This window comes from Paenibacillus artemisiicola, assembly GCF_017652985.1.
GTDB classification, from domain to species: Bacteria; Bacillota; Bacilli; order Paenibacillales; family Paenibacillaceae; genus Paenibacillus_Z; species Paenibacillus_Z artemisiicola.
Map to the genome: position 1 here is coordinate 286,880 of NZ_JAGGDJ010000001.1, position 115,343 is coordinate 402,222.

Below are 115,343 nucleotides of genomic sequence, written 5' to 3' on the forward strand. Positions count from 1 at the left end.
GCCAGCGGCGAACGCGTCAAGGACGGACGCACGCTGGCGTGCCCGAAATCGCTGCCTTTCGGCACGAAGGTCTATTTGCCCGCCTTGGACCGCACGTATACGTGCACGGACCGCGGCGGCATGATCAAAGAAGGCCATCTCGACATTTACATGGATTCGCTCAAGGAGGCGCTCCGGTTCGGGCGCCGGCAAATGAAGGCCGTGTTGACCGCGGCCTGACCCGCATACGCGCAGGCGATCGATCAAGCCTTGCATCTTCATGACGGACGGGCCGCGCAGGCCCGGCGTCCTGACCGCAAAGGGCTGTTTCCGCGGAAGCTTCCGCCGGAAACAGCCCTTTGCCTCGTTCGCGGACCCGCGTCCGCCCGCCGTCAGTAAGCGTCCACGCCGAGCTTCTTGATCGTCTCCTCGATGAAGAACGGCTCGTCGTCCGGCGTGCGCGAGGTAATCCAGTTCTCGTCGACCACGACCTGCTTGTCGATGAACCGGGCGCCGGCATCGTTCAGCTCGGCATGCAGCTCGGGGAACGCGGTCAGGTTGCGGCCCCGGATCAGTCCGGCCTTCTCCAGCAGCAGCGGCCCGTGACAGATCGCGGCGATCGTCTTATGCCGCTTGTCCATGCCGCGGACGAAGTCGAGCGCCCGCTCGCTGCCGATGAGATGCTCGGGCGACTTGCCGCCCGGAATGACCAGCGCCTCGTAATCGTCCGGGTTCGCCTCGTCGACGGAGAGGTGGGTCGTATACGAGATCGTGCCCTGCTTGCCCTTCAGCTCCGCGCCTTTCTCCAGGCCGATGATCACGGCTTGATGCCCGTTCTTCGTGATCGCGTCGTACGGGTTTTTCATCTCGGAATCCTCGAAGTCGTTCGCCAGCAGAAATGCCACTTTATGCGCCATCGGTTCCACGTCCTTTTCCGATTGAGAGTGATGTCGTCCGCGGCCTTCAAGGCCGTCCGGCTTACGGTTTCTTTACCCGCCCGGACGGGGGCGGAATCAGGCGGCCGTTCGGCGCGGCGCACGCGGAAGCTGTTTGAAACGCGCCGCCGCTGGCGTAAGGGAGAGTGACGGATTGTCCGGTTGGACATGCTAGACATGAAAATCCGCCTAAAGGAGGAATGGCGCGGAAATGAAATCGACCTCGAAAATCACCCTGCACGGCTTCAACAATTTGACCAAATCGCTCAGCTTCAACCTGTACGACGTCTGTTATACCGGTACGAAGGACGAGCGCGAAGCGTATATCGCCTATATCGACGAGCAGTACAACGCCGACCGGCTGACGCATATTCTGAACACCGTCGCGGACATCATCGGCGCGCATCCGCTGAACGTCGCCCAGCAGGATTACGTCCCGCAGGGGGCCAGCGTCACGATGCTCGTCTCCGAAGGGCCGGTCGTCGAGGTGCCGCCTTCGAGTTTCGAGGAATCGCCGGGGCCGCTGCCCGAGAACGTGGTCATCCAGCTGGACAAGAGCCATATTACGGTTCATACGTACCCCGAATTTCATCCCGACGTCGAGATCAGCACCTTCCGGGCGGACATCGACGTCTCCACCTGCGGGGAAATTTCGCCGCTCAAGGTGCTCAACTATCTGATTCATTCGTTCGAAGCCGACATCATGACGCTCGATTACCGCGTGCGCGGGTTCACCCGGGACGTGAACGGCCGCAAGCTGTACATCGACCACGACATCACCTCCATCCAGAATTATATTCCGGACGACGTCGTTGACGCGTACGACATGATCGACGTCAACGTGTACCAGGAGCATATCTTCCATACGAAGTGCAAGCTGCGGGAGTTCGACTTGAACCAGTATCTGTTCGGGTATACGAAGGACAAGCTCGGAGCGGATGAGCAGCGGGACATCGCGGACCGGCTGAAAGCGGAGATGGACGAAATCTTCTACGGCAAAAACATCCGCCGCAGCTAAACGGCAACGCCGAAAGGGAGCCGCTGAACGGTAAAAAGATAGCCGGTAGACGAAAAAGACGAAAAAAGCAGCGCGGCCCGGGCGGCCGCGCTGCTTTTTTTTGCGTCGAATCGAACGGGAAACGTGTCCGGTCGCGGAAGGTCGTGTCGCCGTCCCGGCGCGAGCGGACAAGAAGCCCGCGCATGCGCCGCCAACCGCGCCCCTGCGGCTCGAAAACCGGGCCATGCTGGCGAAACGGCGCGCGTTTCAAGGCGGCGCCGGGCGATTATTAGAGCTTAACCAAGCGAGCGGCGCGGAAGTCGCCGCGACGAAAGGCGGTCAGAACCCATGCGAACGTACCGGCCCAAATCGGCCTGCTTGCTCCTGAATCTCGGCGGCTTCGAGCTGCGGATGCACGAACACGTCACGGTTGCCCGCCGCCTCGGGCGGACGCTCTTCTCGCTCACGGGCGACGGGCTCGTCAAGGTGGAGGAGAGCGCATACGCCGTGCCGGCGAACGTGCTGGCGCTGAGTCCGGCCGAGCTGAGCGTCTGGTCCGCGATGATCAACGAGCAGCTGCGGGCCGCCGGCTTCGCGGCCGGGGACGCGATCATCCTGGCGGCCGGACGGCGGCACCGCGGCACGCTGCCGCTCGGCACCTTCATCGGCTGCGGCATCCAGCTCGGCGCGTAGCTTTCGATGCGGCTTGGCCTCTGGCGGCTTAGACGCCGGGCCTGTCATGCGCGGGCCGGCGGAGACATGCTGCGCGGCGCAGCCGGTTTACCACGACACCGGCGCGCGGCGCACCTGCTTCCAGCGCCAGGCGTTCGTAAGGGTCAGCAGCGCGAGATAAAGCGCCAGCGCGCCCGTTGCCGACGCCGTGACGCTCCAGAGCAGCGGCCAGCCCTCGCGGATCAGGAAGTCGTACGCCGCCCGCCCGCAGACGGCCATGACCGACATGCAGAAGCCGACCTTGATGTACGGCTCCACCCGCCAATAGAAGCCGATGCTGCCGGACACGGAGAAGAAGTTCAGCAGCGTCTGCATGACGATGCCGACGCCGAGGCCGACCGCGACGCCGGCGATGCCGAATTGGCTGCCGAAGACGAAGATCGACGCCGTCTTGAACGCCGTGGCCAGCACGAAGTTCCACAGCGCGGCTCCCGCCCGTCCGAGGCCGAGCAGAATCGCGTGCAGCGGCGCGTCGAAGTAGTGAAGGAAGAACATCGGCGCCAGGATCTTGAGCAGCAGCCCCGCTTCCGGCGCGTGATAGACGAGCGTCGTCAGCGGCGTGGCCCAGACGAACAGGATGACGGTCGCCGGCGCGCCGATGAGCAGGCCCATCCGGAGCGCTTGGTCCATCCGCGTGTGCATGAGCATGCCCTGCTTGTTCACCGAAGCTTCGCCGATCGCGGGGATGAGCGCCGTGGACAGCGAATGCGTGATGAAGCTCGGCATGAACAGGAGCGGAAAGGCGTAGCCGGCTAGCATGCCGAACTGCTTCGTGGCGACCGCCGTGCCGATGCCGGCGAGCGCCAGGCTGCTCGTGATGAGCAGCGGCTGGAAGGCGCCGTAGACCGACTGGACGACGCCCTGCCCGGTGGTCGGCAGGCCGATCTTCAGCAGCTCGGAGAGCGTGGGCTTGCCGGTCCTCAGATGGTTCGACCACGTCTCGCCCGGTTCCTTCGCTTCGCCGTGCAGCTTGTAGCTGAAGCCGAGGAACAGCAGGCTGATCGCTTCGCTGACGACGGAGGCGGCCATGGCGCCGGCGGCCGCGTACGCGACGCCGTACGGCATCAGCAGGTGCACCAGCGCGAGCACGCAGGCGATCTGCACCGTATGCTCGAGCACGTCGGAGGCGGCGATCGTCTTCATGCGCTGCATGCCGCGGAAGTAGCCCTTCAGCACGGCGGAGACGGCGACGATCGGCGCGATCGGCGTGATCGCGAGCATCGCGTAATACGCCCGCTGATCGCTCAGCAGCAGCTTGGCGATCCATTCGGAGCCGAGCAGCGAGGCGGTCGTGAGCGTGACGCTCAGGATGCCGGTGACGGCCAGCGACACGTGCAGGATGCGCCGCACCTTCGCCCGTTCGCCGCGGGCGCTGGCCTCCGCGACGAGCTTGGAGATCGCGACCGGCAGGCCGAGCTCCGTGATCGTGATGACGAGGGGCACGAGGGGATGCGCCATCATCAGGATGCCGATGCCCTCCGCGCCGAGCACGCGGGCGACGAACATGCCGCTGATGAAGCCCAGGATCCGGTTCACGAAGGCCGCGACGGACAAGACGAGCGTGCCTCGCATGAACGAATGTTCCGGTTTTGCCATGATAAGGGTACCTCCCGATGCTCGAATACTTACATATGTATTCCGCCCGCGGGACAGACATGCGAACAAGCTCGCGGCCCGGCCGATCGCCCGCCCGCCGAATGTCCGGGTGGGCGGCGCCGGGTCGCGCGGCGCTTGCCGGGGGCGGCGCGCTTGGGCCATAATGGGAGCGGACGCCTATTCATGAAGACTGGACGGTGAATCCTGGATGAACGAACCCCGCAAGCTCAACGTCGGCGTGCTCGGCTGCGGCCCGATCTCGCAGGCGGCGCATCTGGAGGCGTGCGCGCGCGCCCGCAACGCGGACTTGTACGCGATCTGCGACGTCGCCCCGGATCTGCTCGATAAGATGAACGCCAAGTTCGCGCCCGCGCGCGCCTACTCCGATTACGACGCCATGCTCGCGGACCCGAACTTGGACGCCGTCGTCATCGGCATCGCGGACCAATTTCACGTGCCGATGGCGGAGAAGGCGATCCGGGCCGGCAAGCACGTGCTGGTCGAGAAGCCGCTCGGCGTGACGATCGAGGAATGCGAGGCGCTGGAGGCGCTCGTCCGGCGGACGGACCGCGTGCTGCAGGTCGGCAACATGAAGCGCTTCGATCCCGGCATCGCGTACGCGCGGCGCTTCATCCGGGAGGAGATGGGCGAGATGCTCGCGCTCAAGGCCTGGTACTGCGATTCGACTTATCGGTACGAAGTGACGGAGAACGTCATGCCGATTCTCGCCGCGAGCGAAGCGGCCTTGAAGCCGGAGGGCAACCCGAAGCTGGACAAGCAGCGGTACTTCATGATGACGCACGGCAGCCATCTGGTGGACACGGCCCGGTACTTGGGCGGCGAGATCGAGAGCGTCCAGGCGTGGCACGCGCAGCGGTTCGGGGCGTACAATTGGCTCTGCACGGTCGAATTCGCGAGCGGCATCGCCGGCCAGCTCGACCTGACCGTCGCCGTCCGCATGGACTGGCACGAAGGCTTCGAGGTGTACGGCGAGCACGGCAGCGTCGTTGCCAAGACGTACAATCCCTGGCTGTTCAAGGCAAGCGACGTAGAGGTGTTCTCGGCGCGGGACGGGGAGTACCGCAGGCCGCTCGGCGCGGACGCCCACTTCTACCGGCTGCAGCTGGAGGGCTTCGCCGACGCGATTCTGCGCGGCGCGCCGCAGATCGGCGCGACCGTCGCCGACGGCACTCGGAACCTGCGCGCCATGGTCGCGATCGCGCGGTCGGCGGAGAGCGGGCGCAAGGTGCGGCTGGACGAAGTCGGCGGCGCCGTCTAGCGCGGGCGGCCGCCGGCGGCCTTCGGGCGCCGGGACGCGCCGGGTCGCGTCTACCGTCGGAGCTAGGCGCATCGCCCGGCCGGCGAAGATCGCATCGCGGGCGCTGCCATTGACCCTCTCATGGGCGTCAGGGTTTAGAATGGAACCACCCCATGCGGAAGGAGGGGACGACGGATGCGGATCGGGGAATTGGCGGCGCGCACGGGCGCCAGCATCCGCTCGCTGCGGTATTACGAGCAGCAGGGGCTGCTGACGCCGCTGCGGGAAGATAACGGGTATCGGGTCTATTCGCCGTTCGCGGAGGAGCAGGTGCGGACGATCCGCCTGTATTTGAACCTCGGGCTGACGACGGAGGAGATCGCGGGCATCCTGCAATGCGTGCTCATGAACAAAGAAGCGTTCTGCGAGCAGGTGCTGCCCATCTACCGGCAGAAGCTGGAGCAGATCGACGAGCAGCTCCGGCTGCTTACGGGCATTCGCCGCAACTTGGTCGACCGCATCGACGCCATCGCGCGCGAACGCCAAGACGAAGCGCGCGACGCCTAGACGGATGCGAGCGCGCGGGCTGCGCGGCGCCGGCGCATGCCGCTTCAGCTCCGGCAGCGGGCGCGAGGCGGGAGGAACGCCGGCCAGGGAGCGGCCGCGAAGCCGCTCCGCGAACGAAGAAGAGGACCCCGCCGCAAGGCAACGGGGTCCTCTTCTTCGTTCCGGTCCGCTTGTTGCCGCGGCCTCGAACGCCGCTACGACCGGACGCGCGCTTCCTTCAGGCTCGCCAGCATCCGGAGGAAATTGTCGGCGTACTTCTCGCAGGAGAAATGCGTCTTGATATGGCGCTCCGCCTGTTTGACGATCCGCCTGCGCAGCGGCGCGTCCCCCATGAGCGACTGCGCCGCCTGCACGGCTTTGGCGATATCCGTCCGGGGATACAGCTTCCCGGTGACGTCGTGCTCGAGGAACCGGCGGATGCCGTCCGAATCCGTCGTCAGCACGGGACAGCGGCACAGCATCGCCTCCGCGACGGCGTAGCCGAAGCCTTCCAGGATGGACGTCGACAGGAGGAAGCCGCCCGAGTCGCCGATGATCGACATGTAATCCGCCATCTGCTCGTGCGGAATGTTGGCGTGCATCACGAGCTTCTCCCGCAGCCGGAGGGCGTCCACCCATTGCTCGAACAGCGCCTTCTCCCGGGGCTCGCCCAGACTCAAGTCGCCGAATACCCACAAGTAGCAGGTCGGCTCCAGCGCGGCCAGCCTCGCGCCGATCAGCAGGAAGTCCCGCCAGTTTTTGTTCTCCTCGATGCGGCCGACCCAGCCGATGACCGGGAAGGGCTTCGGGGGATAGGAGACGTAGCCGAAATCCTTCGTATCGAGCGGATCGTCGAAGCAGAAATGCGGGACCCCCGGCATATTCTCGTTCATCAGCTGCCGGATATGGCTCGTTTCGGGATACAGCACGGCGTCCGCCGTCTGCAGCACGCGCCCCGCGATGTCCCGCAAGATGTCGCTCGCGGTCTTCAAGGTGCCGAGGCCTTGAATTTCGAAGATGAGCAAGCCTTCGTAGCCGATCCTCCGCAGCAGCTGCATCAGCACCACGTCGCTGCAGACGACGACGGCGTCGTACCGCTCGCGGTCGACGAGCCGCTTGATCGCCGCTTCGTCGTTCGTGACGAAGGTCGGGATGTTCTTGATGTTGCGCCGCCCGTTGCCGTCGACGGTGTAGAGCAGATGGCATTCCACCTTCTGCTGATTCAGCGCTTTGCAGCGGATCCGGTTCAACGTTTCCATGCCGCCGCTCGGGTTGAAGAACGTGAAGAGGACTTTCATGTGGCATCCCCCGATTGCGCGCGGATCGTCTTCAAGCTGTCGACGAGCGCCTGCCGGCGGTAGAGCTCGTCGTAGACGGCATGCCCGGCCGAAGCGAGCTCATGCCGGTAGCCCAGCTGCGTGCGGTCGTCGGTGTAGTAGTCGGACAGCGCGCTCGGCGGCGCCTTCTCCAGCTGATCGTACAGGACGTTCATGTCCATGGCGTCCTTGAATAGCTTCGGCCCGAGCACGTAGCCGTAAGGCGTCTGGAGCATCTGCGCCGCGTGCAGCAGCGCCGTCGCCGCGTTCGCGCCGGGAAACCATTTGAAATCCGTCACCGGATGCGAGATGCGCGACAGATCCGCCGTGACCCGCATATCCGGCGACAGGTCCAGGACGTAACATAAGTAATTGCTGAACGTTTGCTCGTATAAGTTTTCGATCCGTTCGACCGCCTGAGGACCGGACTCCGCGAGCGGGTACAGGATCGTGACGGCCGGCGCGATGCCGCGGCGCATCCGGGCTTGATGCCGGGTCAGATGATACGCGTACCGCCACTTGCGGTGCTGCTCCGCCGTGCGGAGCGAGGCCGACACGCTGAAGGCGGAATCGACGCGGTAATCCATCAGCTCGACGGGGAGAAACTTGATCTCGCAATGCTCGGTCAGCTTGAGCCAGTAATCGTAATCCTCCACGGGCGCCATCCCGTATCCGTCCGTCATCGCGGCATAACAGGCTTTATACATGAAGGAAACGCCGACGATCGAGGAATCCAGCAGCTTCTCCTTGGGCTGCGACTGGTACTGCCGCTGAACCGCCAGATGCTGCTCGGAATTGAGCGGCCGTCCCTCGTCGTCGATGGACTGGAACGAGCTGTACACGAGCCCGAGCTCCCGCGGGCCTTTCGCGAGCGCGCTTCGGAGCGTGTCGAGAAAGCGGGGATAGTATACGTTGTCGGTGGATACCCAGGTCAGATACTTGATCTCCGGCTTGCCGAGAAGCGCCTTGAACCCGGTATTGAGCGCCGCCGCGACGCCTTGGTTAAAGGCATGGGAGATCACCTCGGCGCGGCGGTCGCCGCCCAGCAGCCCGCGGACGAGCGGCTCCATTTCCGGCGCGCCGTCGATGACGACGACGAGCTTGTAGTCGCGGAACGTTTGCTTCAGCACCGAATTCATAGCCGCTTCCAGAAACGCGGGCTTTTGCTTGTAGACGGGCATGACGATGCCTAAATCGGTCATTCTCCTCGCTCCTTCCGCCGCAGCGATCTTGTAGCCAGTGTATGACGGCGGCCTGCTTTTGCTTGTGCGGCTATCCGGTCCGGGCGGCGATTCGCGCCGCGCGGACGCGAAGAGAGCCGGCGTATCCGCCGGCTCTCTTCGCCGAGTGGCCGTGTTCCCGAACGTTTAGGCGCCGGGCGCGGTGGCCAGCACGGAAATCTCGGTCATTTCTTCCTGCAGCACGCGGTGGCCGTCGACGATTTTGCCGAATTCGTCCAGCCCGAAGGTCGTCATGACGACCTCCGTCAGCGGACCGATGACGGAAGTCTGCACTTCGTATGCCAGATTGCCGGCGATGAAGAAGCTGCGGATGTCGCTCGACTTGGCGTCGACCATATAGCCCGTCAAATAGGCCAGCGTCAGTTCGCCCGTCGTGGCCGGCACGATGAATACTTCGACGATGACGAGCGCTTCGATGTTGGCGATGTTGCGGGCGTTCACGACGACGTTCGATACCGCGGATCCCACGGAGTCGACATTGGTCAATAATCCGGTTGTAAATGGCATGTCCTCACTTCCTTTCCCCAGGATATTCCAGCTTATTCCCGTGGACAGGGAAGTTGCAAGACGAATTTCCGGCGCGAAGCGCCCGATTTGCGGTTCATCGGCATCCGTACAATCCGATTCCGGACAACGCCCGTACACTGCCTGAAGAAGATACCTTAAGGTCAGATTAAAAGGGAGAAGGCCAATGACCAATTTCAACTTTCAGGTAACGCCGACGGGCAACAACAAATTCGAACCGAGCGTCGCGGTCAATTTGCTGATACCGGGCATCATGGTATCCGTCGCGGTCGACGAGACGACCGGAGTACCGCTGATCGGCGTATACCGGTCGGTCGACGGCGGCTTCAGCTGGTCGAACAGCCTGCTGCCCCTGCCGGCCGGCTTCACCGGCGCGGAGGCGCCCGTCGTCGCCTACGGGTTTCCCAATATTTTCGTCGTGACCGCCCACGTGTTTCCCGGTCCGTCATCCGGCACGTGCGTCGCCTATACGTCCACGGACAACGGCGTCACGTACAGCGCGCCGGTCATCGTCGGCCCGGGTTATGGCACGTACATCAATAACGACGAGACGAACGTCTACATCGACACCTCGCAGTCGAGCCCGTACCTCGGCAATACGTACATCTTGTACAATCATCAGTTCAACGTCGAAAACGGCGGCAACTCGACGGCGTTCCTCAATCGATTGAAGAGCAATTCCACGACGTGGGACCAGCCGATCCTGCTCTCGAGCGAAGCGGATCAAGTCGAGCGGCCGGACGCGACCGTCAATTTGGCCGGCACCGTCTATGCCGCCTGGGTTACCGTGGATCCGAACTTTCGCTTCATCGTGCGGACGTCGCTGGACGGCGGTACGACGTTCGACGGCGCCGTCGTGGTCTCCACCGTCGTGCCCGTGCCGTCGCCGCTTCCGGTGGTCGGCTACAATTTCCGCGTGCTGACGTTCGCCGCCATCTCGGTCGACCGGTCCGTCGGCCCGTACACCGACACGGTCTACGCGGTATGGCAGGATAACCGCCAGGGCTATGCCGACATCTTCATGTCGAAGCGAAACCCGATCGACGGGTCCTGGTCCGCGCCAGTGCCGATCACGGGGGCGCCGGCGAACACGCAGAACTTCTTCCCCGACGTCGACGTCGATCCGCTCACGGGCGTCGTCAACGTCATCTACTACAGCAACCAGGTGAACGGCTTCGACCTCGACGTCTACGTCGCGCGCTCGATCAACGGCGGCGCGACCTTCACGAACACGCGCATCACGAACCAGTCGTTCAACCCGAACGGCACCTCTCCGGTGCCCGTGCCGCTCATCGGCGATTACATCTCGATCGCGAGCGTGCCGCCGGGCGGTTACATCGGCGTCTGGATGTCGACGCAGCCGGCGGGCACGCAAAATATTTTCGCGGGCTATTCCGATATCATCATTACGTAAGATCGCGGCTGCCATCCGCCGTCAATCGGCGCATCGAACGGACGCATGCGGAAGCAACGGCTCATGCGGGAGCATGAGCCGTTAGCCGTTTTCCGGCTGCGCTTCCCGTCTGCGCGGACCGGCATGTCCGGCATCGTCACTTGGAAGGACTGAGACCTAGGATGTCGTTCAGGTCGTTCTGCCTGAAGTGCTGATCGGTCACGAGATTCCCGAATTCGTTGATTCCGTAGACGGACAGCGCGACGCTCGGCGGCAGGAGGGACGTGTACATCTGCACCTCGTACGCCACGTTGCCCGCGACGCCGAACATCCGCACGTCGTAGGCATCCGGCGGCACGGTGTAGGAGACGAGATACGGCGTGTAGAAGACGGACGAATCGGCGGACGCGAACAGCTTCACGATGACGAGAAGCGGGTTCGCCAAATCCAGGTTCCGCGCGTTCACGACGACGTTGGCCGCGGCCGAGCCGATATCCCGCGTGTTGGTGACGATCCCCGTGGAATAAGGCAACTCGCATCACCTCCTTTCGGCGAGACATGCTCCATTCTATGAAAATCGTTTCAAAGGCGTACAGGCGAACCGCCGGCCTCGCGCAAATCCGCGAACGGCGGCCATTCGCGCGGCGCATGCCGCCGGCGGGCGGATGAACCGCGATGCCGCGGACGGCGGCAAAAGAGGTATTGTGGGATGATCGCGCAGCGGCTATAATCATATGTGCCCGTGCACATGAAACCGTTAACACGGACAAGCGCGGCGACCGGAAGAACAACCACAACGCGAGGTGAACGAGGTTGAAGATTAGCCAAGAAGAACTGGAAACGCTGCAATTGAACGAAGCGACGATCGAGCTTGCCGTCAACCTGATCAAAGTCAACGGCTACGTCATTTTCGAAGGCGTGCTGCCGGAGGCGAAAGTCACCGAGCTGCGCGAAGCCTTCAAGGCGAGCATGAAGTGGTTCCTCGATAAGCACGGCGAAGCGATCTATCTGAACAAGACGGGCTTCAACGAAGGCACGAACCATCTGGGCATCTTCCTGCCGTTCGCTCCGCCGTTCAACGATCCGCTCGTCATCGAGCATCCCTTCGCGCTCGCGGTCATCGACCGCCTGCTCGGTCCGGACTATGCCGTAACGCTGTTCTCGTCGAACACGTCGCTGCCGGGCGGCCGCAAGGCGCAGCCCGTTCATCCGGACTACGGCGCGCGCTTCGGCGACCTGTGCAAGGTCTCGCTGCCGATCACGGACCTCGTGTTCAACATCCCGCTCGTCGACGTCCACGAAGGCAACGGGCCGATGGAGATCTGGCCGGGCGGAACGCATTTGCTGCCGGACAACTATTACGGGCCGAACGGACCGAACCCGGAGGAGCTCGCGCCGCACATGCATTCGATGAAAGTGCATATGCCGGCGGGCTCGATCCTGATCCGCGACGTCCGCATGTGGCACCGGGGAACGCCGAACCGGAGCGACGAGATCCGTCCGAACCTGGCGCTCATCTACAGCGCTTCCCACCGCGACAACACGGTGCAGATTCCGCAGGAGACGTACGACGGGTTGTCCGAGCGGGCCAAGCATCTCTTCCGCTGGCAGAAGATCGGCTATCCCGCCATCGAGCCGACGCACGAATAGACGCCGCCGCGCATGCGCCGGTTTGCTCCGGCCGGCATGGGCATGGCCGGAATGACATCCACCCGAACGCGAGCCGCGGATTCCGCGGCTTTTTGCATGGGCACGACGCGCGGCGGTCCGAACGCGGCCGGCTTCCGCCGGAACCGAGGTCGTTAAGCGGGGCGGCATCCCTGCTCGCCAAGTCAGGTCCGGTCTGTCCGTGCCCAAGGCCGCAGAAGGTCATAAAACCGTCAATACGATCCTTTTACGTCGTAGTTGAAGCCTCTCCGGCGCTCTATAGTGAAAGGGAGAGGATCAGCCAACGATAGGATGTGAGACGATGCAATCGAAAGTGTTGACGAACGCGCAGATCGAGCAGTTCATCGAGCTCGGCTACGTGCATTTGGAAGAGGCGTTTCCGCGCAAGGCGGCGCTCGCCGCGCAGGATTACCTGTGGGCGCAGGTCGAGAAGCGAGGAGTACGGAAGCAGGACCGCTCGACCTGGAACCAGCCGATGGTGCATATCCGGGAACAATTCGACGCGGAGGAATTCCAGGTCTGCAATACGCTGCGGCTGGCCGACGCCATCGAAGACGTGGTCGGCGCGGGCCGGTGGAAGGAGCGCTCCGTCTACGGCCAAGAAGGGGACAAGACGCTGTGGGGCTGGTGGCCGGTGAATTTCGCCGCCGGCGCCGATCAGCCCTGGGACGTGCCGACGAACGGCTGGCACTGGGACGGCATGAGCCGCCCGCATTACGTGGACAGCCCGGAGCAGGGATTGCTGCTGCTCTGCATTTTCTCCGACATCGGCATGCGCAGCGGCAGCACGCTCGTAGCCGAAGGCTCGCACAAGATCGTGTCCAAGCTGCTGGCGGAGCATGGCGACGGACCGATGGCGGGCGAAGCGATCCAGCTCGCGAACCGCTCCCATCCGTGGCTGCGGGAGCTGACGAACACGAAGGAGAGCGACACGGGGGCCGTCGACGTCTACGCGGACGGCGCGGCCGCGCAAGCCGCGCCGGCAGCCGAGGCGGGGAATCGCGTCGCGGCGTTCATGGAGCGGGAGCACGCGGACGCGGACGGCTTCCGCCTGCGCGTCGTCGAGACGCCCGCGTCGGCCGGCGACGTGCTGCTTTGCCATCCGTTCCTCTACCACTGCGCGTCGCAAAACCATTCCGGCGTGCCGCGGTTCATGTGCAACCGCGCGACCCCGCTCGTCCGCCGGATGAATCTGAACCGGGCGAATCCGGCCGAGTACTCGCCGCTCGAGCTCAGCGTGCGGCAGTCGTTCGTCCGGGCATAAGCCCGCAAGCGGCCGTAGAGAACCCGCGAAGCGCCGCGCGACGAGCGTCCCGGGTTCCTGCCGTGCCGCGCCTCGATCCTGCTGCGTCTCCATAACACCGCGCGTCTTATTAAGAGGCGCGCAACGGGCTGCCGGAATTTTCCCGGCAGCCTTGTTGACGTTGCGGGACAAGTATTCTAGGATAATGGCATACGCAAGACATTCAAACCGACAAAGGAGTCACGCACATGCATAACAAAGCCGAGCGGCTGCAGCGGGCGAAGCCGCCCGTCGCCGAATCGCCCCCGGAGCTGGCCCACCGGCTGCCGCCGGGCCAAATCTGGACGGAGCGGTTTCCGATCCTCCACGAGGGCGAGGTGCCGAACTACGACATGGCGGCCTGGAGCTTCCGTCTCTTCGGCGAAGTCGGAGAGGAGCTCGTCCTGAGCTACGAGGATCTGATGGCGCTTCCGCAAACCGAAATCCAGGTCGACATTCACTGCGTCACGCGCTGGTCCAAGGCGGACACGACCTGGAAAGGCGTACGGGTCCGCGATCTGCTCGAGCGGCTGAACGTCGATCCGGAGGCGCTTCACGTCATGGTGCATGCCGATCCGGATTACGAGACCAACTTGCCGCTGCGCGACTTGCTCGGCGATCAGGTGCTGCTTGCCCACACCTACGACGGCCGGCCGCTGACGGCGAAGCACGGCGGACCGCTGCGGCTCGTCGTACCGCATCTGTACTTCTGGAAGAGCGCCAAATGGGTCCGCGGCTTCGAATTCATGAAGCGCGACCGGCCGGGCTTCTGGGAGCGCAACGGCTTCCATAACGTGGCCGAGCCGTTCCGGGAGCAGCGGTTCTCCGAGGATGGCCATATGCCGGAAGACGAGTGGAAGAATTTCGAATTCGATTGAAAAAAGGCAGGAAAAGGCCGGACGAAGGCGGGATGTACGCCGCTCGAAACGGCCGAGGAGCAAGGGAGCTTGTCAAATCGAACGAATCGGGCGATGAGGCGCGACGACCGGCAAGCGATGAACATCATGAATCCCCGCGCAGTCCGATATCCGTGAAGGAAGAGGTGCGTCCATGTCAGCGCTGGGAACGAAGAAGATTGCATTCATTACGCTGTTCGTCGAAGATCTGCCGCGCGCGAAGACGTTTTACGAGGCGGTCTTCGGCTCGCCCGCCGTATTCGAGGATCCGCATTCCGCCGTCTATCCCTTCGGCAACCTGAGCATCAACCTGCTGATCGCGTCCGAGGCGCCCGGGCTGATCGGCCCGGCGAAGGTCGCGGGCGGCGAGGCCGGCTCGCGGTTTCAATTCACGATCCCGGTCGAGGACGTCGACGGCGCGTGCGAGGAGCTGCGCGGCCGCGGCGTCGAGCTGCTGAACGGCCCGATGGACCGGCCGTGGGGCGTCCGCACCGCGTGCTTCGCCGACCCGGACGGCCATGTCTGGGAGCTCGCGCAGCAGCTGGGTTAACCGTCGTCGCATCAGGAAGAAAGCCGCGTTCGCGCGGCTTTTTTTGCTGCCTCATGACCGCCGCTCGCGGCGGAATCAGCGCAGCTCGATATCGTTCTTCGCGAACAGGTCGCTCAGCTGCTCCGCCATCGCCTCCGGGGAATGGGGCATGGCGCGCCGAATCCACCACTCCACGATGCCGACGAACGCGGAGGCCATGAATTCGGCGTGCAGCTCGTGATCGACGCGCGCCGCGCCGCCGTTCGCTTCGAGCTTCCGCCGGACGCCGCCGGCGACGAACGCCAGCATCCGTTCCCGGAAGACGGACGTCCGCTGATTGGCGAACATGGCCGAGAAGAACGGATAATTCGCCGCGAGGTAGTCGAAGACCGGCTTCAGCTCGCTGCCGAGCGCGGAAATATCGTCCGTTGACGCGGCGTCGCCGTGCCCGCAGAAGGCAAGGAGCCGGTTCAGGTGGCTTTCGATATTTTTGTCGAGGAGGTCGTATTTGTCCGCGTAATGCAAGTACACCGTTCCGCGGTTGACGTTGGCGCGGTCGGAAATGTCGTTGATCGTAATCTGCTGGAACTCCTTCTCGGCGAACAGTTCCAAAAACGCTTTATTGATCGCTTCCCGCGTTTTCACCACGCGGCGGTCGAGTTTGGCTTCGGCGTTCATGGCGCACGCTCCTTTCGTTAATCAACATCGTCCGATCGGATGTCGCATAGGGGACGAAACCGCCGACATCAACGATTGAAGTCCCGTTCGATCTCCTTATAATGATAATCAACGAACGCCAAATATTCAACGCGTGTTGAGTAAAAAGCATTCGAAATCGATTAGGGCGAGGGGAAGATCGAGCATGGATAACATCACGGGGAAAGTCGTCGTCATTACGGGCGCGTCGAGCGGCATCGGGGAAGCGACGGCCAAGCGGCTGGCGGAGAAGGGGGCCAAGCTGGTACTGGCGGCACGGCGCGAGGAGCGGCTGAAGGCGCTGGCGGCGGAAATCGTCCGGAAGGGCGGCGAGGCGGCGTACGCGGTCGCCGACGTGGCATCGGCGGAAGACATGCGCAAGACGGCGGGCCTGGCTTTGGAGCGTTACGGCCGGATCGACGTGCTGGTGAACAACGCGGGCATCATGCCGGTGTCGCGCCTGAGCGAGCTGCGGGTCGAGGATTGGGACCGGATGATCGACGTCAACGTCAAAGGCGTGCTGCACGGCATCGCGGCAGTGCTGCCGGCCATGCGCGAGCAGCGCTCCGGACACGTCGTCAACGTCTCTTCGGTGGCGGGTTACGTCGTGAGCCCGACGTCGGCCGTGTACAGCGCGACGAAATTCGCCGTCCGGGCGATCACCGACGGGCTGCGCCAGGAAGAATCGGCGGCATCGGGCATCCGCGCGACGGTCGTCTCGCCGGGGATTACGAACACGGAGCTGCTGAACACGGTGACGAGTCCCGACGTGCAGGCGATGGCCAGCCATGTTCAAGGCATGGGCATCTCGCCGGACCGGATCGCGGACGCGATCGTCTATGCGATCGGGCAGCCGGACGACGCGAGCGTGAACGAGATCGTGATTCGGCCGACGGCGCAAACGATGTAACCGCCGAACAGCCGGCGAGCGCGCGAAGCAAGCGAAGCAAGCAAAGCAAGCAAAGCAAGCAAAGCAAGCAAAGCAAGCAAAGCAAGCAAAAAACGCAAAGCAGCAAAGCAGACAAATCCGACAAATCCGGCCGTCCCGAAAAGGGACGGTTTTTTGCGCGGCTTTGCGGCGATTCCGCCGATCGGATGACGGGCTAGCGTTCCGGGAAGACTTTGGGAAGACAACGAAAACGCGGCCGTACCACAAGCGATAAACGAGTCATATGAATAAGGTTAACATACCATGATCATGCCATCATCATGCGTTTGAAGCCGCTGCGTCCTCCGTTCATCGACACGAACAACCCGAGTGTCGCATAAGGGACAGAAGAGCCGACATCAACGATTTAAGTCCCGCCGGATCTCCTTATAATGATAATCAACGGAGCCAATTATTCAACACATGTTGAGTAATCGGCTTCGATTCGATAGGACGAAGGAGAAGATCGAGGATGGACAACATAGCGGGGAAAGTCGTTGTCATGACGGGCGCGTCGAGCGGCATCGGGGAAGCGGCGGCCAAGCGGCTGGCGGAGAAGGGGGCCAGGCTGGTGCTGGCGGCACGGCGCGAGGACCGGCTGAAGGCGCTGGCGGATGAGCTCGTCCGCCTGGGCGGCGAGGCGGCGTTCGCGGTCGCCGACGTGGCGTCGGCGGAAGACATGCGCAAGACGGCGGCTCTGGCCATGGAGCGTTACGGCCGGATCGACGTGCTGGTCAACAACGCGGGCATCATGCCGGTGTCGCGGCTGAGCGAGCTGCGGGTCGAGGATTGGGACCGGATGATCGACGTCAACGTCAAGGGCGTGCTGCACGGCATCGCGGCGGTGCTGCCGATCATGCGCGAGCAGCGCTCCGGGCATATCGTCAACCTCTCCTCGACGTCGGGTTACGCGGTCAGTCCGACGTCGGTCGTGTACGGCGCGACGAAGTTCGCGGTTCGGGCGATCACCGACGGGCTTCGCCAGGAAGAATCGGCGGCATCGGGCATCCGCGCGACGCTCGTCGCGCCGGGCTTGACCGAGACGGAGCTGCTGAGCGGGCTGACGAGCCCGGAAGCGCGGGCCATCGCCGAGCGGATCAAGGGGCTTGGCATGTCGCCGGACCGGATCGCGGACGCCATCGTCTACGCGATCGGGCAGCCGGACGAGGCGAGCGTGAGCGAAATCATCGTCCGTCCGACGGCTTTGGCCATGTAACGGAACGAGCGGATATACGAGAAGCCGACCGGGCCGGTCGGCTTCTTGCGCGTCCGTTCACGCGCATCGGAATTATTAATTTGCCTTAATGGCCATACCTGCCTACAACACGTCCGGCCGGCCGGAATACGTTGTGGCATCTCCTCCCGAACCGAAAGGAGCCCGCCATGAAGCTGCTGATCATCGCCCCCGAACAAATTCCGGTTCCGCCGAGAGCGGGCGGATCGGTCGAGAACGTCATCCACCAAATCACGAGCCGGCTGCCGGAGGGGCACCGCGTCACCATCGTCAGCTTGCGGCGCGGGTATTTGCCCCGCAAGTCGGTGAGCGGTCCCGTCACGAATTTGCGGGTGCCGGGCGGCTCGAAGAAGCGGTATCTCGCCAATGCGCTGCGCCGCGTGAAGGGCCTCGCGTTCGACCTGATTCAAATCGACAACCGCCCGGGCTTCGCCGCCGCCGTCCGGAACGCGTTTCCCCATACGCCGATCGCCGTGTTCATGCATTCCATGACGTTCGCGTCGCCGCCGATGACGACGAGGCGCAAGGCGAACGCCGATTTCCGGCACGCCGACCTCATCGTCGGCAACAGCTTGTCGCTGCAGCGCTCGCTGATGAGCCGCTTCCCCGCGCACCGGAGCAAGATCGCCTACGTGCATCTCGGCGTAGACACCGCGCAGTTCCGGCCGAGCGGCAAGCGGCGCCGCGGCGGCTATCGCTTCCTGTTCGCCGGCCGCATGATTCCGCGGAAGGGCGTGCCGACGCTGCTGCGGGCGTTCAAGATCGCCCGGAAATCGGTGCCGTCCATCCGGCTGTCCGTCGCGGGCGGAACGGGCAAGGCGGCCTATCGGGCCTTCCTGCGCCGCACCGCGCGCCGGTTGAACGTCCCCGTGCGGTTCAAGGGGAATCTGCCGCGCAAGCGCATGCCGGCGTTCTACCGGTCCGGCGATTGTTTCGTCTGCCCGTCGCAGGAGCATGAAGCGTTCGGGCTCGTCAACGTGGAAGCGATGGCGAGCGGGCTGCCCGTCATCGCTTCGCGCAACGGCGGCATTCCGGAGATCGTGAAGGACGGGCGCAACGGCTTTCTCGTGACCCGGTACGGGAAGCCTGCCGCGTTCGCCGCGCGGATGGCGGAGCTGGCCCGCTCCCCGGAGCTCCACCGGCGCCTCTCCGAGCAGGCGCGATCGGACGCGGAGCGCTATTTCGGCTGGCAGCTGACGGCCGCTAAGCTAATGGAGCTCTATGCGGAACGCTTGAAGACGGCCTCGGCCGGCAGGCGGACGAAATAAAACCGCGCCCGCTGCGGCCAACGCGACCGGCGCGGCCGGCGCGACCGGCGATCGCGCCGGTCGCGCCGGCCTAGAGGGGATTCTTGCCGCGATCAACCGGGCGAACCGTGGCGCGCATGCGCCCGGAGCCGGACCTCGACGACCGTTCCCTCGCCGGGTTCGGACGCGATCGTGATGGCGCCGCCGTGCGCCTTCGCGATCCATTCCGCGATGGACAGCCCGAGACCCGTGCCGCCTTCCGCGCGCGATCGGGCTTTGTCCCCGCGGTAGAAGCGGTCGAACACGCGGGGGAGGTCTTCTTTGGCGATCCCGCAGCCGGTATCCGCGACGCCGATGACCGCGAACGAGGCCTGCCTGCGGACCGTAAGCGCGATGCGCCCGTCCGGCGGCGTGTACTTGAGCGCGTTGTCCAGCAGGATCGCCAGCAGCTGGCGGACGCGCTCTTCGTCGCCCCGGATCCGCACCGGCGCGTCCGTGTCGCAGCGGATCGCGACGCGCTTGGTCGCCGCGAGCAGCCGGAAGCGCGACGCAAGCTCGCGCGCGAGGACGTCGAGCTCGAAGTCCGCGGGGCGCAGCAGGAGACGGTCCGAATCCGAGCGCGCCAAGGTGAGCAGATCGTTGACGAGCCGGCTCATGCGCCGGCTTTCCTTCAAAATGACGTTAATCTGGCCGGCCTCCCGTTCGATGGTGTGTCCGGGGACGCGAAGCAGCAGCTCGGTCTGGGCCTGAACGATCGCGATCGGCGTGCGCAGCTCGTGCGACGCGTCCGCGACGAACCGCGTCTCCTTCTCCCAGGATCTGCGGATCGGGACGAGGGCTCTTCCGGCCAGAAACAGTCCGAGCGGAAACGAGATCGCCACCCCGGCCGCGGCCGCCGCGTAAATATCCATCCGCAGCGCGCGCAGCGTGCTGCGCGCGTCGTCCAGGTTGCGGACGATGCCGATCTCGGCGATCGCGCGCGGCTCGAGCGCGAGATTGGGGTAATTATACGCGCGGTAGGTATGCCCGTTCGCCATTAGCGTGCGGAGCGCGTCCTCGCCGTCGGCCTGCTTGAAGCGCGCGGCCAGCGCGTCCGGGAACGACCGGTTCGGCATCTGTCCGATCAGCTCGCCGCGGGCGTCCCAGAACAGGTACGTCGTCGTTTCGTCCTGCGCGGGATCGGGGCCGCCGGCCGCCATCGCGGCGGACAAGTCGTGCAGCGAGGCGATCCGGCTCTCGGCGGCGCTGATGAACTCGTCCGCGTCGTAATACAGGCGGAACCGCATGTGGACGTAGAGCAGCGAGCTGAGCGCCAAGAGGACGAACAGTATGACGACCGCGTTCAGGACGGCGAGCTTAAGCCGGATGCTAGCGAACACGGGCTTTCCCCTGGAGCATATAGCCGGCCCCGCGAACGGTGCGCAGCATGGCGTCGGCCTTGTGGGCCGACAGCTTCCTGCGCAAATGATGCACGTAAACGTCGACGGCCGAAGCGCCGACCGCCGAGTGAAGGCCCCAGACGCGGCTCACGATCTGTTCCCGGGTCAGAATCTGGTCCTGATGGCAGATCAAATATTCCAGCAGCTCGTATTCCGTCGCGGTCAGCTGCAGCGGCGTCCCGCCGACCACCGCGTCCCTGGCCGCGGGCACGAGGCGGACGGAGCCGCAGGCCAGCTCGCCTTCCAGGCCGAGCGTGCCCCTGCGGCGGAGCACCGCCCGCGCCCGCGCCAGCAATTCCGCGACGGCGAACGGCTTGACGACGTAATCGTCGGCGCCGGCGTCCAGCCCGCCGACCCGGTCTTCGACCGCGTCCTTGGCCGTCAGCAGAATGATCGGCACGAGCAGGGCTTGCTCCCGCAGCTTGCGCATGATGTCGAAGCCGCTTAGCCCGGGCAGCATCACGTCCAGCACGATCAGGTCGTGGATCGCCCGGGACGCTTGCGCGTAACCGTCCTCGCCGTTGTCGGCGCCGTCGGTCCGGTACGCTTCGCTTTCGAACGCGCTTCGGACGATCTGAAGCAGCGCCGCGTCATCTTCGATCACCAGCACGCGCATGTCCGTCTTCCGCCTTTCCCGTTCCGTCGTTATGGTTCGCATCACCTTAGTATACGGGACGCGGACGCGAGAAATGATCGATCGGCGGGAGGAGGACGTAATTAGGAGGCGTTCCTCCGCGACCCGGGCGGCGAGCGGCGCAGGTCGCGCGGACGCAACCGCCCGGTTATACGGAGCGGTCAGTGGTTTAACGGCATTAACAATAAAGGAAATATTATTTCATGACATTAATTATATGGCCCCTCGACGAAGACTTTTGCTAGTCGTATTGGCCCCGAGCTTGAAGCGAATTGGCTGAAGCCGGAGGTTCGGGTATAATCGGGGTGTTAACCTATCTCACACCTCAAGGAGCTGTACTCATGAAATTGATCGATCTCAGCGTTTCCATCAGTCCCCGCATCCGCGAGCCGCTGCCGGCGGCCATCGAATACGCAAGCCACGAAGACGGCGCGAAGCAGGCGGCGGCCGTTCTCGGCCTGAAGCAGGAGGATTTTCCCGAAGGCAAAGCATGGGCGACGGAAACCGTCACGTTGAATACGCACGCGGGCACGCATATCGACGCGCCGTGGCACTATTGGCCGACGTCGGAGGGCGAGAAGGCCAGAACGATCGACGAGCTGCCGCTCGAATGGTTCTATGGCGACGGCGTGCTGCTCGACTTCAGCGCGAAGCCGCCGGGATACGAGATCACGAAGGAAGATCTGATCGCCGAGCTGGACCGGATCGGGTATGCGCTGAAGCCGCTCGACATCGTGCTCGTCCGGTCCGACGCCGACAAGCGGCTGTATGACGACAACTACGCGTTTCTGCATGCCGGCGTGTCGGCGGAAGCCACCGTCTGGCTGCTCGATCAAGGCATCAAGGTCGTCGGCACGGACGGCTGGGGCTGGGATATCCCGCTCAATCTGCAGGCCGCCGCGTACAAGGCGCAGCCGTGCGACGGGGTGCTGTGGGCCGCGCACTACGTCGGCAAAGACCGGGAATACTGCCAGATCGAGAAGCTGGCCAATCTGGACCGGCTGCCGAAGCCGTACGGCTTCAAGGTGGCGTGCTTCCCCGTGAAGGTCGAGCGGGCGAGCGCGGGCTGGGCGCGTCCGGTCGCCATCTTCGAAGACTGATGCCGGCGGAGCGAGGCGCCGCCGAGGTGGCTTGGACGACGTTCGGGCACGGCTTCTTCGAGGGGCGGCCGATTCGGCTGGCCGCGACGGAAGCCGGGCTCTGCCTCGTGACGCTGCCGGGCGAATCCTTCGACCGCTGGCAGAAGGCGCTGCTCAAGCGCATTCCCGTCGCCGCGTTCGCGGAGGACGCCGTCCGTAAGCGGGTCTTCGGCCGCGCGTTTCGATCGCGCGTTTTCGATCGCGCGTTTTGATCGCGTGTTGAGATCGCTCGTTTCGATGCCCGTTCAATAAAGAACCGAATGCTTCGCGCAAACGCGCGAATAAGCCGGCCGGCGCCTATGCCCGCCGGCTTATTTTAATCCGCAATCCCCGAGCGAATCTTGTCGAGTTATGTCGCAGAAAGAAAAAAAAGGAAAATACGACAATATTTTTAGGATCTGTCGCAATATTAGAGCTATTCTTAAGTCAAATTTAGGATGCGAAATGAATAGAAATTATGCTAAATTATTGGATAAATCCATGATGGATTTTGCCGATCTGGACAGATCGCGCCGAAATAATTATGATCAACGTTGACGCGTCCCTTTGCCGAACCGGCCGAGATCGACACGGAGCCGGCACGTTAGCAGGTACTTGCTTCTGACGTTTATGAAAACGGATACAAGAAAGGGTGAGCGGCGTGTTTTCGTTATTGGTTGTGGAGGACGAGCGTTGGATTCGCAGAGGGCTGTGCGAAACGATCGATTGGGCGACGGAAGGCATCCGGGTGTCGGGAGAAGCGTCGGACGGGGAAGAGGCCATGCGCTTCATGGAGCGCCATTCGCCGGACATCGTCATCACCGATATCGTCATGCCCGTCATGGACGGCATGACGTTCCTGAAGACGATGCGGGAACAGAAGATGTCGTCGGAGGTCATCATCATGAGCGGCTACAGCGATTTCGAATATGCCCGAACCGCGCTCAAGAACGGCGCGTTCGATTACGTGCTGAAGCCGATTCACGAGCAAAACATGCTCGGCGTCGTGCGCCGCTGCGTGCAGGAGCTGGACCGCAAGCGCAAGGCAGAGACCGAGATTAACCGGCTCGCCCGTTCGGCCCGCGAGACGCTCTTTCTCGCCCGTCAGCGCCTGTTCGAAATGCTGCTCACGGAAGCGCCTTATTCGCCGGGTTGGCTGCCGGAGCAGATGAAGGCGCTCCAGATCGAGCTCGATCCGTGCCGGATTCGCACGTTCGCCGTGAAGATCGTCGATTGGGGGGACAAGGCCAAGACGGACCGGGACCGCGCGCTCATCCTGTACGCCCTGTGCAACATGCTGGAGGAGACCGGCGCCCGGTTCGGCCCGGTCGTCGCGTTCCCGATCCATAACCAGAAGACGGCAGGCGAAGCGGACGTCGCGATGCTGCATACCGAATGCTATCCCATCGGCAGGCAGGAGCCCGGCATCGCCGCCGACCTGCCTCGCTTGATCGGTCAAGCGGAAGCGATGCTCGGCGTGCGCATCGGCATCGGCTATTCCGGCGAGGCGAGCTTCGGCCGGCTGGCGGGCATGTTCGAGGAGGCGCTCCACGCCGCCGCCTACTGGTTCTACGAGGGCGGCGGCAGCCTGCGCGGCGCAGAGCCGATCGCGGGCGCCATGCAGACGGACTTGCCCTACTGCGGCCCCGCCGGCTGGGACTCGCGCTTTGCCTCGGCGCTGAAGATGGGCGACGCCCGGCTGCTCGAGCAGCTCGTCCGGGAGCTGGCCGAGCATTTGCGCGAGCACCGCGCCAAGCATCTGCCGCTGACGATCCGCCGCGGGCTGAAGCTGCTGTTCCAGAACGTCAACCAGAAGAGCGACGCGCTGCACCGCCGCTCGAACTGCGGCGACGGCGCCGCCCCCGTGCCGCTCGAGCTGCCGCCCTGCACGGCGGACGCGATCGAGGACGTCCTGCTCGAAAGCCTGTCCTGCGCGATGCCGAGCGAACGTCCCGTCCGCAGCCGCAAATGGATCGTCGAACGCGCGCTGCAATTCATCGAGGCCAACCGGAACCGGATGGTCACGATGAACGACGTGGCCGCGCACTTATATTTGAACCATTCGTATTTCAGCAAAATCTTCCACGAGGAAATGGGCGAGACGTTCAGCCGGTACGTCCTGCGTTCGCGCATCGCGGCGGCGAAGCGGCTGCTGAAGGAGACGCCTCTCAAAATCTATGAAATCGCCGGCCAGCTCGGGTACACCGATATCCGCCATTTCACCAAGATGTTCAAGGAATTCGAGGGCTTGACCCCGGCGCAGTACCGGGATCACGGCTTCTAAGAAGGGGACGCGCATATGAAATGGCTGCCGAAGTTCAAATGGACTTCCGTCGGACACCGCTTGTTTCTGCTCTGCTTCGTCGGCATTTCCGTCAGCATCGCGATCATGGGTTATTATTTCTACGACAAATCGACGCGCATCATCCAGGACAAGGTCGGCTACATCACGCAGCAGACCATCCAGCAGTCGGGCGAGCGGCTCGACCTCATCATGGAGGAGTACAGCACGCGGTCCTTCTACCTGCTCGGAAGCAAGAAGCTCCAGCAGGGCATCAAGGACGACTTCACGGACAATTACGACCGCGAGGAGACGAACAAGGAAATCGGCGAATTCATCGCCAACCTGCTCAATTCCAAGAACGATCTGGTCAACCTGTACATCTTCGGCGAATACGCCAATTCGTACAAGTATTCCACGGGCTACCTCTCGATGCCGGGCACGACGCAGGCGGTTCGCAGCGCGCAATGGTACAAGGAGGTCGTCGCCGGCGAAGGCAAGGTCGTCTGGTTCGGCATGCGGCCGTCGCTCGTCCCGAAGCCGTGGGCCGACGAACGGTGGCAGGGACCGGTATTCTGCTTCGGCCGGGCGATCAAGGACTTGAACAACCTGAACCGGATCATCGGCGTCATGCTGATCGAGATCGATCCGGCGACGATCCTGTCGCAGATCAACCTGGGCGAAGTGGGCAGCTCGATGATCGTGGACGGACGGGGGCGCATCGTCGGCGGCCAACAACCGGACCAACTTCTGGAAACGATACCATTCCAACTGCCGACGCAAACGTCGTCCATCGGCTCGCGCACGATCGACAACGAGCGGATGATGGTCACGCACACGCAGCTGATGAACGGCTGGAACCTGGTCGGGCTCGTGCCGGCGCGGAAGCTCGTGCAGGAGTCGCGGGTGCTCGGCTGGTTCACGCTCTACTTGGCCGCCGGCTTCATGGCGGTCGCGCTCGGGTACGCGCTGTTCGCGGCTTGGCAGATGAACAAGCCCGTCCAGCGGCTGCTGAAGGGGATGCAGGAGGCGCGGAGCGGCAATTTCGAGATCCAGATCCATGCGGACCGCAAGGACGAATTCGGGCTGCTGTCGCGCGGCTTCAACACGATGATCGCCAGGATCAAGGAATTGATCGACGAGCTGTACGTGCAGCGGCTGCTGCAGCAGGAGCTGCAGCTGAAGATGTTCGCCTCGCAGATCAACGCGCACTTCCTGTACAACACCTTGGACTCCATTCACTGGATTTCGAAGCTCTATAAAGTGAAGGAAATCGACACGATGATCTATTCGCTTTCGAGTTATTTCCGCATCAGCTTGAGCGAGGGCCGGGAATTCGTCAAAGTCGGCGAAGTTATGGCACTGATCGAGCATTATTTCGAAATTCAGCAAATCCGCTTCGGCGACCGGATCTCCCTGGCCATGTCCGCGGATCCCGAGCTGCTCGATTGCGTGGTGCTGAAATTCGCCTTTCAGCCGATCGTGGAGAACGCCATCTTCCACGGCATCGAGAAGAAGAAGGGGAACGGGAAGCTGACGGTCGAGTGGAAGCGCGGGGAGGACGGCTTGTTGTTCCGCGTGACCGACGACGGCGTCGGCATGCGCTCGGACAAGCTCTTCGAGATCCGGCAGGTCCTACAGGACAGCGAAGCGATTCGGGCGGGGAGCAATTTCGCGATGAAAAACATCCATTCGCTGCTGAAGCTGACGTACGGTCCGTCTTACGGACTCGAGATCGACAGCGCTTGGGGAACAGGCACGCGCGTGACGATGCGGCTGCCGATCGTGGAATCGGAACAAAGTGACAAAATCGCACACGGTAAAAACAAAAACGACCACCCTTACTTCTCCCCTGAACGCGCTTACAATGAAGGAGTATCGAACAATCAAAAGGGAGGATTCATATGAAGAAATGGAAACTCACTAGCATTTCGATCGCCGCGCTGGCGACGGTCGTCGCGCTCTCGGGCTGCGGCAGCAGCGGCAATGGCGGGAACGGCGAGAACGGCGGCAATACCGCCAATACAGACGGCGGCAACAAGGCTGCGAACGGCAACGCGGCAGGCGGCAACGCGGCCGGAGACAACGCGCCGGCCGACGCGGGCAGCAGCGACAAAGAAGTTACCGTCAATTTCTGGGTCAACTGGGGCGGCGATTTCAAGAAGGATTACCAGAAATACGTGATTGACGAATTCGAGAAGAAATACCCGAACATCAAGGTCAAAATGACCTACGTCGAAGGTACCGACAAACTCCTGACCTCGATCGCGGGGGGCAATCCTCCGGACGTGGCGCAGCTGGACCGCTTCATCGTGGGTTCCTGGGCCGCGAAAGGGTCGCTTGAAGATTTGACGCCGCTGGCCGAACGGGACAATATCAGCAAGGACGATTATTACCCGGCGGTTTGGGCGGAAGCCAACTACGACAATAAGACGTATGCCCTGCCGTGGGGTACGGACGACCGGGCACTGTATTACAATAAAACGCTGCTGAAGGAAGCGGGACTCGATCCGGAGAAGCCGCCGACCACGATGGAAGAGCTCGACATGATGTCGGACAAGATCTTCAAGAAGGGCGGCAACGGCAAGTACGATACCGTCGGCTTCATTCCATGGATGAACCAAGGCTCGATCTACGCGTACTCCTGGGCGATGGACGGCAAGTTCGAGGACGGCGGCCAGCTGACGCCTAACGACCCGCAAAACGTCAAGGCGCTGCAATGGATGGCCGATTACGCGAAGAAATACAACATCGCCACGCTGTCGAGCTTCTCGAACGCGATGGGGCAAACGGGCCTGAATCCGTTCTGGACGGGCAAAGTCGGCTTCGTCGTCGACGGCAACTGGATCCTGAACGACCTGGCGAAAACGAAACCGACGTTCGAATGGGGCGTCACGCCGATCCCGGGTCCGGAAGGCACGCAGCCGACGACGTGGTCCGGCGGCTTCTCGTACATCATGCCGAAGGGCGCGAAGCAGAAGGAAGCGGCGTGGACGCTGCTGAAATTCATCGCCGGCTACGACGGCACGCTGCTCTGGGCGAAACGTCCGGACGCGGGCAACGACATCACGGCGATGCCGAAGGTCAACACCGAACTGAAAATGGAAGAGAACCCGAACCTGAAAGTATTCCTCGATCTGATGCCGAACGCGCATTTCCGCCCGGTATCGCCGGTCGGCCAGAAGCTGTGGGACGAAATGTTCCGCGTGCAGGATTTGGCGATCAACGGCAAAGGCGAGCCGCAAGCGCTGCTTGACGAAGTCAAGAAGAACGTCGACAGCGAGCTGGCGAAAATCTCGAAATAAATCGGTAAAGGCGCCTCCGGCTTAAACGGAGCTCTCAAGCCCGTTAGCCCCCGGATCATGCCGGGGGCGCCTTTCGATCGGGGAGGAAAATACTTATGGCCGCTAACGAGAATGTGGCGACGACGCTGAAGGCCTATCCGCAGACCAAGCTGAAATCCTCGAATTACAAACGAAAAATGGCGCTGTACGGACTGTTGTTCGCGTCGCCTTGGATCATCGGCATTCTGGTATTCAGCGCATATCCGCTGATCATGTCCATCTATTACAGCTTCACCACCTACAGCATCCTGGACCATGGCAAATGGGTCGGCTTCGGCAACTACAAGGAATTGATGAGCGACAGTACGTTCAAAATCAGTATTTACAACACGCTGTACTACACCTTCATCTCCGTGCCGCTGAACATCGCCGTCGGCGTCGGACTCGCGCTGCTCCTGAACACGAAAATCAAAGGCCAGGGCATCTACCGGACGCTGTTCTTCATTCCGAGTCTCGTGCCCGCCGTTGCGACGACGATCATTTGGCTGTGGCTGCTTAATCCGCAGTTCGGCCTTGTCAACTACTGGCTGGAGCAGATCGGCATTCCCGGCCCGCCGTGGCTGGGCGACGAGAGCTGGTCCAAGCCGTCGCTGATCCTGATGAGCCTGTGGGGCGTCGGCCAAGCGATCGTCATTTATTTGGCGGGGCTGCAGGATATCCCGCAGGATTACTACGAAGCCGCGGACATCGACGGGGCGAACACGGTGCGCAAGCTGCGGCATATTACGCTGCCGCTCATGACGCCGGTCATTTTCTTCAACCTCATCATGGGCGTCATCGGCACGATGCAGAACTTCGTCCTGCCGTATACGCTGACGAACGGCACGGGCTCCCCGGCCGACTCGCTCATGTTCTACGTCATGTACCTGTACCAGAACGCGTTCTTGTATCTGAAAATGGGCTATGCTTCCGCGATGGCGTGGATTCTGTTCCTGATCGTGGTCGTGCTGACGGCATTGATCTTCATCTCGCAAAAACGCTGGGTCCATTACCAAGGAAAGGAATGACGCACGATGACCCCACGCTCGATCCGCATCATCAAGAACGCCGCGACGCATGTTTTCCTGGTGGTGTTCGGCCTGTTCTTCCTGTCGCCGTTCCTTTGGATCATCTCGACCTCGCTGAAGCCGGATGAGGAGCTCTTCCTGTGGCCGCCGAAATGGATTCCGTCCACGCTCATGTGGAGCAATTTCCCGGACGCGATCAGCTACTTCCCGTTCTGGCACTACCTGGGCAACACCATGACGATCACGGCGCTCGCGACGCTCGGCGTCCTGTTCTCGTGCCCGATCGTGGCGTACAGCCTCGCCCGCATTCCGTGGAAGGGCTCGAAGCCGCTGTTCGGCCTGACGCTGATCGTCATGATGCTTCCGTACCAGGTCACGATGATTCCGATCTTCATCGTGTTCAAGAATCTCGGCTGGGTCGGCACGAACGTGCCGCTGTGGCTGCCGGCCTTCTTCGGGGCGCCGTTCTACATCTTCCTGCTCCGGCAGTTCTTCATGGGCTTGCCCAAGGAGCTCGAGGACGCGGGACGCATCGACGGCGCGTCGGAGATGCGCATCTACGCCCAGGTCATGCTGCCGCTGTGCAAGCCGGCCCTGCTGACGGTGGCGCTGTTCCAAGTCATCGGCAGCTGGACGGATTACCAAGGCCCGCTCATCTACCTGTCGGACGAGGCGCAATATACGCTGATGCTCGGGTTGTCCTCGTTCAAGACCCAGCACGGCGCGGAATGGCAGATGATGATGGCCACGAGCGCCATGATCACGCTGCCGGTCATCATCCTGTATTTCGTCGTTCAGAAGGCGTTTATCCGGGGGATTACGTTCTCCGGCATTAAATAACAAGCTGAAGGAGTGTACATGGCATGAGCAAAGTACGCATCGGATTCATCGGAACCGGAGGCATCGCGGGATTGCACGCCAAGCAGCTGCAGGAGCTGACCGAGGACGCGGCCATCGTCGCCATCGCCGATCCGAACGAAGAGAGCCGCCAGCGGTTCCTCGCGAACAACCCGGCGCTCGCGCAAGTCGCGCAGTTCGCGGACCATATCGAGATGCTGGACGGAGCCGAACTTGACGCCGTCGTCATTTGTTCGCCGCATACGCTGCACTTCGCCCAGGCCGCGGACGTGCTGCGCGCCGGGCTGCACGTGCTGATCGAGAAGCCGATGACGTGTTCGTCCGCCGAAGCCGAGGAACTGCTGCGCATCGCGGAGCTGTCCGGCAAAATCATGCAGGTGTCCTACCAGCGCCACTTCCAGCCGGAATTCCTGTTCATCAAGGAAGCGATCGACGGGGGCCTGATCGGCAAGCTGACGTCCGTGACGGCATCGCTCTATCAAGGCTGGGCGCAAGGCGGCAAGAACTCCTGGCGGAAAAATCCCGCGCTGTCCGGCGGCGGCATGCTCATGGACTCCGGAAGCCACATCGTGGACGTCCTGCTCTGGACGACGGGCCTGACGCCGAGCGAGGTGTTCACCGTCATCCATCAGCAGCAGACGCCGGTCGAGATCGATTCCTTCACGTCGATCCGCTTCGCCGAAGGCGCCGTCGCCGGCCTGAACATCATCGGCCACGCGCCGTGCTGGCACGAGACGTACGCGTTCTGCGGCGAGACGGGCGGCATCTTCTACGACAACGGCCAGATCACGATCCGCCGGCTCCGCGAGGAGCATGTCGTGCCGGAGCTGCCGCAGCAGACGACGAACCAGGACAAGAGCTTCATCGACGCCGTCCTCGGACGCCGCGAGGTTGCCGTATCCGGCGAGTTCGCGCTGAAGGTCGTCAAGCTGACGGAGACGATCTATCAAGCGGGCCAATACAGCCCGATTCCGGTCACGAACTAAAGCCCGGCCCGCCGGCCGGAAGCGTCCGGGCTGCGCTTCGGCGCGCCGGCGGCGCATAATCGGGACGGAGAGGTCGCCAGCAGGAAAGCCCGCGGGATGGTCCCGGCGGGCTTTCTTTACGCCTTCCGGGCGATACAGAGAGGAGAGACGCGGCATGCATCGGCATCAGCATTTCGATCTTATGCTTCACGACGACGGCGAGTTGGCGGAGGTGCTCGGCAGTCCGGTGACGGAGCGGACCGTCATCCACGAATGGCCGCTGTCGTGCGTCCAGCGCGTTCGCACCGCGGACGGCACGAGCCATATCTACAAGGTGCAGGCGCCGCCGACGCTGGAAGCGGAATTTTACGCCAAGGCCCGGTCGCCGCTGCTCGCGGCCGCGCGCGTGCTGGAGACGGCGGGCCGCCCGGCCGCCCTGGTCATGGCGGACATCGGCGCGCCGCGGCTCGGCGACCTCGGCCTGTCGGAGCCGGAGGCCGTCGCGGCCGCCGACGAGCTGCTCGCGGGCATCGCGGCCATCGAAGCCATCGAGGGCGACCTGCCCGCGATGGCGGACCTGCGTACGGAGGAGCGGTTCGCCGCGTACATCGGCGCCGCGCTGGACGACGTGCAGGCGTCGGTCGACGACGGCAGTTTCGTCCAAGTCGACGATGCCACGGTCGGCCGCCTCCGCCGCTGGAGCGGCGCGGCCGCGCTGCGCGCGGCGTTCCGCGCGCCGTCCGGCTACGTCCACTCCGACTTCAAGGCCGACAACGTGCTGGCGGCGCCGGACGGGTACCGCATCCTCGACTGGCAGCGGCCGATTCTCGCCCCGGTCGCGCTCGACCGCGCGACGCTGCTTCTCTCGCTCGGCCTCGATCCGGCGCGCTACGTCGAGCCCGGCATCGTGCAGCTGTACCGGTATTTGCATATCGCTTGGTACGCGCAGGCGGGACGGCGCTGGTTCCCGCAGGGCAAGCCGTGGTTCGACGGCATCATCGCGAAGCTTGCCGGCGAGCTGGAACGGCTGCAGCCGGAAGGGTGAGCGGGCGTTCGAGCAGAGAAGGATAAGGCAAGGCAATACAAGGCAAGGCATTACAAGGCAAGGCAAGGCTGCAAGCCCGCCTAGCATAAAAAAACCGTCGAAGGCGTTCCTTCGACGGTTTTTTTATGCCGGGCGAGCGCTTTGCCGGCGCCGACGGCGCTTCTGGCCCGCCCCGGCGGCGAGCCGGTTTACGCTTCGCGGCGGACCGGCGGGACCGCCGAATCCCGGAGCAGCAGGTGCGGCGGCAGGAAGAGCTTGCGCCGCTCCCGCCGCGGCTGCTCGATGACCGCGAGCAGCATGCGGGCGGCCTCTTGGCCGAGCTGCCGCGAATCTTGAACGACGCAGGACGGGCGCACGGCGTGGAATTCCGAGAATTCGAAATCGTCGAAGAAGACGAGCGACAATTCCTGCGGCAGGCGCAGGCCGAGTCCGCGCGCGGCATCGGCGACTTCGAGCCCGAGTCCCGGATTGATGGCGAAGACGGCCGTCATGTCGGGGTTGCGGGCGAGGAAGGAACGGAGCTCCGCCTGCTTCGGCACTTCGATCTCGAGGTGGGCGAGGCGGAAGCGGCGGTCGATGGGAAGGCGGTAGTCGGCATGCGCCTGCTCGTAGCCCGCCAGGCGGTCCTCGATGCTGCTCGTGCCGGCGACGACGGTGGAGACGAAGCCGATGTTGCGGTGACCGAGCGAGATCAGGTGGCCGACCGCCTCCCGCGCGCCGGCGACATTGTCCGCGCCGACGAAATGCGTGTCGATGCCGCGCAGATCGCGATCCACGACGACGAACGGAACGTCGTCCAGCGCGAGCTGCACGAGCTCCCGGTTGTAGGTTTCGCCTTCGACGGGATAGACGATCAGCCCGGCGAGGGGGGCTTGTTTCAGCCGGCGGAGGATGCGTTCCTCGTTCGCCTGGGAATTGCCGGTATGGCAGAAGAGGAGCGGGTAGCCGGCTTCGGCGAGCACGCTTTCGACGCCTCCGAGCAGGAGGGCGTTGAACCGGTTGTTGATGAACGGGAGCAGCAGGGCGACGGGGGAACGGAGGGGGACGGAGTCGATGCCGGAGGGCGCGGCGGGAGCCTTGCCGTCCATGGGGCTTACGTAGGAGCCTTTGCCTTGAATCCGGTAGACGAGTCCTTCCTTGACGAGATCCGACATCGCCTTCTTGACGGTGATCCGGCTGACGGCGAAGCGCCGGGTCAGCTCGTGCTCGGAAGGGAGCAGATCGCCGGGCTTCCAGGCTTGCCGGCCGATCTCCGAACGGATGAAATGCTTGATTTGCTCATACAGCGAAGTGGATAGCGGTTTGTCGGTCATCGCGTCAGCCCCTCGGTTCGCATTCGTCTTGCTGTTAAAATCTTAGCGTCCGGCCGGGCGTTTGTAAATGACGCCGGACGAGCCGGAAATGCGGACAGGCCACGATTCGAAATCATGCGTAAGGAAACCCGTCTCCGACCTGGGAAATTCCGGTAAACAATCCGGACACCGGGCAAGGGGCGGGTTTTTCGTCTTTTACAACCCCGGACGACGGGTGCTAGACTCAGTCACAAGCCAAGCAACAAGTCAAGCAGGATGATCTATATCAAGCATGACAAGTCGCGCGATCCGCAAGCTGCAAGCGCCCGCGTCGTCCCCAGGGGCGGCATTAGGCCATCCAAGGCGCGCTTGCGCCGGAGCCGTGCGGCAGTCCGGTTCGCGAGCGGCTGAAAGCGCATTCCGGCAACCGGTGAAACGTTTCTTCGGGAACCTTTCATAGCATCGCCATAACGAATAGGGAGGTTTGGATTCGATGCGGTTAAGGATGCACCCGCGCCAAGCGCGCGGAACGAAGACGAGGAAGACGCTCGCGGCGGTCTTCGCGGCGGCGACGCTGCTGCTCGGGCTCGCCGGCTGCTCGTCGGGCTCGGACGGCAACGGGAACGCGAACGGGCAGGCCGCGGAAGGGAACGCAGGCGGCGCCGCGTCCGGCGAGAACGCCGGACCGCTTAAGTTCAGCTACGTCCGGCCGACGTGGGGGCCGGCGACGTACACGAAGGGGGGCGCGTACGAGAAGGAGCTGTTCAAACGCGCGAACGTCGACATCGACGTCCGCATCATCCCCGTCGTCGATTACGACGCCACGATCAAGACGACGGCGGCGTCCGGCGACATGCCCGACGCGATCTGGGGCTGGGGGCCGGTCGATCCGTTCTGGAAGGATCTCCAGGACCAGGGCGCCTTCGTCAAGCTGAACGACTACCTCGACAAGTACCCCGCGGTGAAGGCGGCGGTGCCGGACGGCATCTGGGACAAAATGGCGGACGACAAGGGGGACATTTATTTCATTCCGAACCTGATCTATCCGGTCGTGCCGTTCTTCATCAACTACCGCGCCGACATCTTCGCGAAGCTGGGCATCTCCGAGCCGACTTCCGTGCCCGAGCTCGAAGCGGCGCTCCAAAAGATCAAGGACAGCGGTCTCGGCATCGTGCCGATGACGCACGGCAACACGATTCCGTTCTGGGCGGGCAAGGACGTCGCGACCTCGTTCGGCGCCGTCAGCGGCTGGGCGCCTTCCAAGGAAGACCCGAACAAGCTCGTCCCGCCGGAGATGCAGGAAGAGACGCTGGATTACAAGTTCTGGCTGCAGGATTTGAAGAAACGGGGGCTGTTCGACGAGGAAGCCGGCGTCAATCCCGACGCTTCGTTCGGGGAGACGAAGTTCAAGGCCGGCCAGGCGGCGGTCATTCTCGGCGGCAATCTGGCCGGGCTGTTGACCGAGCTGCGGAAGAACGTGCCCGACGCGCAAATCAAAACCATGCCGCCGCTCACCGGACAAGGCGGGCAGAAGGGCGGAACGCGGGTCGTCTTCCCGCAGGACCGCGGCTTCTACATCAACGCCAAGGCGGCCGGCAAGGCGGAAGGCATCTTCCGGTTCCTGAACTGGACGCTCACCGAAGGCTCGGACTTCCGCCGCTACGGCATCGAGGGCAAGACGTACAACGTCGATCCCGAAGGCCGCAAAGTGCCGATCCCGGACGAACAGCGCGAGAACGACTACAAAGGGGCGCAGATCGAGCCGCTCAAGTTCCTCGACCCCATGAGCGAGAAGCTCGACTGGCAGGCGACCGAGCTGCAGTTCGTCGGCGTCGGCATCGGGGACCAATTCCCGTATTACAAGGAGATGTTCGAGAAGTACGCCGCGACGCCGTACAACGATTACAAGGACCCGACCGTGCAGTCGCCGACCGCCGCCAAGATCGGCGCTCAGATCTGGGAGGACTATATGGCCAAGGTGGACGGCAGCATTCTGACCGACATGAACCTGACCAAGGACGCCTACAAGAAAGCGCGGCAAAAATGGCTGGACGCGGGCGAGCAGACGATCATCGACGAAGTCAACGAGCTGCAAACCGACAAGTCCGAGCCGAACTACGTCGATTAACGCGGAGGGGCGGGGGATCGGAACGGCAGGCGCCGTTCCGGCCGCCGCTTCCGCGCCGGCGGCAGAAAGGAATGAGGTTCCGTGGGCACACGCATCTGGCAAGCCCGCCATATCTATCTATTGATCTTGCCGACCATCGCCTTCTTCGCGGTCTTCACGTACGCGCCGTTCTACGGCATTACGCTCGCGTTCAAGGATTTCAAAATCATGTCCGGCATCCTGCACAGCCCGTGGGTCGGATTCGAGCATTTCCGGTCGATGTTCGCGTCGGAGAAGTTCCCCGAGCTGCTCCGGAATACCGTCGTCATCAGCCTGTACCGGCTGGTCTTCGGGTTCCCGGTGCCGATCCTCTTCGCGCTCCTGCTGAACGAGGTGCGGCAGCTTTGGTTCAAGCGCTCGATCCAGACGATTACGTACTTCCCGCACTTCCTGTCCTGGGTCGTCTTCGGCGGCATCGTCTACAACTTCATCGGCCCGAGCGGCATCATTAACCTGCTGCTCGCGAACGCCGGGCTCGACAAGTTCAACTTCACGACCAACGCCGAGGTGTTCCGGACGGTCATTGTGGTGACGGCGATCCTGAAGGAGTTCGGCTGGGGCGCGATCATTTACCTCGCGGCGCTGTCCGGCATCGACGCGCAGCTCTACGAGGCCGCCAAGATCGACGGCGCGGGGAAGCTGCGGCAAATCTGGCACGTGACGCTGCCGGGCATCCGGCCCATCATCGCCCTGCTGTTCTGCCTGCAGCTGGCGGGCATTCTGGACGCCGGATTCGATCAAATCTTCATCTTCCTGAATCCCGCCGTCTACGACGTCGGCGACATCATCGACACGTACGTGTACCGCCTCGGCCTGCTGCAGTCGCAATTCGAGCTGGCCACGGCCGTCGGATTGTTCAAGGGCGTAATCGGCATGGTCCTGATCATCGCCGCCAATACGACGATACGCAGGATGGGGGAGAAGTCGCTATGGTAGCACGGGAGCAAGACATCGGCCATTCGGAGGAAGGCGCCGCGCTCGCGCTGGGCGTCAATCGCAAGCTGGACGCGAATCCGCGGTGGGCGCAGGCGATCATCCTCGTCCTGCTCGCCGCGGCGGGGCTCGTGACGCTGCTGCCGATGGTGAACGTGTGGGCGATCTCGTTCAGCGAAGCGCACGAGGTGTTCAAGAATCCGATGATGCTGTGGCCGAAATCGTTCACGCTGGAAGCGTACAAGTACATTTTCCATACCAACGTCCTGTTGAAGTCGTTCGGCATCACCGTCTTCGCCGCCGTCATGGGCACGTTCCTCAGCCTCGTCTTCACCGCCACCGGCGCGTACGGACTGTCCAAAACGCATATTCCCGGGCATAGACTGTTACTATGGCTCGTCATCATTCCGATGCTGTTCGGCGCCGGCCTCATCCCGATGTACATCCTGCTCAAGAATCTCGGCCTGCTGAACAGCGTCTGGGTGCTGATCCTGCCGAAGCTGGTCGCCCCGTTCAACCTGATCCTGATGCGGAATTTCTTCTGGAGCATTCCGGAGAGCCTGGAGGAGTCCGCGCAGCTCGACGGCGCTTCCGAGCTTCGCATTCTATGGAGCGTCATCCTGCCGCTGTCCAAGCCGGTCATCGCGACGGTCGGGCTGTTCTACGCGGTCGGGTACTGGAACGACTTCTTCACGGGGCTGTTCTTCATCAGCGACAACAGCAAGTGGCCGCTGCAGATGGTGCTGAGGTCCATCGTGATCGACTTCAACATGCTGAACATGGGCAGCCAGAACACGAACACGATGAACGACGCGGCCCATATGGTGGTGCAGCCGGAGAACATCAAGGCGGCGACGATTATTTTCGCGATCGTGCCGATCCTGCTCGTGTATCCGTTCCTGCAGAAGTATTTCGTGAAGGGCATCATGCTCGGCTCCGTGAAAGGCTGAGCGGCCGAAGGATGAACCGGAAGAGGAAAAAACGCGATGAATCAAAGGCGAGGGAGCTGAAGCTATGAAGAGGACCGAGACGCAAACGACGCGCGAAGAGATTTTGGCCCATTACCAGGCGTTCGGCTATGCCGTCATTCCGGATGCGCTGTCGGCGGAGGAGCTGGACGAACTGAACCGGCTCGTCGACCGCGAGCTGGCGGCCGATCCGGGCAGCTGGCACAAGCCGATCGAGGGCGCCGTCGGCAACGGCAGCCTGCTCCTGAAGTATCCGCGCGAGATGGACCGGTTCGTCCGGCACCGCAAGCTGTTTCCGCTGATCCAGGAGGTGCTGCGCGGAGAGGCCCGGTTCGCCCAGTTCGATTTCCGGGACATTACGGTGGAGCGGGCGAGCGGCAGCGCGATGGGCTTTCACCGCGACATCAGCTGGTACGGAACGGTCGGAGGAAAAATCTGGGACCCGGAAAATCCGTACAAAAGCACGTACGCGTGCGTGATCTATTACTTGAAGGACGTGCACGACTGCTGTCCCGCCTTCTGCATGGTGCCGAACAGCCACGAATACGGCACGCTGGACGAAGCGAAGGAGAAGCTGGGCGCGGCGTACGAGGAAGTGCCGATCCGGGGAAAGGCGGGCACGGCGATCCTGTACAACATCACGACCTATCATACCCGCAAAGGCGGCAAGCCCGAGTGCGCGCACGGCCGAAGGACCATGCACAACTATCATTCGCGGGAATCGAGCGCCCCGCTGACGAACTGGGCTACGGTGCCGGAGGAGCTCGCGCTGAGCGCCGACAAGGATACCCGGCTGTTCTATTCGCAGTGGACGCCGAACCAGATCAAGTACGCGCGAGACCATTACAAACAGCCGGTGCCGTCGTATTATCCCGTCAAGTCGATCAAGTGACCGTCCCGGAACGGGAGCTGACTGAGGTCGGAGAAGCGGGAAGGAGAAGCAGGGAATAGGAGGCGGAGGAATGGCGAAAATCGCGCGCGTGCGGCTGATTCGCTCGCGCCACGACGCGAGCTGGACGATCGTCAAGGTGGAGACGGATCAGCCGGGCTTGCACGGCATCGGCTCGGCGAACGATCATTTCAATCCGGGGGCGGTGGCCGCCGTCGTCGAGGAACTGCTGGCGCCGACGCTCGTCGGGCGCGACGCCGGGGCGATCGAGGACATCTGGCAGTCCATGTACCAAAGCGGCTATTGGCGCAACGGCTCGGCGCTCATGACGGCGATCGGCGCCCTCGACACGGCGCTGTGGGACATCAAGGGGAAAGAGGCCGGCATGCCGGTCTACCGGCTGCTCGGCGGTCCGTGCCGGGCGGCGGTGCCCTGCTACGCGCACGCGAGCGGCGGCGACGCCGCCGAGCTGGCCGAAGCCGTCGCCCGGTACCGCGAGGAGGGCTATTCCGTCGTGCGCTGCCAGCTCGGCGCGTACGGCGGCGGGGGCTTCGTTCCCGCCGGGCGGGCGAGGCGGCCGCATAACGCGTGGCCGGCGGAGAGCGTCTTCGACGAGGAGGCGTATCTGGAGGCGATTCCGGCGATGTTCGAGCAGCTCCGGCTGCGGTTCGGCGGCGAGGCGAAGTTCACGCACGACGTGCACGAGCACTTGAGCCCGCAGGGCGCGGTCATGCTGGCGAAGCGGCTGGAGCCGTACCGGCTCTTCTTCCTCGAGGACGCGCTGCCGCCCGAGCAGATCGCCTGGTACCGGGCCGTGCGGCAGCAGTGTACGACGCCGCAGGCGATGGGCGAGCTCTTCACGAGCCCGCACGAATGGCTGCCGCTTATCCAGGAGCGGCTGATCGATTACGTGCGGGTGCGCGTCTCCAAGGCGGGCGGCATCTCGGCCTGCCGCAAGATCGCCGCGCTCGCCGAGGCGTACGGCGTCCGCACGGCGTGGCAGGAAGGGGGCGACAACGATCCCGTCAACCAGGCCGCGGCGATGCACCTCGACATGGCCGTCTGGAACTTCGGCATTCAGGAGGACAATACGTTCCGACCGGAGGAGCTGGAAGCCTTTCCCGGCCATCCCGTGCTTGCCGGGGGCTATCTGTACGCTTCCGAGCGTCCGGGCCTCGGCGTCGACATCGACGAGGAGAAGGCGGCGAAGCTGCTCTCGCCGGAAGCGCGGACGCGTCCGTACCATCGGCCGTACCCGATCGACCGCAAGGCGGACGGCACGATCGTCCGGCCGTGAGGAACGGAGGGCGGACGGGCCGCGCTTGTCGGCCGCGCGGTTATGTTTCGTCGCTATGAGCAAGGCGAAGCCGGCTTTCTCGTCCTACTCGCCGTAATGGCTCGCCGCCGGCCGCCCCTTGAACCGGTACCGGGACGGCGGGGCGCCGTAGTGCTGCTTGAACGCTTTGCTGAAATGATAGATGTCGGAATAGCCGAGCGCCGCCGCCACCTCGGTGATGTTCATCGAGGTCTCGCTCAGCAGGAAGCGGGCCCGTTCCAGGCGGAAGCGGGTCATGTACGCCTTGAGCGAATGGCCGGTATGCTGCTTGAACAGCTGGCTCAGGTGGCGCGGGGACACGCCGACGGCCGCGGCGAGCTGTCCGGCGGAGACGGCGCGGCCGGCCCGATCGGCCAATTCGTCGATGACCTTGTGCACGAGCTGCCGGTGCATGGCGGAGAGCGGCTCCCGCATCGCTTCTTCCCGGCGGGCCATGTGGAGGAGGACGAGTCGGATCAGCAGCCCGAATTCCTCGTCCTGCCGCGGTTCGCCGCGCAGCCGCAGGTCGAGAATCCGCTGCAGGCACGGCTCGACGAGCGACCCGTCTTCGAACTGGACGTGCCGCCCGGGCAGCTCCGGTTCCGGGCTGCCCTCGATCGCGAAATGCACGAATATGACCGTCAAGCGGTGGTCCTCGTCCTGCGTCGCGCGGACGCGGTCGCCGGGACGCAGCAGGAAGCAGGAGCCCTTCCCGATCGGGAAGCGTTCCCCGTTGATCGTCATTCGTCCCTTGCCTTCGAGCGCGTACCAGACGTCGTAATCGGGCATCGGCTGGCCCGGCGACCAGGCCCAGCCCGGCTCGCACCGGGCTTTGCCGAGCGAAGCCCCGCATAGGTAATCGATCATGCGCATTCTCCCTTTCGGCGGCGGCGGCCGCAGGTTCTTACAAAAATGCCGCGGTTCCTTCCATTTCCCGCGAAACCGCTTCACGCTATGCTAATCGTAGCAAAACGCAACCGATTAGGAAATGGGGGAATGCAGGATGAACGGCAGCAACGTACAACAAGCCCAGGCTATCAACGCCCGCATGTACCGGTTCGACCGGGCGCACGCGCCGCTCGCGTCGCCGGCCGAATTCACGGATGACCATGTCCGGCAGTATCGGGAGCAGGGCTTCGTCGCGATCGAAGGGATGCTCGCGCCGGGCGAGGCCGAAGCTTGCATCGCGGCGCTCATGGAACTGATCATGGATCCGGAGCCGAAGGCCAAAATCCAGTTCACGCGGCCGCAGCGCGAGCTCGCGACCGCCGAGGAACGCGAGCTCGCGGTGCGCAAGGTGTACGATTACGTCGACGCGCATCCCGCGCTGCATGCCGCGGCGTTCCATCCGGCGATCGGGGCGGTCGTCGGGAAGCTGCTCGGCGAACCGGCGAAGCTCGCGCAGGATCAGGCGCTGCTCAAGCCGCCGTACGGCGGCGGCGAGAAGCCGTGGCACCAGGACATGGCGTACGGGAACCTGTCGTACGAGAAGGCGGTCGTCGGCGTCTGGATCGCGCTGGACGAGGCGGGGCTCGACAACGGCTGCATGCACGTCATTCCGGGGTCGCACGCGGACGGCGCCAACCCGCATTACGCGGTGCGCGACTGGCAGCTCTGCGACGCGAACGTGGCCGTCGACCGCGACGTCGCGGTGCCGCTGAAGCCGGGCGGCGCGCTGTTCTTCCACGGGCTGCTCCATCACGGCACGCCGTTCAACGTCTCCGCCAAAAGGAGGCGCGCGCTGCAGTTCCACTATGCGCCGGCGCCGTCGGTCAAGCTGTCGCCCGGCGAATACAAGCGGATGTTCACGAACGAGATGACGTCCGCGGAATGCTGACGTCCGCGCGCGGCGCCGGTGCGAGGGCGTTTTGCACGAGGCCACCCGCGCACCGGGCTGTCCGGCGAGACGGCTCGGCAAGAGCGCGCGCCGGCGTAACTCGCAGACGTAACTCGCAGACGTAACTCGTATACGTAACTCGTAGAGTAACTCGTAGACGTAACTCGCGGACGTTATGCACGTACCGTGAAGCGCTGGATCGTTCCAAGCAACCGGTGAAATAGCCGATCGAGCCCGCCAAGGGCCGATCGGCTTTTTTTCATGAGCAAACCTTAACCTTGCAAGCGACCGAAACATTCCGGCGGCCGCGAACGTTATGAACTGGAACGGTTATCCAGCGAAAGGAGACGGCATGAACAAGAACATTAGCTTTGCAACGGCGGCGCTGCTCGCGCTCGCCGCGCTGTCCGGAACTGTTTCCCGCGCGGAGGCGGCCGCGTTCAAAGACGTCCCCGCCGCAAGTCCGTACTACGCGTACATCGACGAACTGGTGGCGCTCGGCGTCGTCGACGGCATCGCGCCCGGCCAATTCGGCCCCGAAAGCACCCTGACCCGGGGGCAATTCGCCAAGCTGGCCGCGGAAGCGTTCCGGCTCCAGGATCCCGGCGGCTCGCTGCCGTTCAAGGATCTCGGCGGCCACTGGGCCGCTCCTTACGTCCGGGCCGCGTACAAGGCGGGCATCGTGAACGGCACGTCCGCCTCGGCGTTCTCGCCGAACGCGCCGGTGAAGCGCGAAGAAGCCGCCGCGATGGTATGGCGTCACGCCAAGAAGCTCGGCCTCAAACTGCCCGCCGCGCCGGCCATGGGCGACAAGCCGGACGCCTGGGCGGCGGAGGGCGTCGGCGCCGCGATCGCCCACGGCTGGCACGGCGTGGACGCCGCGCAGAACGGCGGCGCCTGGACGTACCGCCCGCAGGCGGCCATGAACCGCCAGGAGGCGGCCGCGCTGATCGACCTGTCGATGAAGGACATCCCCGGCAGCCTGGCGAAGGCCGGCCTGATCGATCCCCTCGACGATTGGAAGCAGCTGAACGACCGTTCGAACGTCTACTTGGCCGGGAACAGCCCCGAATACTTCGGCGGCGACGGGAAGCGGGCGACGCGTTCGACGACCTCGCCGGGAAGCGTCGTGTACCATACCGGCTACGACATGACGTCCTTCCAGACGTCCAGCTACTACTTCACCGGCATCGCCCTGGCGAAGAACCGGTACTTCGCGTCGGCGGACGGCAAGACCTACAAGGAAGTCGCCGCCGCGTCCTATCCGGTCGGCGTCGCGTCGGGCAGCTGGCAGCAGTACGCCGAAGAATCGTTCGCGCTGCCGGCGAAGACGCGCTACCTGAAAGTCGAGCTGCGCGGCACCGCCAAAGCCTGGTCGCCGCAGCTCGCCAAGGTGCTGATCAACCGCGCCACGGCGACGGTCGCGGCCAAGACGTCCCGCGGCGCCGACGGGCTGACGGTCGAGCTGTCCACGCGCTCGCAGGGCGCGCCGATCTATTACCGGTTGAACGGCGTCTCGCCGTATCGGCCGTATACCGGTCCGATCCGGCTGACGGACTACGCCGTGCTGGACGCGTACGCGGTCAAGGACGGCAAGGAGGCGAGTCCCGTCCGGACGTACAAGCTGAACGGCCGCGCCGACTTCACGGTCGACGCGTACGGCCAGGTGGCCGCGGCGAATTTCCCGGAGAAGGTGAAGAGCGACGCGGAGCTGAAGGCGGACGCGTCCGCGGACGCCGCGTACTACGGCGGCCTGCAAGCCCCGGCCGGCTTGGACGGCTACGGCGGGCTGGCCGGCAGCGCGGCCAAGTACGGCCTCAAGGGCACCGGCTATTTCGCGATCCGGCAGGCCGGCGGCCGCACGGTGATGACGACGCCGACCGGCGACGTCTTCTTCAGCCTCGGCATGAACGGCATCCATGCGGACGAGACGTATACGAAGGTGGCGGGCCGCGAAGAGGCGTTCGAGTGGCTGCCGCTGTACGACGGCGCGTACAAGCCGGCGTTCGTGCCGTCCGACTCCGGCAGCTTCTCCTTCTACATGGCGAACAAGTACCGGAAAACGGGCAAATTTCCGACCGACGCGGCGTTCTACGCGGAGGCGGTCCAGCGGCTGCGCAAATGGGGCTTCAACAGCGCGGGCGGCTATTCGCCCGAGCAGTACGGCAAAGCGAACGTCTTCCCGTACGTGCGGATGCTCCCGCTCGACATGGATTGGGCCAAGCTCGACGGCATCTCGATCTTCGACATCTTCGCCCCCGGCGCCGAGACGAAGCTCGACCAGGCGTTCGCGAAGGCGGTCGCGCCGAACAAGAACGACCCGATGCTGATCGGCTACTTCATGGGCAACGAGTACGATTTCCACAAATTTTACGACGTCGTGCCGAAGCTGAAGGGCTCGGCGGCGATCAAGGCCCGGCTCGTCAAGCTGCTGCAGGACAAGTACCAGAAGATCGGCGCGTTCAACGCGAGCTGGGGCACGGGCTTCAAGTCCTTCGCGGAGCTGAAGGACGCGGCGCTTCCGGTCTCGACGTCGGCGTCCTGGAAGGACATGGACCAGTTCTTCCGGTTCTACCTCGACACGTTCTACGGCACGGTCTCGCGCGTCTACCGCAAGTACGATCCGCATCATCTCCTGCTCGGGGACCGGTGGATCACGACGTCGTTTCACAACGCGAAGTACCGCGACGTGCTGGCGGAGGTGGAAGGGAAGTACTCGGACGCGATCAGCATCAACTACTATTCGTACAAAATCGAGACCGATCTGCTGGACGACGTGCACGCGAAGTCCGGCGGCAAGCCGGTCCTGATCAGCGAATTCGGCTACGGTACCGGGGAGCAGGGGCTGGCGCCGCTGCTGCCGAACGCGGCCGCGAACCAGTTCGAGCGGGGCATGCGCTACCGCAATTACGTGGAAGGCGTGGCGAGCCTCGGGTACGTCGTCGGCGCCCACTGGTTCAATTACGTCGATCAGGCCGCGACGGGCCGGTATTGGCAGGGGATCGGCGATTGGGCGGAGCATTACAACACCGGCATCCTGAACGTCGCCGACCGGCCGTACAAGCCGTTCCTGAGCGGCGTCATGCAGACGAACGACGAGATCTACAAGGTGTTGTTCGGAGAACGGGCGAAATTTTATTACGAGTTCAAGTAACGATAGCGTTCGGCGGAACTCGCGTTCGGCCGACGCGAGCGCCCGTTCGAAGTGAATTCGGAGCCGCTTCCCGTCGGGAGGCGGTTCTTTTTCGCCTGCCCAAGCCCGGAGACGGATAGTTCCGGCGCCGGCGGAATACATATTAGCATAAAAGCGCAATTCGACATCGTCCGCAGCAGCGAAGGCTTCAAGCAAGGCAAACGCGGAAAAGGGTGTGACGGCATGAAGAAACGGCGGATCGAGCAGCACGCGCCGGATTTTTTTCCGGTGCGGGGAATCGACTACATCGAGCTGTACGTCGGGAACGCGAAGCAGGCGGCCCATTATTGGAGCAAAGGGTTCGGCTTTACGCCCGTCGCCTACGCCGGCCTCGAAACCGGCGAAACGGAAATCGCCTCGTACGTGCTGGAGCAGCAGCAGGCGCGGATCGTCGTGACCGGCGCGCTGTCGCCCGGCCATCCGGTCGCGGAGTTCGTCCGCAAGCACGGCGACGGCGCGAAGGACATCGCGATGCGGGTCGACGACGTGGAGAAGGCGTACCGGGAAGCGGTCGCGCGCGGCGGCATCCCGATCGAAGCGCCGCGGGAGCGGTCCGACGCGCACGGCAAGGTCGTCACGGCGGTCGTCGGCACGTACGGGGACACGGTTCATACGCTGATCGACCGAAGCGGGTACAAAGGCCCCTTCCTCCCGAACTACGTCCCGTGCGAGCTGGATATCCCGCATGCCCCCTCGGGTCTGATCGGCATCGATCACGTCGTCGGCAACGTGGAACGGATGGAGGAATGGGTGCAGTATTACGAGCGGGTCATGGGCTTCAAGCAGATGATCCATTTCGACGATCAGGACATATCGACGGAATATTCCGCGCTCATGTCGAAGGTGATGTTCGGCGGCGGCCGCATCAAGTTCCCGATCAACGAACCGGCCGACGGGAAGCGCAAATCGCAAATCCAGGAATTCCTGGATTATTACCACGGCGCCGGCGTGCAGCATATCGCCGTCCTGACCAACGACATCGTCGCCACGGTGTCCGCGCTCAAGCGCAGCGGCGTCGATTTCCTCGATACGCCGGACAGCTACTACGAGATGCTGCCGGACCGGGTGGGCGCGATCGACGAGGACATCGCGAAGCTGCGGGAGCTGAACATTCTCGTCGACCGCGACGACGAAGGGTACCTGCTGCAAATTTTCGCCAAACCGATCGTCGACCGGCCGACGCTGTTCCTCGAAATCATCCAGCGGAAAGGCGCGGTCGGCTTCGGGGAAGGCAACTTCAAGGCGCTGTTCGAATCGATCGAGCGGGAGCAGGCCCGCCGCGGCAACCTGTAGGCGGATTGGCGCGCCCGCCCGCAAACGATTATGGGCGCGGTCAGGCGGGCGCGGCGGCGAGACGAACGCGCGGGGGAGGGGATGGCAATGCCGTTCTATCATCGGATGGGGAACGTGCCGCCGAAGCGGCACACGCAGTTTCGCCGGCCCGACGGCGCGCTGTACCGCGAGCAGGTCATGGGGACCAAGGGCTTCTCGGGCATCCAGTCGATTCTATATCATCACGACGCGCCGACGGAGATCGCGGAAGCGTCGCTGCTCGGCGAACGCGCGCCCCGCTACGAAGCGCCCGGCGCGCTGCGCCACCGGCACTTTCGCACCGCGGGCCTGGCCGCGGGCGGGGACGCCGTCGAAGGCAGGCGGTACGTGCTCGGCAACGAAGACGTGCGGATCGCCGTCGCCTCGCCGACGGAAGCGATGGCGTATTATTACCGGAACGGCGACGGCGACGAGCTGCTGTTCGTCCGCGAAGGCGAAGGCGCGGTGGAGACGATGTTCGGCACGCTGCGCTACGGCCCGGGCGATTACATCGTGCTGCCGGTCGGGACGATCTATCGGGTCGTGCCGGACGAAGGCGCCGGGACGCGGCTGCTCGTCGTGGAAACGAACAGCTGGCTCGCGCCGCCGAAGCGCTACCGCAACGACCGCGGGCAGCTGCTGGAGCACAGCCCGTACTGCGAGCGGGACATTCGCCCGCCGGGCAAATTGGAAACGTTTACGGACGAAGGCGAATTCGAGGTGCGCCTGAGGAAGGACGGGCGGCTGCACGCCCACGTCTACGCCCGCCATCCGCTGAACGTCGTCGGCTGGGACGGCTACTTGTACCCGTGGATTCTGAACATCGGCGACTTCGAGCCGATCACGGGCCGCGTCCATCAGCCGCCGCCGGTTCACCAGACGTTCGAGGGCGACGGGTTCGTCGTCTGCTCGTTCTGCCCGCGGCTGTACGACTACCATCCGCAGGCGATTCCCGCGCCGTACGCGCACAGCAACGTCGACAGCGACGAGGTGCTCTATTACGTCAGAGGCCATTTCGGCAGCCGCAAGGGGATCGAGGAAGGCTCGTTGACGCTGCACCCGGCGGGCATCCCGCACGGTCCGCATCCCGGCAAGGCGGAGGCCAGCATCGGCAAGAAGGAGACGACCGAGCTCGCGGTCATGATCGACACCTTCCGGCCGCTGCGGGTCGCGGAGCAGGCGCAGGGCATCGAGGACGGGGGCTACGCCCGCAGCTGGCTGACGGCTCCGCCCAAGCCGTAAGGTCCGATCGGAAAGGAGGCCGCACGCATGGGGCAAACGCCCGTCTGGTTCCCGTCGCAAGCCGAGGCGGAACAAACGCGCCTCTACCGGCTGATGCGGGGACTGGGCTTCGCCGATTACGACGAATTCCACAAACGGTCGGTCGGCGACGCCGCCTGGTTCTGGGATGCCGCCGTCCGGGACATGGGCATCGTCTGGACGCGCGCGTACGTCCGGGTCGTCGAGCTTGCGGGCGGCATCGCGCGGCCGTCCTGGTTCCCCGGCGGCCGGCTCAATATCGCGCATAGCGCGCTCGACCGCTGGCTCGCCGATCCCGCCGCGGCCGCCCGGCCCGCGCTGATCTGGGAAGGCGAGGACGGAGCAACCCGGCGCATGACCTACGCGGAGCTGTCGGAGCAAGCGGACTTGGCGGCCGCCGGCTTTCGCGGGCTCGGGATCGCGAAGGGGGACCGCGCGGCCGTCTACATGCCGATGCTCCCCGAAACGGTCGTCGCCCTGCTCGCGCTCGCCAAGCTCGGCGCCGTCGCCGTGCCGATCTACTCCGGCTACCGCGCCGACGCCGCGGCGAAGCGCCTCGCCGGAGCCGGCTGCTCGCTGCTCGTCACGGCGGACGGCTTCTACCGCCGCGGCAAGGCCGTGCTCCTGAAACCGGAGGCGGACGCGGCGGCCGATGCCGCCGGCCGCGCGCTCCGCACGGTCGTGGTCCGCCGGCTGGGCGCCGCCGTAGCATGGCGGCCGAGTCGGGACGTGGACTGGGCGGAGCTGATGGGCGGCGCCGGCGGGACGCCCCCCGAAGCCGTGCCGATGGATAGCGGCGATCCGCTCATGCTGCTGTACACGTCCGGGACGACCGGCGCGCCGAAGGGCATCGTCCATACGCATTGCGGCTTTCCGCTGAAAGCGGCGTTCGACGCCGGCTACGCCATGGACGTAAAGCCCGGCGACGCCATGCTGTGGATCACGGACATGGGCTGGATGATGGGGCCGTTCCTGCTCTACGGCACGCTGCTGAACGGCGCGGCGATGGCGCTCTACGAGGGGGCGCCGAGCCATCCCGGACCCGATCGGCTGTTCGGGCTGGCCGCCCGCCACGGCGTGACGCATCTCGGCCTTTCACCGACGCTCGTCCGGAGCCTCATGCCGCACGGCGACGCCTGCTTCCGCGGACACGACCTCTCCGCGCTGCGGGTCATCGGCTCCACGGGCGAGCCGTGGAATCCGGAGCCGTGGCTGTGGCTGTTCCGCGAGGCCGGCAAGGGACGGATTCCGATCGTCAATTACTCGGGCGGCACGGAAATTTCCGGCGGCATCCTCGGCAACGTGCTGCTGAAGCCGATCGCCCCCGCGGGCTTCAACGCGGCGCTGCCGGGCATGGACGCGGACGTGTTCTCGGAAACGGGCGCGCCCGTGCGCGGCGAAGTCGGCGAGCTGGTGCTCCGGCGGCCGTGGGTCGGCATGGCCGCCGGCTTCTGGGGCGAGCCGAGCCGGTACGAAGAGACGTACTGGTCCCGGTGGGCGGATATTTGGGTGCACGGCGACTGGGCGCGGCTGGACGCGGACGGCTTTTGGACGATTACGGGCCGCTCGGACGATACGCTGAACGTCGCGGGCAAGCGGCTCGGTCCCGCGGAGATGGAATCGGCGCTCGTCGCGCATCCGCGCGTCGCGGAAGCGGCCGTCGTCGGCGTGCCCGACGACGCGAAGGGAGAGGCCGCCGTCTGCTTCGTCGTGGCTGCCGGCGCGGCGCCGGACCCCGCCGAGGCGGCCCAGCTAGCGGCGGCGCTGGCGGCCTGGGTCGCGGACCGGCTCGGCAAGGCGTTCAAGCCGAAGGCGGTCCATCTCGTCGATGCGCTGCCGCGGACGCGCAACGCGAAGGTGATGCGGCGCGTCGTCCGTGCCGCTTATCTGGGGCTGGATCCGGGCGATCTGTCGGCGCTGGAAAATCCCGAGGCGGCGGACGCGATCCGCGGATTGGGCGGCGGGGGACGCTCCGGCGCCGGGCAAGGGCCGGACGCGGGGTGAATCGGGGCGAGGCGGGGCGAGGCGATGCGAGACAGCCGGCGGTAATCGTAAGGGTTGCCGCCGCCGGCCGAGAAGCAGCCTGCGGGGCTCGCGGGCGGTTGGCCGGAACGCTCCGGGAACCTGCTGCTTTCGCATCGTTCCCCCTTTCGCGCAAGACGGATGTCTTTGCACTCAACCGCGGACTCAAGGCGAGCCATACCGAAAGGAGCGCATGCACATGCGAACCGGTACGAAGGCGTTCATGGAATCGCTGATCGACTACGCGGGCTTGTACCCCCCGGCGGCGCTGCCGATGGAGGCGGCCATGCGGAACTATTGCCGCTACCAGCGCGACCGCGACGGCTGGATGCTCGGCGGCTTCGTCGTCCCCGTCGCGCGGCTCGGCGAGCTGCTGCCGTTCAAGCCGCTGTTCGCCGCGGATCGGCCGCTCCGGCTGACGGTCATCGCGGCGCGCAGCCGCAGCGCCGAGGACTGCCTGCCGCAGCTGCGGGAGAACCTGGCGCGGATCGCCGTCTTCCGGCGGCGGTACGCCGAAGCGGCCGCGGTCGCGGCGCTGGAGCTGCCGCTGCCTCCGCCGCCGTTCCCGCCCGGCTTGTTCCGGGCGCTCGAAGAGACGGCCGCCGGCGCCGGCTTGCGGCTGTTCTGCGAACCGGCGCAGCCGCTCGACGCGTGCTGGGAGGCCGCCATGCTCGAAGCGCTGGACGCCATGGCGGCCGCCGGCGGGAGCGCGCGCGGCGGGCCGGGCCTCGGCGCGAAGCTGCGGACCGGCGGCGTGACGGCGGCCGCGATTCCTTCGCCGGGCCAGGTCGCGCTCGTCCTGGAAGCGTGCCGGGACCGGTCGCTTCCGCTGAAGTGCACCGCCGGGCTGCATCATCCCGTCCGCATGCACCGGGAAGAAGTAAATGCGCGAATGCACGGCTACCTGAACGTGTTCTTCGCGGGCACGCTCGCCTACGCCCGCCGGCTCGGCCGGCCGGACATCGAAGCGATTCTCGAGGACGAGGACCCGGCGAGCTTCGGCTTCGCGGACGTCGGGCTGCGCTGGCGGGACCGCATCGCGTCGGCTTCCGACATCCGGGCGTGCCGCGGACGCGGCCTCGTCGCCTTCGGCAGCTGCAGCTTCGACGAGCCGGTCGGCGAGCTGCGGGCGCTCGGACTACTGGAGCAGAGGAGCTGAGCCGATGAAGCGATCCTTCGTTCGCGTGGAACCGGATTCCCACTTTCCGATTCAGAATCTCCCTTACGGCGTGTTCCGCCCGCGCGGCGGGGGGCCGCCGCGGGTCGGCGTCGCGATCGGCGGCGAGGTGCTCGACCTGGACGCGCTCGACCGGGCGGGCTGCTTCGCCCCTGCCGCCGCCTCCGGGCGAGGCGTCTTCGCGCAGCCTTCGCTGAACCGCTTCCTGGCGCTCGGCCGCCCGGCGTGGCGGCAGGTGCGCGAGACGATCTCGCGCCTGCTGGACGCGGACGAACCGGCGCTGCGGGATAACGAAGCGCTGCGCGCGGCGGCGCTGCGCCCGCTGCGCGAGGTCGAGCTGCTGCTGCCCGCCGAGGTCGGCGATTACACGGATTTTTACGCCTCGCGGGCGCACGCGGAGCATGTCGGGACGCTGTTCCGCGGCAAGGACAACGCGCTCATGCCGAATTGGCTGCATTTGCCCGTCGGCTACCATGGCCGGTCGAGCTCCTTGATCGCCGGCGGGACGGACGTGCGCCGCCCGAACGGTCAATTGAAGCCGCCGGACGCGGAGGCGCCGCGCTTCGGCCCGAGCCGCCAGCTGGACTTCGAGCTGGAGGCGGGCTGGCTGATCGGGACGGGGAACGGGCAGGGACGGCCGATTGCGGTCGCGGACGCCGAAGATCATCTGTTCGGGCTTACGCTCGTCAACGACTGGAGCGCGCGGGACATCCAGGCCTGGGAATACCAGCCGCTCGGGCCGTTCCTCGGCAAAAGCTTCGCCACCTCCGTCTCGCCCTGGGTCGTGCCGCTCGAGGCGCTCGCGCCGTTCCGCGTCCCGGCCGGCAAGCAGGAGCCGGAGCCGCTCCCGTACCTGCGGAGCCCGTCGCCGGAGACGTTCGACATCCGGCTCGAGGCCTACCTGCAGGGCGGCGCCATGGCACGGCCGGAGCGGATCGCGGCGAGCAGCTACCGCGAGCTGTACTGGACGATCGCGCAGCAGATCGCGCATCACACGTCCGGCGGCTGCAATCTGCGTCCCGGCGATTTGCTCGCCTCCGGCACGATCAGCGGGGCGGCGAAGGGCGCGCGCGGCTGCATGCTGGAGCTGACGCGGCGCGGCGCGGAGCCGCTGCGCCTCGGCGGGGGCGTGACGCGCGCGTGGCTCGAGGACGGCGACCTCGTCATCCTGACCGGCTGGTGCCAGGGCGACGGCTACCGCGTCGGCTTCGGCGAGCTCGCGGGACGGGTGTTGCCGGCGCTCCCGTACCCTTGACCGGCGGCCGCAACCAGAAGAGGGAGGGAACGACATGACGAACATTCCGCCGCACTTGGCCCCGTACGTCGCCGAGCAGCGATACGACCGGTACACGCCGGTCGATCATGCCGTCTGGCGGTACGTGATGCGCCAGAACCGCCGCGCCTTGCGCGGGAAGGCGCACGACGCGTACGTGAACGGGCTGGCGCTCTCCGGCATCGGCACGGAGCGCATCCCCCGCGTATCGGAGATGAACGACTGCCTCGCGCGGATCGGCTGGGGAGCGGCGATCGTGAACGGCCTGATTCCGGGCGCCGTCTTCTACGAGCTGCTGGCGACCGGCATTCTGCCGATCGCGGCCGAGATCCGCAAGCTGTCGAACATCGCGTATACGCCCGCGCCGGACATCCTGCACGAGGCGGCCGGCCACGCCCCGATCCTGTTCGATCCGGACTACCGGTCCTACGTGCGGGAAATCGGGGCGATCGGCGCCAAGGCGTTCTCCTCGCAAGCCAAGGGCGCCGCGTTCGAGGCGCTGCGGCGGCTGACGATCGTCATGGAGGATCCGGCCTCGACGGCGGAAGAGCGGGAGGCCGCCAAGCGGGACGCGGAAGAGAAGCAGGCCGCGGCCGCCGAAATGACGGAGGCGGAGAAGGTGTCCCGGCTGTTCTGGGCCACGGTGGAGTACGGCCTGGTCGGCGACCTCGCCGATCCCAAGATCTACGGCGCCGGCTTGCTCTCGTCCGTGGCCGAGAGCAAGCACTGTTTCACGGACGCGGTCGCGAAGCTGCCGTATTCCGTCGAAGCGTGCGCGGCGAGCCCGAAAATCGTCACCGAAATGCAGTCGAAGCTGTTCGTTTGCAAAAATTTCGACGAATTGAAGGAAGGCGCGCGGTCCATGGCGAATACGATGGCATTCCGGATCGGGGGCACGCCGAGCCTGGAGACGGCGAAGCGGTCCGGCGGCATCGCCACGTTCGAATTCGATTCCGGCCTCGGAGTGACGGGCGTCGTCGCGTCGATCGTCAAGAACAAGGACGGCGAAGCGGTCTACGTGAACACCGCCGGCGAGACGGCGCTGTCCGCGCGCGGCCGGCAGCTGCCGGGACACGGCCGGGAGCGGCACCCGCGCGGCTTCGGCACGCCGATCGGCCGGCTGCTCGGGAACGTCGCGCTGGAAGCCTGCGGCGCCGACGCGCTGGCGGAGCTCGGCATCGCGGAAGGACGCGACGCGCGGCTGGCGTTCGAAAGCGGCGTAAGCGTTTGCGGGCGCGTGGCGGGCATCCTGCGCGACGAGCGGCACGTGCTGCTCGTTTCCTTCGAGGCCTGCACCGTCGCGCTGGACGGCCGCGAGCTGTTTCGCCCCGAATGGGGAACGTACGATATGGCGGCCGGCTCGCGCATCGCGACCGCTTATCCCGGCGCCGCGGACCCGGTCGCTTACTTCGGCGCGCCGCCGCCCCGGGCGGCTCCCGCGGACGAACCGCCGCCGCCGACCGAATTGGAAGCGCTCTACGGAACGGTCGCGCGCCTTCGGTCGGAGGGCGGATCGGGCGTCGTCCGCGCGGAGGCGCTGCGGGAGGTCCATCGCGGACTGGACCGCGCGTTCTCCCGGGACTGGCTGCTTCGGCTGGAGCTGCTGGAGCTCGCCGTGTCCGCCCCCGAACTCCGCGACATGGAAGCGATCCTTCGCGCGCAATTGGATGCGCTCGCGGAGCACGCTTCCGTCGCGAACCTCATCCGCGACGGCCTCGCCGTTCTGGCCTGATCCACCGCCGCGGTACTGACTGCGCATGTTCGTCCCCGGCCGGACATACCTATGGGAAGAGGGACGTCCGAACGGTCCGGCCGCGCGCGAACGGCGCGCGCCCGGACAAGGGCGCGCCGCCCGGCCAAGCCGGACAAGCCTTGGCGAAGCGGCTATCCGCCGCCGCGGCCGCCCGCCGCCTCGCAAGCCACGTAAGCCATGCAAACCGCGCAACGCACGCAAGCATCCGCATCCGCATCCCCGGAATACGCGGGGCGGAACCATTATGACAGTGGGAGTGATCGCCATGCAAACGATGGGATTGCAAGGAAAGAACGCGCTTGTTACCGGTTCGAGCCGAGGGCTCGGCAAGCAGTACGCGCTGGATTTGGCCCGCGCCGGCGCCAACGTGATCGTGCACGACGTCCGCGACAGCTCGGCGGCGGAATTCAACGAGGCGCCGTCCGGCCGCGCGGTGGCCGAAGAGCTGCGCGCGTTCGGCGTGCGCTCGGCCTTCGTCGCCGCCGATCTGGCCGATCCGGCGCAGGCGGAGCGGCTCGTCAACGAAGCGATCCGGGAGCTCGGCTCGCTCGACATCGTCGTCAACAACGCCGGCGGCGACATCGGCTTCAATACGCCTCGCCCGGACCCGAACGACGCCATCGACATCTCCGTGGAGGACATCCGCTCGGTCGTCGAGCGGAACCTGCTGTCCGCGATGTACGTCTGCAAATTCGCCGGCGCGCACATGCGGGAACGCCGCTCGGGCAAAATCGTGAACGTCGGCTCGGTCGCGGGCCACGTGCCGGTCACGGCCGGGCTGATCTACGCCGCCGCCAAGACCGGCGTCTCGTCGTACACGAGAAGCCTCGCGGAGCAGCTGCGCCCGTTCGACGTCAACGTGAACTGCATTTCGCCGGCGCCGACCTTCACCGGCCGCTTCCTCGCGACGCGGACCGTGAAGAGCGAGGAAGGGAAATCCCGGCTGCAGCGCATCGCCCAGCCCGAGGACATGTCGAACATCGTGCTCTTCCTGTGCGGAAGCGCTTCCGACGCCATGACCGGCGAGACGCTCGTTTGCTGGAAATGACGATCGCGACATCACGGGAGAGCGGGGGAAGCCAACGATGAACGAAGAGTTTCGCGCCATCATGGGACCGGAGGCATCCGGCCTGTACGACATCCATACCCACGCGGCGGGGCCGGAAGGCAAGCTGCCGCTTACGGCGGACATGCTGACGGAGCTGCCCTCCGGGGACCTGTTCGGCCTGAGCCAGAACGTCGGCATGGGCTGGAAGCCGGACCGGCTGCTGGGCAAGCAAATTCTGATCTTGAGCACGCAGGGCGGCATCCGCGCCGAAGACGGCACGCCGGTCGCCCTCGGCTTCCATACCGGCCATTGGGAGGTCGGGCTGCTCGCGCGGGAAGCGGCGCGCGAGACGGCCGCGCTCGGCGGCGTGCCGTTCGCGGCCGCGGTCAGCGATCCGTGCGACGGCCGGTCGCAGGGGACGACGGGCATGTTCGATTCGCTGCCGTACCGCAACGACGCGGCGATCGTCTTCCGGCGGCTCGTCCGGTCGCTGCCCACTCGCAAGGGCGTCATCGGCATCGGCACCTGCGACAAAGGGCTGCCCGCCATGATGATCGCCCTCGCGGGCATGCGCGACCTGCCGACGATCGTCGTCCCGGGCGGCGTGACGCTGCCGCCGACGGACGGCGAGGACGCGGCCAAGATCCAGACGATCGGGGCGCGGTACGCGCACGGCCAGATCTCGCTCGAAGAAGCGGCCGATCTGGGCTGCCGCGCCTGCGCGACGCCGGGCGGGGGCTGCCAGTTCCTCGGCACGGCGGCGTCGGCCCAGGTCGTCGCGGAGGCGCTCGGCATGTCGCTGCCGCATGCGGCGCTGGCACCGTCCGGCCAGCCGATCTGGCTCGAGCTCGCGCGGCAGTCGGCCCGGGCGATCCAGCGGATGGCGGCCGCGGGCACGATGACGCGGGACATCGTCACGGACGCCGCCTTGGAGAACGCGATGGCGGTGTACGCGGCGTTCGGCGGCTCGACGAATCTGCTGCTGCACATCCCGGCGATCGCGCACGCGGCGGGCCTCCGGATTCCCGACGTCGGGGACTGGACCCGCGTGAACAAGGCGGTGCCGCGGCTCGTCAGCGTGCTGCCGAACGGCCCGGAATACCACCCCACGGTGCGCGTGTTCATGGCCGGCGGGGTCCCCGAAGTCATGCTCCATCTGCGCAAGCTCGGGCTGCTGAACCTGAACGCGCGGACCGTCTCCGGCGAGACGCTCGGCGCCGTCCTCGATTGGTGGCAGGATTCCGAGCGGCGCCATGAGGTCCGCAAGCGGCTGCTGGCCGTCGACGGCATCGATCCGGACCGGGTCATCCTGCCGCCGGCGCAGGCGGCCGCACGGGGGCTTACGTCCACGGTCGCGTTCCCGGTCGGCAATTTGGCGCCGGAGGGCTCCGTCATCAAGTCGACGGCGATCGACCCCGACGTCGTCGGCGCGGACGGCGTCTACCGCCACGTCGGACAAGCCAAGGTGTTCACGTCCGAGAAGGCGGCGGTGAAGGCGATCAAGGACGGCGCCATCCGGGAGGGCGACATTCTCGCGCTGATCGGCAGAGGCCCGTCGGGGACCGGCATGGAGGAAACGTACCAGCTGACCTCCGCGTTGAAGCATCTGCCGTTCGGCAAGCACGTGACGCTGATCACGGACGCGCGCTTCTCGGGCGTCTCCACCGGCGCCTGCATCGGCCATGTCGGGCCTGAAGCATTGGCCGGCGGCCCGATCGGCAAATTGCGGGACGGCGACTGGATCGACGTCCGGATCGACCGCAACGCGCTGGAGGGCAGCCTTGATTTCGTCGGCGAAGGCGAGGCGCGCTTCGCGCCGGACGTCGGGGCGGCGATTCTGGCCGCGCGACCGCCGCATCCGGGCTTGGCCGCGGACCCGGCGCTGCCGGACGACACCCGGCTGTGGGCGGCGCTGCAAGCCGCGAGCGGGGGTACGTGGCGCGGAAGCGTCTATGACGCGGACCGGATTATCGAAACGCTGCAGGCGGGCATGGCGGCTCTGGCTAGCGGCAAGGAGAGGGGAACGAAAGCATGAGGAAACGGCTGGAAGGCAAAGTGATCGTCGTGACCGGCGGCACGCGGGGCATCGGCAAGGGCATCGCGCTGATGTGCGCGGCCGAAGGAGCCCGTGTGGCCGTGAGCGGCCGCAACGAGCAGGAAGGAAGCGACGTCGTCCGGCAGATCGCCGAGAACGGCGGACCGGAAGCGAAGTTCATCGCGAAGGACATCAGCGGCGAGACGGGCTGCCGGGAGCTGATGGAGGAGGCGGCCGCGCATTTCGGCCGGATCGACGGGCTTGTCAACAACGCCGGCGTCTTCCCGCGGGGCAGCGTGCTCGATACGACGGAGGAGCTGTTCGATTTTATATTCGACGTCAACATCAAGGGCGCGTTCTTCTGCTCGCAGTACGCGATGAAGGAGATGCTGAAGACCGGCGGCGGGTCCATCGTGCAGATCGGCTCGACGAACGGCTTCAAGGGGGCGAAGGAGCTTGCGGCGTACGCCTGCTCGAAGGGCGCTCTGCGAACGCTGAACCGGAATATCGCGGCCCATTACGCGAGGGACGGCATCCGCTCCAATTGGGTGACCGTCGGCTGGGTGCCTTCGGAAGGGGAAGTGGAGCTGCACGGGAAGAACGGGCTGCAGGTCGAAGACTTGCACGAGATGGCGGCGGTCCGCATTCCGACCGGCCGGATGCAGACGCCCGAAGACATGGCTTACGGCGTCGTCTATCTGCTGTCGGACGAATCGAGCCAGGTCACGGGCACGGAGCTGGCCATCAACGGCGGGCTGGGCTTGTAGCCAGGGGGACATCCGACCGGGACGTTCCTCGGACCTATGCGCCGGATCTCTATCCATATGCCGGCTCTCTGTCCATATGTCGGCTCTCTGTCCATACGCGCAAAAAAACCGCCCGCGGAAACGCGGGCGGTTTTTGTATGGGCGATTAGCGGGCGATCAGCCAAATGACCAAAATCCAAAACGGCATGACGGCCAGCGCGCCGTTGAACAGGCCGAACTTGAAATTGTTTCCGTCTTCCTTCGCGTCGAATTCGGATGCGGCCGGTGCCGCGGGCATGGACTCGTGCATCTTCGTGCCTACGCCCAGCAGCGCGGCGTCGGCGGTTTTACGTTGCATCCCTTTCATAAGCAACCCTTCTCTCCTGGTTCCTTTGCATGACCATCGTCATGCAAGCTAGTCGTTATTGGTTATATCGGTAGCGAGGAGATAGGAATGAAGACCTTTCTAAAATATTTTTTCGCGCGTAACCTAGGCCTTCCATACGGCGACGAAAGCCCTTTCGCTAATCCCGGAACCGGGTCGGACGAACGCATTCCCGGTCCCGCAGGATAGGCGGTTCACTTTCTTTTCTTTACACGCGCGGACGCCGCGTTTAATCGTTTTCGCCGTCAACGGCTTCTACGGCGGCTCGCGCAGGAACGCAAGGTCCGGAAGCACCGGGGCTAAAAGTCCGTTCCTTCGTACTGTATGATACGTCGCCGCATTCGATTCGGCTCCAAACGTTCCGGAGGCGAATTCGTCGAAGGGCATTCGGCCGCTCCGCCTCGCTGACGCTGTACATTTCGCGGACGAGCCCGTACAATCACGATGAACCGCATCATCCGACGCAGAGGAGGGAACCGGGCATGCGATCCGAGGATCAAGTCAAAGCGAAACTGCATCAGCTGAAGCGGTTGCAGCAATCCGCCGATTCCGAAGCCGTCCGCATTCAAATCGAAATGCTGGAATGGGTGCTGAATCAGCCGACCGGCAGCTACCACGAATAACCGCGCGCGCAAGCGCGCCCGCGGGCAGGCCGCCGAATCTTCGGCGGCCTGTTTCGCGCTCGGGGCGGCGCATGCAACTTTTGGCGGACGGATTTCGTCATGGTTGCGTCAGGGCGGGCAGGAGCGCGGCCAAGCACGCGTAGTTCCCTCGTTCGTACCGCTTGGTGCGGTACCGTTTGCGCACGGAAATGTGTCCAAAGGATGAAATAATTCCATATTTTCGCAACATTTACATTCCATGTGCGTTAAACAAGGGGAAGCAGCCGCAAGGACTGCCCGAACGGGACGCGGACGCGTTCGACACAGAAGAGAGAGAGAAGGGAAGACGTGGCATGAAATCGATGAAGTGGTTATTGGCGGCATCATTCTTACTCGGGTCTTACTCCAGCGCGGGATTGACCGGCGCGAACGCGGAAGGGATCTTAGCGCCCGCGCAGCCTCCTGCGGCAACGGCAACGGATCGTCTGGATCTGACGATGGGCAGCGCGAAAATGCTCCATAACGGCGCCGTCTATCAGTCGGCGCAGCCCGTGGCCAGCATCGCCGGCAGAACGTTCCTGCCGTTCAGTTCCATCGCGGCCCGATACGGGTACAAAATCTCGTACGACGCGAAGAAGAAGGAATCGACCGCGTCGAACGACCGCCACACGCTGGTCTTCAAGATCGGCAGCGACGTCGCCTACCGGGACGGCACGGCGACGAAGCTGACCGGCGCGCCGTACATTTCGAACGGCTACCTGATGGTCCCGCTCCGCTCCTGGGGCGAAATGGCCGATAGCACGATCGCCGTCGTCGGCAAGACGATCACGCTGAAATGGTCCTCCGTCGTCGTGCCGCCGAAGCCGACCGCGAGCTTCGACGTGCAGCCGGCCGAGATCTACGCGGGCCAGACGGTCGTGACGTACGTGGACCGCGCGACGAGCGCGACGGGGCTGCCGTTCGTGGACGAGCGGTGGACCGGCCGGATGGATGTCTTCCCCCAAGCGGGAACGTACGTCGTCACGCGGGAAGTCGAGGACAGCAACGGCGTCTGGAGCGATCCTTACTCCGTCACCGTGACGGTCAAGGCGCCGAACCTGCCGCCGGTCGCCGACTTCGCCACGGATAAGCCGACGTACCGGATCGGCGAGAACGTTACGTACACCGACCTCAGCACCGACGACGAGAACGCCATCGCGAAGAGCACCTTCGCGGGCAACGACAAGGCCTTCTTCGAGCCCGGCGACAAGTCGGTCACTCTGACCGTCGAGGACAGCCACGGACTGACGTCCACGATCACCAAGACGGTGACGGTCACGAACGAAGTGTTGTATACGAAGGACGAGTACGACCGGTTGTTCACGCCGCTCGGCGACATCTACTCCGTCGACGGCGCCGCGGTGCTCAATTATCCGGCGTACAAATATTCGATCGTGAACGAAGCCGCGCAGATGGTGCGCAGCAACAGCCCGGAGACGCTCGTCCAGGAGGGCATCGCGTATCACGCCCAGATGACGGGCAACGTCCGGTTCATGTTCCATAACGTCAACAACATCGGTTATCCGGTCTCCGTGCATCTGCTCGCGACGAATCTCGGCAGCGGCCCGGCCAAATTCAGCAAGAGCGCCATGGGCATGGGCGGCCCGACGCCGTCGCCGGAGCTCGCCGGCAAGCTGTCCACGTCCCGCTACCTGACCGCGCTGACGGCCAATCCGGCGCCGGTCGCGATGACGATCGCCCCGGGCGAGACGAAGGAAGTGCTGCCCGAGATCGCCAAGGTGCCGCTGAAGGCCGGCGACTCGCTCAGCTCGTACGCGGACGTCTACTCCGACAAAGAGCTGCTGTACAACATCGTCGTGGTCGCCGCGGGCAAAGATCCGGTCGCGGAGCTGGATAACCTGACGGTCATGCCGCGCGACGGGATTCATACGCGGGGAACCTTCTACAGCGCCGACCGTTCCATCGCGATCGACGACCGGATCGGCGAGCAGCCGCGGCGGGTCATGTTCGGCGACGTCGGCAAAGACGCGTTCGACACGATTCTGGACGGCATCGACGAAACGTCAGGCCAGCTGGAGTACAACCGGGGCAACTTCGGGGTCCTGTACCGCATGCATCTGTCGCATGTCGCGCCGCATACGTTGATCTCGCTGAACGCGCGGGGCGGGCTCTATACGGGCGCGTTCCTCGTCAACGGCCAGCTCGTGACCGTCGCGAACAATCAGGCGCTCCGGAGCAACACCCAAGCCTCGGTGCTGTACCGGACGGGCGACAACGAGGAGCCGGTGGACATCGTGTTCACCATCGCGTCGGGCAGCAACTTGCCGATCGCGATGACGTTCACGCCGCTGCCGCCAGTCCGGCAATAGCCCTTCGCCAACCGCAGGCAGCCGCCCGCAAGCCTTCCGCCGATATACCGGCGGGACGGCTTGCGGGCGGTTTTTTTTGCGCGGACTTCTCTCGTCAAGGGACAAGCGCTGTTGCCGCGAGCCGATGCGAACATATAGTAGATCACGGGATTCGAAGGGACGGGCTCGGGGCGCCGCGCCGGAACCGTGCTCTTCGGATTCCGCGACATCGCGCGGAAAGGAGGGATTTCCATGCCCTTCTCGACAGGCATCATCACGAACACGAGAGCGACGGGCACCGCTGCAACGACCGTCGTCGTGAACACGCGCAACGAGAACCTCTCGGCCGCGTCGACGATCACGATCGTACTCTACGCGTCCGTCGATTCCCACACGTTTTACACGGCGTACGTCACGTCGTTCGTCATCCCGCCCAACTCGTTCGACGTCCGGACGTTCTTCATCAGCGGCAACGTCGCTTACGAGGTGCAGACGAACACGTCGTCCCCGCAGGTGCTGTTCTCGGTTTACGGTTTGGACGAATTCGGCAACCTCGTTACGGAGCAAGGCAAGCTTCAGGCCGATCTCAGCTTCATCGGCTCGTTGACGCTGTAACGCTAGTCCGGCTCCATGCGGGCCGGAAGCGGAAAGAGGCAGTCCAACGCTTGCGCGGCAAGCGATGGACTGCCTTTCGCGCGTTCATGCTCCAAATCGGCGCAACGGAACCGGGCATTCGCCGTTCTTTTATCGGCCTATGCCCGCATATATGGATATTGGAAGCGCATTCCAGGGGGGCAGAGACGCATCGGTCATGGATTCTAAGGAAGAAGGGAGGAGGCGCGCACACACTTATCCGATTGACGCAGCATGATTACGCGCAGAATATAAAGCGCTTACAACTGGAGGGGTATGCCTATGGAAAAGCGGTTCAAACAGACGCTGCGCTTTTTTCGCGGTGGCGTTCGCCGTCTGCTTGACGGCCGGTAACGTTGAAACGGCGCGGGGAGAGGGCGCGAACTTCATCACGCGCAGCGGCGACAAGCTGATGGACGGCGGCACGGAATATCGGTTCATCGGCACGAACGCGCCGTTCCTGGAGCGGGCGTGGGCCGATCCCGCGGAGATCGAGGACGAAATCCGGGCGGCCAGCCGCTCGGGCATCGGCGTCATCCGCCTCTATCCGTTCGAGGTACGCATGAGCGGCGATCCCGCCGGCACGTTCCGGCACGTCATGGGACCCGGATCTTATAATGAAAGCGCATTCAAGTTATTCGACAAGGTGCTCCAGCTCGCCAACGCGTACAACGTCAAGCTGATCGTGCCGTTCGTGGACAGCTACACCTACGTGGGCGGCACGGCCGACTGGGCGGCTTTCCGGGGCCAGCCGGCCGACGCTTTCTGGAGCGATCCCGTCGTCCGGCAGGACTTTAAACAGTTCATCGCCTACGTGGTGAACCGGGTCAACACGTATACGCAGGTGCCCTACAAGAACGATAAAGCCATTCTCGCCTGGCAGCTCGGCAACGAACTGCGGTCCACGGATGCTTGGACGAGCGAAATGGCCGCCTACGTCAAGAGCCTGGATCCCAATCACCTCGTCGGCGACGGCGGCTATGTGCGGGCGCAGGGAATCCGGTCGAACGCGCTGAACGACCCCAATATCGATTTTATTGATCCGCATATCTATCTATACCACAATTATGCCGATCCGCTGGCTAAGCTGAACGAGTGGCGGACGGCCACGAAAGGCAAGAAGCCCCTCCTGATCGGCGAATTCGGCGATTTCCCGCCCGCCGTGAACGAACAGCTGCTGCAAACCGTTCAGGCGAACGGGACGGCCGGCGCCATGATCTGGGGCAGCATGCCTCACCACCGGATGGGCGGCTGGCATTGGCCGCCGGTCGGCGACTGGTCGTACCTGCGCTATCCCGGCTTCGCCACGGGCGATTGGGCGAACGAATCGGCCGTTTTCGGCCAGCTGCGCGCGCAGGCGTACGCCATCCGCGGCGCGGCCGTGCCGTCCTGGACGCCGCCGCCGGCGCCCGTGCTGTTCCCGGCCGATTCCGCGCATACGCTGTCCTGGCTCGGCGTCTCGACCGCGTCGGCGTACGACGTCGAGCGCGCGGACGCGCCGTCCGGGCCATGGAGCGTCGTCGCGGCGGACGTGACGGACGACGTCGTCGCGCCGGGCGATTACAACTATGCCGTGCCGCTGTTCGACGACGCTTCCGCCGCCGCCGGTACCCGCTATTATTACCGGATCCGCGCGAAAAGCCCGGACGGCGCCTATTCGCCGTATTCCAACGTCGTCGGGCCGATCGCGCCGCGGACGGCGCTTGTCGTCGACAACGGCGGCAGCGGCTACTCGGAGACGGGGGCCTGGTCCGACAGCGCGCTTCCCGCCAGCTACGGCGGCGGCTCCCGGTACAGCAATACGGCGGGCAGCACCGCCGCCTGGGCGCTGAACGTGGAGACGCCCGGCTATTATAACGTGTACGTCCGCTATCCGTACCATCAAACCTCGTCGCAGAACGTCGCTTACGCCGTCCGGCACGACGGCCGGACCGACGCGATTCCCGCCGTCGACCAGACGACGATCGCCAAGGGGCAGTGGCGGCTGATCGATACGGCGTATTTCGCGGCCGGAGGCGAACAAGGCATCACGCTGACCGCCGGGTCCAAGGCGGGTTCGGGCAACGTCACGCGCGCCGACGCGGTGATGCTGGAGCCGGTCGCGTACGGCGATCTGTTCCAAAGCGGCGTCCTCGCCGGCTGGACATCCGGCAGCGGCTCGTGGGCGCCGGCGGTCGACGTCGCGAAGTCGCTCGTCTCGCAGACGCTCAAGCAGTCCGCGGCGGGCATCGCGGAGACGCGGGCGGAGGGGACCTACGGCGATCTATCCGTCACGGCCGCCGTCAAGGCGTACGACCGGACGGCCGCGGACTCCTCGTCCGGCCTGATCGCCCGGGCCAGCGCGGACTTCGCCAGCTACTACACGCTGCGCCTTAATTACGGCCAGAATAAAATCCAGCTGTACAAGAAAGCGGCCGGCAATTGGACGAAGCTCGGCGAAGCGGAGCTGCCCGCGAGCCCGGGCGCGTGGTACGTGCTGCGTCTCGAGCTTCGCGGCGGCGCGATCGCCGGCTATGTCAACGGCATCCGCAAGATCGCCGTCAGCGACGGCACGCTCGCGCAGGGCTACGCCGGACTGCGCACCTACGAGCAGACGGCCGTCTTCGACAACTTCGTCGTCGCGGCCCCGGATCCGCCGCCGGCCGGCGGGAAGAGCGCCGAAGCGGCGGCGAGCGGGGCGGCCGTTCCGGATACGGCGGCGGCGTCCGGAACGCCGGAGACGTCCGAAGCGCCCGCGGCGCCGGTACCGCCGAGCGCGCCGGTGCCTCCGAAGGCTGACGGACCCCCGAAAGCGCCCGAGACGCCCTTGCCTGCACGAACCGAATAAAACAACAACCGCGCGGCCATCGCCGCGCGGTTGTTGTTCAGTCCGATCGAACCGGGCGTCCGGCCTTCGGCCGGCCGTCCCTCCTCTAGGTCTTCAGATTGCCCGTATTGCGAATGACCGTATTGACCTCCAGCTCGATTTGAAGCCGCGGCAAGTACTTGGTCCGCCAGTCGGCCAGCTGCGGACGCGGCAGCTCGTCCCGAAAATGCTGGCCGAGGCCGAAGATGTCGGCCTCGTGGTGCCGCACCTTCGCGATAATCGTTTCGAACCGTTCGGAAACGACCCGCCGCAGCTCCGATTTTATCATGTCGTCGGATGGATCGCCGCGCTTGTCCATGACGATGACTTTAAGGCGGATCGTGCTTTTGAGCTGCGGCCGGCCGCTGCGGATCGTGCCTTTGTTCCGGATGCGGCTGCTCGTGATTTGGACGGTGGCGTGGCCCATCACCTCGATTTTTCCCTGCGTGTTCATGCCGTCGAAGACGTTGTACAGCAGCGTTTCTTCGTTGTTCAGGCGCCCGACCATCTTGCCGTTCTTCAGGATCGCCGAGCCCGTGCTTCGAATAATCGTCGTGTCGCCCGATTTCACGATCGGAATGACAACGTCGTGCGTGTACGAGTGAATGCTGCGGAAGATGCGCCAGGTCGGGGTATACGCGATGTCGGGGCTCCAGCCGGCGCTCTTCTGGAAGAAGTCGTAGATCGCGGTGTTGTTGTCGTCGGCCCGGTCCTGCATATGCTTGAAGAAATCGGCGAGCGGCTCGTCGCACACGACGAACATCGTCTTGGGCGCGATATGCCGGGAGCGGACGATGCTGGCGATGCCTTCGGACAGCCCGTTCTGCGCGAATTCGCGGTCGACGATGATGACCTTCAGGTGAAGCAGATCGACCTGGCTCTCCATGTTCATGCTGATATGATCAATGACTTTATTGATGGAATCGCCCGTGTCGGAGATCACCTGAATGCCTGCGGAATCCGACTCCGAAACTTCCGGGATATCCAGGTAAACGGCGTATTTGCCCTCGTGATACGAGATCCCCATGGCGATCGGCAGCGAGCGGTGGTTGATGTCCTTGTTGGTCCAGCAGCCGGCGAGCAAGAGCAGCAGCAGGACCGCGCCCGCCGTTTTCGACAGTGTTCTCATGGCGCCTCCTTCTGCGGCTGGCCGACGTAACGGCGGCCGACGGCGAACACGACGAGCGGCGTCACGACGGTCACGTAGCCCCAGAGGTACGAATGCCAGCGGAATATGGCGTTGACCGACTTCCAGTCCGGAATGACGAGACAGACGACGAACAAGACGGCGGCGAGTGCCGGCAGCAGGATGCCCGACCGGACGTTGCGGACGCTGAGGCGGAACACGTTTTCCATTTGCCAGATGAGCGCCGCGATGAATAGCAGGATAAAGGCGAGCAGACCGAGCACCAGGAACATCGTCACCCGGTCGAACATGAGCCATTCGATATCGATCGTGTCGGCGGTGAAGATGAACGGAAACTCCAGCTGGCTGGCGGTCTCTTCGCCGAGCGTCATGAGCGGAATGTAGACGGACATGAGATACATCGGAACGAGGAGACCGCAAGCGATATAAATGCCCCGGGCGGTAAACGAGACGTAGGACGGAACCAGTCCCAAGAACAAGAAGCAGCCCGTGAACATGAACAGGCTCTTGTAATACGAGGCATGCCCGAGAAACGCGAAATCCGCCGTGCTCCGGGGAAGGAGCGGCAACGCGTAATGCGGATCGACGTTCTGAAACGACGCGGCGAGCACGAAGAAGACGGAAGGCAGGAACAGCACGGCGATCAGCAGGCCCAGCCGCATCAACCCCTGTATGCCGCCGCGCAGCACGATGTACGTCGGGATGGCGATGAACATGAAGTCGAAATGCCAAAGCGGCATCGACGACGAGACGATGATCGAGATGATCTCCGCGAACGCCCGGACCGTCAGGGCGGCCAGCGCGCCGATGTATACCCACAGCGGCAAGAACGTCGCCCAGGCGAGCCAGCGGTTCTTCCGCATGAGCACGCTGACCATGTTATGGCCCTTATAGTAACGGACGCCTTTCAGATAAAGCGCGATAATCGCCACTTGAATCAGCAGTCCGGTCACGATTGGCAGCCAATGGATCTCCTTCGTGCTGGCGATGATGTCCGTGGGGAAGAGGAAGAACATCATGCCCGTATGCATCAGGAAAAACGCCAGCGGCACTTGCATGTTTTTGAACACGTCATTCACCTTCCGGTTTGTTCAGCTGCAAATACGGAATGTCCAGCGTCTTCTCGCAGGCCAGATACGCGCAAACCAAGACAAGCCCGGCCATCGTGCCGAGCACGCCGTAAAGGGCGGACAGAACGAGCGTGACATACTTGAACATCCGGAACGTCAGCACGTTCTGAAACCCGACCGCGGTCGCGCCGGAAATCGTGCCGGCCGCCAGCACGATGATGAGCAGATTGCTGACCAGCTTCGCCGCCACGGCCGCCTGTCCGAGCACGATGCCGCCGACCATCGTGATCGCGGGACCGATGCTGGCCGGAAGCCGGATGAGCGCCTCCATCAGCAGCTCCAGGATAACCATCATCACGAGCGTTTCGACGAAGGCGGGGTAGGGCACTTCCAGCCGGCTCTTCGCGATCGAATGGGCCAGCTCGAACCGCAGCACGTCGGGATTGACCGAAACGAGCGAGACGTAAAGCGCCGGCAGGAGGATCATCAGGAGCAGGCCGAAGACGCGATAGCACCGCAGCACCATCGCGATCGAGAACGGATAGTTGCGGTCTTCCTCCGACATGATGAAGTCCGATGCCAGGCTGGGCACCACGATCGCATAGGGCAGGCATTCGATGAAGATCACGGCCCGTCCGTTGCGCAAAGCCCGCACCGCGTTGGCAGGCGTCTCGCAGGTGCGGAAACGGGTCACGAAGCCGGACTTGGACAAGCCGAGCAATTTAATCAGGTCCTGCAGATTGCCGATGTCCAAGCTTGCCTGCGCGGTCCGGGAGGTCAGCCGCTCGGTCAGCTTGCGCAGCAGCGAAGGATGGATTTCGCCTTCGAGGTAGGCAAGCGTCACGCGGCTCTTGTAGGTACGGCCGAAGCTGTGCGCCGAGAAATGAAAGTTGTCCGAGTTGATCCGCATGCGCAGCATGCCGAGGTTCAAGTCCATGTCCTCGTTGAAGGCGCCGCTCGGGTTCAGGATCGGATTCTCCGTGAGCGGCTCCGACACGGAGCGGTGCAGCGGCTGCGTGATCGGGAACACGCTGAAGACCGTCTCGGACGGCTCGTGGACGACGAGCAGCCTGGCGTTCCTCAGCTCGGCGGTCAGCTCGTCCAGCCGCCCGTTCTCCAGCTTGCGCCCGATTCCCGCCAGCATGCGCAGCAGCTCTTCTTCCGAGCAGCCGCCGTCGTGCAGCTGCTGCCGGAGCATCGTCAGCGATTGGGGGAAGTCGATCATCGTCTTGAAGCCGGCAAGAGCAAGCGGAGCGCCCCCGAAGTAAGCGCGGCGTACCATGAAATCCTCGTCTTTCTCGTAATGCCGTTCCAATTCCGTCGCAATCGGCATGATTCGCCCTCCTTTGCCGGTTGTTCGCGTCATGTTTCGCATGGTGCCGATATACTTGTCCATTATCTCTCATTGGCGAGCGGGCTAAACCTGAAAGGGGGCGATCGCCAGGCAGAATGGGGGAGGACGACGGAAGAACACCGCTTGCGGAAGATGCGGGGCGGCATGAAGCCTTGCGATTTTTGTTAATGTCATGAATAATTATTTGTTTAATGTCATGAATGATTACTTGTTAATGACATTAATAAAATCCGATCCGCGTTTGACTTGCCGACAGCTTAGCGATTCGAATGAAACGACGGATCGTTTCGGGTCTTTTCGTTTATTTCATGGCATTAATTAAAGTGCCGCCCGCTCCCGCCTTTCGACAACTCGTCGTCTGCTCGTTTTCGACAAAATCTGTAGCGCTTTCAATCGGAATCGGCTATAGTGGATGGGCATTGATTGCCGCCAACCCTTACGCCGAAAGGAAAGATGCGCCCTGAATCGATTACGGAACCTTTCGCTGCAGAAGAAGATTCTCGTTATCATGATCTTTCTCTTCCTGCCTCTCCCGATCATCGGGTGGATCTGGTACCAGAAGACGTACGCCGTCATCGAGCGCAACGCGGTCGATTCCAGCATTCAGATGGTCAACCAGGTCAACACGCACCTGGAGACGTACTTCTCCGAGGTCCAGCGCACGATGCTGCCGATGCTGGCGAGCGACCTGACGAGCGCCTTCCTGAACAACCGGGACGAAGATCCCTTCAAGCGGTACGAGCTCTCGTACCGGATCGACAAGGAGCAGTTTTCGAAGATTCTCATGAACCGCACGGATATCTACGGCATCTCGCTCATCTCGGACCGGATTAAGGCGACGTCGAGCTCGAGCTTCACGATGGCGGAGCAGCGGTACACGTCGTACCTGAGCCGGCTGCAGGCATCGGGCCGCTTCCGCATCATGGGGCTCGAGGACACGCCGAACGATCAGGTCGTCGCCATGGCGATGAAGTTCACGCCGCCCCAGAGCGGGATGAAGCAGGGCATGCTCATCGTCGACCTGAAGCGCGACGAGATGGCGCATATCCTGCAGGACGTGCAGCTCGGACGAACGGGCTACGTTTGGGTCGCCGACAAGGAGAACCAGGTCATTTACCACCCGCCCGGCGATGCCGTGCCGTCCGTCGTGCCAGCGGCGTACTTGAAGGCCATGGGCGGCGAGCGGAGCGGCGCGTTCACCGTCAAGACGGACGCGGGGAAGAAGCTCGTCGTCTTCATCCGTTCCGACCGCACGGACCTGACGCTCATCTCCGAAGTGCTGCTGTCCGAGCTGAACGCCTCGATCGTCACCGTGAGCCGCGTTTCGATCGCCGTGCTCGTGCTGTTGTTCCTGCTCTCGATGGCGGCCGCGAGCGGCGTCGTCTACTCCATGACCAAATCGCTCGTCAAGCTGCTTCGGCTGATGAAGAGCGCGGAGATGGGCGATTTCCACGTCAAGGCGCCGGATGAAGGCGGGCACGAGATCGGCAGCCTGTTCCGCGGCTTCAACAAGATGGTCGAGGAGATCAAGCGGCTCGTCGAAATCGTGCACGTGTCGGAGCTGCGCGAGAAGGAGCTCGAGGTGAAGCAGAAGGAATCGCTGCTGCACGCGATGCAGGCGCAGATCAATCCGCACTTCCTGTACAACACGCTCGAATTCATCAATTCCAACGCCATCGTGGAGGGCAACGAAAAGATCAGCGCCATGATCGTGTCGCTCGGGGACATGTTCCGCTACAACGTGCAGAGCCCGAACGGCGGCGTCAACCTTGCCGACGAAATCCATCATATCGAAGCCTACTTCGCGATCCAATCCGAGCGTTACCCGTCGTTCGCGTTCGATATCGACGTCGACCGGCGGCTGGCCGCGACCGTCCCGGCTGTGCGATCCATGCTGCAGCCGATCGTCGAAAACTGCTTCAAGCACGGCTACGAACGGCACCGCCTGCGTCCCGGCCGGATCCGGATCGAGGGACGGTTCGAGCCCAGTGGCCATTATGCCCTGCATGTCGCCGACGACGGACGCGGCATGGCCCCGGAGACGGCGGCGCGGTTCAACGCGGCCTTCGACCGGCCGGAAGCCGAAGCCCCGGCGGTCGCCGGCCAGCCGGGCGGCCGCGTGCCGTCCATAGGCCTGCATAACGTCCACGCGCGCTTGCGCCTGATGTTCGGCGAGCCGTGCGGGCTGCGCATCGACCGTTCCGGCGGGGACGGCACGACGATTCGCATCATCCTGCCGCCTCAAGCGGCCGAGAAGGAGGAGCCGCATGCGCTACACCATTTTGCTGGTTGACGACGAACCGATGATCAAGCTGAGCCTGCGCAAAATCCTGACGGACGCCCACCCCGACTTCGCCGTCGTCGGCGACGCGTCGGACGGGGAGGAGGCGCTCGCGCTCGCGGAGCAGGAACGGCCGCATGTCATCATCACGGACATCAGCATGCCGGTCATGGGCGGTCTCGAGCTGATCCGCGCCGTCCGCGAGCGAGGCTGGCGGGCGGAGATCGTCATCCTGTCGGGCTACGGCGAATTCGAATACGCGCGGGAAGCGCTGAAATTCGGCGTCGCCGATTACATCCTGAAGCCGATGCGCCCCGCGGCCGTGAAGGAGCTGATGCTTGGGCTGTTCGCGAAGCACGCCGAACGGGTCGAAGCGTCGCATGCGAAGGGCGAGCTGCTGCTTCGGTGCCTGCGGCATGCCGACCGGCTGGTCGAGCGGATCTGGTCGGCCGACGAAGCCGGCGCCATGGCGCTCGGCGACGAGATCGCGCGCGCCGTCGCGGGTTCCGGTCCGCTCCCGGACGAGCAGAAGAAGGGCGCGCTGCTCGACGTCGCGGCCGCGCTGCGGCACAAGGCCGAGGAGCGCGGGACGCCGATCGCGTTCGAGCTGGCCTGGCGCGAACGGCTCGGCGAGATGCTGGAGCAGTTCCGCGCGATGCTGCTGCACGCGCTGCGGCAGGTGCGAAGCGGCCGGAACTGGGGCAAGCAGGCGGCGATCCGCGACGCGATCGCGATAATCGGCGAACGTTACGCCGATCCGCAGTTCAAGCTGGACGAGCTGCTGTCCCGGCTCGGCATGTCCGTGACGCATTTCTACAACCTGTTCAAGCAGGAGACCGGCAAGTCGTTCATCGCCTACCTCATCGATTACCGGATCGGACAGGCGAAGGCGCTGCTCGCCGAGCGGCGGGAGCTGAAGACCTACGAGGTGGGCGAGCGGGTCGGCTACCCGGATTATCCGCATTTTACGAAGGCGTTCAAGAGGGTCGCCGGCGTCACGCCGAACGAATACCGCAAGCTGCACGGAAGCGGTCAGTGATGAAAAACACAATCGCGCGAAGATATGTGCATCCTCAAGCCGGCGAAAGTCCCCTAAGATGAACATGTAAGCGTCATCACCGACGACACACACTACGACATAGGGGGATCAACCATGAAGCTTCGCACAAGCACCGCGCTCGCGCTCGGTTCCGTGCTGCTGACCGGCGGCCTGTTGGCCGGCTGCTCGGGCAACGGCGGCGACGAGCCGGCCAATGGCGGCGGACAGACGGCGGGCAACGCGCAGCAAGACGCGGGGAGCGGCGGCGCCGCGCCGAAGGTGAACGAATACGGCTGGACGATGCCGGAGAAGACGATCACCGTCGACTACTACACCGCGGATAAGGACAACCCGGACAAGGTCGCCAAGAAATTCGCCGCGATCCACGATTATTTCCTGAAGACCTTCAACGTCGACGTGAAGAAGATGCAGTACGACGTCGACGGCAAAGAGAAGCTCAATCTGATGCTCGCGTCCAACGATTATCCCGGCGTCCTCTCCGCCATCGACAGCGACACGATCGACAAGTGGCGCGCGCAGGGCAAGCTGATCGACCTGGCGCCGCTCGTGGATAAGTACGGCCCGAACATCAAGAAGGAGCTCGGCGCGAAGTACAAGTCGTACCTCGACAAGGACGGCAAGCTGTGGGGCATCCCTAGAGGCTGGGGCTATCTGCCGATTCCCGACAACAGCGCGCATATCCGCTGGGACTGGTACCAGGCGATGGGCTCGCCGAAGCTCGAGACGCCGGACGATTACTACAACGTGCTGAAGCAAATGGTCGCCGCGCATCCGAAGAACGCGCAGGGCCAGAAGACGTACGCGATCTCGTGGAACGACCAGATCAGCGTCAATACCGTGCTCGGCATCTGGGGACTCAAGGACGGCTACAAGGAAGACGCGGACCATAACCTGACGCACTGGCTCAATACGTCCGAAGGGCTTGAAGCCGTGAAGTTCTACAACCGTTTCTACCGCGAAGGGCTCATGGACCCGGACAGCTTCCTGAACAAGTTCGACGACTGGAAGCTGAAGTTCTCCAACGAGCAGATCATCGGCCATATCGGCCCGTGGTGGCAGTCGTGGAACGCCGGGCACGAGGTCTGGAAGACGACGAATCCGGATTGGACGGACGAGCAGCGCTACGTGCAGATCGCCCTGAAGGCGCCGGGCGCGGAAGCGGCCTACCTGTCGCCGAAGGACACGACGGGCTGGAACTACACCGTCATCACCGACAAGGAAGCGCATCCGGAGGACATCGTCAAGTTCCTCGATTTCGAAATGACGCCGATCGGCACGCGCCTGACGGGCTGGGGCATCCCGAACCTGCCGGAATCGGTATGGTCGTACAAGAGCGACGGCAGCTGGTCGTTCAACGACGCGCAGAAGCAGAAGCTGCTCGCGGGCACGTTCGATTACGACAAGGCGGACGAGGCGACCGGCGGCAACCAGATCTGGCTGGATCACCCCCAAGGGCTGATGAGCGACGACGGGAAGTCGACCGCCTGGTACGATCAGAACTTCAACGACGAAGACAAATGGAAGGCGAAGATGAACGCCAACCTGAAGGACACGATCTACGACAACACGGCAAGACGGATCGTGTTCACCGCCGACAATCCGCTGACGATCGTGAACCAGCAGATCGAGGATCTGATCAAGACCGGCTTCGCGAAAGCGGTCATGAGCAAGACGGAAGAAGGCGCCGTGCAGGCGTTCGACGATATGCGCGACAAGGCGCTCAAGCTCGGCCTCAAGGACATCGAAGCGTTCCGCGCGCAAGCCTACAAGGATAACTTGGCGAACATGCAGTAACCGCAGGCGGGGGATCGTTCCGGACGTGAACGGTTCCCCTGATTTTTTGGACACCGAACCAGTAGGGAGGCTGAAGCCATGACGGCATTATGGAAACGCGCGCGGCGCGAACGGCAGATCTGGCTGCTGTGCCTGCCGATGATCGCCTGGGTGCTCGTTTTCGCGTATTACCCGATGTACGGCTTGTTGATTTCGTTCCAAAATTACGTGCCCGGCCATTCGATGTTCTCGAACTGGGTCGGCTTCGACAATTTCATCCGCTTCTTCCATGAACCGAATTTCTTGCAGATCATCCGCAACACGCTCGTCATCAGCGGCCTGAATCTGCTGTTCGGCTTCCCGGCGCCGATCATCCTCGCGCTGCTCTTGAACGAGGTCCGGGGCCGGGCCTTCAAGAAGACCATTCAATCGCTGTCGTACATCCCTTATTTCATCTCCTGGGTGGTGGTCGCCAACATCCTCATCACGCTGCTGGGAAGCGACGGGATTTTGAACGATATGTTGATGAAGCTGGGCTTGATTCGCGCGCCGCTGGAATTTCTGACGAACGGCAATTACTTCTGGGGCATTCTGGTGAGCAGCAACGTGTGGAAGGACATGGGCTTCTCCGCCATCATCTACCTGTCCGCCATGGCCGGCATCGACAAGGAGCTGTACGAGGCGGGACGCGTCGACGGGCTCGGCCGGTTCGGCCTCATTCGCCACATCACGCTGCCGGGCATCCGCTCGACGGCCGTGCTGCTGCTCATTCTCGCGATCGGCGGCATTCTGAACGCGGGCTTCGAGCAGCAGCTGCTCATCGGCAACCCGCTCACGCAGGACCATTACGAGGTCATCGACACGTACGTGTACCGGTTCGGCGTGCAGCTCGGCAACTACTCGTACGGCACGGCCGTCGGCCTGATGAAGAGCTTCCTCGGCCTCGTGCTCGTCTACATCGCGAACCGGCTGTCGAAGCGCTATATGGAATCATCGATTTTTTAATAGAAAAGAGGAACTTCGCAGATGGAAACGAGAGCGTTCCGAACCTCCTTCGCGAGCCGCGCGGCCGACGTCGTCATCGCGCTTGTGCTGCTGCTGCTCGGCTTCGTCGTCGTCTATCCGTTCATTAATCTGCTCGCGCTGTCCTTCAACGACGGGACCGACGCGGCGCGCGGCGGCATTTATTTCTTCCCGCGGAAGGTATCGTACGCGGCGTACGGCATGCTGTTCGAGAACAAGAAGCTGCTGAACGGGCTCGGCTGGTCGGCGCTGCGCGTCGTCGTCGGCACGGCCACCTGCCTCTTCATGACGGGCCTGCTGTCCTACATCATCAGCATCCGCTCGTTCTCCGGGCGCAAATTCATGCGCGTGTTGTTCTTCGTCACGATGTATTTCAGCGGCGGCATCATTCCGACGTACATCCTGATGAATCAGCTGCATCTGACGAACTCGTTCCAGGTGTACTGGATTCCGGGTTTGATCAACGCGTACTTCATGCTGCTCATGGCGTCGTACATCTCCGACCTGCCGGAGGCGCTGTTCGAATCCGCGCGGATCGACGGCGCCGGCGAGCTGCTCATCTATTGGCGGATCGTCATTCCGGTGGCGATGCCTGTCTTCGCTGCGGTGTCGATCTATTCCGCCGTCGGCCACTGGAATTCGTGGTTCGACGTCATCCTGTACAACTTCAACGGCCATTTCGATACCTTGCAGGTCTATCTCCGGCGGCTGCTGCTGGAGGTCGAAGCGACCCAGCAAATCCGCGACCAGCAGCTGCTGATGCACAAATTCCAGGGGTTGTCGCCGATGACTTTGCGGGCCGCAACCACGATCGTCGTGACCGTGCCGATTCTGTGCGTCTATCCGTTCCTGCAAAAATACTTCATCGGCGGCATCACGCTCGGCTCCGTCAAAGGCTGATGCCGGGAGGGTCCGCCGCGAAGCAACGATCCTTGAATCGAACAGGAGGCTATGCTTGCCATGAACCATTCCGCAACGAGTCCGTTCGCGCTGCAGTCGTCCTCGCCCGAGCTCGACGCGGCCGCCCGCTGGGCGAAGGCGCAGGCGCTCGCCTACGCGTCGTCCGGCGATCCCGTCGGCCCGTGGTACGAGGCCGCGCTGCCCGGCCGGAAGGCGTTCTGCATGCGCGACGTCGCGCACATGAGCGCCGGCGCCGCCGTTCTCGGCTTGGGCGCCCACACGAAGAACATGCTGCTCCGCTTCGCGGAGCACATCAGCGTCTCCAAAGATTGGTGCACGTATTGGGAAATCACGAAGGACGGGCTGCCGTGTCCGGACGATTATACGAATGACGGCGACTTTTGGTACAACCTGCCCGCCAATTTCGACGTCGTCGACTGCTGCTATCGGCAGTTTCTGTGGACCGGGGACCGCGATTACCTCGAGGACGAGCGGCTGCTGCGCTTCTACGCGCTCAGCCTGAACGAATACGTGCGGCGCTGGGACCGCGACGGCGACGGCATTCCCGACCACGCGCGGGGCGAAGGGCGCCGGGGCATCGCGTCCTACGTCGAGGACGCGCTCGCGCCGAGGGTCGCCGGCGACGTCGTCGCGGCGCAGTTCGCGGCGTATGCCGCCTATGCCGAGATGTGCCGGCTGCGCGGCGACGGCGCGCAAGCCTCGCATTACGCCGCCTTGGCCGAACGGCTGCGGCGGCTGTACGACGCCGAGTGGTGGAACGAGGGGAAGGGCCGGTTCAACGGCGCGATCCTGCAGGACGGCACGCCGTACGAGGAATACTACTTGGCCGCGAGCTTCCTGCCGCTCTACTTCGGCCTCGTCGCGCCGGGCGCGAAGCGCGAGCGCGCGCTGGACGATCTGACGCGAAACGGCGTATCCAACGTCGAGGAGCTGTCGCATTTGCCGGACGTCTACTACAAGACGGGCCGGAAGGAAGAGGCATACCGGGCGATGCTTCGGCTCTGCGACGAACGAACCGCGCGGCGGGAATATCCCGAAGCGTCCTATTCCGTCATCGGCAATCTCGCGACCGGCCTGCTCGGCCTACGGCCGCGCGCGGACGAGGGGGCGATCGACCTCGCGCCGCAGCTGCCCGCGGACGTCTCCTGGGCGAAGGCGGACGGCATCGCGATGCTGGGCGCCGTCTTCGGCATCGAGCTTCAGGCCGGGAGGGCGACGGTCGTCCATCAGGGCGGCCCGGCCGTTCGGATTCGCGCCGGCGGCCGCGTCGTCGCGATCGGAGCGGGCGAAGCGGGTACGATCGAGCTTGCGATGGCGTAACGGCGAAGCGCCGCGCGGGGGACTTTCCCGGGCGGCGCTTTCGGCGTTCGTCTGCTCGAACCGCTCGGATCGTCCTGCGCGCGCTTGATCATGCAGGAAGGCGGTCGGAACGCGCCGAATGGAGAGAGGACGAAGTCTAGCCAAGCTTGCCCGCAGCCTTGACGCAAAGAGGCGCAATGAAGGCGCAAAGAGACGCAATCAGGCGCAAAGAGGCGCAATGAGGAGGGGTCCGATGAAAGTTCGTTATCCGATCGCGGACGACGCGCTCGCAAGCCGCCTGGAACGCGTCTATCCGATTCGAATCCGGGAACTTCGCTTCATTCCGTACGGCGATTCCGCGTACTCGTACAAGCTCGTCTGCGGCGATGGAACCGCCTATTATTTGAAGCTGTACGATCACGGAAACGACGCGCAGCGGAGCGGGATCGGGCGGCTGCCGCGGTACTTGCCGCTGACCCGGCGGCTGCATGACGAGGGGTTGTTCCCGAATGCGGCTTGCCCGGTTCCCAATCTTCGCGGCGAGCTGGCGTCCGCCTGCGACGGGTACACCGTCGTGCTCTACGGCTTCATCGAAGGCGAGACGCTGGCGGACGCCTATCCGTTCCCCGACGGCCTGCTCGAGGACGTCGCGGACACGATGGCCGGCATCCATCGGCTCGCTGCCGTCGCGGCCGCCGAGGGCGTCGCGGCCGAGCCGTACGAGCTGGATTACGAGGATCGGCTCGCGTTCTGCCTGTCCGCGCTTGAGCGGAGGGACTTCGCCGAGAGTCCCGTCCGTCAGGCCTTGCAGGCGCTCGTCGCGCCCGAGAGCCCGCGCATCCGCGGGCTGATGCGGCTTGTCCGCGAGCTCCGGCGCGATGCCGCCGCGGATGAGCGCGAATACGTGCTCTGCCACGGAGATCTGTGGGGCGGCAACCTGATCCGGGGCAAAAGCGGCTTGTACGTGCTCGATTGGGAGAACGCGCTGCTGGCGCCGCCGGAATTCGATTGGTTCGGCTATATCGGCGACCGGTTCGGGCGCTTCATCGCCGCCTATGAGCGGCGCCGGGGATGTCCGGCGGCGATCGACGCGCGTCTGCTGCGCTTCTATGCGTACCGCCACCACTTGCGCAATCTGACGAACTGGCTGCTGAACATCCTGGAGCGCAACGGCGACGACGCGCAGAGCGCGCACGATTTGGACCTGATCGCGCATCATTGCTTGAACCGGCTGGATGCGATCGAACCGCACGCCGCGCGCGTCGAGCGCGATTTCGGCTGACCGGGACGTGCTTGACCGGCATCATATTCGCCCCATCGAAACCGGACAGCGGCCGCGGCCGCTGTCTTTTTCGGCGTTTTTGGGCGCGCTTTTCCGTTTCTCTATGAAAAGGCGATGAAAACAGGGCGTTCGAACAGGCCGCTCTAGCGGCGCGTTCATAGAGTATAAGGAACTCTAGCTCGGCCCGCAGTCCGATTAACGGGGCAAGGGACGATGTACCTAGAGGGATAGAGGGGAAGGGAGGTGTCGGCTTCGTGGCAATCATCTCGACGGGACCGATCGACAACAGTCCGACGGCCGGACTCGGCATCAGCCAGCAGGCGGCGATCCATCTGGTGAACCGCGGCGCTTCCGGAGCGGCGACGGTGCTGATACAGGGCTACTATCTGACCGGTTCGAGAACGCTGTACGTCCTCGAGCAGATCGTGCTTGCTCCGAATGAGCATGCGGTCAAGCGGTATTTCGCGGGCCTTGCCGCCTTCGAATTCGTGCTGGACGTCACCGGTCCGGGCCAAGTCGGCGTCGAAGCCGCGCTGATGGGCGTCAGCGCGAGCGGCGCGGTCGTCACCGCCGTCCGTTTGGCGGCGGCCGAAGGCTTGCAGCGCTGACTCCCTCCTGCCGGACGGGCGCCCGGCCGTCCGGCGGCAACGGCAAGCAAAGCAAGGCGGACGGCGGATCGGGACGATCCCGCTGCCGCCGATTTTCATTCGAAGAAAGGAGGTAACGACGCATGGCGATCTTATCTACGGGTCCGATCGCGAACGATCCCGTAAACGGCGTTTCGCCGACGCAGCTGGTTACGATCAAAGTGGACAACCGTGACAACGCGAACACCGGTTTCGTGCTGATCGAAGGCTATTTTTTGACTTCGACGCGCACGTTGTACGTACAGGAATTGGTTTCGATCGGACCGAACGGCGTCGTGACCAAGTCGTATTATGCGGGGCTCAGCGCGATCGAATTCGTGTTCACCACGAGCGGTTTGGGCGCGAACAATATCCAAATCTCGCTCTGGGGCAAGGATGGGGCCGGCCAGTTGGTTGCTGCGCACCGGTTTGTATCCGGCGAGCTGCTCGGCTCCGCCATCAGCGGCGTTCAAGGCCCCGCAGGCCCGCAAGGCCCGCAAGGCATGCAAGGACTTCAAGGACTCCAAGGGCTTCAAGGCACGCAGGGAACGAGCGGTCCTCAAGGAACCGCGGGACCGCAAGGCAGCCAAGGACCGCAGGGTACCGGAGCGCCTGGACCGCAGGGCGACGCCGGACCGCAGGGCGACCAAGGGCCGTCCGGCGACCAAGGGCCGCAAGGCACCGGGGCGCCGGGTCCGCAGGGCGACCAGGGTCCGCAGGGCGCGCAAGGCGCGCAAGGACCGCAGGGCTCCGGCGCGCAAGGCGAGGCAGGTCCGCAAGGCGATCAGGGCGACGCCGGACCTCAGGGCGACCAAGGGCCGGCCGGCGACCAAGGACCGCAAGGTACCGGAGCGCCTGGACCGCAGGGCGACCAAGGTCCGCAGGGCGCGCAAGGACCGCAGGGCTCCGGCGCGCAAGGCGATCAAGGCGACGCCGGTCCTCAGGGTGACCAAGGGCCTCAAGGAACCGCGGGAGCGCAAGGCGCGGCCGGACCGCAAGGCGCAGTAGGACCGCAAGGCGCGCCCGGACCGCAAGGCGTACAGGGCGACCAAGGCGACCAAGGCGACCAAGGCGACCAAGGCGACCAAGGCAACGTCGGACCGCAGGGAGCCGCGGGCGCGCAAGGCGCGGCCGGACCGCAAGGCGCAGTTGGGCCGCAAGGCGACCAAGGCGATCAAGGCGACCAAGGCGACGCCGGTCCGCAGGGCGACCAAGGACCGCAAGGAGCTACGGGCGTGCAGGGCGCGGCCGGACCGCAAGGCGCAGTAGGGCCGCAAGGCGACCAAGGCGACCAAGGCGACGCCGGTCCGCAGGGCGACCAAGGACCGCAAGGAGCTGCGGGCGTGCAGGGCGCAGCCGGACCGCAAGGCGTACAGGGCGATCAAGGCGACCAAGGCGACCAAGGCGACGTCGGTCCGCAGGGCGACCAAGGACCGCAGGGAGCTACGGGCGCGCAAGGCGCGGCCGGACCGCAAGGCGTACAGGGCGACCAAGGCGACCAAGGCGACGTCGGTCCGCAGGGCGACCAAGGACCGCAAGGCGTAACCGGTGCGCAGGGCGACCAAGGACCTCAGGGCGCGACGGGCGCGCAAGGCGACCAAGGTCCTGCAGGACCGTAACGTACGGCGGTTTCACGATTATTCATTTTGGCAATACGGAACGGCTCGGCGGTTCGATGGAACCGCCGAGCTGTTTTTGCTTCCGTCCTATTCAAATCGTATAACGCGAACAACCCCGCTCCCGCGGGGTTATTCGGCTTATGCACGCCGGCGCGGCCGACCCGGCTCAAGGCATGATGACGATCTTCTCCTTGCAGGACGCGATCATCGCGGCATAGCGGATGCACGTCTCGATGTCGTCCGCCGGCTCCATCGGCCACCATCGGACTGCACCCGTCGGCGCTTGGGCGGCGAAGCCTTCCAGCCAGTCGGGAATGCGGCCGACGACGACGATTTGCGTATTCGCAAAGCCGGTGCCGAGTCCTTTCTCCAGTTCCCGGACCAGCTCGGGATGGCCCGCATCCGGTTCGGAATACGGAAGGGGGAACAGGATCGCGGACCGGGAGCCGTCTTCGTCCGCGGCGTGCGCGGTCAGCCGCGCCGGATCGTCCGCCGGCATTTGCCATACTCTGCGATACGGGAACAGCCGCTCGGGGATGCCGAGTTGCCGCAGACGTGCCGCGATGCGCGGCTCGTACGTCCGGTTCAGCTCCTTGACGAGCACCTGAATCTGCTTGTTGCGCCGGAAGGTCGTATTGCCGCTGCTCGCGTTGCGGTACTGGACGTAGAGCAAGTCGGGCACGGCGACGAAGCGGGTGCACAAGAACGTGCGCACGAGCAAATCGTAATCGTCGGCGACGAGCAGCTCGCTCCGATGGCCGCCGGCCAGATGGTAGCACTCCCGCGTCCACGCCCGCGGATGGTTCGGCAAGCCGACGAGGTGGCGCAGCGTGCTCGCGTTCATCGTGGAATGCTTCTGAACGTTCTGCCACCGGTTCATGCCGCGCAGCCATACCCGGTAATGCAGGCTGTAGCCGAACCCGCAATCCCAGCCGTACCAATGCGCGCGCAGCGTCTCGTCGTAGACCTCGGCGCAGTCCCCGTACGCGAAGCCGCAGTCGGGATGCCGTCGGAACGCCTCGACGAGCTTCGCCAGGCAGTCCGGCTGCAGCTCGTCGTCGTGGTCGACTTCGACGAGAATTTCGCCCGCGCACAGGCCGGCCGCATACCGCTTAATCGCGCCGATATAGCCGCTGCGCTCGTCCTGCCGGTACCGGCGGACGCGGGGATCGGCAAGCGGCAGCAGATGCTCCCGGTACGTCTCGTCGCCGTCGCCCGAATCGTCCACGATGACCCATTCCCAGTTCGCGTACGTTTGCTTCAGGAGGGACTCGTAGGGACGGCGGATCTTCTCCTCCGACCGGTAAGCCGCGGTGAACACGGAGACGAGCGGCGTATCGGAAGCGAACCGAGTCGTCGGGATCGGGCGGTTTTCGGGCAGCGGATCGGTGGCCTTCAGCCAGCAGTAAAACAGCTGGTCGGGCCCGACTTCGTCCGGCGTCCGAAAGTGGAGCCACCGCCGCTTCTCGTGAATCGGCAGCGCGGCAAGCGCGGGGAATTCCCGCCAGTCCTCGCCGATCGACGCGTAGACGCGGGGGGCTCGAGGCCCGGCGCCCGCTAACGGCCGTTCCGCTTCGTATCGTTTCGCGACGATATGGCGTTCGGCCAATCGCTCGATAAGACGCTGCAGCCGCCGGTCATCCTCGGCCGTCGTCCCGGCGGCGAACAGATGGGCCGTCAGCAAAGGCGTATTCTCTATTGAAGTTGAAGGCGAAGGTGAAGGCATGGGCACTCTCCTTTTTCGGCAGTCCGAGCCTCGAAGGCTGCGTTTCTATTATATGTATGTCCCCGCCGATGCGAGGGTCACCGCGAATGGACGCTTGGCCGCCGAACCTTCCCGCGGAAAATCGCATATGAATAACCAACTCTATTCAATCGTTCGCCGAAGGCGATAGAAAGGCAGGGCACCGCGTGGAGAATCCGCTTGTCAGCGTCGTCATTCCCGCCTACAACCGGCCGCATACGCTGCGGATCGCCCTCGACAGCGCGCTCGGGCAGACGCACGCGAATCTCGAGGTCGTCATCTGCGACGACAGCTCGAACGACGGCGTGCAGGAGATGATCGGCGACTATCTCCGGGCAGATTCCCGCGTCCGTTATTACCGGAACGAGCGCAATCTGTTCGTGGGCAATTGGCATAAGGGCTTCGATTTGGCGAAGGGCGATTATATCAATTACTTAATGGACGACGATGTGTTCCATCCGGAGAAGCTCGAGCGGATGCTGCGCTTTTACCGGGACTTCGGCGACATCGCGCTCGTGACGTCCTACCGGCAGACGATCAATGCGGCCGGCCAGGCGCTTCCGCCGCTTCAGGCGACGGCCAGGCTGTACGGCGAGAGCCGGATCATGGCAGGCCAAGCGCTGGCCGACTATGCCATGTCGCGGTGCTTGAACGTCATCGGCGAGCCGACGACCGTGCTGTTCCGGAAAGCCGATCTCGCCGACAAATTCGGCGTCTTCGGGGGGAAGCAGTATACGCTGCTGAACGACATGGCCGCCTGGCTCCATCTGCTGGGCAAAGGCCGGGCCGTATACATGCCGGAAGCGCTCAGTTATTTTCGCCTGCATCCGAACCAAAACAACCAGACGCTCGGACGCACGGCGTTCGCCGAATGGCTGGACCTCGCGGTCGCCGCGCGGGCGAACGGATTCCTGCGGGACGACGCCGCGTACCGGTCCGCCCTCGAGGCGTTCCTCGGGCGGATCCGAGGCAGCGCCGCCTTCGGCGAAGACGCCGCGCGCGCCGGGGAGATCTTGCGCGAATTGGACTGAACGCGCCGGCTTGGTCAGACGGCGAACGAAGCGATACGGAAAGAAGGCTGGCTATGTTCGACATCCCGTTCCTAAGGCCGAATCTGGTCAAGAAAGAATCGTATCTGCCTTACCTGGAGCAAATCGAAGCTTCGCGGATCTATTCCAATTACGGCCCGCTGAACGGTCTGTTCGAGGAGCGCGTCCGCGACCGCCTGTTCGGAGGAACCGGCGGCGCCGTGACGATGCACAACGCGACGGTCGGACTCATGCTCGCGATCGACCAGAGCCGCCGGCCGGGCGGGGAGTTCGCGATCATGCCGAGCTTCACGTTCGCCGCCACGCCGCTCGCCGCCAAGTGGTGCGGCCTGACGCCGTATTATATCGACATCGAGCCGGATACATGGCAATTGGACCGGACGCGGCTGGCGGAGGCCGTCGACCGGCTGGGCGACCGGGCGGCGGTCGTCGTGCCGTACGCGCCTTTCGGCACGGCCATCGACTTGGCGCCGTACAAGGCGCTGCTGCGGCGCGGCATTCCGGTCGTCGTGGACGCCGCCGCCAGCTTCGGCACGACGGAGTCCGGCGCGCACTTCGGCCAAGGCTTCGAAGGCGCGGTCGTCTTCAGCTTCCACGCCACGAAGTCCTTCGGCGTCGGCGAAGGCGGCCTCGTATACAGCGCGAATCCGGTGCTCGCCCGGCGCATCCGGCAGGCCGGCAATTTCGGCTTTTCCGGCGCCCGCGAGTCCGTCCTTCGGGGCTTGAACGGCAAAATGTCCGAGTACACCGCCGCCATCGCGCTCGCGACGCTCGACGCGTATCCGGCGAAGCAAGCGGCGAGACGGGACCTTCTCGGCCTGTACGCGAAGCTGCTGGCGGAGGCGGGACTCTTCGCGGACGGCTGGGCGATGCAGCGGCTGGCGGGCAGCGTGGCGCCGCAATTCATCCCGGTTCTGGCTCCCGATGGCATGCGCAGCCAAGACGTCGTCGCGGCGCTTGCGCGGCGCTCGATCGAGGCCCGCGCGTACTTCTCGCCGGCTTGCCACCAGCAGCCGCAGTTCCGGGACGACCCGCGCGGCGCGCTGGACGTCACCGAACGCGTCGCCGCGCGCATCGTCAGCCTGCCGCTGTGGGAGGAGATGGACGAGGCAGTCGTCCGCGCGGTCGTGGAGGCGCTTCGCGGCATGGGCGAGGAAACGGCGTCATGAGCGATAACGGGACCTTCCCTCGCGGCGGCATCGTGATCTGGGGGGCGGGCGGTCATGCGCGCGAGACGCTGTGGCTGTGCGAGGAGCTCGGCGCGTCCGTCCTCGGCTTCCTGGACGAGCGGCCGGAAGCGAAAGGCGCGATCGTCGAGGGCTTGCCGATTCTCGGGACGCTGGCGGACATCGAAGCGCTGCGGGACGAGGCGCTGCTCGTCTGCGCGGGCGTCGGCGATCCGGCGCTCAAGCGGCGGTTCGCCGAGGAGACGGTCCGCGCCGGCTTCCGCGCTGCGCCGCCGCTGATCCATCCGCGGGCCGCGGTCAACCGGCGAACGCGGATCGGCGACGGCAGCGTGATTTTCGAGGGCTGCAGCGTGTCCGGCAACGTCGCGATCGGGGAGCACGTCATCGTTAACCGGTGCGCGAGCATCAGCCATGACGCGGTGATCGAAGCGTATGCCACGATCGCGCCCGGCGTCCGGCTTGCCGGCAACGTCTTCGTCGGCGAGGGCGCCTACGTCGGCATCGGCGCTTCGGTCCGGGAGAAGCGGCGCATCGGCCGATGGTCCGTCGTCGGGGGCGGCGCCTTCGTCAAGGACGACGTGCCCGAGCGGACGATGGCGGCCGGCGTGCCGGCGGCCGTGAAGAAACGGCTGGACCGCGAGGAAGCGGAGCGACCGGAATAGGAAGGGATGAAAGCCGCGGCAATCGCGGCTTTTTGGCGCGGGTTCGGGTATAATCGGGATACGTGCACGCAGGGGCGATTTTTTTATGTCCGTCCCGTCGATTCGGCCGCCGGCCGTTCGTCGTACTTATGGAAGCGCAAGAGCGCCGATCCGAATTCATTTCGCCAAAGGAGAATGAATCATGCTATTCGTATGCTTAGGTTACCTCGATCGCGAAGCGATGGACGCCCGCCCGAAGGCGGAGATCGAAGCGGTCATGGCCCAATGCGGGCCGCATCTCGAGGAGCTGTACGGCACCGGACGGGTCTTCCTCGACGCCGGATTGGGGGCCGCCGGCAAATCCGTCAGGCGGACGGAAGGCAAGACGGTCGTGACCGACGGTCCGTTCATCGAATCGAAGGAGATGATCGGCAGCGCGTTCTTCGTCGAAGCGGAGGACCTGGACGAAGCCGTCCGGATCGCGTCGCTGCATCCCGCCGTGCGGCTGGCCGAGGGCGAGACGTTCGGCTGGGGGCTTGAGGTCCGGCCCGTCCATTATTTCGAGCGGAGAGATCCTCAGCGGTAGGAATCTCGGAAACAGCCGCAGGCATCCGGCTCACGGGAAGCGCGAAAAAGACCCGCAAGCGGACACGATCCGTCGTGTCCGGCTTGGGGTCTTTTTTCGCGATGCGGTCATGGCGCGCCCGGCAAGGAACGCTCGCGCCGTGCCGATCGGCAGCGCGCGTTAGACGCGCTGGCCGCGGATATAATGGCTCTTCCAGTACGAGCTGTTGAAATCCGAGACGACGACGCCTTCGCCCGGCAGGTTGTTGATGAACTGGCCGTTGCCCATGTAAATGCCGACGTGGTTGATTTGCCCCGGCTTGCTGACGCTGAAGAAGACGAGATCGCCGGCCTTCAGCTGGCTGCGCGACACGTACGAGCCGATCTTGGCCTGGGCTTTCGAGCCCCACGGAATCGATTTGCCGTTCAGCTGGAACACGTATTGCGTGAACGAGGAGCAGTCGAAAACGAGCCGCTTCTGATCGCGTTCCCCGAAGACGTATCTCACTTTGCCGATGTACGATTTCGCCGTGTTGACGATGGCGCTGCCCGAAGCGCCGCTGCCCGGATTCGGCTGCGGCTTGCCGGATTCATGGACCGTGACGTACGAACGGGACACGTAGCCGGTGCGGCCGTTATAGTCGACGAGCACCCAATAGTTGTTCGCCGCTTCCACGGGAAGCACGGTTCCGGCTTTGACGAAGCCGATGATCGAAGCGCTCGTGCTCTGGCCGGAGCGGAAGTTGACGCCTTTCTTGACCGTTGCCGTCGCGACGGGCGATGCCGACGCGGGCGACGCGAATCCGCCGATCGCGGACAGGGCCAGGCCCAGGCTTAACGTGATGACAGCCGCCGATTTTCCAAGGTGTTTCTTAAGACGCATGGTCGTAGATGGCCTCCTTATGTATCGTGGGATGGAATCCTTGCTTGTCCCTACTCTACCATAGCCAGGCTTGCCACCATTTACCTGCGAAGGATGAAGCTGACGCCCGCGCTGGAGAAATCCCCATTTATTAGAACTTCATGAGAAAAATTAAGAAATCATTCCTTGACAGGAAACAAACGCTCAAGCCTACATAATTTCACCAATCAATCTCCGATGGAACCGATCGCCAAGGGGAAGCGGCGCTTGACATTCGTTGGCAATAGGCATACATTTGTATACAAGAATTGTTGTATACGATTGTATACGAGATGAGGAGGAATGAACATGCGAGATGGCCGGCATGGCCCTAGAGGGCCGCATGACCACCGCGATCATCGCGGGCATCGGGGACCCGAGCATGACGAACGGGGCAAGCACCGGTTCCAGAGCGCGCAGACGTTCCGCCGGGGGCGGGCGATCGCGTTCCTCGAGCGGCTGCAGGTGAGGCGTTCGACGCTGCTGCAGCAGCTGAACCAACCGGAATACGACACGATCAAGCCGATCATCAGCGGGGAGCTGAAGGCGACCGACGCGATTATCCAAGAGTTCATCCATTCGTTCGAGCTGCTGGAAGCCGAGCCCGCCGTAGATCCGGCCGGCGAGCCCGAACAAGGCGGGGAGCGCGCGGGAACGGATCCGGAAGGCGGCTGAGCAGCCGCGGCCGGCACGGAGCTTCCAAGATTCCGGTCCCGCTGCCGCCATGTCTCTGCTATACTTCTGAATGCGAGGCATTCCGTTCGGGGAGAGATGCGCGTGGCGGCACGGTTGAAGGCTTGGGCCAAACGGCTGAAACGGCAAGTATTCGTGCTCTATTACGCGTATCGCGACGAGCGCGCGCCTTGGCTTGCGAAACTGGTTTCCGCGTGCGTGGTCGCGTATGCGTTCAGCCCCGTGGACTTGATTCCGGATTTCATTCCGGTGCCGGGCTATTTGGACGACGTGATCTTGATTCCGCTCGGCGTGATGCTGGCCCTGCGCATGATGCCCGACCCGGTGCTTGAAGCCGCGCGAACGAAGGCGGACGAGCGCTTGGCGGCGGGGAAGAGGAAGCCGAAAAATTGGTTCGCCGGCCTCCTCGTCGTGTTGGCCTGGCTGGCGGCCGCTTGCGGCATCGCGTTATGGTTGTTCTACCGCTTGATGGGCGGCTGATCGGCAGACGCCGCGCATGGCGGAACCTATCGAAGATACGAAGGCAGCCGGGAATCCGGCTGCCTTCGTCGCGTTCGCCTACTATGCGCCTGCATACGCGAGGCAATGGCTCGGCATCGTCTTGCGCCTCCGTTCCGCATGCGCGTCTCGAGGGGATCCGAGCCTGCCGCTCGGTCCTAGGCGCCTGCTAAAGATTGCTCCAAATCCGCGACCGGCATGGCAAAGACGCTTCTCTCGGTTCATATAGTGAGTCATGGACTTTCTATTCGAACCGAAAGCGAGGTTGTCAAGCACGAGCATGAAACGAATTCATTGGAAAGCCGGTCTCGCCGCGATCGCCGGATTGCTGCTGTGGAGCGTCCTGTTTGCGGCGCCGGCGAGCGCGGCGGCAGCGAAGAACCAGTTGATCATCGTGAACAAGCAGACGAACGAATTGGCCTTTTTCGAGAACGGCGCGCTGGTCAAGACGTTCCCCGTCGGCACGGGCAGAACGCCGGACCTGACGCCCGAGGGCATCTTCCCGATCGTGAACAAGATCAAGAACCGGCCGTATTACAAGGATCACGTGCCCGGCGGGGATCCCCGCAATCCGCTCGGCGACCGCTGGTTGGGGCTCGAAGTCGACGGCACGTACGGCACGACGTACGCGATTCACGGCAACAACAATCCGAAGTCGATCGGACACTACGTCAGCGCGGGCTGCATCCGGATGAACAACGACGCGATTCATTGGTTGTTCCCGCAAATCGAGCTCGGGACGAAGGTCGTCATCACGTCGTCCGGGCATACGTTCGCCGAGATCGCGGCCAAGCACGATTATCCGGTCTGGCAGCATTACGAGGGCAAGCTGTCGCTGAACGGCCGGGCGCGGACGCTGAGCCGCGACGTCATCGTCGCCGACTCGCGCGTCTTCGTCCCGATGCGGGAGCTGTTCGAGCTGCTGGGGGCGAGCGTCGCGTGGGACGGCAAGACGAAGACCGTCACCGCCGTCATCGGCGGCCGGACGATCACGCATGTCCCGCAGACGGGCTCGGTGACCGTCGACGGCAGGACGATGTCCATCGCGCCGTCCCTCGTCGCGTCGAACGCCGTGCTGCTGCCGGTCCGCGGCATCTCCGAGCTGATCGGGTACGACGTGAGCTGGGACGGACGGGCGAAGGAAATTCGTCTGACCGCGAAAGCCGTCGCATTCTGAATACCCGCGGCGCAAGCCTCGCGCGCAGCCGGAGGAGAGCGTCAAGGGGCTATCGGCCGCTCGGGCGGCCATGTCCGCAAGCGGGGAGGCGGCCGGTTAACGGCCGCCTCTTTGCCGTTCTTCGCCGCGCTCTCCGCCGCATGATTCCGCGTACTTCGCCGCGTGTTCCCGCGCTCCGCGGTTGGATTTCCGCGCAAGCGGTTCGGTTCGGGTAAGTAAGTAACAATTATTTCACTTCTTCTCGCGCCGGGACAGGTTCTCTATAATGGATAGTGGCAACTCGCGGGCGGGCGACCGAAGCGCTGCTGAACGCGAAAGCGCTTTTTTCAGCCGGCGCCGCCGTCCGTCCGAGCCGAACGAAGCTGTTCGTCGCACCTGTCGCACGGATCTCCGGGACGAACCGGAGGAATCGAATCACGAATAGGAGGCATCGCGGATGAAGTACACCTATTTGGGAAAGTCCGGCTTGAAGGTCAGCAAATTATGCCTGGGCACGATGAATTTCGGCCCCGAAACGGACGAGCAGGAATCGTTCCGGATCATGGACGCCGCCTTGGACGCGGGCGTCAATTTCTTCGACACGGCCAACGTATACGGCGGCCAGGGCAATCGGGGAAGAACCGAGGAGATCATCGGCCGCTGGTTCGCGCAGGGCGGAGGCCGCCGGGAGAAGGTCGTCCTCGCCACCAAGGTGCACAGCAACATGGACGACGCCTTGGACGGGCCCAACATGACGAACGGGCTGTCCGCCTACAAAATCCGCCGCCATCTGGAAGGCTCGCTCCGCCGGTTGAACACGGACCACGTCGAGCTCTACCAGATGCACCACGTCGACCGCAACGTCGGCTGGGACGAGCTGTGGGAAGCCTTCCAGGTCCAGATCAACCAAGGCAAGATCGGCTACGTCGGCGCCAGCAATTTCGCCGGCCGCGATCTGGTGAAGGCGCAGTACGAAGCGAAAGCGAGACATCATCTCGGCCTCGTGTCCGAGCAGCATAAATTCAGCCTGCTGTGCCGGCTGCCGGAGCTTGAAGTGCTCCCGGCCGCGCAGGATCAAGGCATCGGCGTCATCGCCTGGAGTCCGCTGGACGGCGGCCTGCTGGGCGGCAACGCGCTCAAGGCGTCCGGCGGCTCGCGCAGCACGCGTTCGCAGGAGCGGGTCGACGCGCACCGGAGCAAGCTCGAGCAGTTCGCCAGCCTGTGCCGCGAGCTCGGCGAGAGCGAAGCCAACGTCGCGCTGGCGTGGACGCTCGCGCATCCGGCCATGACGGCGCCGATCATCGGGCCGCGTACGCTGGCGCAGTTCCAAGATACGCTGCGCGTCGTCGACATCGCGCTGTCGGACGAGACGCTAAAGCGGCTCGACGAGATTTTCCCGGGGCCGGGCGGCGAAGCGCCGAAAGCTTACGCGTGGTAACGGAACGTCCTCGACGATTTAAACGCTAACCTTGCGAAGGTCATCGTCCGAGCGATGCACGGCAAGCGATTCGATATCGTACGATACAGATTTAAAAGGAGGCATTCCTATGGCAACGCTGCAAACATCGACCCTCGGCCGGACCGGCCTCGAGATCACCCGGCTGGGCTTCGGCGCGATGGAAATCCGCGGGCCGCGCATTTGGGGCGGCCGTCCCGTCGCGGACGGGGAAGCGGACCGGATTCTGAACGCCGTCCTCGACGCCGGCATCAATTTCATCGATACGTCCTACGACTACGGACTGAGCGAGGAATACATCGGCCGCTTCATCAGCAAGCGCCGGAGCGAATACGTCCTCGCGACCAAATGCGGCTGCACGGTCGTGAACGCGGGCGATCATGACGATACGCCGCACGTGTGGACGCGGGACAACCTGCTCCGGAACATCGACGTGAGCCTGAGCCGGATGAAAACGGACTACGTCGACCTGCTGCAGCTGCATAATCCGACGCTGGACCAGACGGAGGAAGGCAGCCTGATCGACGTGCTGAAGGAGATCCAGGCATCGGGTAAGGCGCGCTGGATCGGCATCTCCTCGACGCTGCCGCATCTGCCGGCGTACATCGATACCGGCGTCTTCGATTCGTTCCAAATTCCGTATTCCGCGCTCGAGCGGGATCACGAGAACCTGATCGCCAAGGCGGCGCAAGCCGGGGCCGGCACGATCATTCGCGGCGGCGTCGGACGCGGCGAGCCGGGGCACGGCCTCGGCAACCAGGACCGCTGGACCTTCTGGGAGCAGGCGAAACTCGACGAGCTGCTGGACGAAGGCGAGAGCCGGACCGGCTTCATCCTGCGGTTCACGCTCAGCCATCCTCAGCTGACGACGACGATCGTCGGCACGAAGAATCCCGAGCATCTGGCCGAGAACATCCGCATCGCGGAGAGAGGGCCGCTTGCCGCGGACGTGTACGAAGAAGCGAAGCAGCGCCTGAGCGCCGCGGGCCAGCAGCCCAAAGCGTAAGACCGGCGTACCGTTTTAATTCGCTAGCGCTTCCTAACAAATTGATCGCATCGCCAATCCGCCCGTTCGGGCGGATTTTTTCTGTTTTCGCCGCTTCTCGGACGAGCCGTTCCGGTTGCCGCCGGGTTGCCGCCGGGTTGCCGCCGGGTTCTCGGCGCGTTGCCGGCCGTGCTTCATTCGCCGCGAGACGGCCGGCCGCATCGAATTTAACGTCGGAATTGCCGCCCGCGTGCGGTTTTTTTCATGATTTTCCGTAGGATTCGGTCGGATCGCGTAGGAGGGCCGTATCGTGGACCTAACATCGCGTGATTTTACTTGACATGACTCGTCCATCGGCCGGGCAAGCCGCGGCAAGGGCGGAAAGGAGGAGGTTCGATGATTGCGTTCGAGCAAGTCGACAAGCATTTCGGCGACTTTCATGTGCTGAAGGGCATCGAGCTTCGCGTCGAGCCGGGCGAGGTCGTCGTGGTCGTGGGCCCGTCGGGGTCGGGGAAGAGCACGCTGCTCCGGTGCATCAACCGGCTGGAAACGATCTCGAGCGGCAGCTTGACCGTGCTCGACGTCAAGCTCGGCGACAAGGGGACCGACATCAACCGGCTGCGGCGGGACATCGGCATGGTGTTTCAGCATTTTAACCTGTACCCTCACAAGACCGCCTTGGGCAACGTCTCGCTCGCGCCGATGAAGGTGCTCGGGCAGCCGCGGGCGGAAGCGGAGGCGACGGCGAGGCAGTACCTGGAGAAGGTCGGCATCGGAGACATGGCGGACCGGTATCCGGCGCAATTGTCCGGCGGCCAGCAGCAGCGCGTCGCCATCGCGCGGGGACTCGCGATGAAGCCGAAGATCATGCTCTTCGACGAGCCGACGTCCGCGCTCGATCCCGAGATGGTCGGCGAAGTGCTGGACGTCATGAAGGCGCTGGCGCGGGAAGGGATGACCATGGTCGTCGTCACGCACGAGATGGGATTCGCCCGCGAGGTGGCGGACCGCGTCGTGTTCATGGACCACGGGCGCATCCTGGAGGTGTCCCCGCCGGAGGTCTTCTTCGAGCAACCAAGGGAAGAGCGGGCGCGCGCGTTTCTTAACCGGGTGCTTCATCATTAGCCGGTCCGCGCCGTTCGCGGGGTCCGCGGCATGCCTGCCCGCGCACGTCACCAGATTCCGTTCACGTTCAATCATGGAGAGGGGATAGGAAAGATGAAACCAAGAAAATGGCTGTTTGCCTGCGTCCTGACGACGTTGATCGCGGCGATCGCGCTTACCGGCTGCGGCGCGAAGAACGACACGAACGCCGGATCCAACGGCGCATCGAACGGCAACGCGGCGAGCGGAGACGCGGCCGGAAACGCCGGCGGCGACCAGGCGGCGGGATCGTCGGCGCTCGACGCCGTCAAGAGCCGCGGCAAGCTCGTCGTCGGGGTCAAGTTCGATACGAAGCTGTTCGGCCTGAAGGACCCCGCGAGCGGCAGCGTTGAAGGCTTCGACGTCGACATCGCCAAGGCGCTCGCGAAGGAAATCGTCGGGGACGAGACGAAGATCGAGCTGAAGGAAGTCACGTCGAAGACCCGCATCCCGATGCTCAACAACGGCGACATCGACATGATCGTCGCCACGATGACGATAACGGAGGAACGGAAGAAGGAAGTCGACTTCTCGGACGTGTACTTCAAGGCGGGCCAATCGCTGCTCGTGAAGAAGGGCAGTCCGATCAAGACCATCGGCGATATCAAGAAAGGCACGAAGGTGCTGGCCGTCAAGGGCTCGACGTCCGTGGACAACATCAAGGAGAAGGCGCCCGACGCGACCGTGCTGGAATTCGACAACTACCAGGACGCGTTCAGCGCCCTCAAGGCCGGCCAAGGCGACACGCTGACGACCGACAACGCGATTCTGTACGGCATGGCCGCGCAGGATCCGAACTACGAGGTCGTCGGCGAGCCGTTCACCGACGAGCCGTACGGCATCGCGATTAAGAAGGGCGAAACCGCGCTCCTGGACGCCGTCAACGCCGGGCTGAAGAAGCTGAACGACAGCGGCGCGTACAAGGAGATTTACGAGAAATGGATCGGCGAGACGCCGGCGGCCAACTAACGTAAGCAAGCGCGAAGCGCGACCGGCCTTGGCGCCGGCGCGCTTCGCGCTTGCCCGATTCGGGTGGAGGGAGGGATACGATGCCGGATCTGTCGATTTTCACGGACCATTTCGGGTTATACATGAAAGGCTTCGGCAACACCGTCCTATCGAGCGTCATCGCCCTGCTCGGGAGCTTCGCGCTCGGGACGGTCGCGGCCGTCTTCCGCATCTCGGCCGTCAAGCCGCTGCGGTGGGCGGGGACCGCTTTCGTCGAGTTTATTCGCAACATTCCGATCCTGCTCGTCGTCTTCGCGTTCTACTACGGGCTGCCGACGCTGGGGGTGACGCTGAGCGGGTTCGCCTGCGGCACGATCGGCCTGACCGTGTATACGGCGTCCTTCGTCGCCGAAGCGATCCGCGCGGGCATCCTGAGCGTGCCGGCCGGCCAGTCGGAAGCGGCCAGGGCCTCGGGCATGAGCTACGTGCAGACGATGCGCCACGTTGTGCTGCCGCAGGCGATCAAGATCGTCATTCCGCCGCTCAGCAACCAGTTCATTAACCTGGTTAAGAATTCATCGGTGCTCGGCGTGTTCGCCGGCTTCGACCTGATGTACTACGGCGATCAAGTGGCGAGCAAGACGTACGCCACGTTCGACACGTACCTGTTCGTCGCGGCGCTCTACCTCGTCCTGACGCTGCCGCTCAGCTGGGCGGCGCTCCGGCTGGAACGCCGCTGGGCGCGAAACGGCTAGCATTTCCGCGAACGGGCGCGGGTCCGCCAAGCCCGTCAATTCCGATATTAGGAGGATCGAAGGATGGACATCGCCGGCGCATTCGCCTACCATAATCTCATCTTTATCCTCAAAGGCTTCGGCATGACGCTTTGGGTCGCCTTCGTCGCGATCGTCGCGAGCTTCGCGCTCGGCGGCATCGCCGGGACGCTGCGCTATATGCGCATTCCGGTTATCTCGCCGGCGATCGGCGCGGTCGTCGAGATCGTCCGCAACCTGCCGCTGCTGCTCATTCTATTCTTCACGTATTTCGCCATGCCCGACGTGGGCATCAAGCTGAGCGTCACCGGCGCGGCGATCGTCGGCTTGACGGTCTTCGAAGCGGCCATGATTTCGGAAGTCGTGCGCAGCGGATTGAACGCCGTCCCGAAGGGCCAGATCGAAGCCGCGCGCTCGTCGGGGCTCACGCGATCGCAGACGATCCGGCACATCGTGCTGCCGCAAGGGCTTCGGGCCATGGTGCCGCCGCTCGTGAGCCAATTCATCTCGCTCCTGAAGGACACGTCGCTCGCCATCGTCATCTCGCTGCCGGAGCTCATGCATAACGCGAAAATCGTCATCGCCCAGCAGTACGACTATACCGTCCCGGTGCTCGCGGTGGTTGCCGTGCTGTATTTCGCGGTGAATTACGCCTTGTCGATCGCGGCGCGTCGGCTCGAGAACAAACGCGTCTGACGCCTTCCGGGGAACGGCGTGCCGCGGGCTAGCCCGGATTCCGAAGGGCGCCGCGTTCGCGGGCGCCTCCGGCCGCGCCGCCGGGCAGGGCTCATGGGAGTGGGTGCCTATCGCTATCGAGAAGCCATACGGATCCAAAACCGAAAACATGCAGATCGCCGTCCTCGCCGTCGTCGTCGCGGTGGCGGGCGAATTCAAGATCAACCCGTTCAGCGGCGACCTGTTCCGCATCGGGCTCGGCAGCAGCGCCTTTCTGTTCTTGCTGCTCTTCATGCGCCATCTGCCGTTCCGCAGAACGGGGATCGCCGTCGGAGTGACGGTGCTGCTGTTTCGGGTCACGCTCGACGGCGCGGCCGAGGGCGCGGACTTCTCGCTGCCGGGCAGCCTGCACGCTCATTTCTCCGCGATGCTGTATTACGTCGTCTTCGGGGCGGGCATGGCGCTTATGCAAAGCCGGCTGAAACAGCTGGATCCGCTCATTCTCGGGGCGTGCGCGACGCTGATCGACATCGTCTCCAACGAGACCGAGCTCCTGTCGCGGAGCCTCGCCTTCGGCCTGCCCGTATTCCGCGCCGACCAGATCGGCGTCATTTCCTTGATCGCGGCGGTGCGGTGCTATTTTACGGTCGGCATCTACAGCAGCATCGCGGTGAACCAGATGCGCGTCGTGCAGGCCGAGCAGCAGAAGCGGCTCGAGCAGATGATCGGCGTCGGCAGCGGGCTGTACGGCGAAGCGTTCTACCTGCGCAAGTCGATGGACGTCATCGAGCAGATCACCGCCAAGAGCCACGATCTGTACGAACGCCTGAACGAGGAAGGGCTGCGGGCGCACGGCCGGGCCGTCCTCGAACTCACGCAGCAAATCCACGAGGTGAAAAAGGACTCGCAGCGCATTTTGGCGGGGCTGACCAAGCTGGTCGACCTCGACCGCGCCGCCGAGATGACGCTCGCGGAGATCGTCGGCCTCGTCGCGAAGTCGAACGGCAACTACGCCCGGATGCTGGAGAAGGACATTCGCATGGAAACGGAGGTCCGCGCCGATTATCCGACCCGCCACTACATTCCCCTCCTGACGGTGCTGAACAACCTGGCGGCCAACGCGGCCGAAGCGATCGAAGCGCGCGGCACCGTGCGTTTCAACGTCTACGAACGGGGGAGCGAGACCGTTTTCACGGTCGCGGATACCGGAACGGGCATCGCCGAGCAGGACAAGGACCTCGTGTTCGAGCCCGGGTTTACGACCAAATTCAACCAGGAAGGAACGGCGGCGACCGGCATCGGCCTGTCGCACGTGCGCGACATCGTCGGTTCGTTCGAGGGCAGCCTGCGCCTGCTGACGACGGGGAAGGACGCCTTGACGACGTTCGCGGCGGCGTTTCCGACGGAGCGGTTGAAGAAAGGGGGATAAGCCATGCCGACGTTTTGCATCATCGACGACGACGCGGTTAGCAGGCGGATGCTCCAGACGATCATCGAGAAGGGCGGGGTCGGCGAGGTGGTCGGGACGGCGGCCGGCGGCACCGAAGGCGCGCAGCTCATCCTCGACGAGCGGCCCGACGTCGTGCTGATCGACCTGCTCATGCCGGACCAGGACGGCCTCGAGACGATCGCGGGCCTCAAGAAGGCGGGCTACGAAGGCCGGTACGTCATGATCTCCCAGATCGAGAACAAGGACATGATCAGCAAGGCGTACCAGGCAGGCATCGAATTTTATATCCAGAAGCCGATCAACCGGGTCGAGATCGAGGCGGTGCTCGGCAAGGTGAGCGAGCAGTGGCGGATGGCGCGCTACTTGAACGAAATCAAGCAGTCGATCGCGAAGCTCGACCGGCTCGATCCGGAAGCGGCGGGCGAGCGGAAGAAGCCGGGCGCGCGCGAGGTCATGCGGACGATCCTGATGGACCTCGGGATCGTCGGCGAGAGCGGCAGCGGGGATATCGCCGCCATGACGGAATACTTGCTGCGCCATCATCGCGGAGGCGGACTTCCGCCGCTGAAGTCGCTGTACGAAGCGTGCATCCGCGCGGGCAATCCGAACGGCGCCGACGCCGAGAAGGAAGGGAGGGCGGTCGAGCAGCGCGTCCGCCGCGCCGTCCTCGCCGCGCTGACCAACCTCGCCAGCATCGGGCTGACGGATTACGGCCATCCGAAGTTCGAGCATTACGCGCCGCTCTATTTCGATTTTCGCGACGTGCGGCTCAAGATGAAGGAGATCGACGAGCAGGCGCCGCAGGAGAAGCCGAAGGTGAACATCAAGAAGTTTGTGCAGGTGTTCTACCTGGAGACCCTCGACAAGCTGAACGGCGCGCAATGACAACGGCAGCAGCGCAAGCGCAATCGCGAGCGCAAGGACTCTTCGGCGAGCGCGATCCGATTATAGCCGGGCTTCTCCCGTTATCTCGAATTCGCGCTTGACGGGCGTCGGTTCGATTGCTAGAATAAACCACAGTAAAGAACTTGGAATTATCAGCTACATACCCGTTGACCGGCCGACCGGAGACACGCGATTCACGCGCTGTCTCCTTTTTGCGTTTTCCGGTACTGTACCGGAACGATACCGCGATCGGCCGAAGGAGGAGAGAGCCCGGAGATGAACATTCGCAAAATCGCCGAGATGTGCGGCGTGTCGGTATCGACCGTCAGCCGCATTCTCAACAACAGGCCCGACGTCAACGAAGAGACGCGGGAGAACGTGATCCGGTTCATGAACGATCACGGCTTCCGGCCGGCCGTCGTTGCCAACCGGCAGGAGACGGCCGGCATCGTGACGCCGGACGTGTCGTTCCCGGAGTACATGGGGGAGCTCATGAACGGCATCATGGAGCAAGCCTACGCCGCTGGACTATATCTGATGCTCGTGCCCTACCAGGACAGAACGTTCCGGGATGCCGGCGCGGCGGCTCATTTTTGCCGGTCCAACGGGCTGAAGGGCTTGATCGCGATCAACCCGCCGCTGCGGTCGCCGCTGCCGGACGCGCTCGTCGCGGCCCGTCTGCCCCACGTGGTCGTAGCCGCGTCCTATCCGGACAGCGACGTGTCCTGGGTCGACGTCGACAACGCCGACGGCTGCCGCCAGGCCGTGCGGCATCTGCTCGCGCTCGGCCACCGGCGGATCGCGCTGCTGCATCCGCCCATCGCCCACCCGTGCGACGCCGACCGGGCCGGCGGTTACCGGGATGCCCTCCGCGAGGCGGGCATCGAGGCCGATCCCGGCTGGGCGCAGGAGCTGAATCCGCGGCGCGAGCCCGTGAAGGACACGGTCCGGAAGCTGCTGCACGACGCGCGGCCGACGGCGGTGTTCTGCTCGACTTACCGCGGCACCTTGGCCGTTAGCGCCGCGCTGGGGGAGCTCGGACTTCGCGTGCCGGCGGACGTCGCGGTCGCGGGCTTCGGCGACTACGACGTCTCCCCGCTCATGAACCCGCCGATGACGACAGTGCACCAGCCGATCGCGGACATCGGCCGAACGGCCGTGGCGGCGTTCGGCGAGCTGCTGCGCCAGACCGACTACGCGAGCATTCAACGGCTGCTGCCGGCGCGCCTCATCGTGCGCGCGTCGACGAAAGGAGCGTGACCGGGATGGCCGACATGACGCAGGGCGCCGGCGCTCGCCCGCGCAAGCCCGGCTTGCTCCGCAAACTATGGCGCGTCCGCCATGCGTATTTTTTCCTCCTTCCGATCTTCGCGGTGCTCGCCACGTTCAAATACGGGCCGCTTGTCGTTGCCGTGCAGAAGTCGTTTTTCGATTGGAACGGAGCCAACGTCGACCGCTTCGTCGGCTTCGCGAATTACGCGAAGGCCCTGCACGACGAGTCGTTCCGGCGCTCGATCGGCCATGCGCTCGCGCTGACCGCCGGCGCGCTGGCCGAGACGCTCACGCTGCCGCTGCTTGCCGCCGCGCTCGTCTTTCACGTCAAGCGCAAGCGGCTGGCGGAATGGGCGCGCGTGCTGTTCATCGTGCCGCTGATCGTGCCGACGCTCGTCGTCATCAAAATCTGGACGTGGGTGTACGCGAGCCGGAACGGCATTTTGAACGGCCTGCTGGAGCTGGTCGGCCTGGAAGGCTGGACGCATGCCTGGCTGGGCGAAAGCGGCACCTCGCTATGGGCGCTCCTGTTCTACAATTTCCCATGGATCGGCGGCATCTACTTCCTGATCTATCTGGCGGGGCTGCTGAACATTCCGGCCGAGCTCTTCGAGAGCGGCAGCCTGGACGGCATGAGCGTCTGGCAGCGGTTCCGCTACCTCGAGCTGCCGCTGATCCGCGGGCAACTCCGCCTCGTCGCCCTGCTGGTCGTCATCGGGCAGTTGCAAAATTTCGAGCTTCCGCTCGTCTTGACCGGCGGCGGTCCCGGCGAATCGTCGCTGACGCCCGCGCTGTACTTGTACGACCGCGCGTTCACCTACAACGAGATGGGCTACGCGTCGGCGCTCGGGATGCTGCTCTTCGCCGGCATTTTGCTGGTCACGCAGGCGCTGCAAAAGCTGTTCAAATCGGGCGAGACGCCGGGGTAGGAGGGAGACGCGATGAAAGCGAACCAGTCGCATGCCAACGTATCGAAAGTAAAGCTGAACTCGGCGAAAGCGAACCGGCCCAAATCCCAAGCCTTCGCGCTCGGAGCCGTTATCCAATACGCCGCGCTCGCGTTCCTGCTCGCCGCCACCTTGCTGCCGTTCTACATGACGCTGATCAATTCATGGAAGCACCGCATGGATATCTATAAGCATTTTTGGGGCTGGCCCGCGCATTTCTACGTTGATAATTACGGCACCGCCGCCGGTTACCTGCTGCCGTACATGGCCAATTCGATCGTCGTGACCGCCGGCATCACGGCCGCCGTGCTCGTCCTGTCGTCCATGGCCGCGTTCTCGTTCGCCGCCTACGAATTTCCCGGAAAGGGGCTGCTGTACACGCTCGTCGTCATGCTCATGATGATCCCGGGCTTCCTGCTGCTCGTTCCGCAGTTCGTGTTGGTGAAGTCGTTGGGCATGCTCGATTCGTATGCCGGCCAGATTTTCCCGCCCGCCGCGGTCGGCTCCGCGATGGGCACGTTGCTGATCCGTGAATTCCTCGCCGGGCTGCCGGCCGGCTTGCTCGAGTCGGCGCAGCTGGACGGTGCCGGTCCGTGGCGGATCTTCAGCCGGATCGCGCTGCCGCTCGCCAAGCCGGCGTTGTCCGTGGTCGGCATTCTGACGGCGATCAGCGGCTGGAACAATTACATTTGGCCGCTCGTGATCATCTCGGACGAGAAGCTGAAGCCGGTCATTCTCGTGCTGGGCACCGTCTCGGGCACGGTCGAGCAGGGAACGGGCTTGCAGCTTGCCGGCTACGTGTTCGCGTCGCTGCCGTTTCTCGTGCTGTTCCTGTTCGCGACGAAGCCGTTCGTCTCGGGTCTGACGTCGGGGGCGATCAAAGGCTGAAACGGCCTCCGCAAACGGCGGCTGATTACGTTCCGGAGGTGATGAATCCTTCCGGCTTCCGTCCTCGCGGAAGCCGCGGACGAAGAATTCGCGGTAGGCAGGCGCACGATCATTTTGTACGATAGGAGAGAAACAACCATGACATGGAAACGCATGAACGCGCCGGCGGCGCTGGCGCTCGGCTTCGCGCTGCTCGCGGGCTGCTCGAACGGGGACGGGAATGGGAACGCGGACGATCCGGCGGCCGGAGGCCAAGCGGACGGGAAGGGAGGCGGCGCCGGGAACGCGAAGGTCGTCCTCTCGTTCACGACGAGCAAGAGCAAAATCGAGGAAGACAACAAGGTCTACGAGGACCTGGTCAAGGCGTACAACGCCGATCCGAACGCGAAAGCCGAAGTGAAGCTGACGCTCGCCAATTGGGGCGACGACGGGACCGCGCAGCGAACCTGGGTCACGACCCAGCTCATCGGGGACAATGCGCCGGATTTGTTCCAATCGAAGTATCTCTGGTCGCAGGAGGATTTCGGCAAAGGGCTCGTGACCGAGCTGACCGGCGATCTGGCGCAGCCGAATCCGTACGCCGGCGGAGCGGATTGGCGGAGCTCGCTCTCCGATACCGTCATGGCCAACATGTTCGTGCCCGGCACGGACAAGGTCGCGGGGGTTCCGACGTATTCGGGAACGATCCGGATGTTCTACAACAAGGATCTGTTCGATCAAGCCGGCGTCACGGCGCTGCCGGAGACATGGAACCAGTTTCTGGACGCGCAGGAGCGGCTGCGGCAGGCGGGCGTCGCGCCGATGGCCATCGGCTTCGCCAAGCAGGGCGGGGACAGGCCCGACTGGATGCTGCGATATTTGTCCGACCAGACGGTGGAACAGCTCGTCCCGGGGATGGATCTCGACGGCAACAAGCTGATCGGCTCCAACGAGATCGTCGCGGCGATCGACGGCGGCACGCTCGACTTCGGCAAGGAACCGTGGAAGGACGTCTTCCCGATTCTCAAGGATTGGACCAAGTATTGGCCCAAAGGCTTCAACGGCATCACGCTCGATGACGCGAACGAGATGTTCCTGCGCGGCGACGCCGCGATGACGCTGGCCCCGCCGGATTTCGTGAAGCAGCTGGAGGGGATGAATTACGGCGTCATGCGCGTGCCGTACCTGACGAAGGAGAATCACCCCATGGCCGAAGGCAAATATTACGAGGTCGCTTCCGGCAATCCGGACGGCGTCTACGTGATGCCGAAATCGATCTCGGCGGAGAAGAAGGCGGGGGCGATCGATTTTCTGATGTACCTCACCTCGCCGACCGTCCAGAAGCAAATCGCCGAACGGCTGTACCGGGCGCCGGTGCTGAAGGATGCCGAGTTTCCCGACAACATCAAGCCGTTTCTGGCCGTCAACGAGCCGTTCAAGATGAACCTGTTCGGACCGGCGTTCAGCAAGAATCTGTACGATACGTTCGGCAAGGACGGCCAGCTGTATCTTGACGGGTCGATGTCCTTGGACGACTTCATCGCCAAGATGAACGCGGTGGCGAAGCAGGAAGCGGACGCGCTGAAGCAGTCGCAGGGCTGGAACGAAGCGAACGGCTACGGCACGAAAAAGTAGCGGCGATCGGCCGCGAAGGGAGAAGCTTATGACGACGAATGGGCAGCGACCGAACATCATCGTATTTTTCACGGACCAGCAGCGCTGGGACACGACCGGCGCGCACGGCAATCCGCTCGGGCTGACGCCGAACTTCGACCGGATGGCGCGGGAGGGCACGCACGCGGCGTACTCGTTCACGTGCCAGCCGGTATGCGGCCCTGCGAGGTCGTGCTTGCAGACCGGCAAGCACGCCACGACGACGGGTTCCTTCCGCAACGGCATTCCGCTCGGAACGGAGCACCGCACGCTGGCGGAGCATTTCGCCGGGGCCGGCTACCGGACCGGCTACATCGGCAAGTGGCATCTCGCGGACGAAGAACCGGTGCCGCCCGGCAAGCGCGGCGGCTACGATTATTGGCTGGCGTCCAACGTGCTGGAATTCTCGTCGGACAGCTACGATACCGTCATGTACGACAACGACGGCAACCCGGTGAAGCTGCCGGGCTATCGGGCCGACGCGCTCACGGACGCGGCGATCCGGTACGTCGACCGGAACAAGGACGATCCGTTCTTCCTCTTCTTGTCCTATATCGAGCCGCATCACCAGAACCATCTCGACAATTATCCCGCGCCGACCGGGTATGAGGAGAGGTACGCGGGCAGATGGACGCCCCCGGACTTGGCCGCGCTCGGCGGCACCTCGGCGCAGCATCTCGGCGGCTACTACGGCATGGTCAAGCGGCTGGACGAGGCGCTCGGCCGGCTCCTCGACGCGCTGCGGAGTCTCGGCTTGGCCGACAACACGGTCGTGCTCTTCACCTCGGACCACGGCTGCCATTTCAAAACCCGCAACGCGGAATACAAACGCTCCTGCCATGACAGCTCGATCCGCGTCCCGACGGCGATCGTCGGCCCCGGCTTCGACGGCGGAGGCCGGCTGAAGCGGCTCGTCAGCCTCGTCGATCTGCCGCCGACCTTGCTCGACGCGGCGGCGATTCCCGTGCCCGGCGAGATGGAAGGACGCTCGCTGCTCGCGTCGCTGCGGAACGAAGACGGCGGCGCGCCGAACGACGTGTTCGTGCAGATCAGCGAGTCGCAAGTCGGCCGCGCGCTCCGCACGGCGCGCTGGAAATACAGCGTCTCGGCGCCCGGCAAGAACGGCTGGACCGACGCGGCGTCGGATACGTACGCGGAAGAGTTCCTGTACGACCTGGAGGCCGATCCCCATGAGCTTACCAACTTGATCGGCTTGGACCGGTACGACGACGTGGCCGCGGTGCTGCGCGCGCGGCTGCTGGAACGCATCCGCGAGGTCGAAGGGACGACGCCCGCGATCGAGCCGGCGGAACGCAAGCCTTCCGGCCAGCGCCGCGTCGCGCTCCGCGAGGTTTAGTCACGGATGCCGGCCGGTCATTTCATCGCCGTCCATTTAATGATTTAACTACATGAATTACTTATTAAGCAGAGTCGACCGCCGCCTTTCACTTATGAATGTGACTCTATTAAGCCGTATAGCTCGCCGTTAGCCGTCCCGTTTTCATCCGAAAACGAGGCGGCTTTTTTCCGTATTCGCGGCCTTGGTGCGCACGCGCGATATGCCTGCCGAGTGGTCATAGACGGCATCTATTGCTCCTCTGAAAACTATGTATTACTTCAATGGGGACGATTCGTATTATAGTGTAGCTACGAACGGCACAACCGGTGCGCATTCGAAACCAACGCTAAATTTACCATCAGGAGTGATCATACATGAAGGACTATTACGTAACCGACAAGGCGCACATTTATTGGGACGAAGCCATCGAAACCGTCGTGATCCGCTGGCACGCCTTCGCCAAGGGCGATGAATTCCGCGAGCCGCTCGACAAAATGATCGAGCTCGCCGTCATGAAGAACGCCAAAAAAGCGCTGTTCGACTCCAGCCACATACTGGTCGTCGCCGAAGACACCAAGTGGCTGGCCGAAGAATGGCTGCCGCGCCTGTTGAACGCCGGCATCCATTACACGGCGACCGTCAATCCGATGCGGTCCTCGGCAGTCCAAGCCGATGACGATCTCGTCGATCCGGCGCCGCTGCTGCATCACGAATTCGCGGGCATGTGCCCCGCGGTCGAGTGGTTGTCCGGTATTACGGCGTAAACGCCGGCCGGCGAAAGGAGAGAGGATACATGGAACGGGAATTGGCCTTGGAAGTGGTTCGCGTAACGGAATTGGCGGCGCTGGAATCGGCGCCGTGGATCGGCAGAGGCGACAAAACGAGCGCGGACGACGCCGCCACGACGGCGATGCGGACGATGTTCGATTCCGTCTCCATGCGCGGCACCGTCGTCATCGGCGAAGGCGAAATGGATGAAGCGCCGATGCTGTACATCGGCGAGCCGCTGGGCAACGGCGATGGTCCGGAGGTCGACGTCGCGGTCGATCCGCTCGAGGGCACGAATCTCGTGGCGAGAGGCTTGAACAACGCCCTCGCCGTCGTCGCCATCGCGAACAAGGGGCAGCTGCTGCACGCGCCGGACATGTATATGCAGAAGCTCGCCGTCGGTCCCGCGCTCGCCGGCAAGCTGCATCTCCTTGATCCCGTCGAAGTTACGCTGGCGAAAGCCGCCGACGTCCTTGGCAAACCGCTCTCCGACTTGAACGTCATGATTCTCGACCGGGAGCGGCACGAGCCGATTATCGGGACGATGCGCCGGCTCGGCGCGCGGATCTCGCTCCTGTCGGACGGCGACGTCGCCGGCGCCATCGCGCCGGCCTTCCCGGAGACGGGCATCGACCTGTACCTCGGCTCCGGCGGAGCGCCCGAAGGCGTGCTGGCCGCGGCGGCGCTGAAAGCGCTCGGGGGCGAGATTCAAGGTCGCCTGCTGCCCGAAAATCCGGAGCAGTACGAGCGCGCCGTCGCGATGGGGCTCGCCGATCCCGACCGCGTGCTGGCGATGGAGGACCTCGTCGGCACGGACGACGTCATCTTCGCGGCGACCGGCGTGACGCACGGCGAATTTCTGGAAGGCGTGCGCTACCTGCCGAACCAGCGTGCCGAGACCCATTCCATCGTGATGCGCGCCAAGACCGGCACGGTCCGCTTCATCAAGACGATCCACTATCTGCCGAATAAGTCGGTCCGCCGCGAAGAATCGGCAAGCCTTACGGGCTGATCGGCGGGAACTCATTCAGCGCGGCATGAATAAGAATCGAGGCGCGGCGGAAAGGTAACGAACAAGAGCAGCATCCGATCTGAAGGCTGAACCGGTTGCCCCGCAATTCGCGTCGTGCACGGCAGTTCCGGGCATGGCGCGAAGGCAGCGCTTGCTGGATCCATGCCTGCGGCTTGCGCGGCGGATCGTCGTTCAAGACACTCGCTTCCGCTGGAAAATGGAAAGTTCAGAAAATTTGAATAAATAGCTGGCGCATTGTCCGCGGCTGTGGTACAGTGTGTGTACACGAAAGGAGGTGGTCAACATTTCTAGTTCCATGTTGATCGCGTCCCTTACCCGGTCCGCCCGGATCTAATCCGGACGGAGGCGCGGGATGCGGATCGATGCAATACAAAAGCGCCTCGGGTACCCGTCGTTTTCGGACGACACGGAAGATCGCCGCGTTCGGCTTAGGCCGGGCGCCGGCGGTCTTCTTGTTTTTAAGCCTACTGAACGGTTTGCCGAAAGGGCCGATTGTAAAAAGTTCATGGAATTTTCAAATTGCCCATTGACAGCGCTCGCGCATCGATGGTAAATTGTCACATATACTTTGAGGAACGGAAAGGAGGGTTACGACTATGCGGTACGATCGATTGGTTCTCATTGCGCTGCCGGCTGCCGGCGGCGTCCGCAATCGCATAGGACGTAACCCTCGCGCGGTCTGACCGCGGCAGGACGGAGAACGCAAGTTCCCGGTCTGCCCATCGGAAGGCGCACGGTTGCGGCGACGTAATCGTGCGCCTTTTTTGCGCGCTCGGCAAGGCGTTCGCGGCCATCGGTCCGCGAATGCCCGGACACCGGGGCTCAGGCGTATCGCTTACGGCGGTACGTCTTTTTTGTTCTTTACTAGCGAGAAAGGTTGTGGATGGACGTGTTTACCGTACTGAAGAAATTAAGCTGGTTTTTCAAAATGCGCTGGAGGCGCTACACGATCGCGGTCGTGCTGCTGACGATCGTCGGCATCATGGACGTTCTGCCGCCCAAGCTGATCGGGACGGCGGTCGACGGCATCCAGCAGGGCACGATGACCCCGGGCAAGCTGACGGAGCTCGTGGCGTTCTGGGCGGGCCTCACCGTCGTCGGCTACGTCATTACGTGCGTCTGGTGGTCGCTGCTTTTCGGTTCGTCCTTCGTGCTGGAGCGAACCTTGCGTTCGCGGCTCATGCGGCATTTCATGCGAATGACGCCGACGTTCTACGAGCGCAACCGGACGGGGGATCTGATGGCGCGGGCGACGAACGACCTCGGCGCGGTGTCGCAGACGGCCGGGTTCGGCATTCTGACGCTGATCGATTCCACGCTCTTCATGCTGACGATCCTCGTCATGATGGCCGGCGTGATCAGCTGGAAGCTAACGCTCGCGGCGCTGCTGCCGCTGCCGCTCATGGCGCTCATCATGCAGCATTTCGGCAAGAAGATCCACGAGCGGTTCACGGAGCAGCAGGACGCCTTCGGCAACCTGAACGACCAGGTGCTCGAATCGGTCTCCGGCGTGCGGGTCATCCGGGCGTTCGTGCAGGAGGAGGCGGACCGGAGAAGGTTCGGCGCGATGACGGACGACGTGTTCCGCAAGAACATCGCCGTGGCCAAGATCGACGCGCTCTTCGAGCCGACGGTCAAAATTTTGGTCGGGATCAGTTACTTGATCGGTCTCTGCTACGGCGGGGTGCTCGTCTTCCGGAGCGAAATCTCGCTCGGCGAGCTCGTATCGTTCAATATGTTTCTCGGGATGCTGATCTGGCCGATGTTCGCCATCGGCGAGCTGATCAACATCATGCAGCGGGGCAACGCGTCGCTCGACCGCATCAACGAGACGCTCGGCGCGAAGCCGGACGTGCAGGATGCCGAGCGTACCGTGCCGCTGCAGGTGCCGGAATCGCTCGAGTTCAACGGCGTGACGTTCCGGTACCCGTCCTCGACGATCGACAACCTGGTCGATGTCTCGATCACGCTGAAGCGCGGCCAGACGCTCGGCATCGTCGGACGGACGGGCAGCGGCAAGACGACGCTTCTGAAGCAGCTGCTCCGGGAATATCCGCTCGGCCAAGGCCGCTTGACGGCCGGCGGCGTCCCGCTCGGGGATATCGCCCTGCGCGAGATCCGCGGCTGGATCGGCTACGTGCCGCAGCAGCCGATCCTGTTCAGCAAGACGATCCGCGAGAATATCGGCTACGGCCTTGAAGGCGAGATGGACGAAGCGCAGCTGGGCAAGGCGCTGGACCTGGCCGCGTTCCGCAAGGACGTGACGTTCCTGCCGGACGGCCTCGAGACGCTGGTCGGCGAGAAGGGCGTCGCCCTCTCCGGCGGACAGAAGCAGCGGGTCAGCATCGCCCGCGCCGTCATCGCCAACCCGGAAATCCTCATGCTCGACGACGCCCTGTCCGCGGTCGACGCCAAGACAGAGACGGAGATTCTCCAAGGCATTCGCAGGGAGCGCGCCGGCAAGACGACGCTCATCGCGACGCACCGGCTGTCCGCCGTGCAGCACGCGGACTGGATCATCGTCCTGGACGAAGGCCGGATCGTCGAAGAAGGCGCGCACGAGCAGCTGATCCGGAACGGCGGCTGGTACAAGGAGCAATACGATCGCCAGCAGCTCGCGACGGCGGTCGAAGCGTAGCGCTCCGATGCTCCGTCGCAACCGCTTGAACAGAACGAAGGAAGAAGAGAAGGTGGAACCCCCAATGGGCAACAACGGCAAACGATTATTTCAATACGCCTGGCAGTTCAAGAAACCGATTCTGCTCGCGCTTCTGCTGCTCGCGCTGGCGATCGCCGCGGAGCTGGTCGGCCCGTTCGTCGCGAAGCGGATGATCGACACGAACATCATGGGCATCGAGAAGCCCTGGTACGAAACCGCGAACCATGGCGATCCGTACGCGGTCGACTATCAAGGCCGCGCCTACAAACGCGCCGACCACTGGCTGGCCGGCGAAACGAAAGGCCGCGAGGTGCGCGTGCTCCAAACCGGCTTGACCTACTACTTCGTCGACGCGGCCGGCGTCCCCGATACCGGCAAACGGACTTTCGCGGACGGCGCGCTGACGGTCGAGGCGAGCGACGGGAACGCGCTGCGGTATCCGGCCGCGAAGCTGAGCCGCGGCGAGATTTACGGCTTCTACGAGCCGGAGTTCCCGAGCATCTACAAGCTCGCGGCGTTCTACGTCGGGCTGCTGCTCGTCGGCGCGGCGCTGGCTTACGGCCAGCGGTATTTGCTTCAAGTATCGGCGAACCGGATCGTGCGCAAGATGCGCAACGACGTCTTCCGGCACATCCAGGAGCTGCCGGTGCAGTATTTCGACAACCTCCCGGCGGGCAAGGTCGTCGCGCGGGTGACGAACGACACGGAAGCGATCCGCGAGCTGTACGTGTCCGTGCTGGCGAATTTCTTTTCCGGCTTGATCTACATGGTCGCCATCATCGGCGCGCTGTTCATCCTGGACGAGACGCTGGCGCTCATCGCGCTGCCGATGCTGCCGATCCTGTACCTGTGGATCGTCGTCTACCGCAAGTTCGCGTCGCGGTACAACCACGTCATTCGCTCCCGCCTGAGCGACATCAACGGGATGATCAACGAGTCGATCCAAGGCATGCCGATCATCCAGGCGTTCCGCCGGGAGAACGAGACGATGGCGGAATTCCGCGAGATGAACGACGACTACTTCAATTATCAAAACAAGCTGCTGACCCTCAACTCCTTGACGAGCCACAACCTGGTGAACGTGTTCCGGAACGTGATTTTCCTGCTCGTCATCTGGCTGTTCGCCGGCGGGTCGCTCTCGTCGGCCGTGACGATCGGCGTCCTCTACGCTTTCATCGATTACATGAACCGGATGATGCAGCCGATCGTCGGCATCGTCAACCAGCTGTCCAACCTGGAGGTGGCGCGGGTGTCGGCGGAGCGCGTGTTCGCGCTGCTCGACGAGCCGGGCGTCCGGGTCTCGGAAGAGCGGATGCCGCGATACAAGGGGAACGTCGGTTTCCATGACGTCTCGTTCGGCTACAAGCCGGGCGAGGACGTGCTGAAGAATATCAGCTTCGAGGCGAAGCAGGGCGAGACGGTCGCGCTCGTCGGCCATACCGGCTCGGGCAAAAGCTCGATCCTGAACCTGCTCTTCCGGTTCTACGACGTCGAGCGCGGCGCGATTACGATCGACGGCGCGGACGCGCGCGGTCTCTCGAAGCAGGAGCTCCGCGAACATATGGGCATCGTTCTGCAGGATCCGTTCCTGTTCACGGGGACGATCGCGTCGAACGTCAGTTTGGACGATCCCGCGATCACGCGGGAGAAGGTCGAGCAGGCGCTCCGCGACGTCGGCGCGTACGACATGTTCATGCAGCTCCCGAACGGCCTGGATGAACCGGTCATCGAGAAGGGCAGCACCCTGTCCGCGGGACAGCGCCAGCTCATCTCGTTCGCGCGGGCGCTCGCGTTCGACCCCGCGATCTTGATCCTGGACGAGGCGACGGCGAGCATCGATACCGAGACCGAGGCGGTCATTCAGCGGGCGCTCGACGTGCTGAAGCGCGGGCGCACGACGTTCGTCATCGCGCACCGGCTCTCCACGATCCGCGCGGCGGATCAGATTCTCGTCCTGGACCGCGGACGGATCGTGGAGCGCGGCAATCACGACGAGCTGATGGCGTTCGACGGCAAATACCGCGCGATGTATGAGCTGCAGCAGGGCGCGGGGGTCGCCGTCGGCGCATAAGGCGGTCCGGCCGCCGGTCGGGTGCGAGCGGTTGCCGCCCGCGTCCGCTGAGGCTAGCCGCGCGACCTCGTCGTCCTCGGCATTGCGAGAGCCTGCCCGCGGCGCGTCGGCGGCGCTGCGTACGCCGGTCATGCGCGCGAAGCGCTATCCGGTGCCAGACGCAATTTCCAATTCCCGACAGCCGCATGCCAACGGATGGCATGCGGCTTTTTTGTGCGTTCGCGCCGTATGGGAGCTGGTTTACATCGGCCGCCTGCTTGGTTCGGGGGCAAAAAACCGGCGATTTCCGCGGCAAATCCTCGTCGGCATGACACCAATCGGGGCAACGTTCGTATGAATCGGTAGCCAGGATCGCGATCGGGCGCAACGCTTGCAGGCCAGTAAAACAAGCTTGCAAAATGGAAAAGAACGTGAGAAGCGGATTGAAAAGAATGGAAGGAAAGGAGAATAACACGCTTGCTGCAACTTTGACGCCGTCGACAGCGTCAGTTGCTGCGAGGTGATGGATTTGAAAATATTTACATTATTGGCGGCTGCCGGCACCAAATATTACATCATCTCGGGTGTCGACCCCGTCGTCTCCATCGCGGTCGCGACGAACGGCGGATACGTGCGAGCGGACGCGCAAGGCAAGTACGGCGCCAAGTGACGGGGAGGCAGAGCGGATTTAATCCCCTCCGCAAAGCCCTTCGCGCCGGCGCGGCATCACCGCGGCATTGGAAGCATGGATTCATTCGGCTAGTCTGATTAATGTAAGAACCGCGAATCGGCCGCGCGGATCGCGTACCATCATTTACGCGCATGTCGAAACAACTCGGAGATTGACAATTCTTTTGCCTATCGCTTACTGTAAAATCTGGTAGAGACTCCAAATTCGAGAGGATGGCAAGAAGTGGAACACGGAATCGGCGTCATTTTATACGAGAAGGAAGCGGACGGCGGCTTGGCGAAAATCGACGAGCGGGACTGGACCCCGGCGATGGTCGCGTCGCTCGAGCACGTCAATTACATTACGGTCGGCGGACGCGAATACGAGACGCTGGAAGGCCGTATGAATCTAGATAGCGGCAAATTGGAAATTCTCGTCGTTCCGATGCGGACCGACGAATGACGCAGCGAAAGGGGAGCCCTCGATTGACACGAAACGAACAGCCGCATGAGTCGGTCAGAAGCAAGCTGTTTACGAAGGACGGCAAGCCGCTGCGGGTGCTCTCGACGTCGCTCGGCCTCGCGCTGCTGGCCAGCGTCGCGTTCGGCGCGGTGAGTCACGCGGCGGACGGAACGGCCGCGGCGCCGGAACAGCCGAAGCTGGTCGAGTACTCGACGGAAGCGGTGAAAGCGTACTTCGATCCCGCCGTCGATTGGAACCTTCCGATGCTCGGCGAGGACGACGAAGACGAGCAGGACCAGACGCCCGTCGCATCGGGGGGAGGCGGCGGCGCGGGCTCGGCCGGCGCAAGCGGCTCCGGCCACGAGACGATCATCATCAACAACGGTTCGCATTCCAGCTTCGGCTGGGACGATCTGCTCCTCTATCATTTGCTGTTCAATAACGGCGGCTCCTACTCGACGTCGTCGTGGTCGAGATCGCATACGACGTATTACGCGAACACGAGCACGCCGTATAAAGCGAAGAGCTTCACCGGCGACAGCTTCCAGAACAAGCCGGTCGTCGGCTCGGCGGTGCGTCCGAAGACGACGACGGGGTCGGGTACGGTCACGCGGCGCTCTTCGTCCTCGAAGCCCGGCGGCATCGGCGGCACCTCGAGCGTGATCAGCGGCTCGAAGTCGAGCTCCGGTTCGTCGAGCCATAGCAGCAGCTCCCATTCGTCGGGAGGCTTCGGCGGATGACGACGCAAGCGTTCGAAGTGCGCGGGACGCCCGATCCGGACCGGGCCTCGCGCGTCGCGCGGCTGCGCGACATCGGCTTCGCCTGGGCGGATCTGGAGGACGAAGCCTATTGGCTCGACCAGATCGTCGTCATGCGGGAGGAGACGTACGCCGAGCTCGAGGCCGCGGCCGCGAAGCTGTGGCGCGTCTTCGACAAGGCGGTCCGCTTCGTGCACGGCAAGCGCGAGCTCTACGAACGGCTCGGCATTCCGGAGATTCTGTGGGAGACGCTGGATCTGCTGCCGCTCCCGGCGGAGGGCTTTATCAGCCGCTACGCGCGGTTCGACTTCGCCGTCTCGGGCGAAGGCGCGATCAAGCTGCTGGAGCTGAACGCCGATACGCCGACGGGCTACGTCGAAGCCGCGATCGCGACGCCTTGGCTGTGCGGGCAAGCGGGCATCGCTTCGCCGAACGCGCGCATGGCGGAGCTCGTCGCGGCGGCCTGGGCGGAGGAACGGCCCGATACCGCCGCTTGCGTCGGCTATGGCGAACACCTGGAGGATTCGGGCACCATCGAGGCGCTCGTCCGCCACAGCGGCCTGAACGTCCGCTGCGTCGATTGCCTGGAGCTGTGGGTGGACGAAGGCGTGCTGAAGGACGGGCAAGGCGCCGCGATCCGGCGCATGTTCGCCTTGTACCCGAAGGAATGGCTTGCCGTCGACGAGGGCGGCGACGCGCTGCTGTACGCGGTCGACAGCGGCAATCTGGCGCTGTTCAACAACCCGCACGCCATCCTCCTGCAGTCGAAAGGACTGCAAGCGGCGATCTGGGGCTTATACGAGCTGAATCAACTGTACGACGCCGAGGAGCGGAAGGCGATCCGCCGCTATATGCTGCCGACGTACAACAAGGCCGTCTTCCAGGGCAGCTTCGTGTCGAAATCGATGTTCGGCCGCGAAGGCGGCTCCGTCCGGATGTTCGACCGGGAGGGGCGCCTCGAGATCGAGGACCGGGACGGCTTCGATACGAGCGCGCTCTTTCCGACCGTGTACCAGAAACGGGCTGAGCTCGCCCGCATCGCGACGGCCGCGGGCGACTTCCATCTGCTGACGGGCCTGTTCGTGCTGAACGGCACGCCCTGCGGCATGCTCGGCAGAGCCGGCGGTCCGATTACCGGCAATACGAGCCATTTTATCCCGCTAGGAGTGAAGGAACGAGGATGATCGACACTATGACCACACCAACACCGGGACCCCGGGCATCGTCCGGCGCCGCGCGCCGCTTCCGTCCGAGGCTGCTTGGCCTGCTGGCGGCCGGCGCGCTCGCCGCGCTGCTTCTCGGCGCCTGCGGGAACGACCAGACGTCGGTACTGAGCGCCAGCGCATCGGCGAACGCGCAGGCCGAGACCGCCGACCCCGACCGGATCCCGTGGGATTACCGGCTCGTCCAAGGCACCGTCGGCGACCTGATCGGCGGCGACATGACGATCCTGCCGGACAACGCGCTGCTTCCGAACGACGGCAACTACGCCACCGGCGACAAGGTCTGGACGCTGCAGTTCATGAGCGCCGACATGACGACCGGCGCGAGCGGCAACAACGAGGTCAAGCTTTCCGCTTGGACGACGATCAAGTCGTATCCGGACGAGGCGAAGGCGAAGGCCGACATGGCCAATTTGAAAATCTCGCTCAAGACGAACGTCAGCCTGGTCGGCGTCTACAAGACGAGCTACCAGGGCAAGACGCGCAATTTCGCCGTCATCACGCTTCCGTCGGGCAACCAGCTGAAGCAGCCGATCGACGACGCGCGGTACCAGAAGCTGAAGAGTTTGAAAGAAGTGCCGGTCATGGTCGAGGAAGTCCACGACTACGCGAATTATGATTTGGCGTACGCGAAATTCAGGGGGTGGGCATGATGGTCGTGGTAACCAATTTAATCATCAGCATCGTCGTCATTATTCTTCTTCAACTGCTCGGCATGCTCGTCTTCAGCTGGATGACCCCATTCAAGGACATGGAGGAGCTGCGCAAGGGCAATACGGCCGTCGGCCTAGCGCTCGGCGGCAAATTCATGGCGACCGCGATCATACTCGGCGTCGCGGCATACACGAACACGTCCATCTGGTATTTAATGCTGTGGTTCGCCGTCGGCTACGTCTGCTTGATCGCCGCGTATTGGCTCTTCGAGCTGGCGACGCCGGGGCTGAAGGTCTCCGAGCATCTGCAGCAGGGCAACAACGCGATCGGCATCCTGCTCTGCGCGGTATACCTCGGCACGAGCTTCGCCGTCAGCAGCCTGATCGTCTAACGAGACGCGCCGAGGGAACGGGACTGCCCGCCGAAATACGAGGCTGATCCGAACGGGAGAGGAACATCCGCATGCATTTTTTGCTTCGCTTGCTGCTCAAGACCATGCATTTCAAAAACACGTCGATCATCCTGACGGCGCTCGTCTTCATCCTCGCGTGCTCGACGCTCGCGCTGGCGCTGGAGCCGGAGACGTTCCATTCCTGGTTCAACGCGCTGTATTGGGTGCTGACGACGATGTCGACGGTCGGGTACGGCGATTATTACGCCAAGACGGCGGCCGGCAAGCTGCTGACGATCTTCCTGTACGTCTTCGGAATCGGACTGCTCAGCCTGCTGATCGGCAAAGTCATCGATTCCATCGCATCCATCCAGCGGCAGAGGGAGGCCGGGCAATTGCGGTTCCAGGGGAAAGGGCATTTCATCATCATTAATTGGAGCAAGAAGGCGCAGTACGCCGTCGACGAAATCGCGGCCTGCCTGCCGGACGCGGAAATCGTCATCATCGACGAGTCCGACCGGCATCCGATGCAGCGGAAGAGCCGCGTGCATTTCATCAGCGGCGACCCGGCCTCCGACGAGGTGCTGGAAGAGGCGAATCTGACGGAGGCGCGCGCGGCGATCATCTTCGCGGACTCGCGGATCGACGAAGCGGCGCTGGCCGACGGGAAGACGCTGCTCATCGCCTCGAGCATCGAGCGGCTCGCGCCGAGCATCCATTCCACGGTCGAGATCGTGCACGAGAAGAACGTCCAGAACTTCCGCTACGTCAAGGTGAACGAGTTCGTTCTGTCGCATGACGCGATCTCGCGGCTTGCCGTCCGGGCTGCGCTGCAGGAAGGCAATTCGGAGATCTTCAGCCAGCTGCTCAGCCGGCAGCACGGCGACGATATCTACGAGGTGCCGCTGAAGCCCGAATGGCGGACGTACGGCGACGCCTTCCAGGAACTGCTGAGCCGGGGCGCGACGCTGATCTCCGACCGCGGGGACCTCGGGGTGAACCGCAAGCTCCGCGAAGCGATTCCGCCGGAAGCGAGACTGTTCGTGATCGCGGACAAATCGACCTTCGACGCGATCTTGGGCTCCTAGGCCGCAGCCATTGTAGGGCCTGGGAACGGTCAGGTGGGCGGAGGTTAATCGATTGACGACATTCCCAGCAAGTTAAAACCACAAGACCATGCCTTGCGGCGCCGCCGCAGACATGGTCTTTTTGGTCTGTTAGGACGCCGGTTACCGCAGATTCGCGCTGCCGCCCGAAGCGGAGGTTCCGCTGCCCGCGCCCGGTTCCAGGAACGCAAGCCGGAAGGAGACGGCGCCGGCCGCGAGCGAGATCAGGAAGCAGGCCGCGGCGGCGAGCGGAAGCGCGGACCAAGCGAAGAGCGCGTGGCCCAAATACGTCTGCCAGCCGATGGCGAGCAGGCCGAGCAGAAACGCGATTCCGGCGGCGTGGATATAGCCGCGGCTTGCGAAGCCGCGCCGCGCGGCGCGGGCCGAGAGCCAAGCGACGGCCGGAAGCGCCTGCAGCGCATGGAAGCCGAGGCCGTGCAGCCAGATGATGTTGCCGTCCGTTCCGACGGTGCGGCCTTGGTTCATCGAGATCCAGATGCCGGCCGCGAAGGAGACGACCACCGCCGCCATGGCGTAGCGGATGCCGATCGCCAGCTCGGGCTGCCGGCGGTAGGCGCCGGACCGGAAAAAATAACCGGCGAAGAAGAGGTAGTAGAGAATCAGCAGGGCAGCGACGCTCGCGAATATATTGCCGACCGCGACGTCGAACGCCGCCGCGCCGTCTTCCAGGAACCGCGGATTGACGCCGCGGGCGTTTTGGACCGTTTCCGCCGCGTACGAGTAGAGAGCCAGCGGAATGTACGACCAGCGGAAGAAGGCCCGAACCTTCGGTCCCGCGCCCGAGAGCGGGACGATCGCCGCCGTCGACAGCACGAACAGTCCCAGCGCCGCGTCGAACGAGAACGCATGCGAAATGTCGCCGCCCGGCGCGACCGCCGCGCCTTCCAATAGCCACCATAGGCCGCAGACGGCCGCGAGCAGAAATCCGAACAGCCCCGTCAGCACCAGCCATTTCTCGCCTTGAAAGAACCGGGGGATCTCCTTGGCTTCATGCCGATTTCCCGCCATTGGCGGGAACATCGCGTTCTTCATCTTCCTTCACTCCTTATTCGGTGATGTGCTGCTTTCATCGTACCGCTGCTATTTCTTGGAAAAAACCTGCGCGGGACCGAGGCCCGGGTACGGCTTTGGTCGAGGGCCGCCCCGGACTTCGAACGGAGCGGCGCCTCGAACGCGGCTGGGCGCGAAATCGTCGATCGCATTGGCGAAATCGTCAGCCGGCGCGCAGGAATTCGACATCGGATTGGCGATTTTGCGCCTATCGGGGAAGGGCCGCGGCCCGTTAGTCTGAAGGGGCGAGAGCGCTTGCAGGCCTCTTGCCACGATACGATTCAACGGAGGGTGAAACGCATGAGAAAATGGTTGGCTTCCGGCTTGAGCGTCGCGCTGCTCGGCTCGCTGCTCGCGGCCTGCTCGTCGGACGGCGGGAACAACACCGGCAACGCAAACGGCGGCAACGCGCAAGACAACGCGCAGGGCAAGGGGAACGGGGCCGCGGAAGAAGGAAACGCCGGATCTCCCGCGGGGGACGGCGAAGCGGGGGCGT

At 64.1% G+C, this 115,343-nt stretch carries 102 protein-coding genes (2 of these 102 running past the window's edge); 83 read left to right on the top strand and 19 right to left on the bottom strand.

Features of this window, described 5'->3' with window-relative positions:
- A protein-coding gene (locus I8J29_RS01280; RefSeq protein ID WP_208845775.1) for a 3D domain-containing protein crosses the window boundary here: on the top strand, nt 1–219 show its end. It extends 321 nt beyond the left edge of the window; 219 of the gene's 540 nt are visible here — the last part of the coding sequence; the start codon falls outside the window, past its left edge; it ends in the stop codon at nt 217–219.
- A gap of 152 nt (nt 220–371) precedes the next feature.
- Here I8J29_RS01280 and I8J29_RS01285 read toward each other — a convergent pair whose 3' ends face one another.
- Nucleotides 372–896: a type 1 glutamine amidotransferase domain-containing protein gene (locus tag I8J29_RS01285; RefSeq protein ID WP_208845776.1), complete on the bottom strand. Its 525-nt coding sequence runs from the start codon at nt 894–896 to the stop codon at nt 372–374.
- Between the two features lie 229 nt (nt 897–1,125).
- Here I8J29_RS01285 and speD point away from each other — a divergent pair, with 229 nt between their 5' ends.
- Entirely contained in the window at nt 1,126–1,932 is an 807-nt protein-coding gene (gene speD / locus I8J29_RS01290; RefSeq protein WP_208845777.1) for an adenosylmethionine decarboxylase, read from the top strand.
- Nucleotides 1,933–2,259: 327 nt separating this feature from the next.
- Nucleotides 2,260–2,604: a hypothetical protein gene (locus I8J29_RS01295; RefSeq protein WP_208845778.1), complete on the top strand. Its 345-nt coding sequence runs from the start codon at nt 2,260–2,262 to the stop codon at nt 2,602–2,604.
- A gap of 87 nt (nt 2,605–2,691) precedes the next feature.
- Here the strand turns inward: I8J29_RS01295 and spoVB are convergent, their stop codons facing one another.
- Nucleotides 2,692–4,239, bottom strand: coding sequence for a stage V sporulation protein B (gene spoVB, locus I8J29_RS01300; protein WP_208845779.1), 1,548 nt, complete (start codon nt 4,237–4,239; stop codon nt 2,692–2,694).
- Between the two features lie 208 nt (nt 4,240–4,447).
- Here spoVB and I8J29_RS01305 point away from each other — a divergent pair, with 208 nt between their 5' ends.
- Together I8J29_RS01305 and I8J29_RS01310 are read left to right on the top strand one after the other, a co-directional pair.
- Complete coding sequence (locus I8J29_RS01305; RefSeq protein WP_208845780.1) at nt 4,448–5,518, top strand: Gfo/Idh/MocA family protein; 1,071 nt, start codon at nt 4,448–4,450, stop codon at nt 5,516–5,518.
- A gap of 174 nt (nt 5,519–5,692) precedes the next feature.
- On the top strand, nt 5,693–6,064 hold the full coding sequence (locus tag I8J29_RS01310; RefSeq protein ID WP_208845781.1) for a MerR family transcriptional regulator: 372 nt from the start codon (nt 5,693–5,695) through the stop codon (nt 6,062–6,064).
- 194 nt (nt 6,065–6,258) lie between these two features.
- Here I8J29_RS01310 and I8J29_RS01315 read toward each other — a convergent pair whose 3' ends face one another.
- The 3 genes from I8J29_RS01315 to I8J29_RS01325 all read right to left on the bottom strand — a co-directional run bounded on the left by I8J29_RS01315 (nt 6,259) and on the right by I8J29_RS01325 (nt 9,107).
- Nucleotides 6,259–7,341 (bottom strand): glycosyltransferase family 4 protein, encoded by a 1,083-nt coding sequence (locus I8J29_RS01315; protein WP_208845782.1) that lies wholly within the window; start codon nt 7,339–7,341, stop codon nt 6,259–6,261.
- Nucleotides 7,338–8,561: a glycosyltransferase family 2 protein gene (locus tag I8J29_RS01320; protein WP_208845783.1), complete on the bottom strand. Its 1,224-nt coding sequence runs from the start codon at nt 8,559–8,561 to the stop codon at nt 7,338–7,340. The genes I8J29_RS01315 and I8J29_RS01320 overlap by 4 nt, the downstream gene beginning before the upstream one ends.
- Before the next feature lie 165 nt (nt 8,562–8,726).
- Nucleotides 8,727–9,107 (bottom strand): hypothetical protein, encoded by a 381-nt coding sequence (locus I8J29_RS01325; protein ID WP_208845784.1) that lies wholly within the window; start codon nt 9,105–9,107, stop codon nt 8,727–8,729.
- Between the two features lie 184 nt (nt 9,108–9,291).
- On the opposite strand from I8J29_RS01325, the gene I8J29_RS01330 reads away from it, so the two are divergent.
- Entirely contained in the window at nt 9,292–10,539 is a 1,248-nt protein-coding gene (locus tag I8J29_RS01330) for an exo-alpha-sialidase (RefSeq protein ID WP_208845785.1), read from the top strand.
- A 136-nt stretch (nt 10,540–10,675) separates the two neighbouring features.
- Here I8J29_RS01330 and I8J29_RS01335 read toward each other — a convergent pair whose 3' ends face one another.
- A complete protein-coding gene (locus tag I8J29_RS01335) occupies nt 10,676–11,050 on the bottom strand; it encodes a hypothetical protein (RefSeq protein WP_208845786.1) in 375 nt (124 codons plus the stop codon).
- Between the two features lie 281 nt (nt 11,051–11,331).
- Between I8J29_RS01335 and I8J29_RS01340 the strand changes: the two genes are divergently transcribed.
- From I8J29_RS01340 to I8J29_RS01355, 4 genes are all read left to right on the top strand, one after another.
- Nucleotides 11,332–12,168: a phytanoyl-CoA dioxygenase family protein gene (locus tag I8J29_RS01340; RefSeq protein WP_208845787.1), complete on the top strand. Its 837-nt coding sequence runs from the start codon at nt 11,332–11,334 to the stop codon at nt 12,166–12,168.
- 319 nt (nt 12,169–12,487) lie between these two features.
- Nucleotides 12,488–13,450 (top strand): phytanoyl-CoA dioxygenase family protein, encoded by a 963-nt coding sequence (locus tag I8J29_RS01345; RefSeq protein ID WP_208845788.1) that lies wholly within the window; start codon nt 12,488–12,490, stop codon nt 13,448–13,450.
- 227 nt (nt 13,451–13,677) lie between these two features.
- Complete coding sequence (locus tag I8J29_RS01350; RefSeq protein WP_208845789.1) at nt 13,678–14,346, top strand: sulfite oxidase-like oxidoreductase; 669 nt, start codon at nt 13,678–13,680, stop codon at nt 14,344–14,346.
- Nucleotides 14,347–14,518: 172 nt separating this feature from the next.
- Entirely contained in the window at nt 14,519–14,914 is a 396-nt protein-coding gene (locus I8J29_RS01355; RefSeq protein ID WP_090636575.1) for a VOC family protein, read from the top strand.
- A 75-nt stretch (nt 14,915–14,989) separates the two neighbouring features.
- On the opposite strand, the gene I8J29_RS01360 is transcribed toward I8J29_RS01355, so the two are convergent.
- The gene (locus tag I8J29_RS01360; RefSeq protein WP_208845790.1) at nt 14,990–15,571 is read right to left on the bottom strand and encodes a TetR/AcrR family transcriptional regulator; all 582 of its coding nucleotides are present in this window, start codon (nt 15,569–15,571) and stop codon (nt 14,990–14,992) included.
- A 184-nt stretch (nt 15,572–15,755) separates the two neighbouring features.
- On the opposite strand from I8J29_RS01360, the gene I8J29_RS01365 reads away from it, so the two are divergent.
- From I8J29_RS01365 to I8J29_RS01375, 3 genes are all read left to right on the top strand, one after another.
- Entirely contained in the window at nt 15,756–16,499 is a 744-nt protein-coding gene (locus tag I8J29_RS01365) for an SDR family oxidoreductase (protein ID WP_208845791.1), read from the top strand.
- Nucleotides 16,500–16,989: 490 nt separating this feature from the next.
- On the top strand, nt 16,990–17,733 hold the full coding sequence (locus I8J29_RS01370; RefSeq protein ID WP_208845792.1) for an SDR family oxidoreductase: 744 nt from the start codon (nt 16,990–16,992) through the stop codon (nt 17,731–17,733).
- A gap of 167 nt (nt 17,734–17,900) precedes the next feature.
- Entirely contained in the window at nt 17,901–19,019 is a 1,119-nt protein-coding gene (locus I8J29_RS01375) for a glycosyltransferase family 4 protein (RefSeq protein ID WP_208845793.1), read from the top strand.
- 92 nt (nt 19,020–19,111) lie between these two features.
- On the opposite strand, the gene I8J29_RS34370 is transcribed toward I8J29_RS01375, so the two are convergent.
- Both I8J29_RS34370 and I8J29_RS01385 read right to left on the bottom strand, forming a co-directional pair.
- Nucleotides 19,112–20,377, bottom strand: a complete 1,266-nt coding sequence (locus I8J29_RS34370; protein ID WP_208845794.1) for a sensor histidine kinase — start codon at nt 20,375–20,377, stop codon at nt 19,112–19,114.
- Complete coding sequence (locus tag I8J29_RS01385; protein ID WP_208845795.1) at nt 20,367–21,053, bottom strand: response regulator transcription factor; 687 nt, start codon at nt 21,051–21,053, stop codon at nt 20,367–20,369. The genes I8J29_RS34370 and I8J29_RS01385 overlap by 11 nt, the downstream gene beginning before the upstream one ends.
- A gap of 359 nt (nt 21,054–21,412) precedes the next feature.
- Between I8J29_RS01385 and I8J29_RS01390 the strand changes: the two genes are divergently transcribed.
- The 9 genes from I8J29_RS01390 (at nt 21,413) to I8J29_RS01430 (ending at nt 31,689) form a co-directional block, all read left to right on the top strand.
- Entirely contained in the window at nt 21,413–22,171 is a 759-nt protein-coding gene (locus I8J29_RS01390) for a cyclase family protein (protein ID WP_208845796.1), read from the top strand.
- A 26-nt stretch (nt 22,172–22,197) separates the two neighbouring features.
- Nucleotides 22,198–22,422, top strand: coding sequence for a hypothetical protein (locus tag I8J29_RS01395; protein ID WP_208845797.1), 225 nt, complete (start codon nt 22,198–22,200; stop codon nt 22,420–22,422).
- A 419-nt stretch (nt 22,423–22,841) separates the two neighbouring features.
- A complete protein-coding gene (locus tag I8J29_RS01400; RefSeq protein ID WP_208845798.1) occupies nt 22,842–24,473 on the top strand; it encodes a response regulator transcription factor in 1,632 nt (543 codons plus the stop codon).
- Nucleotides 24,474–24,488: 15 nt separating this feature from the next.
- On the top strand, nt 24,489–26,378 hold the full coding sequence (locus tag I8J29_RS01405) for a cache domain-containing sensor histidine kinase (protein ID WP_208845799.1): 1,890 nt from the start codon (nt 24,489–24,491) through the stop codon (nt 26,376–26,378).
- The gene (locus tag I8J29_RS01410; protein WP_208845800.1) at nt 26,375–27,775 is read left to right on the top strand and encodes an ABC transporter substrate-binding protein; all 1,401 of its coding nucleotides are present in this window, start codon (nt 26,375–26,377) and stop codon (nt 27,773–27,775) included. The genes I8J29_RS01405 and I8J29_RS01410 overlap by 4 nt, the downstream gene beginning before the upstream one ends.
- Before the next feature lie 95 nt (nt 27,776–27,870).
- Nucleotides 27,871–28,821 (top strand): carbohydrate ABC transporter permease, encoded by a 951-nt coding sequence (locus I8J29_RS01415; protein ID WP_208845801.1) that lies wholly within the window; start codon nt 27,871–27,873, stop codon nt 28,819–28,821.
- Nucleotides 28,822–28,827: 6 nt separating this feature from the next.
- Nucleotides 28,828–29,661 (top strand): carbohydrate ABC transporter permease, encoded by an 834-nt coding sequence (locus tag I8J29_RS01420; RefSeq protein WP_208845802.1) that lies wholly within the window; start codon nt 28,828–28,830, stop codon nt 29,659–29,661.
- A 23-nt stretch (nt 29,662–29,684) separates the two neighbouring features.
- Entirely contained in the window at nt 29,685–30,665 is a 981-nt protein-coding gene (locus tag I8J29_RS01425; RefSeq protein ID WP_208845803.1) for a Gfo/Idh/MocA family protein, read from the top strand.
- Between the two features lie 154 nt (nt 30,666–30,819).
- Complete coding sequence (locus I8J29_RS01430) at nt 30,820–31,689, top strand: phosphotransferase (protein WP_208845804.1); 870 nt, start codon at nt 30,820–30,822, stop codon at nt 31,687–31,689.
- Between the two features lie 188 nt (nt 31,690–31,877).
- Here the strand turns inward: I8J29_RS01430 and I8J29_RS01435 are convergent, their stop codons facing one another.
- Nucleotides 31,878–33,002 carry a GntR family transcriptional regulator gene (locus tag I8J29_RS01435; RefSeq protein ID WP_208845805.1) on the bottom strand — a complete coding sequence of 375 codons (1,125 nt, stop codon included), beginning with the start codon at nt 33,000–33,002 and terminating at the stop codon, nt 31,878–31,880.
- A gap of 472 nt (nt 33,003–33,474) precedes the next feature.
- Here I8J29_RS01435 and I8J29_RS01440 point away from each other — a divergent pair, with 472 nt between their 5' ends.
- The 5 genes from I8J29_RS01440 to I8J29_RS01460 all read left to right on the top strand — a co-directional run bounded on the left by I8J29_RS01440 (nt 33,475) and on the right by I8J29_RS01460 (nt 39,235).
- A complete protein-coding gene (locus tag I8J29_RS01440; RefSeq protein WP_208845806.1) occupies nt 33,475–35,109 on the top strand; it encodes a type 2 periplasmic-binding domain-containing protein in 1,635 nt (544 codons plus the stop codon).
- An 81-nt stretch (nt 35,110–35,190) separates the two neighbouring features.
- Nucleotides 35,191–36,084 (top strand): ABC transporter permease, encoded by an 894-nt coding sequence (locus tag I8J29_RS01445; RefSeq protein WP_338113002.1) that lies wholly within the window; start codon nt 35,191–35,193, stop codon nt 36,082–36,084.
- On the top strand, nt 36,078–37,031 hold the full coding sequence (locus I8J29_RS01450) for a carbohydrate ABC transporter permease (RefSeq protein ID WP_208845807.1): 954 nt from the start codon (nt 36,078–36,080) through the stop codon (nt 37,029–37,031). The genes I8J29_RS01445 and I8J29_RS01450 overlap by 7 nt, the downstream gene beginning before the upstream one ends.
- Nucleotides 37,032–37,095: 64 nt before the next feature.
- Nucleotides 37,096–37,941, top strand: a complete 846-nt coding sequence (locus tag I8J29_RS01455; RefSeq protein ID WP_208845808.1) for a phytanoyl-CoA dioxygenase family protein — start codon at nt 37,096–37,098, stop codon at nt 37,939–37,941.
- Between the two features lie 70 nt (nt 37,942–38,011).
- The gene (locus tag I8J29_RS01460) at nt 38,012–39,235 is read left to right on the top strand and encodes an enolase C-terminal domain-like protein (RefSeq protein WP_208845809.1); all 1,224 of its coding nucleotides are present in this window, start codon (nt 38,012–38,014) and stop codon (nt 39,233–39,235) included.
- 84 nt (nt 39,236–39,319) lie between these two features.
- Here I8J29_RS01460 and I8J29_RS01465 read toward each other — a convergent pair whose 3' ends face one another.
- Nucleotides 39,320–40,120: an AraC family transcriptional regulator gene (locus I8J29_RS01465; RefSeq protein ID WP_208845810.1), complete on the bottom strand. Its 801-nt coding sequence runs from the start codon at nt 40,118–40,120 to the stop codon at nt 39,320–39,322.
- Between the two features lie 136 nt (nt 40,121–40,256).
- On the opposite strand from I8J29_RS01465, the gene I8J29_RS01470 reads away from it, so the two are divergent.
- From I8J29_RS01470 to I8J29_RS01520, 11 genes are all read left to right on the top strand, one after another.
- Nucleotides 40,257–41,090, top strand: a complete 834-nt coding sequence (locus I8J29_RS01470) for a phytanoyl-CoA dioxygenase family protein (RefSeq protein ID WP_208845811.1) — start codon at nt 40,257–40,259, stop codon at nt 41,088–41,090.
- Between the two features lie 352 nt (nt 41,091–41,442).
- Nucleotides 41,443–44,244 (top strand): S-layer homology domain-containing protein, encoded by a 2,802-nt coding sequence (locus I8J29_RS01475; RefSeq protein WP_208845812.1) that lies wholly within the window; start codon nt 41,443–41,445, stop codon nt 44,242–44,244.
- A 222-nt stretch (nt 44,245–44,466) separates the two neighbouring features.
- Nucleotides 44,467–45,576 (top strand): 4-hydroxyphenylpyruvate dioxygenase, encoded by a 1,110-nt coding sequence (gene hppD, locus I8J29_RS01480; RefSeq protein ID WP_208845813.1) that lies wholly within the window; start codon nt 44,467–44,469, stop codon nt 45,574–45,576.
- Nucleotides 45,577–45,663: 87 nt separating this feature from the next.
- Nucleotides 45,664–46,836 (top strand): homogentisate 1,2-dioxygenase, encoded by a 1,173-nt coding sequence (locus I8J29_RS01485; RefSeq protein ID WP_420831088.1) that lies wholly within the window; start codon nt 45,664–45,666, stop codon nt 46,834–46,836.
- A gap of 27 nt (nt 46,837–46,863) precedes the next feature.
- Nucleotides 46,864–48,858 carry an AMP-binding protein gene (locus tag I8J29_RS01490; RefSeq protein ID WP_208845815.1) on the top strand — a complete coding sequence of 665 codons (1,995 nt, stop codon included), beginning with the start codon at nt 46,864–46,866 and terminating at the stop codon, nt 48,856–48,858.
- Nucleotides 48,859–49,075: 217 nt separating this feature from the next.
- Entirely contained in the window at nt 49,076–50,035 is a 960-nt protein-coding gene (locus I8J29_RS01495; RefSeq protein ID WP_208845816.1) for a hypothetical protein, read from the top strand.
- A gap of 4 nt (nt 50,036–50,039) precedes the next feature.
- Nucleotides 50,040–51,308, top strand: a complete 1,269-nt coding sequence (fahA, locus tag I8J29_RS01500) for a fumarylacetoacetase (RefSeq protein WP_208845817.1) — start codon at nt 50,040–50,042, stop codon at nt 51,306–51,308.
- A 34-nt stretch (nt 51,309–51,342) separates the two neighbouring features.
- A complete protein-coding gene (locus I8J29_RS01505; RefSeq protein ID WP_208845818.1) occupies nt 51,343–53,058 on the top strand; it encodes an aromatic amino acid hydroxylase in 1,716 nt (571 codons plus the stop codon).
- Nucleotides 53,059–53,323: 265 nt separating this feature from the next.
- Nucleotides 53,324–54,127 carry an SDR family NAD(P)-dependent oxidoreductase gene (locus I8J29_RS01510; RefSeq protein ID WP_240545811.1) on the top strand — a complete coding sequence of 268 codons (804 nt, stop codon included), beginning with the start codon at nt 53,324–53,326 and terminating at the stop codon, nt 54,125–54,127.
- A 37-nt stretch (nt 54,128–54,164) separates the two neighbouring features.
- Entirely contained in the window at nt 54,165–56,162 is a 1,998-nt protein-coding gene (locus tag I8J29_RS01515; RefSeq protein WP_208845819.1) for a YjhG/YagF family D-xylonate dehydratase, read from the top strand.
- Entirely contained in the window at nt 56,159–56,929 is a 771-nt protein-coding gene (locus I8J29_RS01520; protein WP_090636626.1) for an SDR family NAD(P)-dependent oxidoreductase, read from the top strand. The genes I8J29_RS01515 and I8J29_RS01520 overlap by 4 nt, the downstream gene beginning before the upstream one ends.
- A gap of 145 nt (nt 56,930–57,074) precedes the next feature.
- On the opposite strand, the gene I8J29_RS01525 is transcribed toward I8J29_RS01520, so the two are convergent.
- On the bottom strand, nt 57,075–57,275 hold the full coding sequence (locus I8J29_RS01525) for a hypothetical protein (RefSeq protein ID WP_208845820.1): 201 nt from the start codon (nt 57,273–57,275) through the stop codon (nt 57,075–57,077).
- Nucleotides 57,276–57,775: 500 nt separating this feature from the next.
- On the opposite strand from I8J29_RS01525, the gene I8J29_RS01530 reads away from it, so the two are divergent.
- The 4 genes from I8J29_RS01530 to I8J29_RS01545 all read left to right on the top strand — a co-directional run bounded on the left by I8J29_RS01530 (nt 57,776) and on the right by I8J29_RS01545 (nt 63,703).
- Complete coding sequence (locus I8J29_RS01530) at nt 57,776–57,916, top strand: hypothetical protein (protein WP_208845821.1); 141 nt, start codon at nt 57,776–57,778, stop codon at nt 57,914–57,916.
- Between the two features lie 332 nt (nt 57,917–58,248).
- Nucleotides 58,249–60,264: a copper amine oxidase N-terminal domain-containing protein gene (locus I8J29_RS01535; RefSeq protein ID WP_208845822.1), complete on the top strand. Its 2,016-nt coding sequence runs from the start codon at nt 58,249–58,251 to the stop codon at nt 60,262–60,264.
- A gap of 231 nt (nt 60,265–60,495) precedes the next feature.
- Complete coding sequence (locus tag I8J29_RS01540) at nt 60,496–60,858, top strand: hypothetical protein (protein WP_090636633.1); 363 nt, start codon at nt 60,496–60,498, stop codon at nt 60,856–60,858.
- A gap of 358 nt (nt 60,859–61,216) precedes the next feature.
- On the top strand, nt 61,217–63,703 hold the full coding sequence (locus I8J29_RS01545) for a golvesin C-terminal-like domain-containing protein (protein ID WP_240545812.1): 2,487 nt from the start codon (nt 61,217–61,219) through the stop codon (nt 63,701–63,703).
- An 85-nt stretch (nt 63,704–63,788) separates the two neighbouring features.
- Here the strand turns inward: I8J29_RS01545 and I8J29_RS01550 are convergent, their stop codons facing one another.
- The 3 genes from I8J29_RS01550 to I8J29_RS01560 are packed head-to-tail and all read right to left on the bottom strand — an operon-like array spanning nt 63,789 to nt 67,271.
- Nucleotides 63,789–64,850, bottom strand: coding sequence for a Ger(x)C family spore germination protein (locus I8J29_RS01550; protein WP_208845823.1), 1,062 nt, complete (start codon nt 64,848–64,850; stop codon nt 63,789–63,791).
- A complete protein-coding gene (locus I8J29_RS01555) occupies nt 64,847–65,938 on the bottom strand; it encodes a GerAB/ArcD/ProY family transporter (RefSeq protein WP_208845824.1) in 1,092 nt (363 codons plus the stop codon). Before I8J29_RS01555 ends, I8J29_RS01550 begins: the two co-directional genes overlap by 4 nt.
- A gap of 1 nt (nt 65,939) precedes the next feature.
- Nucleotides 65,940–67,271 (bottom strand): spore germination protein, encoded by a 1,332-nt coding sequence (locus tag I8J29_RS01560; protein ID WP_208845825.1) that lies wholly within the window; start codon nt 67,269–67,271, stop codon nt 65,940–65,942.
- 529 nt (nt 67,272–67,800) lie between these two features.
- Here I8J29_RS01560 and I8J29_RS01565 point away from each other — a divergent pair.
- The 9 genes from I8J29_RS01565 to I8J29_RS01605 all read left to right on the top strand — a co-directional run bounded on the left by I8J29_RS01565 (nt 67,801) and on the right by I8J29_RS01605 (nt 79,176).
- Nucleotides 67,801–69,585 (top strand): cache domain-containing sensor histidine kinase, encoded by a 1,785-nt coding sequence (locus I8J29_RS01565; RefSeq protein WP_208845826.1) that lies wholly within the window; start codon nt 67,801–67,803, stop codon nt 69,583–69,585.
- Nucleotides 69,560–70,612, top strand: a complete 1,053-nt coding sequence (locus tag I8J29_RS01570; RefSeq protein WP_208845827.1) for a response regulator — start codon at nt 69,560–69,562, stop codon at nt 70,610–70,612. Before I8J29_RS01565 ends, I8J29_RS01570 begins: the two co-directional genes overlap by 26 nt.
- 114 nt (nt 70,613–70,726) lie before the next feature.
- Nucleotides 70,727–72,427 carry a type 2 periplasmic-binding domain-containing protein gene (locus I8J29_RS01575; protein WP_208845828.1) on the top strand — a complete coding sequence of 567 codons (1,701 nt, stop codon included), beginning with the start codon at nt 70,727–70,729 and terminating at the stop codon, nt 72,425–72,427.
- A 78-nt stretch (nt 72,428–72,505) separates the two neighbouring features.
- Nucleotides 72,506–73,411 (top strand): ABC transporter permease, encoded by a 906-nt coding sequence (locus I8J29_RS01580; protein ID WP_208845829.1) that lies wholly within the window; start codon nt 72,506–72,508, stop codon nt 73,409–73,411.
- A 21-nt stretch (nt 73,412–73,432) separates the two neighbouring features.
- Nucleotides 73,433–74,329, top strand: a complete 897-nt coding sequence (locus tag I8J29_RS01585; RefSeq protein WP_208845830.1) for a carbohydrate ABC transporter permease — start codon at nt 73,433–73,435, stop codon at nt 74,327–74,329.
- 60 nt (nt 74,330–74,389) lie between these two features.
- Nucleotides 74,390–75,670: an MGH1-like glycoside hydrolase domain-containing protein gene (locus I8J29_RS01590; RefSeq protein WP_208845831.1), complete on the top strand. Its 1,281-nt coding sequence runs from the start codon at nt 74,390–74,392 to the stop codon at nt 75,668–75,670.
- Nucleotides 75,671–75,902: 232 nt separating this feature from the next.
- A complete protein-coding gene (locus tag I8J29_RS01595; RefSeq protein WP_208845832.1) occupies nt 75,903–76,931 on the top strand; it encodes a phosphotransferase family protein in 1,029 nt (342 codons plus the stop codon).
- 254 nt (nt 76,932–77,185) lie between these two features.
- A complete protein-coding gene (locus I8J29_RS01600; protein ID WP_208845833.1) occupies nt 77,186–77,539 on the top strand; it encodes a hypothetical protein in 354 nt (117 codons plus the stop codon).
- Nucleotides 77,540–77,661: 122 nt separating this feature from the next.
- A complete protein-coding gene (locus tag I8J29_RS01605) occupies nt 77,662–79,176 on the top strand; it encodes a collagen-like domain-containing protein (protein ID WP_208845834.1) in 1,515 nt (504 codons plus the stop codon).
- Between the two features lie 166 nt (nt 79,177–79,342).
- Here I8J29_RS01605 and I8J29_RS01610 read toward each other — a convergent pair whose 3' ends face one another.
- Nucleotides 79,343–80,902, bottom strand: coding sequence for a glycosyltransferase family A protein (locus I8J29_RS01610; protein WP_208845835.1), 1,560 nt, complete (start codon nt 80,900–80,902; stop codon nt 79,343–79,345).
- A gap of 185 nt (nt 80,903–81,087) precedes the next feature.
- On the opposite strand from I8J29_RS01610, the gene I8J29_RS01615 reads away from it, so the two are divergent.
- The 4 genes from I8J29_RS01615 to I8J29_RS01630 all read left to right on the top strand — a co-directional run bounded on the left by I8J29_RS01615 (nt 81,088) and on the right by I8J29_RS01630 (nt 84,383).
- On the top strand, nt 81,088–81,951 hold the full coding sequence (locus I8J29_RS01615; RefSeq protein ID WP_208845836.1) for a glycosyltransferase family 2 protein: 864 nt from the start codon (nt 81,088–81,090) through the stop codon (nt 81,949–81,951).
- Nucleotides 81,952–82,004: 53 nt separating this feature from the next.
- A complete protein-coding gene (locus I8J29_RS01620; protein ID WP_208845837.1) occupies nt 82,005–83,138 on the top strand; it encodes a DegT/DnrJ/EryC1/StrS family aminotransferase in 1,134 nt (377 codons plus the stop codon).
- Nucleotides 83,135–83,818, top strand: coding sequence for an acetyltransferase (locus I8J29_RS01625; protein ID WP_208845838.1), 684 nt, complete (start codon nt 83,135–83,137; stop codon nt 83,816–83,818). The genes I8J29_RS01620 and I8J29_RS01625 overlap by 4 nt, the downstream gene beginning before the upstream one ends.
- Before the next feature lie 181 nt (nt 83,819–83,999).
- Complete coding sequence (locus tag I8J29_RS01630) at nt 84,000–84,383, top strand: YciI family protein (protein WP_208845839.1); 384 nt, start codon at nt 84,000–84,002, stop codon at nt 84,381–84,383.
- A gap of 159 nt (nt 84,384–84,542) precedes the next feature.
- Here the strand turns inward: I8J29_RS01630 and I8J29_RS01635 are convergent, their stop codons facing one another.
- A complete protein-coding gene (locus I8J29_RS01635; protein WP_240545813.1) occupies nt 84,543–85,244 on the bottom strand; it encodes a C40 family peptidase in 702 nt (233 codons plus the stop codon).
- 327 nt (nt 85,245–85,571) lie between these two features.
- Between I8J29_RS01635 and I8J29_RS01640 the strand changes: the two genes are divergently transcribed.
- The 18 genes from I8J29_RS01640 to glpX all read left to right on the top strand — a co-directional run bounded on the left by I8J29_RS01640 (nt 85,572) and on the right by glpX (nt 103,782).
- Complete coding sequence (locus I8J29_RS01640) at nt 85,572–85,937, top strand: hypothetical protein (protein WP_208845840.1); 366 nt, start codon at nt 85,572–85,574, stop codon at nt 85,935–85,937.
- Nucleotides 85,938–86,033: 96 nt separating this feature from the next.
- Nucleotides 86,034–86,435 (top strand): YkvA family protein, encoded by a 402-nt coding sequence (locus I8J29_RS01645; protein ID WP_240545814.1) that lies wholly within the window; start codon nt 86,034–86,036, stop codon nt 86,433–86,435.
- A 298-nt stretch (nt 86,436–86,733) separates the two neighbouring features.
- A complete protein-coding gene (locus tag I8J29_RS01650; RefSeq protein WP_208845842.1) occupies nt 86,734–87,630 on the top strand; it encodes a L,D-transpeptidase family protein in 897 nt (298 codons plus the stop codon).
- 436 nt (nt 87,631–88,066) lie between these two features.
- Entirely contained in the window at nt 88,067–89,047 is a 981-nt protein-coding gene (locus tag I8J29_RS01655; RefSeq protein ID WP_090636658.1) for an aldo/keto reductase, read from the top strand.
- 109 nt (nt 89,048–89,156) lie between these two features.
- Nucleotides 89,157–90,071, top strand: coding sequence for an aldo/keto reductase (locus tag I8J29_RS01660; RefSeq protein ID WP_240545815.1), 915 nt, complete (start codon nt 89,157–89,159; stop codon nt 90,069–90,071).
- Between the two features lie 375 nt (nt 90,072–90,446).
- Nucleotides 90,447–91,175, top strand: a complete 729-nt coding sequence (locus I8J29_RS01665) for an amino acid ABC transporter ATP-binding protein (protein ID WP_208845843.1) — start codon at nt 90,447–90,449, stop codon at nt 91,173–91,175.
- 93 nt (nt 91,176–91,268) lie between these two features.
- Nucleotides 91,269–92,162 carry a transporter substrate-binding domain-containing protein gene (locus I8J29_RS01670; RefSeq protein WP_208845844.1) on the top strand — a complete coding sequence of 298 codons (894 nt, stop codon included), beginning with the start codon at nt 91,269–91,271 and terminating at the stop codon, nt 92,160–92,162.
- Nucleotides 92,163–92,242: 80 nt separating this feature from the next.
- Nucleotides 92,243–92,896, top strand: a complete 654-nt coding sequence (locus tag I8J29_RS01675) for an amino acid ABC transporter permease (RefSeq protein WP_208845845.1) — start codon at nt 92,243–92,245, stop codon at nt 92,894–92,896.
- Between the two features lie 63 nt (nt 92,897–92,959).
- On the top strand, nt 92,960–93,610 hold the full coding sequence (locus I8J29_RS01680; protein WP_208845846.1) for an amino acid ABC transporter permease: 651 nt from the start codon (nt 92,960–92,962) through the stop codon (nt 93,608–93,610).
- Between the two features lie 148 nt (nt 93,611–93,758).
- Nucleotides 93,759–95,018: an ATP-binding protein gene (locus I8J29_RS01685; protein ID WP_208845847.1), complete on the top strand. Its 1,260-nt coding sequence runs from the start codon at nt 93,759–93,761 to the stop codon at nt 95,016–95,018.
- 3 nt (nt 95,019–95,021) lie between these two features.
- The gene (locus I8J29_RS01690) at nt 95,022–95,924 is read left to right on the top strand and encodes a response regulator (RefSeq protein ID WP_208845848.1); all 903 of its coding nucleotides are present in this window, start codon (nt 95,022–95,024) and stop codon (nt 95,922–95,924) included.
- A gap of 276 nt (nt 95,925–96,200) precedes the next feature.
- Nucleotides 96,201–97,184 carry a LacI family DNA-binding transcriptional regulator gene (locus I8J29_RS01695; RefSeq protein ID WP_208845849.1) on the top strand — a complete coding sequence of 328 codons (984 nt, stop codon included), beginning with the start codon at nt 96,201–96,203 and terminating at the stop codon, nt 97,182–97,184.
- A 5-nt stretch (nt 97,185–97,189) separates the two neighbouring features.
- On the top strand, nt 97,190–98,125 hold the full coding sequence (locus I8J29_RS01700; protein ID WP_208845850.1) for a carbohydrate ABC transporter permease: 936 nt from the start codon (nt 97,190–97,192) through the stop codon (nt 98,123–98,125).
- A gap of 12 nt (nt 98,126–98,137) precedes the next feature.
- Nucleotides 98,138–99,031 carry a carbohydrate ABC transporter permease gene (locus I8J29_RS01705; RefSeq protein WP_208845851.1) on the top strand — a complete coding sequence of 298 codons (894 nt, stop codon included), beginning with the start codon at nt 98,138–98,140 and terminating at the stop codon, nt 99,029–99,031.
- Nucleotides 99,032–99,169: 138 nt separating this feature from the next.
- Nucleotides 99,170–100,645 (top strand): ABC transporter substrate-binding protein, encoded by a 1,476-nt coding sequence (locus I8J29_RS01710; protein ID WP_208845852.1) that lies wholly within the window; start codon nt 99,170–99,172, stop codon nt 100,643–100,645.
- A 28-nt stretch (nt 100,646–100,673) separates the two neighbouring features.
- Complete coding sequence (locus I8J29_RS01715) at nt 100,674–102,020, top strand: sulfatase family protein (RefSeq protein ID WP_208845853.1); 1,347 nt, start codon at nt 100,674–100,676, stop codon at nt 102,018–102,020.
- Between the two features lie 356 nt (nt 102,021–102,376).
- Nucleotides 102,377–102,766: a hypothetical protein gene (locus tag I8J29_RS01720; RefSeq protein WP_208845854.1), complete on the top strand. Its 390-nt coding sequence runs from the start codon at nt 102,377–102,379 to the stop codon at nt 102,764–102,766.
- Nucleotides 102,767–102,795: 29 nt separating this feature from the next.
- The gene (glpX, locus tag I8J29_RS01725; protein WP_208845855.1) at nt 102,796–103,782 is read left to right on the top strand and encodes a class II fructose-bisphosphatase; all 987 of its coding nucleotides are present in this window, start codon (nt 102,796–102,798) and stop codon (nt 103,780–103,782) included.
- Here the strand turns inward: glpX and I8J29_RS01730 are convergent.
- Nucleotides 103,772–103,978: a hypothetical protein gene (locus tag I8J29_RS01730; protein WP_208845856.1), complete on the bottom strand. Its 207-nt coding sequence runs from the start codon at nt 103,976–103,978 to the stop codon at nt 103,772–103,774. The genes glpX and I8J29_RS01730 overlap by 11 nt on opposite strands.
- A gap of 714 nt (nt 103,979–104,692) precedes the next feature.
- Here I8J29_RS01730 and I8J29_RS01735 point away from each other — a divergent pair.
- The 9 genes from I8J29_RS01735 to I8J29_RS01775 all read left to right on the top strand — a co-directional run bounded on the left by I8J29_RS01735 (nt 104,693) and on the right by I8J29_RS01775 (nt 113,758).
- Nucleotides 104,693–106,441 carry an ABC transporter ATP-binding protein gene (locus I8J29_RS01735; protein ID WP_208845857.1) on the top strand — a complete coding sequence of 583 codons (1,749 nt, stop codon included), beginning with the start codon at nt 104,693–104,695 and terminating at the stop codon, nt 106,439–106,441.
- Nucleotides 106,442–106,505: 64 nt separating this feature from the next.
- Entirely contained in the window at nt 106,506–108,533 is a 2,028-nt protein-coding gene (locus I8J29_RS01740; protein WP_208846240.1) for an ABC transporter ATP-binding protein, read from the top strand.
- Between the two features lie 508 nt (nt 108,534–109,041).
- On the top strand, nt 109,042–109,182 hold the full coding sequence (locus I8J29_RS01745) for a hypothetical protein (protein ID WP_208845858.1): 141 nt from the start codon (nt 109,042–109,044) through the stop codon (nt 109,180–109,182).
- Between the two features lie 243 nt (nt 109,183–109,425).
- Nucleotides 109,426–109,644, top strand: a complete 219-nt coding sequence (locus I8J29_RS01750) for a hypothetical protein (RefSeq protein ID WP_208845859.1) — start codon at nt 109,426–109,428, stop codon at nt 109,642–109,644.
- A 23-nt stretch (nt 109,645–109,667) separates the two neighbouring features.
- Nucleotides 109,668–110,384 (top strand): hypothetical protein, encoded by a 717-nt coding sequence (locus I8J29_RS01755; RefSeq protein WP_208845860.1) that lies wholly within the window; start codon nt 109,668–109,670, stop codon nt 110,382–110,384.
- Nucleotides 110,381–111,586, top strand: a complete 1,206-nt coding sequence (locus I8J29_RS01760) for a glutathionylspermidine synthase family protein (protein ID WP_208845861.1) — start codon at nt 110,381–110,383, stop codon at nt 111,584–111,586. Before I8J29_RS01755 ends, I8J29_RS01760 begins: the two co-directional genes overlap by 4 nt.
- 8 nt (nt 111,587–111,594) lie before the next feature.
- Nucleotides 111,595–112,278: a hypothetical protein gene (locus tag I8J29_RS01765; RefSeq protein ID WP_208845862.1), complete on the top strand. Its 684-nt coding sequence runs from the start codon at nt 111,595–111,597 to the stop codon at nt 112,276–112,278.
- Complete coding sequence (locus I8J29_RS01770) at nt 112,278–112,670, top strand: DUF350 domain-containing protein (protein WP_208846241.1); 393 nt, start codon at nt 112,278–112,280, stop codon at nt 112,668–112,670. Before I8J29_RS01765 ends, I8J29_RS01770 begins: the two co-directional genes overlap by 1 nt.
- 71 nt (nt 112,671–112,741) lie before the next feature.
- Nucleotides 112,742–113,758: a potassium channel family protein gene (locus I8J29_RS01775; RefSeq protein WP_208845863.1), complete on the top strand. Its 1,017-nt coding sequence runs from the start codon at nt 112,742–112,744 to the stop codon at nt 113,756–113,758.
- A 141-nt stretch (nt 113,759–113,899) separates the two neighbouring features.
- On the opposite strand, the gene I8J29_RS01780 is transcribed toward I8J29_RS01775, so the two are convergent.
- Nucleotides 113,900–114,829: a hypothetical protein gene (locus I8J29_RS01780; RefSeq protein ID WP_240545817.1), complete on the bottom strand. Its 930-nt coding sequence runs from the start codon at nt 114,827–114,829 to the stop codon at nt 113,900–113,902.
- A gap of 318 nt (nt 114,830–115,147) precedes the next feature.
- On the opposite strand from I8J29_RS01780, the gene I8J29_RS01785 reads away from it, so the two are divergent.
- Nucleotides 115,148–115,343: the 5' end (the start) of a type 2 periplasmic-binding domain-containing protein gene (locus I8J29_RS01785; RefSeq protein ID WP_208845864.1), read on the top strand. It continues 1,487 nt past the right edge of the window; 196 of the gene's 1,683 nt are visible here — the first part of the coding sequence; its start codon is at nt 115,148–115,150; its stop codon lies off the right edge, out of view.

What these genes read in the sequence shown, in the direction of transcription:
- I8J29_RS01285 (WP_208845776.1), bottom strand. Translation starts at nt 896, where the DNA reads ATGGCGCATAAAGTGGCATTTCTGCTGGCGAACGACTTCGAGGATTCC.
- speD (WP_208845777.1), top strand. Translation starts at nt 1,126, where the DNA reads ATGAAATCGACCTCGAAAATCACCCTGCACGGCTTCAACAATTTGACC.
- I8J29_RS01295 (WP_208845778.1), top strand. Translation starts at nt 2,260, where the DNA reads ATGCGAACGTACCGGCCCAAATCGGCCTGCTTGCTCCTGAATCTCGGC.
- spoVB (WP_208845779.1), bottom strand. Translation starts at nt 4,239, where the DNA reads ATGGCAAAACCGGAACATTCGTTCATGCGAGGCACGCTCGTCTTGTCC.
- I8J29_RS01305 (WP_208845780.1), top strand. Translation starts at nt 4,448, where the DNA reads ATGAACGAACCCCGCAAGCTCAACGTCGGCGTGCTCGGCTGCGGCCCG.
- I8J29_RS01310 (WP_208845781.1), top strand. Translation starts at nt 5,693, where the DNA reads ATGCGGATCGGGGAATTGGCGGCGCGCACGGGCGCCAGCATCCGCTCG.
- I8J29_RS01315 (WP_208845782.1), bottom strand. Translation starts at nt 7,341, where the DNA reads ATGAAAGTCCTCTTCACGTTCTTCAACCCGAGCGGCGGCATGGAAACG.
- I8J29_RS01320 (WP_208845783.1), bottom strand. Translation starts at nt 8,561, where the DNA reads ATGACCGATTTAGGCATCGTCATGCCCGTCTACAAGCAAAAGCCCGCG.
- I8J29_RS01325 (WP_208845784.1), bottom strand. Translation starts at nt 9,107, where the DNA reads ATGCCATTTACAACCGGATTATTGACCAATGTCGACTCCGTGGGATCC.
- I8J29_RS01330 (WP_208845785.1), top strand. Translation starts at nt 9,292, where the DNA reads ATGACCAATTTCAACTTTCAGGTAACGCCGACGGGCAACAACAAATTC.
- I8J29_RS01345 (WP_208845788.1), top strand. Translation starts at nt 12,488, where the DNA reads ATGCAATCGAAAGTGTTGACGAACGCGCAGATCGAGCAGTTCATCGAG.
- I8J29_RS01350 (WP_208845789.1), top strand. Translation starts at nt 13,678, where the DNA reads ATGCATAACAAAGCCGAGCGGCTGCAGCGGGCGAAGCCGCCCGTCGCC.
- I8J29_RS01355 (WP_090636575.1), top strand. Translation starts at nt 14,519, where the DNA reads ATGTCAGCGCTGGGAACGAAGAAGATTGCATTCATTACGCTGTTCGTC.
- I8J29_RS01360 (WP_208845790.1), bottom strand. Translation starts at nt 15,571, where the DNA reads ATGAACGCCGAAGCCAAACTCGACCGCCGCGTGGTGAAAACGCGGGAA.
- I8J29_RS01365 (WP_208845791.1), top strand. Translation starts at nt 15,756, where the DNA reads ATGGATAACATCACGGGGAAAGTCGTCGTCATTACGGGCGCGTCGAGC.
- I8J29_RS01370 (WP_208845792.1), top strand. Translation starts at nt 16,990, where the DNA reads ATGGACAACATAGCGGGGAAAGTCGTTGTCATGACGGGCGCGTCGAGC.
- I8J29_RS01375 (WP_208845793.1), top strand. Translation starts at nt 17,901, where the DNA reads ATGAAGCTGCTGATCATCGCCCCCGAACAAATTCCGGTTCCGCCGAGA.
- I8J29_RS01385 (WP_208845795.1), bottom strand. Translation starts at nt 21,053, where the DNA reads ATGCGCGTGCTGGTGATCGAAGATGACGCGGCGCTGCTTCAGATCGTC.
- I8J29_RS01390 (WP_208845796.1), top strand. Translation starts at nt 21,413, where the DNA reads ATGAAATTGATCGATCTCAGCGTTTCCATCAGTCCCCGCATCCGCGAG.
- I8J29_RS01405 (WP_208845799.1), top strand. Translation starts at nt 24,489, where the DNA reads ATGAAATGGCTGCCGAAGTTCAAATGGACTTCCGTCGGACACCGCTTG.
- I8J29_RS01410 (WP_208845800.1), top strand. Translation starts at nt 26,375, where the DNA reads ATGAAGAAATGGAAACTCACTAGCATTTCGATCGCCGCGCTGGCGACG.
- I8J29_RS01415 (WP_208845801.1), top strand. Translation starts at nt 27,871, where the DNA reads ATGGCCGCTAACGAGAATGTGGCGACGACGCTGAAGGCCTATCCGCAG.
- I8J29_RS01420 (WP_208845802.1), top strand. Translation starts at nt 28,828, where the DNA reads ATGACCCCACGCTCGATCCGCATCATCAAGAACGCCGCGACGCATGTT.
- I8J29_RS01425 (WP_208845803.1), top strand. Translation starts at nt 29,685, where the DNA reads ATGAGCAAAGTACGCATCGGATTCATCGGAACCGGAGGCATCGCGGGA.
- I8J29_RS01430 (WP_208845804.1), top strand. Translation starts at nt 30,820, where the DNA reads ATGCATCGGCATCAGCATTTCGATCTTATGCTTCACGACGACGGCGAG.
- I8J29_RS01435 (WP_208845805.1), bottom strand. Translation starts at nt 33,002, where the DNA reads ATGACCGACAAACCGCTATCCACTTCGCTGTATGAGCAAATCAAGCAT.
- I8J29_RS01440 (WP_208845806.1), top strand. Translation starts at nt 33,475, where the DNA reads ATGCGGTTAAGGATGCACCCGCGCCAAGCGCGCGGAACGAAGACGAGG.
- I8J29_RS01450 (WP_208845807.1), top strand. Translation starts at nt 36,078, where the DNA reads ATGGTAGCACGGGAGCAAGACATCGGCCATTCGGAGGAAGGCGCCGCG.
- I8J29_RS01455 (WP_208845808.1), top strand. Translation starts at nt 37,096, where the DNA reads ATGAAGAGGACCGAGACGCAAACGACGCGCGAAGAGATTTTGGCCCAT.
- I8J29_RS01460 (WP_208845809.1), top strand. Translation starts at nt 38,012, where the DNA reads ATGGCGAAAATCGCGCGCGTGCGGCTGATTCGCTCGCGCCACGACGCG.
- I8J29_RS01465 (WP_208845810.1), bottom strand. Translation starts at nt 40,120, where the DNA reads ATGATCGATTACCTATGCGGGGCTTCGCTCGGCAAAGCCCGGTGCGAG.
- I8J29_RS01470 (WP_208845811.1), top strand. Translation starts at nt 40,257, where the DNA reads ATGAACGGCAGCAACGTACAACAAGCCCAGGCTATCAACGCCCGCATG.
- I8J29_RS01475 (WP_208845812.1), top strand. Translation starts at nt 41,443, where the DNA reads ATGAACAAGAACATTAGCTTTGCAACGGCGGCGCTGCTCGCGCTCGCC.
- hppD (WP_208845813.1), top strand. Translation starts at nt 44,467, where the DNA reads ATGAAGAAACGGCGGATCGAGCAGCACGCGCCGGATTTTTTTCCGGTG.
- I8J29_RS01485 (WP_420831088.1), top strand. Translation starts at nt 45,664, where the DNA reads ATGCCGTTCTATCATCGGATGGGGAACGTGCCGCCGAAGCGGCACACG.
- I8J29_RS01490 (WP_208845815.1), top strand. Translation starts at nt 46,864, where the DNA reads ATGGGGCAAACGCCCGTCTGGTTCCCGTCGCAAGCCGAGGCGGAACAA.
- I8J29_RS01495 (WP_208845816.1), top strand. Translation starts at nt 49,076, where the DNA reads ATGCGAACCGGTACGAAGGCGTTCATGGAATCGCTGATCGACTACGCG.
- fahA (WP_208845817.1), top strand. Translation starts at nt 50,040, where the DNA reads ATGAAGCGATCCTTCGTTCGCGTGGAACCGGATTCCCACTTTCCGATT.
- I8J29_RS01505 (WP_208845818.1), top strand. Translation starts at nt 51,343, where the DNA reads ATGACGAACATTCCGCCGCACTTGGCCCCGTACGTCGCCGAGCAGCGA.
- I8J29_RS01510 (WP_240545811.1), top strand. Translation starts at nt 53,324, where the DNA reads ATGACAGTGGGAGTGATCGCCATGCAAACGATGGGATTGCAAGGAAAG.
- I8J29_RS01515 (WP_208845819.1), top strand. Translation starts at nt 54,165, where the DNA reads ATGAACGAAGAGTTTCGCGCCATCATGGGACCGGAGGCATCCGGCCTG.
- I8J29_RS01520 (WP_090636626.1), top strand. Translation starts at nt 56,159, where the DNA reads ATGAGGAAACGGCTGGAAGGCAAAGTGATCGTCGTGACCGGCGGCACG.
- I8J29_RS01525 (WP_208845820.1), bottom strand. Translation starts at nt 57,275, where the DNA reads ATGAAAGGGATGCAACGTAAAACCGCCGACGCCGCGCTGCTGGGCGTA.
- I8J29_RS01530 (WP_208845821.1), top strand. Translation starts at nt 57,776, where the DNA reads ATGCGATCCGAGGATCAAGTCAAAGCGAAACTGCATCAGCTGAAGCGG.
- I8J29_RS01535 (WP_208845822.1), top strand. Translation starts at nt 58,249, where the DNA reads ATGAAATCGATGAAGTGGTTATTGGCGGCATCATTCTTACTCGGGTCT.
- I8J29_RS01540 (WP_090636633.1), top strand. Translation starts at nt 60,496, where the DNA reads ATGCCCTTCTCGACAGGCATCATCACGAACACGAGAGCGACGGGCACC.
- I8J29_RS01550 (WP_208845823.1), bottom strand. Translation starts at nt 64,850, where the DNA reads ATGAGAACACTGTCGAAAACGGCGGGCGCGGTCCTGCTGCTGCTCTTG.
- I8J29_RS01560 (WP_208845825.1), bottom strand. Translation starts at nt 67,271, where the DNA reads ATGCCGATTGCGACGGAATTGGAACGGCATTACGAGAAAGACGAGGAT.
- I8J29_RS01565 (WP_208845826.1), top strand. Translation starts at nt 67,801, where the DNA reads ATGATCTTTCTCTTCCTGCCTCTCCCGATCATCGGGTGGATCTGGTAC.
- I8J29_RS01570 (WP_208845827.1), top strand. Translation starts at nt 69,560, where the DNA reads ATGCGCTACACCATTTTGCTGGTTGACGACGAACCGATGATCAAGCTG.
- I8J29_RS01575 (WP_208845828.1), top strand. Translation starts at nt 70,727, where the DNA reads ATGAAGCTTCGCACAAGCACCGCGCTCGCGCTCGGTTCCGTGCTGCTG.
- I8J29_RS01580 (WP_208845829.1), top strand. Translation starts at nt 72,506, where the DNA reads ATGACGGCATTATGGAAACGCGCGCGGCGCGAACGGCAGATCTGGCTG.
- I8J29_RS01585 (WP_208845830.1), top strand. Translation starts at nt 73,433, where the DNA reads ATGGAAACGAGAGCGTTCCGAACCTCCTTCGCGAGCCGCGCGGCCGAC.
- I8J29_RS01590 (WP_208845831.1), top strand. Translation starts at nt 74,390, where the DNA reads ATGAACCATTCCGCAACGAGTCCGTTCGCGCTGCAGTCGTCCTCGCCC.
- I8J29_RS01595 (WP_208845832.1), top strand. Translation starts at nt 75,903, where the DNA reads ATGAAAGTTCGTTATCCGATCGCGGACGACGCGCTCGCAAGCCGCCTG.
- I8J29_RS01605 (WP_208845834.1), top strand. Translation starts at nt 77,662, where the DNA reads ATGGCGATCTTATCTACGGGTCCGATCGCGAACGATCCCGTAAACGGC.
- I8J29_RS01610 (WP_208845835.1), bottom strand. Translation starts at nt 80,902, where the DNA reads ATGCCTTCACCTTCGCCTTCAACTTCAATAGAGAATACGCCTTTGCTG.
- I8J29_RS01620 (WP_208845837.1), top strand. Translation starts at nt 82,005, where the DNA reads ATGTTCGACATCCCGTTCCTAAGGCCGAATCTGGTCAAGAAAGAATCG.
- I8J29_RS01625 (WP_208845838.1), top strand. Translation starts at nt 83,135, where the DNA reads ATGAGCGATAACGGGACCTTCCCTCGCGGCGGCATCGTGATCTGGGGG.
- I8J29_RS01630 (WP_208845839.1), top strand. Translation starts at nt 84,000, where the DNA reads ATGCTATTCGTATGCTTAGGTTACCTCGATCGCGAAGCGATGGACGCC.
- I8J29_RS01635 (WP_240545813.1), bottom strand. Translation starts at nt 85,244, where the DNA reads ATGCGTCTTAAGAAACACCTTGGAAAATCGGCGGCTGTCATCACGTTA.
- I8J29_RS01640 (WP_208845840.1), top strand. Translation starts at nt 85,572, where the DNA reads ATGCGAGATGGCCGGCATGGCCCTAGAGGGCCGCATGACCACCGCGAT.
- I8J29_RS01645 (WP_240545814.1), top strand. Translation starts at nt 86,034, where the DNA reads ATGCGCGTGGCGGCACGGTTGAAGGCTTGGGCCAAACGGCTGAAACGG.
- I8J29_RS01650 (WP_208845842.1), top strand. Translation starts at nt 86,734, where the DNA reads ATGAAACGAATTCATTGGAAAGCCGGTCTCGCCGCGATCGCCGGATTG.
- I8J29_RS01655 (WP_090636658.1), top strand. Translation starts at nt 88,067, where the DNA reads ATGAAGTACACCTATTTGGGAAAGTCCGGCTTGAAGGTCAGCAAATTA.
- I8J29_RS01660 (WP_240545815.1), top strand. Translation starts at nt 89,157, where the DNA reads ATGGCAACGCTGCAAACATCGACCCTCGGCCGGACCGGCCTCGAGATC.
- I8J29_RS01665 (WP_208845843.1), top strand. Translation starts at nt 90,447, where the DNA reads ATGATTGCGTTCGAGCAAGTCGACAAGCATTTCGGCGACTTTCATGTG.
- I8J29_RS01670 (WP_208845844.1), top strand. Translation starts at nt 91,269, where the DNA reads ATGAAACCAAGAAAATGGCTGTTTGCCTGCGTCCTGACGACGTTGATC.
- I8J29_RS01675 (WP_208845845.1), top strand. Translation starts at nt 92,243, where the DNA reads ATGCCGGATCTGTCGATTTTCACGGACCATTTCGGGTTATACATGAAA.
- I8J29_RS01680 (WP_208845846.1), top strand. Translation starts at nt 92,960, where the DNA reads ATGGACATCGCCGGCGCATTCGCCTACCATAATCTCATCTTTATCCTC.
- I8J29_RS01685 (WP_208845847.1), top strand. Translation starts at nt 93,759, where the DNA reads ATGCAGATCGCCGTCCTCGCCGTCGTCGTCGCGGTGGCGGGCGAATTC.
- I8J29_RS01690 (WP_208845848.1), top strand. Translation starts at nt 95,022, where the DNA reads ATGCCGACGTTTTGCATCATCGACGACGACGCGGTTAGCAGGCGGATG.
- I8J29_RS01695 (WP_208845849.1), top strand. Translation starts at nt 96,201, where the DNA reads ATGAACATTCGCAAAATCGCCGAGATGTGCGGCGTGTCGGTATCGACC.
- I8J29_RS01700 (WP_208845850.1), top strand. Translation starts at nt 97,190, where the DNA reads ATGGCCGACATGACGCAGGGCGCCGGCGCTCGCCCGCGCAAGCCCGGC.
- I8J29_RS01705 (WP_208845851.1), top strand. Translation starts at nt 98,138, where the DNA reads ATGAAAGCGAACCAGTCGCATGCCAACGTATCGAAAGTAAAGCTGAAC.
- I8J29_RS01710 (WP_208845852.1), top strand. Translation starts at nt 99,170, where the DNA reads ATGACATGGAAACGCATGAACGCGCCGGCGGCGCTGGCGCTCGGCTTC.
- I8J29_RS01715 (WP_208845853.1), top strand. Translation starts at nt 100,674, where the DNA reads ATGACGACGAATGGGCAGCGACCGAACATCATCGTATTTTTCACGGAC.
- I8J29_RS01720 (WP_208845854.1), top strand. Translation starts at nt 102,377, where the DNA reads ATGAAGGACTATTACGTAACCGACAAGGCGCACATTTATTGGGACGAA.
- glpX (WP_208845855.1), top strand. Translation starts at nt 102,796, where the DNA reads ATGGAACGGGAATTGGCCTTGGAAGTGGTTCGCGTAACGGAATTGGCG.
- I8J29_RS01740 (WP_208846240.1), top strand. Translation starts at nt 106,506, where the DNA reads ATGGGCAACAACGGCAAACGATTATTTCAATACGCCTGGCAGTTCAAG.
- I8J29_RS01760 (WP_208845861.1), top strand. Translation starts at nt 110,381, where the DNA reads ATGACGACGCAAGCGTTCGAAGTGCGCGGGACGCCCGATCCGGACCGG.
- I8J29_RS01765 (WP_208845862.1), top strand. Translation starts at nt 111,595, where the DNA reads ATGACCACACCAACACCGGGACCCCGGGCATCGTCCGGCGCCGCGCGC.
- I8J29_RS01770 (WP_208846241.1), top strand. Translation starts at nt 112,278, where the DNA reads ATGGTCGTGGTAACCAATTTAATCATCAGCATCGTCGTCATTATTCTT.
- I8J29_RS01775 (WP_208845863.1), top strand. Translation starts at nt 112,742, where the DNA reads ATGCATTTTTTGCTTCGCTTGCTGCTCAAGACCATGCATTTCAAAAAC.
- I8J29_RS01780 (WP_240545817.1), bottom strand. Translation starts at nt 114,829, where the DNA reads ATGAAGAACGCGATGTTCCCGCCAATGGCGGGAAATCGGCATGAAGCC.